Here is a 95,053-nt window from a genome sequence, read left to right as displayed (position 1 = left end):
GTAGCTAAAATTATCTCAGGCTTCGTTACGAAATTTGAAAATGGTCTCGCCATTCTCTGCATTTCGTGCCTTGCCTGCTCAATTTTAGCCAACAACGCAATTCAGTTATGAAATGTCAACAGACCCTAAATAGGAATTAGAACATGACGACTTCATCTCATATTGAAAATAAAGTTTTAGCTGAAAATGAAATCTTTGCTTTAATTGATATCAATAATTGCTATGTGAGTTGTGAGCGTGTTTTTAAGCCACATTTAAATGGTAAAGCCGTTGTCGTACTCAGTAATAATGATGGTTGTGTTGTATCGAGAAGTAATGAGGCTAAAGCCTTAAATATCAACATGGCTGTACCTTGGTATGAAATTGAAAAAGAAGCACTCAATGCGGGTATCGAAGTATTTTCAAGTAATTATGCTTTGTATGGCGATATGTCGCAGCGTTTTTTTAGCATATTGAGACGCTTTTTTAATGACGATGATTTAGAGCCTTATTCTATAGATGAATGTTTTATTCGCCTGACTTCTTATCAAAAAACGTGTGACCTAGAACAATATTGTCGAGAATTAATCGAAACCATTCAAAAATGGATTGGTTTACCCTGCTCAATCGGTATCGGATTTTCGAAAACTCAAGCCAAACTTGCCAATCATTTTGCTAAAAAAATTCAAACTTTTGCAGGTGTATGCAATCTCACAACGCTTGATCCCTGTGCATTTGAAAGTCTACTGATTGAAACACCAGTCAGTGAAGTTTGGGGAATTGGTCGTAAAATCAGCAAACAGTTAAAAGCCTATGCCATCGAAAGTTGCTATGACTTAACTTTTGCCAATGAGCACCACCTTTCACGGCAGTTTTCAGTGCTGATTGGACGTACTATCCGTGAGCTAAAAGGTCAATCCTGCATTGCTTTAGATGACCCTGATATTCCATCAAAACGCATCCTTTCTTCACGAAGTTTTGCTTCTGCACTCAGTGATAAAGACATCTTAAAACAGGCAATGATTTTCCACCTCAAACGTGCCCACACTCGCTTACGCGCCCAACAACAATTGTGTGCCTGCGTACATGTTTCACTCTATGAAAAAATAAAAACTGCGCCTTATAAAAAGAGTATTTCTTATGCGATTGGACTCGAATACGCAAGCGATGATCTGCTAAATTTAACTCAAGTTGCTATGCAGCAAATTGATGTTTTATTTAAAGAAAATATCCAATATGTGAAAATTTCTGTCATGTTTTCAGCTTTGCACCCTAAACAGCAACATATTGATGATTTGTGGCAGCCAATACAGAAAATTGAGCAACGCCATAAGCTTATGCAAACCCTGAGTCATGCAGAGAAAAAATTTGGTCTTGATTGCATACAAATTGGCTATCATTCCAGCCAAAATACTTGGCAAATGAAACAACAACATCGCTCTCCTCGCTATACAACTCGGTGGAGTGAGATGCTATGTATAGATGATTCTCATATGACTGTTACACAAAACAAATGACATCATTTGGTCAATTCGGTTTAGAATATTGGGATACCAAACAACAATAAAAAATGTCATATTTTAACATTGCCATTTACAAGCAAAATTAACAATATATAGCTCAGATTCGGTATACATGTTCTCAGCAAAATTAAACAAAATATAAAATAGTTGTAGAATAATGTGCCATAATGAGCAAACTTTGCAGCTATCTTGCAAAGATTTTTGCAACTTTTGAATTGGAGCAAACTCAATGAGTTCGACCATTTTGGTCATCCACGGACCAAACTTAAACTTGCTAGGAAAGCGTGAACCCGAGGTCTATGGTCACCTCACACTTGAAGATGTTAATCAAAATCTCCTTGCTCGAGCTCAACAGGCTTATATTCCTTTAGACACTTTCCAAAGTAATTGGGAAGGCGCAATCGTAGATCGAATCCATCAAGCTCAAGAAGATGGTGTGCAGTTTATTATTATCAATCCAGCTGCATTTACCCACACTTCTGTCGCAGTACGTGATGCTTTGCTTGGTGTAGCAATTCCATTTATCGAAGTACATTTATCCAATGTACATGCACGTGAAAGTTTTAGACATCATTCTTATTTATCGGATAAAGCCGTTGGCGTAATTTGTGGTCTAGGGTCAAAAGGATACCTATACGCACTCGATTATGCGATCGAACATATTCAAACTTCAACTCAATCATAATATTAGGACTAAAAACCCATGGATATTCGTAAAATCAAAAAGCTCATTGATTTGATGATCGAATCTGACTTGCAAGCAATTGAAGTCAAAGAAGGCGATCAATCGATAGCTTTAACACGTCGTAATCCTGTGGTTGCTGCAGGTGTAGTCGCTGCAGCTCCTGTTGCTGAAGCACCTGTTGTTAAATCTGCGCCACGTGGTGCTGTTGAAACATCACCAATGGTTGGTGTGTTCTACGCTGCGCCAAGCCCAGGCGAAGGTCCTTTTATCAATGTCGGTCAAACTGTTTCTGCTGGTGAAACACTTGGTATTATCGAAGCAATGAAAATCATGAACCCAATTGAAGCGACTCAAAGTGGTGTGATTGAAGAAATCCTAGTTAAAAATGGCGATGTAATCCAATTCGGTCAACCACTATTCCGCTATCGCGCGTAATATTTTGGGGGTTGATATGTTGCAAAAAGTTTTAATTGCAAACCGAGGTGAGATCGCACTGCGTATCACTCGTGCTTGCAAAACTTTGGGAATCAAAACTGTTGGTGTCTATTCTGATGCTGACAAAGATTTGATGCATCTTCGCTTTGTCGATGAAGCTGTATGTATTGGTCCGGGCGCAAGTAGCGAAAGTTATTTGAATATTCCTGCCATTATTACAGCGGCTGAGATCACTGGTGCTGATGCCATTCATCCAGGTTATGGTTTTTTATCTGAAAATGCTGAATTTGCAGAAATCGTAGAAAGCTCTGGTTTTATCTTTATTGGTCCACGTCCAGAACATATTCGCCTAATGGGGAATAAAGTTTCTGCGATTATGGCAATGCGTAAAGCTGGCGTTCCAACCGTACCCGGCTCTGCTCATGCTGTCACACCAAATAATGCCTTAGCTGAAGCGAAAGAAATTGGCTTCCCATTGATCGTTAAAGCCGCTTCTGGTGGTGGTGGTCGTGGTATGCGTATCGTTGAACGGGTCGACACACTTCTTGAATCAGTACAAGCTGCGCAACGTGATGCAGAAATGTGGTTCGGTGATGATACGGTATATATGGAGCGTTTCCTACAAAAGCCTCGCCATGTCGAAGTACAAGTATTGGCTGACGGAAATGGTCACGCAGTACATTTATTTGACCGTGACTGCTCTTTACAACGTCGCCATCAAAAAGTACTCGAAGAAGCACCTGCACCTAATTTACCAGAACAAGCACGTGCTGATATTTTAGAAGCGTGTGTGAATGCATGTAAACTCATGCAATACCGTGGTGCAGGTACATTTGAGTTCTTATTTGAAGATGGTGAATACTTCTTTATTGAAATGAATACACGTGTTCAAGTTGAGCATCCTGTTACTGAACAAGTGACTGGTATTGATATCATTGAACAACAACTTCGTATTGCTGCTGGTTTAGGTTTAGATCTGCAACAAGAAGATATTGTTGCACATGGACATGCGATTGAATGCCGTATTAATGCAGAAGATCCTTCAACATTCTTACCTTCACCGGGTAAAATTGAGAGTTTCTATGCGCCAGGCGGTGCAGGTATTCGTTTAGATTCACATATCTATCAAGGTTATAATATTCCACCTTATTATGACTCGATGATTGCGAAATTGATTTCTCACGGTAAAGATCGTGATACAGCGATTGCACGTATCAAACAAGCACTCGATGAAATGATTTTGACTGGGATTAAAACCAATATTCCACTGCATAAAGATTTGATTTTACAAGACAAAAACTTCTGCAAACATGCTATGGATATTCATTATCTTGAAAAACATTTGTTAAAACAAATTCAAGGTCATGAAAATGATGCTTAAGTAAAGCAGATACAAAAAAGCCTCTACATCTTGTAGAGGCTTTTTTATTTATACAGGATCAATGACGAACATATAAAATGTCAGTAAAATCAAAAAACTCACTGCTAAAAACAAATATACATTGATGGTATGGAATGATGCTAAAAACTTACGAAAATCCATTTCGTTCCCCTATGTGATTAAAATTCAATCATATTTATTTTTTATCAGATTAATATCACTGAAACAAGTGATATAGCAGTAAATGAGCAAGTTTAGATTGTTAATTTTTTTAAATTAAATTATGAAATACATAAAAAAGCCGATAATGAAAATATATAAATTTCAAATATCGGCTGTTTCAGAAGATTGATTTAAAATACTTAAACTTAAAATTAAACCAGATCAGGCAAAAAATACGTTAGGGTTGAACACGATGTAAGACGGCAAAGCATTTATCTACGCCATCTGTAGCACAGAAATTAATTGTATTTTGATCTTTCCAGCGCACAAAATACTGCGATACTTCACCAGATTGATCTTCTTGACGACCTGAACAATCCATCTCGTTATTTTCATATTTGATTTGCATCAATAATGCAGGAGACTTTTCTTTGGTTTCAGTCGAAGGTTGGTAATCATACAAGCCTGTAGACCACTCTTTTGCGCTATTTACAATTACTTCATTATTCCCACGAAAATTATAATATTCGGTACATTTTTTATTGGTCGGAATCTCCATTCCCCACAATCCCATTATCGCAGGTCGATTATCAATACGTATCGTAGTTGTTTGATTTTGAGCTAGCGCAGCCTGTTGTTGATCCTGAGCTGGGGTTTTTTCAGCGTGCGTAAATTGAGCACAAAGTAAGATTAAAAAAGTTGAAAGTGTGATTTTTTTCATACATATTTAACATCGTAAGTCCATTGCTATAACTTAGCATATTTCTCAGAAAAAACATGCTCAATTACCATATATGAACAATCATTTTATATAAATAAATTCTTGATTTTCTCAGCTTAGCGTCAGTTTTGATAAGAAATATTGTGATTGATTTAGAAAGTGTCAACACGCTATCAATTTGTCAAAATTATGCTTATTTTTACAAAGAAAAATCAAAATAATAGAAGAAATTTAAACAATAAATAAAAAGCCAGCATTTGCAGGCCAGCTTTTTATCAATCATTTCAAAATCACCGCATTATTTGAGTGGCGATACTGCTGTTGGCAAAGCAATCATCGACTGCATTTCATGTGTAAGCCATTGAGGTCCACCTTTAGGCGGCCAAATGCCATCTGCAACTGTTTTAGCACGAATTTCTGAGCGTTCATTTAATGAAGCATAAGGCCAAATGCTCACAATTCGAGGTTTACCATCGAGTGCATACATTGCAATGCTCAATTTTGAATATTGAGTACGTGTAGGCACTGCATTTTTCCAAGCTTCGAGTACATGCGGAACGCCACCATGTTTAAGCTCGTATGTACGAATTTCATAAACAGGACCAAATTCACCCAATTCTACTTCTGGAAGGAAGTCAAAACCGGCAAAATGTTCAACTGAATAATTAATAATATTTTCACTTGAATCAAACACATTTTCTTGTGCTGCTAAACGAGCATCATCAGCCACTTGATCAGCTTCATTGGCGAAGCTACGCAAGACAACGACTTGGTTCAATTGTCCAATATCTGAAAACCAAACGCCAAGCAATTTTGCCTTAGAATCACTTGCATCATGAAATGCTTTAATGCCATTTGCGACTACTGCTGCGGTGCCCATTTTAATGGTGATATTGATGAGTTCATAACGTTTCATGCTGTTTCTTGCTCCGTGTTTAGAGATTGCTGTTGTTGGTGAATAGGATCGGTATCAATCGTTTGTTTAGGTGAATTATCTTGTAGTTTTCCAGCTACAAATTGTGCGATTCGCCATGCAAATACCATCGCTGGTCCTAAGGTTGTTCCCGGTCCTGGATAGGTCCCTTTAAAAATTGAACTAAGGTCATTACCACAGGCAAATAACCCTTCAATAACTTGATTTTTTTCATTTAAAATTCGACCAAATGCATCACCTGCAAGTCCGCCACTGCTTGCGCAATCCATCGGAACTACAGGAAGTGCGTAATAAGGTCCCTGCTCTAATTTTCCTAGACATGGATTCGGTTTAACGTCTGGATCACCATTAAAACGGTTCATTACACCTGAACCCTTGCCAAAATCAGTATCTTCGCCTTGCTCAACCAAGCGATTGAAATGCTGTACTGTTTTGACGAGCTGCTGTGGGTCTATTGCTATTTTTTCTGCAAGTTGCTCTAAGCTATTGCCTGAAAACAAGTACTTTTCACTTAAGTAATAATCTAATTTTTTAGCGCCGGGTAAAACAAAACCGAGTCCATATTTTTCAATTGCGGTTTGATCACAAATCAAATATGACACGATTTTTTCTTTGCCTTGATTTGAGGCAATCTGTGCCATACAAAAGTCATGATAGGAGTCAGATTCATTTACAAAACGTTTAGCATCCGCATTGACTGCAATCACACCGGGCTTAGCACGATCCAAAATAATATGTGGCCAAATCGCTTTGTAACCATTTTTGTGTGTATGAATAGAACATGGGAAATAAAGTACACTGCTGTCCACAGACGGATCTATTTTTGCACCAATTTTTTCTGCAAAAGTTAGACCATCACCCGTGTTACTGGTCGGAGAAAGTGATTCATTATTCAAACCTTTAGGGAATAATTTTTCACGTAATTTTTGATTCCAACCAACACCACCTGTTGCCAGTACCACCCCTTTTCTGGCTTTAATCGTCAGCGTTTTTTGATCTTTTATGATCTTTGCACCGATCACTTTGCCATTTTCATAGAGGAGTTCTTGTAAAGGTGCATCAAGCCAGACAGGAACCTGTTGTTGTTTTAAGTTATAAAACAGGCTACCAACCAATGCATTTCCCATAACTAAGCGTGTACCACGCGGGTAACGCAAACGCGATAGAAAATAAGGCAGCACAACTTTCATCGTGGTCATAAAATTGTTGCCTGATGAAAATGGGTTCAATAAAGCATTCAATTCATTACGATTGACCATCATGCCACCTAAACCCATAAATTCTGGTCTTGGCGGACGGACATATTTAAAATCACTGCCGAGCAGCTTTCCATCAAATTCAGCAGGTGCTAAAGCACGCCCACCAAATGCTTCTCCGGGTTGATTTTTCACATAATCTGGATGCGCTAAACAAGCATTTAATTTAACCGAAGTATGCGCTTCCAGATCCCGAATCATTTTCGGGCTTGAGTCTAAAAATGCCTCGCGGAGCTGTTCACCACCACGATCAGCCACTACTGATTTTAGAAATATTCGCGCATTTTCAATATCATCAGGCACACCTGCTTTGACACTTAAATGTGAACCCGGTGCCCATACTGTTCCGCCAGAAGTCGCAGTTGTTCCACCCACTTGGCTGGCTTTTTCACAGAGCAAGACATCTAAACCATTGAGTTTGGCAAATAATGCAGCCGACATCCCTGCAGCGCCTGCGCCAATCACCAATAAATCGACTTGTTTTTCCATGTCATTTTCCTAAATTACTGATGCTGTTGTAGATGCAGACTTTGATTTTTGTACTAAATCTTGTGCTGCGAGATAGCCAAATGTCATTGCAGGTCCGAGCGTAATTCCGCCACTTGGATACTGACCGCCCATGATGCTATTCATGTCATTGCCGACAGCGTATAAGCCTTTGATTGGCAAATGTGTAGCTTGATCGAGAACGCGTGCATCATTGTCTGTAATCAGTCCAGCAAAAGTACCTAAACTTCCCGGTACAACTTTGACGGCATAAAATGGTCCGTGCTCAATCGCTGCGATACATGGATTAGGACGATGATCAGCATCCCCCTGCGCTTTTTGGTATGGCGTCGTGCCACGGTTAAATTCTGGATCTAGCCCTTGTTTTGCATGAATGTTGTAGCTAGATACGCTTTTTTCGAAAGCTTCAGCATCGATGCCACATTGTTTAGCAAGATCTTTTAAATGCTCTGCTCGTTTTAAATAACCATTTTCAAGCCAAGGTTTCATCGAAATTGGAAATGGTTTTACAGCCCCCAATCCATAGCGACGAATAAATTTGTGGTCACAGATCAACCAACAATGTGCCAATTCACCTTTACGAGTATTTTTCAATAAATCTTTGATAAATAATGGATATGACTCACCTTCATTGGTAAATCGTTGACCATTTTTAAGTACTGCGATGAGTCCCGGTTTGCCACGTTCAACCAAATGTGGAAAACGTCCTAGCGTGCCGTCTAGTCTTGGCATCAGTGAAACTGGTGCCCAAGCACCTGACCATGGCAAAGTTTGATCAACTTCTGCACCGATTTTTTCAGCGAGCTTGATGCCATCACCTGTATTGGTTTCAGGTGCTGCCGAATAATGTGGTGTACCTTCAGCGACATGTTTGAAAAGTTGTTTTTTGCGAGTTTCATCATGAGGAAATCCGCCAGTAGCGAGTACAACCCCATGCTTTGCCATGATTTTTACTTGACCATTTGGCGTTTGAAAAACTGCACCTTTAACCTCACCTTGCTCATAAATTAAATCTGTAGCTGCATGATTTGGTAAAAGTTTCACTTGCTGATCCAGTGCAGACTTTAACAATCTAGCCACTAAAGCATTGCCATTGACGATTTGAGTTGAGCGTTTATGGAAAATTAAATCCATAAAATGACGCAACACCCGTTTAGTCGCATAAGCAAATGACGATACAGCACGGAAAGTATTGATGAAATGCTTCATGTCTGGACCCGAAGCAATCCCCATTCCCCAAACCGTTGTTTCAGGAATCGCAGGCTTGAGCAAATGTAAATTTTGCCCAAGTTCACGACCATCAAATGGTGCTGCGACAACTGAACGCCACCCTACACGAGAACCTTCTATATCAAAAAAATCAGGAACCATTGCACCGGGATTGAACTTTACTGCAGTTGAATTTTCAAAAAAATCAACCATTTCAGGTGCTTTAGTTAAATATTGATGAATACGATCTTCATCATATTTTTCTAAAAGTACATTTTTTAGATAAGTTTTGACTTGGTCTATTGGTTCAGATTGCCCTGCTTTTTTAGCATGCGGTGTATTGGGAATCCAAAGCCAACCTCCAGAGACCGCCGTTGTACCACCAAAAACAGAAGCTTTTTCTGTGACAACGACATCTAGCCCTTGAACTGCCGCAGTCACTGCGGTAGAAAGCCCACCTGCACCAGATCCAATCACCAAAACATCACACGATAATGTTTGGTAAATCGGCTGTTCTACAGATGAAAAATCGTGTTGAGTGGAAGCATTCATCACATCACCCCACAACCATTTCATTTTGTGCAAGTGCAACCAATTTTTGCATTGCAACTAAATTAATTTTCGCTCTTTCTAGCGCTGGTAAAGCAGCCAATTCTAAATTAGGGACTTCAGCAGCGAGGGTAATATCTGCAGGTAATGCTTGAATAAGCCCGACCAAATCAATATCACCTTGACCCGGCACTAAACGATTTGAACGAGCAATTTTGATCAATCCTTCATCGCTTGGATCATACTCAGCCCAACCATCACAGAGCTGAACATAGTTCATACGTGACTTATCGATTTGCTTTACTTCTGCCAAAGTCGAATTTGAACGATCAAAATGCAATGCATCAATCAGCACAGCGGCATTATCTTGAGCTGAGGCAGTCACAATTTGATTTGCTTCAGCCAAGTTTTTAACAGCTGTCCATGGCATAAACTCTAGATCACAACTGAGCGCATAATTTTTACTCAATTCACAAAATGCACTAAAGTTATCAATTAAGCGTTGTTGTTCAATATCATTTCCAGCAATCAAAATATGTTTGGCACCAAGTGCTGCAGCAGTTTCTAGAAAACCCAAATATTGTTTTGCATCAAAATCTGCTGTAATTCGAACGATCTCAACATCTGCAACTTGCACGCCAGTATCTGTCAGTGCAGCTTTGGTTTCGGCAATGAGTTTTTGATCAGTTAAAATCGGGTATTCATTTTCATTTGGTGCGGCAGGCAAAAGGCGTAAACCAACTTTTGCATAACCACAATCTGCTGCGATTTTCACTGCTTCAACAGGTGAAACATCAGCAACCGTTAAAAATGAAAGTGAATACTGCCGAGGGCTTAAATCATGCGGCGTCATCATTTACCCCTCCAGATTTGTGATTATTTTCAAGTAAATAATCAATCATCAAATCACGTACTTTTTCAAACATATCTGTACCCTTAACAGTAGTACAGCCAAGTTCTAATGCCTGACAGACAAAAGGCGTATTTTCAGGACTGGTCACTACATCCGCAACTGACATCTCAGCCGTCAATTTATCCAATTGAAACGCTGCTGATGGATCACCATTCATTCCCATCGGTGTGGCATTAACCACAACATCAAAGCCTGACGGATCGTTGTCATGTGCAACGACTTTACCTTGACCCAGCGCATTTAAATGTTTAACCAACTGTTGTTGGCGTGCTGCATCTAGATCAAAAATAGCCAGCTCAGCCACACCAGAAATCAAAAGCTCATAAGCAATGGCTTTACCTGCACCACCAGCACCTGCCAAGATTGCACGTTTATTTTCTAGTTCGATATTTTTAGATTTAATCGCTTGAACCATTCCAGTGCCATCCAACATGTCACCTTCCCATCCTGATTCACAGCGACGGATGGTATTAACGGCACCAATAAATTTGGCACGATCTGTTACTTTGTCACAGCATGCAAGCGCAGTGATTTTGTGTGGAACAGTGACAATCAAACCATCGGTATTGATCATATTTTTCGTATTTTCAACAAAATCTGGAAAATGCTCAGGCGCTACATCCGCAGGTGAAACCAACGCATTTAAGCCTTTTTCAATCAGCTCTTGTGTGACTCCAGCAGGCGATTTAACTTGTTTAATCGGGTGTCCTACCACAAAGTAGAGACGAGTCGAGCCGTTCAATTGAATATCCATTATTCAATATCCTTTTAAAATAAGTGAGTTATAAAATATTAGACAGACGCATTATCCAGTTCACGTTGCTTTAAACGTTTCGGCGAATAAATAATTTTCATTAAAAGAAGTGCAATAATAATTCCTAACGTTGGCAAACTTAAAACCAAGAAGATTTTATTTGCAGCCCAACCTAAGCTTAGGAAATATGCACCTGCAAATGCACTTGCAACTGCACCTAATCGTCCAATTCCGTGCATCCAACTATTTCCTGTTGCACGCGCAAATACTGGATAAAATGCACTTGAAATACCATTGATCCCAGCGTTTGCTCCATTCATCCACATCCCGATAAAGAAACACATGGTGCTGTAAAGTACGAAGTTATGTCCGACATTTCCAACAAAAACCATAAATAAAATCGCGATGATATAAGCAATCACGAGACCGATATGCGGATTGATTTTGTCCATCAAATAGCCACAAGCCACACAACCGATTGGACCACCAAGTTGATAAATCGCTGTAATCAAAGCTGATTCACTGATGCTAAAACCAAATTCATTGGACATCATCGGCAACCAACTACCGAGTAAATACACAACAAATAGACCCGAAGCATAACTCCACCACAAAAAGAAACTACCCAGTAAATAAAATGGACTCACCACAGTTTTTACAGGATTATCCACGGTATTTGTTTTCGGTTGAGGCAAAACAAAAACAGTGTTACGGGTATCAAAATCAGGCGCCATTTTATGAATAATGGCATCAATTTCAGGTTTAGGATGTTGTTTTAACACCTTATAACCAATCGATTCTGGTAGTTTTAGAAAAACAATTACAGCTAAAATTAAAGGTAAAATTCCACCAATAATCATCATTGCATGCCAATTAAAATGCGGGATCACCCATGCTGCAATAAAACCACCAAGCGCTGCACCGATGGTAAAACCACTTAAAATAATCGTCACCATACGACCATTAATACGCATCGGAGAATAATCTGTCACAACTGTGACCGCTTGAGGCATCACCCCACCCATAAATAGCCCTGCGATCAGACGAAAAATCATCAATTCAGTCACATTGCTAGATACAGCGGCGAGTAACGTAAAAAGACCGAAACCAATCAAATTGGTGACGAGTAACTTTTTACGACCAAATTTATCGGCCAAAGGTCCTGAAATCACCGCACCCAAAGCCAAACCAACCAACGCAGCACTCATTACAGGTGCTAAATCTGTGGTAGAAATCCCCCATTGATGTTTAATCACAGGCGCAACAAAACCCATGATGGCAATATCCATACCATCAACAACCACGATCATTAAACAAAGAAAAATAATCATTTTCTGCAGAGGAGAAACACGATTTGAATCAATAAACTCTCTAAGATCAACCTGTTGAGTCATACACTTGCTCCATTAGCGTTTACTAAAAGCGATGCCATATCCATGCACGCTGGTTTTGTACCAATTCAGGTTAAAATCTCAATATCTGAATTTTTACTCAAAACAAAGAAAACTTTCAGTGGACTTAGACTGCTAAATAATCATTTTGCTTAAACTTTTTAAGCTAAAAATAGCGAATCTTCAGTCAAATTGATTTATCCAGAAAATATTTAGGATAGAATCTGGAATGAACTATAATGGTTTTTTTAAATTTTTGGAACACTGTTCCAGAAAATATTTTGGAATTTTTTATGCTCAGTAATAATGACCGCTCTCTGGCCGTACTAGAAGCGCTACTAAAAGATGTAAATGGATGTGCATTAAGCCAGTTATCTGTGGATTTAGATATTCCCAAATCAGCCATGCACCGTTTGCTTAGCTCATTGAAAGATATGGGATATATCTATCAAGATGAATTAACTCAACACTATAAACTGACTTTAAAAATTGCATCTATGGGGTTGGCATATCTTTCCTCACGTTCAATCACAGAAACATTTCAACCTTTGCTCAATCAATTGGCTGAACAATCACATGAATTAGTTCGCTTAGGAATGATTGAAAATGAAAACATCATTTGGATTGCAAAAGCACAAGGGGCAAAATCAGGCTTAAAATATGATCCTGACTCAGGCGGTATCGCTTATTTGCCTGCATCATCTTGTGGTCTAACCTATTTATCTGCACTCAATGAGACTGATTTTTCACGTATTGTTGAACGTGAAGGCTTCGAAAAAGCACAAAGTTTTGGACCGAACTCACCTAAAAACCTAGCTGAATTGAAAGCAATGGTTCAAGATGCTAAAACTCGTGGATATGGTTTAATTTCAGATACTTATGAATTAGGCATGACTGCTATGGCAAAAATTATTGTCAATCCACATACAGGAAAACCATTTGGTACAGTCAGTATCGCTGGACCCTCTGTGCGCTTAAATGAACAACGTGTTGAACAATTAGCGCCTGCACTCGTTGCAACTGCTGAAAAAATTGGTGAAATTATCCATTTAGCGCATCGTTGAATTGTATATAAAGTACGGTATCTAGCTATTTCGCTAGAGCCGTCTTTTTAACTCTATCCAATTTTTTAATCCTAGCTTCAAACGCAAATATAAAATAAACATAAAAAATCACGTTATATCAAAGCATCACAGGGTTTATAAGCATAAGAATAATCATGTGAATCTACAGCAAAATAAAAAGCATCATTTTTATCCAAATCCTGCCCAATATCCAAATAATGCAATTATTTAAAGGTTGCCTCAAATTCAACGATTTTTAAATTTTTCATTAAACATTTGTTATTTATATATTTTTATTCAATGTATTTTTTAACGATCACAATTAAAATAAAATATTGAATAAAAACAATATCTTAATCTTCCTTGATTGTTTTTAAGAATGCGCTCAATCCCTATTGATTTAATCAGAATTTAAATCTAGGCTAAAAATGTCCCAAGGAATGTAAATGTAGATATATCCAACCAATTTGCCAGATCACAATACATTGGGAATACATAACAATAACCCATTCATTTGTTTAAGGAATAGACAATGAGAGCGGATAAAGCGTTAGAAAATTTAAGCCACTATTTGATGGCTCACGACCTGTTCAATGAACAATCATTGGTCTTTCGTAATCAAGATCTCAATGAAACTCAGTCATGTGTAGCCGATATTTTCAAGCCGCATGACCTCAAAGCATGTAATGCAAAAATTCAATCCACTTCATCCATGTATCACATGAATTGTGGCAATCTTTCTATCAGCCGACTTGAATATGGCATGGATGTAGTCATTGAGCCTGACTGTTTAGAAAAATTTTATCTGATTCAAATACCGATCGTAGGACATGCCCAAATTGAGTTTCAAAATGAAAAATTTGTGTCTTATTCACAACTGGGTTCAATCATTTCGCCTGATTTACCCATTCGTATGACATGGGCTGCATGTTCACCACAAATTACTTTGAAAATTCCAAAACAAAACTTTTTACAGCATTGCCGCCAACATCTACCAGAGTCACAGCAAAATGCTTTAATTTTCGATCCAAAATTAGATTTAAATTCGACCAATAGCTTGTATTTTTTTCAGCTCTATCAAAATTTACTTGATTCTACGATTTATGAAAATCACCCACTCAATCATCCGCTTGTCTCAAAAGAGTTTGAGTCAAATTTATATAATGCTTTGATTTATGGGCAACAACACAATTTATCTAGCCAATTTTTAAGAGCAGATAAAAATATTATTTCACCTTATTTTGTAAAAAACACACAAGAATTTATTGAAGCTCATATACATGAAGCCCTCTCTATAGAGCTATTGGCAGAGCATGCTGGAGTCAGTGTTCGTACTTTATTTTTAGGTTTTAAAAAGTTTTTGGGTACGACACCGATGGCCTATTTAAAAGAACAAAGATTCCAAAATGCACATCTTGACCTGATTCGTAGCGAACATTTATCCATCACAGAAATTGCTTTTAAATGGGGATTTACCCATTTGGGACGTTTTTCTCAAGAATACAAACAGCGTTTTGGGCATTTACCATCGAGTATCAAACGTAAAATTTAGTTGGAATTTTTGATTCAACGAAGACATATCCACTAGAGTTCTTGCATAAGTCATTTATTGCTCAAATTTACACTCTAATCATTTTGCTTCAAATCGTAATAAAATCTGCAATTAAGGCAGGATGCCACCCGTCGAACAAGGGAGTTCCGAATTTTTTAAAGCAGTGCTTTAAAAATTGCTCAGGATGTATGCCCATTTGTTCGGCAATGGTTTCTTGCGAAATATATTTCTCATTTGTCCGAAAACAAAGTAAGAAAGATTGTCTACGCAAAGTAAATTAAATCACTCACGGCAAATGCGACCGTATAATACTTTTCACCCAAATACCAAAGAATTTAAAACTTAGTAAGCGTTCTAATTTATGCCAGTTATATATCATATCACTGGCATATTGCACTTATTTAAAACGATGCACTTAATGAAAATGATGCACATATCTAAACTGTATACGAGAACCTTGAGGACGATTTTCAGCATCCTGTTCAAAATAGGCATTTGTAAAAATATGATCTTCTTTTGAAAAACTATACATCATCCCAGGACCTATCGCCCAAACTTGTTCGCGGCGCCCATTGACATCATGTCCATCGACTTGAGTATCCGTAATTTGCTTGAGCCAATAGCCATTTATGCCTAGACGTAACTGTGGTGTAAATGCATATTCAGTCGCAAAATTGGCATGTATGGCTTGACCTGCCTTAATGTTTGACACCTCCCCAAAACTATACGTCGGCTTATCATTTTTAAAATTATATAGATAATGAATCCGTGTTGATGCTGTCCATTTTGGATTAAACCAATAGGTTGCAGCCCAATATGGATCAAGTGAAAAAGCATTATTACTTGGGTTGATATCTTTCTTTCGATCATAATCACCCGTTGGAATATTGACTTGAAATTCAATACGATGGATAAATTTCGGTCCATTTTCACCCATAATAGGATCAAACTGGATAAAAGGTCCGACGAGCAAATCACCCAATCCATTTTGTGCTTTTATCGCTTGATTGTTCAAGCCATCATCTACATCAATATCTGCCAACCAAGGTAAGATAAAGTTCATACCCAATGCAGCTTTACCTACTTTTACCTCAGATAAATAGCTTAATTGCGCAAGCATAACTTGATAATCAACTTCTGATTTTGGTAATGGGATTTTATCGCCATTTTGATCCATCATCTTGTTTGCACTATAGTTTTGCAAATAGATTGAACCATACCAACCCGGTCCTGCTGGCAGTCCACCATCAAGGAAACTGGTTAAGCCCAAATTTACAGTTGGCAAATCGTTTCCATTTGCATGGAAAGCAGCTATCGAAAAGATAGCTACTGTCATTATTTTTTTCATTCTAAATTCCTTTTTATAAAGTTTTTATATGACATCCATGATCATCTGTTTGTGGCTAAACCATTAACCACTTGTCAATTGATAGGAAGGATGTCCTGATGCAACATGATATTTTCCAGCATGAAATAACAGTGGCGCACCTTCTTGAAATTGGTAATGCTCTATTTGTCCAATAAAAATCAGATGATCCCCACCCTCATATTGGTTGACATTTCTACAGACCAAGGTCGCCAAAACATGATCAATAATTGGTAAACCTCGCTCACACACTTTATGTGAAACTTGCGCAAATTTGTCGTCTGATGCTTTAGCAAAATTACCTGAAATGTCATGTTGATTTTGATTGAGCACATGGATCGCAAAATATTCGGCATCCATAAAATCAGGCATACTTGGTGCGGTTTTAGACAAACTCCACAAAATCAAAGGTGGATCTAAAGATACCGATGAAAATGAGTTTGCCGTCATACCAATATTTCGTCCGTCCTTACCTTTAGTGGTAATCACGGTGACACCTGTTGCAAACTGACCGAGTAAGTTACGGATTTCTCTTGGATTTGAGGACTCAATTGCTGAGAGTCCTAGAGATTCATTAGGATGATTCATCGCGTTCTCCTCAGGCAACTTGGTTGAATATTTGTTTGCTTACGATAAACTCTTGGCAAGCCTTCTCATCAAACCACCATGGTTTAAATCCACGCGGATCATCAAAGTTGTTGACGATTTTTGAAGCAATTTGCTGATTTCCTGCGGCAGCTCCAATCGCTTCTAACATTTGTGGTTCAGGTGGGCGAAGCATGCTATTGGTCCATTCCACAACCGCACCTGCATAAGACCAATATTTTTCAAAAGTATCGTTCATCCATTGCTCATCAAAGGCTTGATTTCCACGGCTGAGTATCGCTTCAAAATAGACTTTGCTACATTTCGCTGCATTGTTTGAGCCTTGTCCTGTAATAGGATCGTTCACCACAAGCGCATCCGCCATACCAAAAACTTTTTTACCATTGGCAAGTGTCAGTACTGGTTTACGTACTGTTGGGGTAAATCGTCCAGCTAAACAACCACCGTCATCTGTCAATTCCACATTTCGGCAACGATCAGCTTCCCAAGGAACAAATGTTTCTAAGATTTCCAAGCTTTTAGCCAAATGTTGCTCAGGTGTTTTAACATCCTGCCAACAATCCATTGGTCCATTTGGAATACCTTCAAACACCATGATTTCACATGGACCATTGACGGTTAGCGCAGGGAAACAAAAGTATTCGCCCACACCTGGGATGATATTGAATGCCACACGTGAATAAGGTGACATCGCTGTCATGCCTTTGACATAAGTCAGTGCCAAAGCACGTTGTGGGCTCGTAAATGGACTACGCGATTCATCACGTGAAAATTGATTGACTATTTCGCCTTTTCCAGCCGCCAGTAACACCATTTCATATTGTTCTGAAAGTTGCTCTAACTCAGCCAATCCAACATCTTGAATCACCAATTTTCCGCCACGGCGTTCAAACTCTTGCATCCAAACTGGCATTTTGACGCGTTGATCGACCGATTGTGCATAGCGATGTAAACGAGCACTCCAACTGAGTACTTTACTTTTTTGTTCTGGATTTGCGATCGTGACACTAATGCCTTCAACTGCAGGACATTGTTCTTCCCAATAATCCAAAGCGAGATCACGTTCTGTTTGCAATGCATTATGGAACATACATTGGCTAGACATCACTTTGCCATTTTGAACTTGTTCGGCTGTGCGATTGGTATACATAGAGACTTGGTAGCCTTTTTCTAAAAGACCTAAACCAAGTTGTAAGCCTGCTTGACCTGCACCGACGATTGCTATTTTACGCATGAGCGTTCTCCCTAAATTTATTATTTAGTCCGTTATTTTGAAAATTTATTTACATTCAACTTAAAATTTATATTTAAAAATCATGTGATATTTAAATAAGTTAACCTGCTAAACGTGGAATGGCGGGTTTATTTTGCTCAGGTCCCATCACCGCATATCCACCATCTACGGCATAATCTGCACCAGTCACAAAACTTGCTGCATCTGAGCATAAAAATGTCACGACATTGGCTACTTCTTCTGGATTGCCCAATCGACCCAATAAATGATAATCCGCAGCGACTTGATCTGCTTTTTGGCGATTGCCGCCACTCACTTCATTGATCACTCTAGACCATGTCCAACCCGGTGAAACTGAGTTCACTCGGATGCCATCAGGAGCAAAATCCATTGCCATACTTTGTGTGAGTGCTTTCATTGCAGACTTCGATACTGGATATAACCAACGTCCTGTTTGTGCGCATTCGGCAGAAATCGAGGTAAAGTTGACGATACAGCCTTTGTTTTTAACCAAATCTGGATAAACAACACGTGTCAGTTCCACCGCTGAAACCAAATTTATATCCAAAGCGCTTAACCAATCTTGACGTTTAGAAGCAAATCCATCATCTAAATAACTACAAGCCAAGTTAACCAAGATATGGATCGAGCCAAAAAGTTGCTGTGCCTGTGTTATTGCATGTTTAATTTGCTGATCTTGGGTGAGATCCGTGGTGATAAACTTAACTTGATCAGGATATTCCTCTTCGATCGATTGACCTGCTTCATCTACATCCAAAACCACAACTTTTGCACCCGCTGAAACCAAGGCATTGACTACAGCACGTCCAATCAAAGTCGCACCGCCACTGACCACAGCAACTTTAGAAATCAAATCAATATGCATCATCTTCTCCTTAAGCGACTGATTTATCTTGGCTTGATGACCAAGATGGCATCAAGGTATTGGACGGACGTGATTCATCTAACAATTTTTCTGCTGTTTCAACACCTGCTACAGGTAAACCTTGCGGATTTAATAGACCGATCTGTACCAACACACTCGCTTGATCCCAATAAATATGCTCATGATAGAGTTTTGGACCTCGAAACTTCACTACACCTAACATTGGGATTTGAACTTTCTTACCTGTTGGGGCAACACCCGGAATCAACCAATCTATTTCAGTATCATGGGTAAAACTCATAATGAACTCATCCACGACTTGGGTTGCTCCCACAGTCCTCGAAATGGGAATGAGGCTCATGTCTTGCGGATTGCCATGCACAAAGTGATATTGATAAAAACGTGAAAGTTGCTTATAACCAACACCACCTGTCATGGTCGGGATATGATTGACATAGGGCTCTTTTACCATCGTTGCCATCGTGTCAGGAACATTGCGAGTTTCAAATTCATATTTGATATGTTCTTCCCAAAGTTCAGCTAGATCATAATCAGGACCGATTTTTTTACGTAATGCAGCAATGGTACGTTCGTGGGCAATCAAAGCAGATTGTTTATGGAAATGTGCGCCTTGTGGACGTGCAAAAGCATGATCTACATTTGGATAAATATAAACTTCAGAAGCTTTGATATTTCTTAGTTTCGCCGTAATGTCATTACGTGCTTGTTCTGGACAAAACTGGTCTAATTCTGCGATATGTAAAACCAATTTTGCTTTGATATTTTTCGCTTCATCCAGTTTCTTTTCGATCCCTACGCCATAGTAAGCAACAGCACAATCTAGATTTGGGATACGACATGCCGCAAGATAAGCTAACTTCCCACCTAGACAATAACCGACTACAGCCTGACCAGCTTCTTGATCAATGACATCTAAAGTTTGTAAAAAATCTAAGCTAGACTGGATATCTTGCACCCCAAGATCTTCATCAAATTTTTGGTATAATTGGAACGCTTTTTCAAAGTCTTCTGCGCTGTATCCGAGCTCAGTATTTGGTGCAATACGCCAGTATAAATCAGGTACTAAAACGCTATATCCTTCTTCTGCAAGCAAATCTGCTTTTTCACGCATGGCTTGATTGACACCGAAAATTTCTTGGCACAACACGATGCCCGGACCTTTTCCATCAATTGAAGTTGCTAAATAAGCCCCAAATGAATGACCTTCTTGGTTTTGAACTTGTATATATTTTCCTGACATTCGTTTAACTCCATCCATGTAATGTATTTATCATGGAGTTAAAATCATTCTATCTCTGTCCAAATGTTGCAGTGACTATCCAGTTACTGCGAATATCATTTTTATTTCTAATTTTAATACGCTATAAAAAAATAAATGAAATGACTCACGGCAAATCTGACCGTAGATACTTTTCATCCAAATATCTGATTAATTACAATAAAAATATCACTATAAACAATATGCTATAAAATTTTCACAAGATTAAACGACTGTCCCCACTTTAATCACAAATAAAATTAAAATGGGGAACAAGCAATTTAGCGATTAAACTAGCTTAAAAAATAAAACGCGTAGTCAAGCCCAATACCCATGCATCATCAATTTGTTTTACCCCACCCGGCTGATGCATAAACTGGATATTTGGGCGAATCATCACACTTGGCGACCAATTGAAAGTGTAGTTTAGTTCGACATTCAACTCATCATGTTGAACAGGTATATATTGCTTCAGATGATAATCAGAAGCATCCAAGCCATTTAAATCATTCGTATAGCTTTGGCGATCTCGAACACGCTTATTGACATCAAAATGAGCCAAACCTAAACCAATCGAATCATTTGGACGTGCATCAAAAGCCCCTTTATACCAAATTGCCAATTGTTGACTACTGATCACTGTAGAGGTTGCTTTGTCATTGAATGTGAAGTTCGCAGATCCAAATAAACCACGTTTTGTATTATTGTCATGCGCTGTGAGTTGTTGCTGAGCATTGAGCCAAATACTGTGTTTACCATCATGGACTTTTTTGTCTTGTCCTGTGACCCAGATTCCACCATCAACATTTGATTTAACGTCATTGGATTGTTTGGTTGAATAAAATGCACCGACTTTATATTCACCAGCAAGTCCATTTAGCTTTGGCGTCCATGAAAGCTCAACGGGAATCATTGCACCTTTGGTTTTATCCATGTCCATATTAAATCCACGTTTTTCAAGCAGATTTTCATTATTTAGTTCATAGATCCCAACTGCAAATGCCCATTCTGGTGCAAATTTATATTTGGCATTGAGTCCCCATGATGCAACAGGCCAGTTATACCAAACATCACCGACTGTTTTGCCGAGCTGTGAACCACAAAGCATTAGGTTTTGAAATTCGCAATGTGAGGCATTAAAATCCTCACTCAAGCCCATTTTACCGATTTTCACTTGTAAGCTTTTATCAAATAATTCTTTTTTTAACCAAAATTGAGATAAACGCCAAGACTGTCCACGACCATAAATTTCTTGTACGCTACTAAATGCGCCTGTACGAGGGTCAGCAATTCTTTCGTTGGTTAATGGTTGCCCATCACGTTTAGTGATCGTAATCGCTGCTGTCGTATCTTTCCAACCTGCAATTTTGTTGAGATCTAACTGCGTACCCAAAGTAAGCTGGCTAGCATTGGTATTGATACTGTTATCGTTATAGCCACCATCAACATTTTGAGCAGTTTCATTGATAAATGCGAGGTTAAATTTATAACCTTTATCTTCTAATTTCGTACGCTCTCCTGCCCAATCTCCCAATAAATATTGACGATCTTGCGACCAAAAATCATTCGCCAATGCACTTTGAGCCAGAACAATTGACGTTGCCAATAATGTCAGTTGATTTAAAATTTGCTTTTTCATGTGCTTATCCTTAGCAACAAAATAATATTCAAAGTAGGAAATGCTGATCTTGATCGGTCGCCCATTTTAGGAAAAGCCCAAACAAAATCAACATTTACTTAAAAAAAACCAAAAATTTAGAAATTTACAGCTTTACTAAGTTCTGATGTCGAACCATTGATATCCGTGACAGTCGCTGTCATAGATGCTGCTTTTTCTTTGATCTTCCACGTTGTATTGGCTTTGCCTTGTGCATCCGTCACAACTACGGCTTGACCTAAATACTGTTCAGCTTCGTTGGCATTTTTTTGCTGATTTGCAAATATTTCAATTTGGTAGCGACTATTTGGCTGTGCCTGAACAGTGATATTCAATTGACCTTTTTCGACTTTAAGTACAGGAGGCTGAATATTTTGATTTGGTTTTGCATTACAGTTTTGCTGATCTGGTTTTTCGCATGTATGTTGCATGCTTTTGGCATCCATCACCACGCCATGACCGCGCGAACCGACAAAGTTTGCATGCTCTAATGCAGGAACATCCATGATAATTGCGCCCAGACGTTGATTTGCAACGCAAGAACCGCCCGCTTCACAGCGTTTGATGTCTTTGCCATTATTCCAAATCAAGTTTTTAGTCAGACTAATGTGCGCATTGGCATCTTTTTCTGAACGAATAGCGATACCAATGCGATTGTCATGCACACGGTTGCTATCTAAAATATTGCCATCGCCTGTTAGATTAAATCCGATAGAGTTATGACTTAACTCATTGTAAGCAATATAATTTCGCTTACCCCAGTTGATTTGCAAGCCATCAGAATAATTTTTAAATGTATTGCCAATCACTGCATTGTCGTTGCCCCAAAGGATTTCAATCCCTTGAGAAGGTTCTGGGTTTGCAGAGGTTGAAATAAATTGGTTATTTGCAACCAAGTTAAAAGCTGCACCGCGTGTTAACTCAAGACCATCACCATTATCTTGGAGATAATTGTTCAGAATCTTGTTGTTATTGGTTGTCGTTGCTGTAGAGCCACCTTGACCATCATCACCCGTCAACATGATCCCTGCACCGCCGTAATTGTGCATAATTCGGTTATTTTGAATCACACTATTACTGGTACGATTGACCAATATTCCGATACAAAATTTGCGAATTTCCAAACCTTGAATTTGCACATTTTGAGTATCACGTAGTACCAATCCCGGCAAAGTCGTAGTGCGAACATTTGTACCGAATTGACCTGCAACTGCGCCCGGACAAGCCTCTACACCAGTCCCTTTGATATAGTTTGAACCATCAATTGCGGTAAATTCAGCTGACTTTTCCCAAGATTCTGCTGTAATTTTTACAGGAGATTTGATCTCTGGTAGTGCTTTGTCTGCTTTGATGACATAAGGTGCTGAACCTACTGCTTTGATGACAATTTGGTTTTGCTCAGAAGGCTTTGCGTTAATCTGTTGAATGGCCCAGCGTAAGCTGCCTTTTTCTTCATCATCTTGATAATGATCAACCACATAGCTTTCCGCATGCGCAAAGCTCCCCAAACCCAGTGCCAAAACACTGAATGCTAAAAATGACTTTTTCATTGAAATTCCTATAGATCTAATCGCGGCGCGTTTATTCAGGTTGCACAGTATTTAAAAGTTGTTTGAGTAAAGTCACATCAATTTGACCCGGAGCAGATGCTTCTCCGATCATGCCAAAACTTAGGCTGCCACCCATATTGGCTGTGGCGACTCTAGAAATCGCACCCAATTTACCCATCGACATTGTCAATAATGGCTTTGATGTTTGTTGACTCACAGCTAAGGTAGCATTCATCAGTGTCATAACATCTTGTTTGCTTTGCGGCATCACCGCAATTTTTAAAATGTCAGCGCCCATTTCCGCTTGTTTTAACAAACGTTGCTCAATCTCTTGCTGGCTCGGTGTTTTTTGAAAATCATGATTGGACATAATCACCAAAACGTTCTTTTGATGTGCCAACTTGGTAAGTTCATTGACTTGTTTTGAGTCACGAAACATTTCTACATCAAGCAATTGCATAAAAGGTTGCTTGAGATACTGTTGATAAATCGCTGCGTATTCTTGATCAGAAACTTTAAGATTTCCGCCTTCATTTGCAGTACGAATCGTTGCAATCAGCGGTTTATTTTTTAAAATTTGATTGAGTTCATTACCCAACTTGATCACTTGCTTGCTATCCGCAGCAAAGTCCAAGAGGTCTATACGAAATTCTGCGATATCCGCATTTTGATCCTGAGCGATCACTCTGGCTTGTTCAAGCGCCTGAGCATAGGTTTTTGCGGTAATTGGAACAATGGTTTTGACAGGTAATGCCCCGATTTCTAAATCTTTTACCTGATAGTGACTATGCGATGGTTTTTGCACGGATGTCTCAGCCTGTACTAAACTAAGGGGCAAACTCATAGCAATAAGCAAGCCGATTTTAGACGCTAAAGTCTGCATTTGAATCATCATTCTTCCCTGTAATTCGGTAGCCTTTTGACTACCGAATATCCTGACTAAGTGTCAATATTTAAAAATTAAATATCAAAGAAAACAGTTTCGTTTTCACCTTGAATGCGGATATCAAAGCGATAAATAGTTTCACCATTTTCCTCACTGCGTTTTGCGATCAGAGTTTGGCGACGCGGTTCCCATTCAATGCTATTTAATACAGGATCTTTTGCATTGGCATCAGTTTCATCTTCAAAATAAACACGCGTGTTAAGACCGATATTGATACCACGAGCAAAAATAATCAGATTGATATGTGGAGCTTGAACTGAACCTTTACGTCCCGGAACTTGACCTGGTTTGATGGTATCAAAATGCCAAACACCTGATTTAAAGTCTGCACCAGCACGTCCCCAACCATGGAAATTGCTATCTGCATCTTTTTCTTGAAAATCAGCTTCGCTTGGATAGACACCATTGGCATCGGCTTGCCAGATTTCTACCAATACATCACGTAATGGAACGCCAACGCCATCAATCACTTGACCTTCAAGACGGATACGCTCGCCTTTTGGATTATTTTTCACGAGATCATTATTGAAGTTATGATCAAAAACTTCGATTCCAGCTTGTTTTGGTAATAAGCCGATATGTACGTATGGTCCACCTGTTTGAGATGGTGTTTCATGTAATTCTTGGAAATTCCAACCGTTCATAGCATGTCCTCCATCCATTAAAGTATTTCATTTTCAAAGAAAGTTTTACGACGACCACGTAAAGTGATGTCAAAGCGATAACAACGGCTATCCGCTTCAATGAAGTTGCTCTTATCTTCAAGCGCAATCAAAGCACGACGTTGTTCTTCTGATGGAATTGTCTTGATAATCGGGCAACTATCAATCAGCGGATCACCTTCAAAATAGAACTGTGAAATCAAACGCTGTGCCCAACCATCAGCAAGCAATGAAAAATGGATATGAGCAGGACGCCATTCATTGATTCGGTTACGCCACGGATATGGACCCGGCTTAATGGTACGGAAAATGAAGAAACCATTTTCATCTGTCATCATGCGACCACAACCACCAAAGTTTGGATCAAGTGAGCCAATAAATTGGTCATTTGGATGACGATAGCGACCTGAAGCATTGGCTTGCCAAACTTCAAGTAATGCATTTTTAACTGGACGACCGAACTGATCACGTACATAGCCATGTACGATCACACGCTCACCAATTGGCAAGCCGTCTTTGGCACAGTTCAAGATCAAGTCGTTATCTTTAGGACCAAACTGATCTGCTGAAAAATGGGGTGCAGTGACTTCAGAAATTGTTTCCCCAATTGAAATCAATGCATTTTTCGGTGAACGCAATACACTGGTTTTATAGCCTGGCGTATGTGCTGGCGGATGATCATCCGTATTGCGCTGAGCATAAGCTCCCCAAATGATTTGAGACATTTATCTCTCCTTAAAAATTAATCTTTAAAATAAGCCTTTAAAATCGGTCTTTAAAAATCAGTCCCTAACCGTTTTTATTTACATCAATACCGAGTTCTTTAAATACTTCTTCGGCCATATGCATCGCTGCATTTGCTGCAGGTAAACCTGCATAAAGTGAAGAATGAATAAACAACTCTTTGAGTTCATCAACAGTGACACCGTTGTTGAAACAAGCGCGTATATGCATACGCAATTCATCGTTACGCCCTAGAGCAAGTAAAATCGCAATCGTGACTAAGCTACGTGTATGACGTGGCATGCCCGGACGCGACCACACCTCTCCCCAAGCAAAACGACTAATAAAGTTTTGAAAATCTGAGTTAAAATCGTTGAGATTTTCCAAAGATCGCCCGACATGTTTTTCACCTAAAACTTCGGTACGAACTTGAATACCTTGTTGATAACGTTCTTCATCATTCATAAAAAATACCTCTTAGGTTGCGTCTGTGTGGGCAACAAATGATTTGATTAAAATTGCGATAGCAGCTGCCGATGCAGGGATCAATAACATGGATAAAATCGAGGTAAATGACCAATGATTACCCAATAAAACTGCGCCGATCCATGCACCAAATACCGCACCAAAACGACCAATTCCAGACATCCAAGCCACACCCGTTGCACGGCATTGTGTTGGATAAAAACGAGCACTTAATACAGGCATTGCAGTTTGCGCACCATTTGCCGCCATCCCTGCACATAAAATGAAAATGGCAAGTAAAGTAGGATTGTGAAGGCTATGACCTACTGTGAAAGCGAAAATACCCGCCAAGAAATAGAAGCATGCAATAACACGGTTCGGGTTAAATTTATCCATTGCCCAACCGATAAATAAAGCACTGAGCACGCCACCAAATTGGAACAAACCACCGATAAATGCAGCACGTTCCATGCTTGCACCTGTTTCACGCATCAAGGTTGGTAACCAACTGGTCAACAAATAAATAATGATTAGACCCATAAAATAGGTAAACCAAAGTAAAACCGTACCTTTGGCATAAGATTTTGAAAACAACATGCCAAATACAGATTTTTTATTGGCTGTTTCACTTTTTTCTTCTGGAACATGAAATTCAGTCACATTTTGTACTTGCGTAGGTGCAATACGTAACAAGATGTTTTTCACTTTTTCAGCAGCATTGCCTTTCACGATCAAGTAGCGATAAGATTCTGGTAAAAAGAAAATCACCAACAACATCAAAAATAATGGCAACCAACCACCAAGTAAAAACAAACTATGCCAACCATAATTGGGAATTAACCAACTACTGATAAATCCACCGATCGCCATTCCCAAGTTGTAACCACAAAACATGCAAGTCACGAGCAAAGAGCGAATACGCGCAGGACAGTATTCTGAAAATAGTGTCGTCGCATTTGGCATTGCCGCGCCAAGACCAATACCTGTCAAAAAGCGAAATGCAACCAATTGATCTAATGTAGAAGAATAAGCACACGCCAGCGTAAAGCCGCCAAAAATCAACATGGCAAATGCTAAAACGATTTTGCGTCCAAAACGATCAGCGAGTGGTCCAGAACATAAAGCACCAATGATCATGCCACCGAGTGCAGCACTCATCACTGGACCTAGGTCTGATTTAGCGACACCCCAATCTTGAGCTAAGGCTGGCGCGATAAATCCCATTGCAGCTGTGTCGATCCCATCAACAAATACAATGAGAAAACAAATGATTGCGATCATCCATTGATACATTGAAACTGGAGCATTATTGATCAATGCTTGGGCATCTATCCCTTTTTTGAGGACAGTACTCTCCTGAGTTGCCATGAAAAACTCCTTTCGGCTAAATCCGTTTAGACTGTGTACTACTGAATTTTTTGAATAAATTGTGCAAAAATTTGATTAAAATCATCAACGCATTCGATATTGGATAAATGCGATGCATCAATAATTTTCAAATCCGTATTTTCAACTTGAGCCCGTATAAACTCACCATCTTGAACTGTGGTAATCGGATCTTTCGCACCACAAATCAGTAAAATATCGTTAGAAATTTTTGACAAATCAGCTCGAACATCAGCATAAGCCAATGCACGACAAGCATTTGCATAACCACGTGCAGGTGTTTCCGCCAAGCTTAAAATGGTTTGCTGAGCCAAAGCATCATGTTGATAATCAAAAGCATCACTAAACCAACGGCTATGCGTAGTTTCCACGAGATCATCCAGACCATCTTTTTCAACTTGATCTGCACGCGTCAACCACGCCTCTGCCTGACCAATTTTTGCAGCAGAATTTGCCACAGTGATACTATGAAAACGATCACTTGCATTGATCGCAAGCCACAAACCTGTAATACCACCCATTGAAATGCCACAAAAATGAGCTTGAGCAATATTTAAAGCATCCAAAATATCAATGACATCTTCACCAAGATTGGCAAGCGTAGAATCATCAATCACTTCACTTTTGCCATGACCACGAGTGTCATAGCGCACAACTTTGAAATGATCTTTGAAATAAGCCGCTTGCTTATCCCACATTGCTTTATCTGTACCAAGTGAATTGGAAAATATAATGGCTGGGGCATTTTCCTTACCCTCAACCAACACAGACAATGTCTTGCCTTGTCGATTGGTTACAGTATTGATCACTTTGCCACTCCTTTTGCTTCATTCAATACAGCATCAATCTGATCTTGGATATTGCCGAGATAGGATTCTGCCTTAAAAATTTGCTTTAAATCTTCCGAACTAAAATGCGCTTGCACTTCAGGCATTTTAGCTACGACTTCCTGTAAATGTTGCTGCGTTTCCACTGCTTTTTTACATGCACTTTCAACTAAATGATGTGCATTTAGACGCCCCATTTTCGGTGCTAATGCCATCATTACAGCTTCTGCCATGATCAAGCCATGCGTCACTTCAAGATTGTGATGCATATTGTCAGCATTGACTTCTAAGCCTTGTAATACTTCATTTGTGCGAGCCAAAGCGCCTGCACAAAGCTGAAAAATTTCAGGTAATGCCAACCATTCAGCATGCCAAGCACCTAAACTACGTTCATGCTCTTGCACCATACTTTGATACATACTGGACATCAGTGCAGGTACGCGATTTGCCGCAGCCAAAATCGAAGCTGCTGCAACTGGATTGCGCTTATGAGGCATGGTTGATGAACCACCACGGCCTTTGCCTGTGGGTTCAAAAACTTCTGCGATTTCAGTCTGCATCATCAATGACCAGTCACGCGCCATTTTTCCAGTATTACCCGTTACGATCGCCAAGAAACCTGCGATTTCAATAATACGATCACGCTCACCATGCCAAGTGCATGTCGGAGTAGACAGATTCAGCTCACTTGCATAAGCCTCAACAACTGCAGTGCCTTGATCTAAAATTGAAGCTAATGAACCTACAGCACCGCCCAATTGAGCAGTCAAAACCCGTGATTTCATTTGCGCTAAGCGTTCTAAATCACGCTGAAAACTACTAGCCCAACGAGCGGCCTTATGACCAAGCGTAATCGGAAGTGCTTGCTGTAACCATGTACGACCAATCATCACTTGACTGCGATACTGCTCAGCAAGCTTTAAAGCCAAACTGTGTGCATGTTGTAATTGCAATTGAATGACTTCTAAAGCTTCACGTGCCTGTAAAATGGTGGCCGTATCAATCATATCTTGACTCGTCGCGCCCCAATGCACATATCTTGAAGCGTCCTCATCAAGTGCTTTGACAGCAGCAGTAAATTGCTTAACAAATGGGATTGCAACATTTCCAGCAAGACCCGCAGCTATAGAAAGGCTCTCGATATCGAGTGCGTTGATCCCTTGTTGAGTCGCAACTTGTTCAATCTTATCGGCAGCAAGCTGAGGAATAACACCGACTTTCGCCTCTGCTTTAGCCAGTGCCACTTCTGCTTGAATCATATATTTTAAATGTGATTCATCACTAAAAATTTCACTTACTTCTGCTTGATAAAACAAATTTGCAAATAACTGACTCATGTCAAAATCATCCTTCAATTCACTCAGCGATTACACGTTCAATAATCAAGGCAATCCCTTGACCTACACCGATACACATTGAACAAAGCGCATATTTCCCTTGAATCTCTTCAAGTTGATTTAATGCTGTCGTCACCAAACGTGCACCTGATGCACCAAGTGGATGACCAATTGCGATCGCTCCACCATTTGGATTGACACGTGCTTCGCCATCTTGCAGTCCAAGATCACGTGTAACGGCTAATGCCTGCGCCGCAAATGCTTCATTGAGTTCAATGACATCCATTTGCTCCAGTATTAAACCTGTTTGTTTGAGCAATTTTTTAATCGCAGGTGCAGGACCAAAGCCCATGATACGTGGCTCAACACCAACTGTAGTCGCACCGATGATTTTGGCACGGGCTTTTAAACCATAGGCTTGAACTGCATCATCAGAAGCAATCAATACGGCACAAGCACCATCATTGATCCCTGAAGCATTTCCAGCAGTCACTGTACCATCTGCTTTAACAACAGGTTTAAGCTTGGTTAAGCCCTCTAAAGTTGTTGAGGCACGTGGATGCTCATCTTGTGCAACAACCACAGGATCACCTTTACGCTGTGGGATCGTAACTGGAATAATTTCCTTATCGAAAAAGCCACGTGCTTGAGCAGCTGCAGTACGTTGCTGGCTTGTCAATGCAAATGCATCTTGATCAGCACGATTGACATTGAACTGTTCTGCGACATTTTCAGCAGTTTGCGGCATGCTTTCCACGCCATACATTTCTTTCATTTTTGGGTTGATGAAACGCCAACCCATCGTAGTATCTTCAATTTTTTGTGTACGGCCAAAAGCGCCTTCAGACTTGCCCATCACATAAGGTGCACGTGACATCGACTCGACCCCACCTGCAATGATGAGATCTGCTTCACCAACTTTAATGGCACGAGCCGCCATCGCAACAGCATCAAGCGATGAACCGCATAAACGATTGACTGTGGTTGCTGGTGCTTGAAATGGCACGCCCGCTAAAAGTGCAGACATACGCGCAACGTTACGGTTATCTTCGCCTGCTTGGTTGGCACAGCCATAAATCACATCGTCGACTTGTTCCCAGTTAACAGATGGATTGCGTTCAATCAAGGCTTTGATGGGTAATGCACCCAAATCATCTGCACGTACAGGAGCTAGACCACCTGCATAGCGGCCAAATGGAGTGCGAATAGCATCGATGATATATGCGTTTTTCATTTCATATGTTCCATTTTATATATTTAGAAGCTCCTCCCTTTTTTAAAGGGAGGCTGGGAGGGATTTTAAGATCTCCCTAAATCCGCCTCGACTTCCCCCTTTTTCAAAGGGGAACTTGTTTATTTATGACGCCGATACATTTTGCATAAAGCCTCCCTTTTCTAAAGGGTGCTTGGGGGGTTAATCCCCCTAAATCCACCTTTACTTCCCCCTTTATCAAAGGGGGATCGAGGGGGATTTATTGAGCCGTTGTCGCGTCAGTCAATTTTGCACCTGTTAAGCTTTGCAATTCTTCAAAGCTTAAACCATCCACTTTTTCAATCACTTTTAAGCCGTCAGCAGTCACATCAATCACACATAAATCTGTATAAATACGGTCTACGCAATTTTTACCTGTAACGGGGTAGCTCAATTCCGCTACGATTTTAGGTTCACCTTTCTTAGTGACATGGTCTGTGGTGATAAATACTTTTTTAGCACCAACAGCCAAATCCATCGCACCACCAACTGCAGGAATCGCATCAGGCGCGCCTGTATGCCAGTTTGCAAGATCACCATTTTCAGCAACTTGGAATGCACCAAGCACAGCAATATCAAGGTGTCCACCACGCATCATGGCAAATGAATCACCATGATGGAAAAATGCACCACCGGTAAGCATGGTGACAAATTCTTTACCTGCATTGATCAATTCTGGATCTTCTTGACCTTTTTCTGGTGGTGGACCAAAAGCCAATAAACCATTTTCAGAGTGTAAAAATACGTCTTTGTCTGAAGGTAAATAGCTGGCAATTTTAGTCGGCAATCCGATACCTAAATTGACATAAGCACCATCTGGAATATCTTGGGCAACACGTTCTGCAATTTGATCGCGAGTCAGTTTGTTATAGCTCATTATGAATCTCCCAATCCAATTATTGTGCAGGTTTTACAGCAACAACATGCTGAACGAAAATACCAGGAGTGATGATGTGTTCTGGGTCTAATGCACCAAGTTCAACCACTTCAGCCACTTGTGCAATGGTACAATCGGCAGCCATCGCCATAATTGGTCCAAAGTTTCGTGCTGCTTTACGATAAACAAGGTTGCCCCAACGGTCGCCTTGTTCTGCTTTGATCAAAGCAAAATCTGCGCGAATTGGATTTTCCAAAACGTAATCTTTACCTTCAAAGTTCAGCGTTGGTTTGCCTTCCGCCAATAAAGTTCCAAATCCTGTTGGGGTATAAATCGGACCTAAACCCATACCCGCAGCTTGGATACGGCAAGCAAGGTTTCCTTGTGGCACCAATTCCAATTCGATTTCGCCAGCGCGATAGGCTTCATCAAAAATATAAGAATCAGACTGACGTGGGAATGAACAGATAATTTTACGGACAGCACCAGCTTTAATCAGTTTAGCCAATCCATAATCGCCATTGCCTGCGTTGTTGTTGATAATGACCAAATCTTTTTTGCCCAGTTCAATCAACCCATCAATCAGTTCAGCAGGCTGTCCTGCTGTTCCAAACCCGCCAATCATGATGGTTGAACCATCCTTAATTTTTGAAAGCGCGTCGTGAAGTGAAAGAGCACTTTTATTGATCATCGGTCAACTCCGTTTGTCATACACAAAAAGGTGGAATAAAAGCTCAGGAGAGATCTGATAAAGATGAAGATTTTTAACTCACCCATTCCCGAGTGTTTTGATTTGAATTCCTAATAACCATTGTTGTTATTTTTATTGTGGAGTTCTACTATAAAAATGCAATTTTGTTCGATCTATAAAAATTATGTGCGATCATCGAACAAATATTCTATTTTTAGATTATATTAAGCAAAACTTGGATGCATCTTAACTGATAATAATCACCTAAATAAGGAAGTAAAAAATAGACTATGGAAATAAAAGATTTACAGGAAAAGAAAACTTTTCAAAATCCAGACAATCAAAAATCAATTCGCCATGAAGACTTTGTTGCAGGTATCAGTAAAGGTATGGCGATCTTAGAATGCTTTGGTTCAGAGCGCCACCGATTGAATATCAGTATTGCTGCTGAAAAAACAGGACTGACACGTGCAGCTGCCCGACGCCATTTGCTGACATTAGAGTATCTAGGTTATTTGGATTTTGATGGACATTACTATTATTTAACACCTAAAGTTTTAAAATTTTCAGGTGCTTATCTCAGTGGTGCTCAACTTCCAAAAATATGCCAACCTTTATTAAATCTTCTCACCACACAGACTTCACTGATTTTTTCCGTGATGGTTTTAGATGGTTTAGAAGCGATTACCATAGCGCGTAGTGCAGCTCATCAGCAAACCGATCGAGTCAATCCTTATGGATTGCATCTTGGAAATCGTCTACCCGCTCATGCGACTTCTGCAGGAAAAATACTGCTAGCGCATTTAGAAAGTAATGAACAAAAACAATGGCTGGAAAAGTATCCACTAAAAAGACTGACCAAATATAGTTGTACAGATAACGAGAAATTTCTTGAAATATTAGAACAAATCAAAGAGCAAGACTGGTGCTATTCAAGTGAAGAACACGAACTAGGTGTCCATGCGCTCGCAGTACCAATCTATGGACCTAAAAGTAATGTCGTCGCTGCCTTAAATATTGTTTCGCCGACAATGCGAACCACGAAGCAATATTTGATTCAACAAATACTGCCATTATTGCAGGAAACAGCACGTGAATTAAGGAATGTTATTTAAATATTGTCATCTTAATTTTAAAGAAGTTTTAATGGTACATTGTGATCTATAAAGCTCCTTATGGAGCTCTATAGTGACTTTTATAAATTTTCAATATCTTAGAAAACTTACCAAAAAAACTTACCAAGTTAAATCTTGTACTGAATGACCTTGCATATCTCTCTGCTCGATCGATTGTGATCTACCACCAAAAAGCGAGGTCTTATCTTGGTAAATCACTGAACCGACCTTTAATCCATTTTCATTGATGATTGAATAAGTTTTAATATCGGTTTTATTTAAAAAACCTTTGATACTAAATCCGACCTGTACAAGTTTATCCCCACGATTCAGCAATAATTTATCTTGCATGACCCTCTCCGGTACAAAAAGACTCATCCCCATCATCGCATTTATTTTTTATTTTTCAAGTACTAAGCTTAAGTTTAGCAAATATCGCATAACTATATTGAAGCAAAAGATAAAGAAATATAAAACAAGTAAAATATTTTTAATATTATTTAATTATAATTCAATCGCTTAAATTAAAATAATACCTCTAATCGCACTCTAGGTCATAAAAAACAGGAAATAAGACGAGCCTATTCCCTGTTTTACATAAAATCTAATATAAATACTGCAAAATGAGTTGAGCATAGGTATTGGTCTTGTTATCCGAGACCTGAGAACCTTTGTTTTCTATATCTTTTTTAGGTTTATAAAAACCAATCAATGGAATCACATTGATTTGCTTCGTTGGAGACCAGATCGCGAAAGCATCGATTTCATGTCCATCAAGATTTTCGTAGGTCTTCTTAATGGTTTCAAATCGATAAGCCAACAAACCTAAATGTAGATTTTCTTTAACTGATGCCTGTAATGAAATTTGGTGAATACGTGCATTTGAATTGAAAGGTCCTGCATAGTTTCCTGCAACCTCTCCTTGAAACCAAGTCCCAAACCCTGCATCGGTATTTCCATAAAATAATGGGTCATAACTCTCTGAAAATGATGAATATCGATAGCTTAGATTTGGCGTATATTTCACTTGATCAAATGTGTAATTTATCCCCAAATACCACGCATTTTCATTATCAGATTTTTTATCCTGATGAACAAATTCACCCGATATACCAAGTTGTTCATTCAGTTTTGTTTTACCACGAACTGCAACATCTTTTAAATCTTTGCGATCCGTTTCATTGAATGGATCATCTAGGTCAGTGATCTGTAAATATGTCAATCCAAGATCATATTTTGGCTTTGTATACTGCCAATCCGTTAACCAAAGTTTGGCTTTATTTTGTGCTTTATTATCTGATTCAAGATACATCCAGCGTGTTGCTAACTCATCAATCGGTTTAAAATCAAGGACGGTTGTAAAATCAAAACTTCTACGTGCCGCAAGATAGTAACCACCACCTCGATCAAGTTCATCTGCTATGCCTTTACCCATATTTAAAGCATCGCCAGCCACGATAAACCCATCACCGACCACAACATTTTGACGCCCAATATTCAGATCTATTGTTGCATTTTCTTGATCGCTCTTGGCATTTCTAAAACCGATTTTCCATTCATCGACTGAGGTTCTGTGCTCATCACCTGTGGTCAAATTGCCTGCATCACCATCACCTAAGGTCGCAGAGCTAATCCCGACCAAGCTCGCATAAAGTGATGAGTTTGCCAAATCATAGTTGGCTTTTGCACCATATTTTGCATAGATTTCATGCCAATATTTGTGAGACTCAGACTCTGGATTTTGATAACTTTTATCGCTGTAAAACATGCCATAGGTCAGTTCTGCAGTTGGTTTTATCGTTAAACCATCATGTGAATAAACATATTCAGCATGTGCTTGCATTACCCCTGTTGCTAAGGCAGTTATTGCCATTTTTTGCAGTATTTTTTTCATGATTTATATTCTTAAAATAAAGTGAAAGAAAAGGACCGACTTCCTGTCGATCCTTTGTTGAACTTAATGTCCGCTTTGTGGTTTTGATGCTTGTTCGTCTGATTTTAAAGTTGGCGTACTGTCAAAGAAGTTCCACGGTTTAAGCATGGTATAAACCCATTCCGTAGGCATGATCGGCCATTCTTCTGCACGAGCAACGTGGGTTGTTCCTGTGGTCATCCAAACCACTACGTCTTTATTGTTAATGTTGTCGTTATTTGCAACAAACTGACCTAGTCCTGTGTCTTTATCCGAACGGTTTGAATATTTTCCTTCTGGGAATCGCTCATCTGGATTGTATTTTGTGACCCAAATTTGTTTATCCATAAAGCTCAAACGTTTAAATAACCATTCGTCTTTAGCAAAATTTGCACCTTTAGCAATTGGATGAGTACCGCCTGCAAATGGAATAATTTGATAAGACACGGGATTGCCTAACTTATTTTCTTTGTTGACATTACTCAACAAACGAATCGTTGATGGATCAAACTTTTGTGCAGCTTCTTGTTCAGAATCAACAATACGTTGTTTCACTTCCATTGCACTTGAACGAGGACCACCACGCACATTTGGTACAACAACAGGGTCCATTTCCATAAAGCTATTATTTTCACCATCAACATCCATATCTAAACGGAAATTGTAGATATGTTGATGGGTCGTTCCCACGATATTGTGGTCAATCAAAGTACCATAGCGAGTATCTTCTTTTGCACTTGCATCATGCATGGTACGTGCTTTTACGCCTTTAACGGCTTCAATCCCCGTTGCACCTGCGTTAATGCCGATGATGCCGTTATTGTTAAATACCCAGTCAAACATATAGTCATAGTTACCTACCGTACTGATCCAGCGTACGACAAGTTCACGACGTTCAGCACTGATATTTGGCTGCCCCATTTCTTGGTGTTTATATTCTGGTCCTGCATAGCGTTCAAAAATCGCAATCGCATTTGGAATCACGCGTGGTTGCCCTGTGTAATCTGCAATCACAGCATCTAAAAGCACAGCGTTGTCTGGTGCATCAATACCTTTTTCAATTGAAGACGTCAAAGTACCCATGCCATATTCACCAGAATCCAAATATGATTTGAAATACCAGCCAATATCAGGATCACCATAAGGCACAACCATCCCACCAAGGTTACCCTCGTACATGACCTTACGTTTCACGCCTTTATCTTTATAGGTAACAGTACCCAGTTGGAGTCCTACACGCGAATCAATCCCAACGTGGAAACACCAAGGTCCCCAATGTACAGTCTGACCTGTAATCGTAAAGTTTTTACCCTCTGGCTCTACGATATTGAGTGGTTTAAATGCATTTTTATCATTTTTTGATGCAATCGGATTTGGTTGCATTGGAACAGGAATGATTGAACCTTCTTCAATTTTGATAATTTTTTTGGCATCCAAATCAACAACAGCTACCAAGTTTTCAATCGGATGTGCCCAATAGTTGCCATCACCTGTATCCAAATATGAAACAACTTTTAAAACATTTAATTCGCGGTCTAAACCGTCTTTTCCACCAAAATATCCAACAGTCAAAGGCGTGGTCACGACTTTAGAAATATCTTTAATACCACGTTTTGCCAATGCAGCTTTGTATTCCTTACTCTTAGTCGCAATCTCTTGTACGGCAACCATATCATCATATAGAACCATACCATGCGTATGATCAAGCACATCCCATTTAATGACTTTTTGTGTTTTAAGGTCCACTTCACCTTCAATCACTTGTTTACCTTTTAAAATGGTAAATAAAGCAATACGATCATCGGTATAAGGCTTGTTATTAAGGAAGAAATCCCAAACTTTTTCTTTATTTGGCTCTTTTAATTTAATTTCAGAGAAACGCATATTTTTAAATGCATTTGGTGACTGGCTAATGATGCTAAATGCTTGCTTAATTTCTTCAGCATTTAAGCCATTCATTGGATGAGCGATATTTTCGACTTTAAAAGTTTGATCTAGACCAGACTGAAAAATTTCACTAGCAAATTCTTTGCTCACGATCGGTTTACCGTCTTTAATCGTTAATGGCACACTCACTTTGAGTGGTTTTCCATTGACTAAAACCGTATCAGAGTTTGGCTTGGCACGAACCACCACAGAGCCCTTACTGATCGTATAAGTATTGGTAAAATCATCTTTTTTAACCTCTGCACCAAAATCACTCATATTTTGATATAAAGGCAACATCGTTGCTGCTTGTCCGTGCGCAAATACATGTTGATTTAACGATAATAATGCGGTCGCAACTGTAACCTGCACCCCTAGCCATTTTTTTACTGAAGTTGTAATTGCATTATATTGCATTGTATTGAGATCCATTTCATAACTCGAATAAGTTAAAGTTAAATCAATCAACACAATAAAAAATCATCCCTGAGGATGATTTTAATTTAATATAAACTATAAAAACATATATTTAAAAAACAAAAGTACTCGCTTTGCTTAAAGCGTCTAAAATAGATATAAGAAAATTTAAATAAAATAACAGATCAGATTATTTTAGAAATTTACACAATAATTCCTGACGATTTCTGACATTGATTTTTTGATAAATATGCTGAACATGTGTTTTAACTGTCGCTAGGCTACAATTTAACTTTAATGCAATTTGATTGCCTTCCAAATCAGAAAATAATTCTTCGAGTACGATGATTTCTTTTTTAGTTAAATTGAAATCCTGCATTACCTGATCTCGATCAATCACATCAGTATGATGATAAAAATGATTGGTGGACAATGTCGAAAATGCTTCAAAAATTTTCTGTTCTTGTGCATTAAACTTTTCTTTGTTTGATTCTCGAAAAATACTGATACCAAAAATTGGGCGACCATTCCGTTTTCTAAAGAAAAACTCAGCAGTATCTTCAACTTGCCAACGTTTCATAAAATCAGCGTACATTTCGTTGGGTTGGTATTGATCAAGCATCGCTACATTTTTAGGGTCATGATAAAAATGTCGAAAACTCACAGGATCATGTTCGATTTGAACATTTAAATATTCATCAATAGAGCTTCGAGGTATACCACACACTTCAAAATTATAAGCATGGTGAATATTATCTATACTATAGGTTAGATATCCATCAATATTACAAACATGTTTTATTTGTTCAATAAATTGTTGACTAAACTGATTTAAAAAATCACGATTTATCATAAATTTTCACCTTCCTTTTTGAAAATTTACAGCAATTTTCAGACCACATATATCGGCATCCTGCTCAATATATTTTCATTTAATATTTTTCAATTACATCTAATGTTAGTACTTAACATATTTAATATATCATAGAAAAATAATCCAACCTTAAAAAACCGTTATTATTCATTATCTTTTATTTAAATAAAAAATCACTCATTTTATAGTAAGTGCTTTAAAGCTAAAATCTCTCAATATTGAGAGATTTTAGTAATTAAAACGACACGATTTTATTGGCTAATATGCACTGCTTGTTTATGTGTAAACAATAACAAACCACTCAAACCAAATGAATAACCTAGACCTGACATTTTCCAGCCACCAAACTCAGCAGCTGGTGATAAATCAGAATGGCTATTGATCCAAACTGTTCCTGTTTCAAGACGGCTAGCAATCTGTTCCGCTTTAGCAATATCTTTGCTCCAAACCGAACCGCCTAAACCAAATGTCGTATTATTGGCACGTGCAATCACATCTTCAACATCGCTAAATTTAATCATCGGCAGAGCTGGGCCAAACTGCTCCTCATCAACCAATGCCACACCTTCTTGCACATTTGTAACCAACGTAGGCGTGATAAAATAACCATTTTCAGCAACATCTTTTTGCGCTGTGATAATTTTTCCGCCTTGCTGAACCGCATCCTCGATCAAAGCTTTGACTTTGTTGTACTGCATACGGTTTTGCACTGGACCGAAAGTCGTTTCAGGTTTCATACCATCCCCGACCACTTGTGCATTGGCAATCTCAGTCAATTTAGCTGCTAAAGCATCATAGACATTTTCATGCACATACAGGCGTTTAAGTGCAGCACAAGTTTGCCCCATATTGAGGAAAGCTGAACCAAAAATCTTTTCGGCAACTTGATCGACATCAACATCATCCAACACGATGCCAACATCATTGCCACCTAATTCAAGAACCACGCTTTTTAGCGTATTGACCGAATGACTTAAAATACTCTGACCTGTGCGTGTTGAACCTGTGAATGTCACTTTATCAATCGAAGGATGTTCGCTAAGCGCTTGTCCTACGTCACCTTTACCCAAAACGATACTACACACACCTTTTGGTAAATGGCGATTGATAATTTCAACTAACTTAATCGTACTCAATGGCGTGTATTCAGACGGCTTATTGACGATAGTGTTTTTAGTTTTCAAAGCTGGAAATAAATGCCAGATTGCAATCATAAATGGCCAATTCCAAGGGGTAATCGAAGCAATCACACCCAATGGACGATTATAAACTTTAATGATTTTGCCACTTGGATCTGGCACAGTTTCAACTGGAATCTCTAAACTTGAAATATATTCAATCCAACTTGCGCCTGCTTCAACTTCAAATTGAGCCAAACCCAAAGGTTTTCCTTGCTCTAAAGTGATTAGCTCAGCAATTTCAGCTGCTTCAGCACGTATATCCTGCGCAATTTTGGCAAAACTCGCATTGATATTTTCATCAGAAGTATGTTGCCAAGTTTTAAATGCTGTTTTTGCAGCTTCGATCGCTTGATTGACCTGTTCTACAGAAGAACTTTTGATCTCGACAAGGCTTTGCTCAGTCGCAGGATTGAGTACTGAAAATGCTTCACCAAGCCCTTGAACACTTTCGCCATTTAACAGCATATTGCTATTCATTCTTGTTACTTCCTTATATATTTTCATGTGAATTTTATAGATGAACAATCACGATAAACTCATCCTTTAGGATGATTTTCCATGGTCATTCATCTGAAAGCAACACACTTTTTGAAATTATTTATGTTCTATGTATCAATAAATCTACACCTTTTTCAGCAACAGCGATGGTCGGTGCGTTGGTATTGCCACTTGGAACTGATGGGAATACAGAACAATCAATGACACTGAGATGCTGTACACCATGTACTTTTAGTTCTAAATCCACCACTGAATTTGCTTGATCCGTACCCATTTTGCATGTGCCTACAGGATGGTAAGTTGTTTTACATGTGCCACGGATAAAATCTTCAAGCGCTTGATCATCACTATGTGCTGCTTCAGGCGGCGAAAAAACCTCGCCAATGTGCTGTTGAAATGATGGCATTTTCAATAAATTTAAACCAAATTTTGTCGCTCTTAACATCCCTTGTATATCAGCTGGATCACTCAATAAATTGCCTACAATCTTGACAGGATCTTTAGGATTTATACTATTTAAAAATATTTCACCACGTGATTTTGGACGTAAAAAACAATTCTTTAACGTAATCCCATGCGTTCGACCTTTACCAAGTCCCTCTGGATCATCCCAAGTATCTAAGCCCGGCAGAAAATGTGCTTGCACATCAGGACGCCCTTCTTGGTTAGTATCAATAAATGCACCACCTTCTAAAACATTAGAACTCACCACACCTGTACGCGTGAGCAACCACTGTGCACCATTTTTGAGTTTGTTGAAACCTTGATCTTGTCCATAAAGTGATACAGGATTTTTAGTTTCTGCATTTATCGAAACATGAAGATGGTCGTGATAATTTTTCCCTACAGGCAAATCCACGACATTTTCTATGCCCAAATTATCCAAATGCGCTTTAGGACCAATACCTGATAACATCAAAATTTTAGGTGTACCAATTGATCCAGCACTCAAAATGACCTGTTTATTTGCTTTAATAAACTGCTTTTGACCTGCAACTTCACATTCGATACCAATAGCTTGTTGATTTTCAATAATAACTTTATGCACCAACACATTTAATTTAACAGTCAGCTGTGCATTTGCCTGAACTTGTTTTAAATAGGTTTTAGCCGCACTCGCTCGTTCGCCATTGTGCGTTGTGGTTTGGAAAAATCCAACGCCTTGCTGTTTTAAACCATTAAAATCATTTACATAAGGTAAACCTAATTCTTGACCTGCCTTGATAAAGACTTGGGTCAATGGATGACGATAACGATTTTCGCTGACCGTAAGAGGTCCAGAAGTCCCATGATAAGGTTCGGAAAGACTTTCATTTTTCTCAGATTTTTTAAAATATGGCAGTAAAGACTCATAATCCCAACCAGTACACCCTTCTAGCTCAGCCCATTGATCATAGTCTTCTTTGTGACCACGGATATAAATCATGCCATTGACCGAACTACTGCCACCCAAAACTTTACCTTGAGCACAGGTCATGCGTCGATTATGCGTATTTGGATCAGGCTCAGTTGTATAATCCCATGTTTTTGTGGGAATAACTTCAGATAAACCAGCTGGCATTTTGATAAAAATACTGTCATCAGAACCACCTGCTTCAAGCAATAAGACAGTACCCTTTTTTTCTTGAATTAAACGTGTTGCTACAACACAACCTGCTGAACCAGCCCCACAAATAATATAATCGAAATCAAGTTGCGACATACTTACTCCTTGTATGCAATATCAATTATGCGAATAAGACCATTAAATATTATAAATAAAAATCCAAATCACATTTAATTTAAATATAAGCTCAAATAAAACTAATCTAATTTTTTAAATTTGTAAATATATTAATTATTTTCAATACCAATTCATACAAAATATAAATGACTAATTTAATACTTTTGAACATTGACAAATTTTATAAATACTTAAAAATAGCAGTCCTGTAAAAGTATAATTTGTATAATGATTTGCGGTGAAGGATTGCCGATAATTTTAGATCAGGATGAGAAATGAATGGACAAATTACAATGTATGGAAACCTTTGTTCGAGTTGCAGAATGTGGCAGCTTTATCAATGCCGCTGAGCAACTTGGTATCACTCGCTCACTTGTTTCTACACGTATCAAACAATTCGAAGATTTTGTTAAAGCGCCGTTATTTCACCGTAGTACACGCTCAGTTCGGCTCTCAGAAATAGGTGAAAAATACTATAAAGAGTGCTCACGGCTGATCCATCAATTTGAACATTTAGCAGATGAAATGGTACAGTCAAGCGATGATCTACAAGGTCATTTACGTATCTATATCACACCAGCTTTCGCGATCAATCATCTTGGACAATGCCTTGCCCAATTTACCCAACAATACCCATGCATAAAACTAGAAGTCATTGTAAATGAAACAATTGTAGACCCTATTTCTGCAGGATTTGATGTGGTATTTCAAGTATTCCCCGTTAAGTTTGAAAGTATGGTTGAACGCAAATTATTTAATGTAAACCGCCTACTTTGCGCATCACCTGACTATATCGCAAAACATGGAAAACCTCAGCATCCTGACGATATTTATAATTTTGAAATCAGTTGTTACTCGAACTTTCCATCAAAAAAGAAAGTTCATTTCCTGCTCAATGAAGAATTCCATAGTTATAGCATAGATACAAAAATCACCTCGTCTTCCACTCATGTACTCAAAGAATATGCTTTAAATGGTGGAAGTTATGCCTTTTTACCAACGATGGTGGCGTATGAAAGCATCATTAAAGGTGAATTAGTGCCTGTTCTTTTAGATTATCCACTTTCTAACTATAATTTTAGAGCAGTATTTCCATCAAACTCAAAAAACCTATCTAAAATTAGAGTGTTAGTCGACTTCTTTGCACAAAAATTTAAAAAAATACCTGAATGGGACCTTGATTTGATTCAGCATGGTTATCTCAATAAAACAGTACTCGAGTTTCATTGAACTCTGTTAATGTAACAACGATAAATACGTGCTTTTCAGACTTAATATGCTATTTTCATCTAGCAATACTGATCTATAGCGCTGATTAAAATTTAAATATGTTTAAATCCTCTTAATTATTGAATATATTTCATACAAAAGAGTATATACTTTAAATATAAAAATATACTTTTTTATTATGAATAATATTGGTAATAATTATAAAACTTATTGTTCAATTATTTCAAACAAATGGTTATAAATACTTTAAGCACAGATTTCACAACAAAATACTTTATTAAAGCAATAATATTTATTAATATATTAATTATCATGTAAAATTTTCATAAGTATGCCAAAGATTTTTAACAGCTTGCACTATCCGAATTTTCGTCGTTATTTTATCGGGCATACTCTCTCAACTCTAGGAACATGGATTCAGCAAGTCGCCTTGGCTTGGTTAGTCTATGAGATGACGAACTCGGCAACCTTATTAGGACTGATTGCTTTTTTTGCCATGGCACCACAGTTGGTCATCAGTCCCTTCGTGGGAGCATTAATCGACAAGATTAATAAAAGATCTGCTCTCATCATCGTTCAATTTTTATTTTTTTTCCAGTCTGCATTATTGGCATTTTTAACTTATTTTGACTTGCTAAATAGTATTAGTATCATCACTTTATCGCTCATTTTAGGCATCTTTACAGCGATCGACACTCCATTACGCCAATCATTTATCAGTGATTTGGTAGATGAAAAGCAAAATATCGGCAATGCGCTTGCTTTAAATGCCATGATTTTTAATCTTTGTCGCTTTATTGGACCTCCAATTGCTGGTTTTTTACTGGCATTTAGCAGTGCATTTATCTGCTTTTTATTCAATGCTTTATCATATTTGTTCTTAATTATTGCCTTGTTTTTGATGAAAAATATCAAGGTTTCTAAAGCTGCGGGCAATATACAAAATGTATTAAAAGAAGGTTATATCTTTGTTTTTAAAAATAAAGAATATGCAAAAATGATGTTAAATGTCGCCATCATTAACCTTACCGCATCAAGTTATGTCGCGATTTTACCCATTTTTGCTCGTGATCAATTGCATGGTGATGAAAAAACACTAGGATATTTATGGGGAATGGCGGGTATAGGATCATTATTATCATCATTAATACTGGCAAATACGCAAAACTTTGATCGCATACGACAAAGAATTTTCTTCAATATGATGATTTGTGCTGCTACTTTATTTATTTTGGGGCTTTTACATCTAGATTTTGCTTATTATTTAGCAATGTTATGTTTGGGATTTGGGATTTCAACATCAAATGTATCGACCAATATCTTGATTCAGAGAAATACACCTAGCACTTTCCGTGGCCGTGTCGTATCTATTTATACATCTTTAAGGTTCGGTTGCGATGCTTTAGGCGGTTTATTTGCAGGTATTTTAGCAACGTATATTGGTGCAAAATATACGATGCTAAGTTTTGCCTGTATCTTAAGCTGTTATCTTTTCTTGATCGCTATGCTTAACTTTTCAAGTAAAAAATCAATCAACCCAACTTCACTTTAGAAAGATCTTTCAACAAATCTAAAAGATCTTGTAACTTTTCAGCACCATACTGCTCTTGGATTTTTTTATATGAAATTTCCATTTTTACAGCTTGGATTTCAAAAAGCTTCTTACCTTCTTCAGTTAAAGTAATCAGATTGATACGTTGATCTTGTTCATCCTTACGTTTTTGAATGAGATTTTGATCAATCATACGATTTAAAATCCCTGTCAAACTCGGCTTTAAAATACATGCCAAATCTGCCAATTGATTGCTTTCTAATTCTTCATGTTGATATAAAATTCGAATAACACGCCACTGCTGTTCAGTTAAACCTATCTCATTTAAGGCTGGTCTAAAGTGTGACATGGTCGCTTCTCGTGCTTGCAATAATGCCAATGTAAGCGACGGACGTATTGTTTTCATTTTAAAACCTATAAATTTCATAAATATGTTAACTGAATTACGATTAGTTTACTGATTTTTTTTTATCAACGCTATTTAATTCAGATAATAATTTAATATATATCAATAAAATACCTATTTAGCAATTTAAATATTTATTTTTTATAAATTTCATTATATAAATCATTAATATAACAATATTTTTACAATAAAAAAGCTGACCAAATAGTCAGCTTTTTATTGCATTTATGAAATATTATTTAAAGGTGTAGTTATAGGTTAAAGCGATACGATTCTCAGTAAAATCAGGTCCAAAATCTGTCGTCGCTTTTGCATATAAATACTGGAAACTTAGACCTTTTACATAAGTTTCAGGGATTTTATAAGAAAGCAAAACATCCAACTCATCCTCTTTACCATTTTCAATTTTACCCATTTTAGCCTTATCAGCCGTGTAATAACGCAATAGCAAACTCAAACCATCCAGCCCAATCCCTTTCATATCGTAGTCATAGCGGAATTGTAGTGAACGCTCATGCGGTTTGGTAAATGTCGCTACCGTCCAGTTTGCCAAGTACAATTGCGGCACCCAACTGTTCATAACAGGATAGCCCGTTTCACCAAATTGTTGACGATAACCAAATCCAAATTTGTGGTTACCGTAGCTTAAAATATTGAGGTTTGATACCACATCATTGTCAATTTCACCTGCAGCACTGGCACCTGTATCACGTGTATTAAAATAGTAAACATCTGATCGTAAAGATAAATTTTCAGACAATTTTGGCTGATATGTCACACCTACAAAATGCTGATTATAAATATCTTCCAATCCACCATAATAATACGAGCCTGAAATGTCCTTGGTAAATTTGTGCTCTATACCTGCAATATTCAATGCATCGCTATGTGCCAATTTACTACCATTGGTCAAACTAAAATCAACATAATGATCATCATCACGCGCATTCACTTTAGTTAAACGCCCCAAAGTCAATTTAGTATCTTTAATTGAATTTGACTCTAACATTGCACCTAGAAATGTCGTTGGTAATTGGCGCGATTCATCGATATGAACAACTGGAAGTTTTGGTAAAAGTTCACCAATTTTCAGCTCAGTATCATGTACTTTTAACTTTAATGTTCCCCCAAGTTTAAACTGGTCACGATCCTGTGTTTTTGATTCAGTATCAAAAGGCATAATGCCATTTGCAGTATGATTATCACTATTCAATCTAACGGCATAACGTAATGAAGCATCAAGTCCTACCTGTAAAACTGTGTCATCGGTGTAGCCTGATTTTAAAATCAAACTTGCACCTTGAGACCAATTTTTTTGATCTTTCACGGTAGAACTATCATAACTACGATCTACATAAAAATTTCGCAGTTGTAAATTTGCTTGTGCGTCACTTAAAAAATCTGCATGTGCTGCTGTCAAAAAGCATAGTTGAGCGCACGCTATCGCAGCAAATGTATATTTCTTTTGCATCGGTCAATCCTTTTCATGCAATCATAGAAAATTAATCTAGACTTATTATTCTTGCATTAAGTACAAACATTCCTTTCTTAAGAAACGCAAATATTAATTTATTAACTAAAACCACGTTTCTTTTATTTAATATATTAACTATTTTATAAAATGTCTATAGTTTGAGCTAAATTTGTTTAAAAACTCTCAAAACATTAAATTTAAGGGTTTTATTTTATATAAAAATAAATGATAGTTATCATTAAAATTATTCATACATTAAATCATCACATATAATATTCAAATAATATTATGTGAATATTCAATATATAAATAAAAAAGGGCTCATCGTAAAATATAAGCCCTTCTTCTTCGCTACTGATTTATTGTTCTTGTTCGGCTCTTTCTTTCAAATAAATACGGGTTGCAATAGCCGCACTGTCGCTGGCTATAGACATTTCAAAATGATCATCTTCTAAATCATCCAACATTGTCTCTAAAGCCCCCAATCCAATGACATCTTCTTCAAATGCGGCAAAGAGTCCTCGATGCATTTTTTCACCCAATACCTTATCTTCTTGCGCAAAATTACGTCCATGTACAATAAAATAATGCATTGTTCCATTGGTTTCTGGTGTCAAAATATGCGCCGTTCTAATCTGATAAATATGTGCATCTTCACCTAAAGCTGTGTCATAAAATTTTGCACTCACTTGATGTAATGCAGGACTTAAAAATTCAGAAGTGGTGATTCGTGCTGCTGTATCCACATAGCCAATATCCGTAGAATCTGCCCAAACTGGAGCAAGCACAGTCGGTACAACTTCTCGAATTAACTTATAATGTCCATGATTTAATTCAGTTTTATAAGGTGCTGTTGCAAAGTCAGGTGTACCAATCGTATCTGAGTGTAAAAAACTTAAATGGGTTAAATCCATTAAATTTTCATGCATACTGACATAATTTCCGGGATGCAAAAAATAACCTTGGGAACTCGTCCATTGTTCATGATCTAGCCATTCTAAATCAAATAGTTTACTTGCATCTGCACGTGATTGATCACCTAACCAAATCCAGATCAAACCGCCTTTTTCGAGTGTTGCATATTTTTTAATTCCCATCCCATGTGGACAACGCTTTTGTGAAGGTATCTCTATCATGTCACCATTTTTATCATAGCGAATTCCATGATAACCGCAGATAATTTCATCGCCATCAAGTGTGCTTTTTGATAAAGGAAATGATCGATGTGCACAACGGTCCTGCAAAGCAACGACTTCACCATCTGTACTACGATATAACACCACTTTTTTATTTAATAATTTACGTGAAAATAACTCATGTTTGATTTCATGGCTAAAGGCAGCCACATACCATTCATTGAAGATGAACGGGCTATGTTTATTTGCCATTTTTTGGTTGGCTTTGTTGCATGCTTCACGTATATTGAGTGTAGGGATTGTCATTTTTACATTCCATTATAAATTAAATTCCTTTTAAATTCATATGATTAATATTTTAATATTAGAAATGAATTTAGCTTTATGAAATGTAGTTTAAGTAAAATATTTTTTTGCATCTGTCCTCCAAAAAGAGGACATCGTCATTGCATAAACATTGAAAATAATTGACTTTTAAAATGAATATTCAGCTTTAAAAATGCACGATTTCGATAAGTTTTAATGGTACTTTCTTTTAGATTTAGCTCGACTGCTATTCCATAATAGCTCATCCCTTTCAAAATTCTCTCACAGACCGCGACCTCTTGAGCTGTAAGGCTTGCACACTTTGCGATTAATTGTGCTGAAATATCTGAACGTTTGTGATTCGCTTTCATTAATACATGACTTTGAACTAACTTTGCCATCATAGGTAATATTTTTGTAAATTGATCTATTTCTTGATCCGAAAAAAATCCTAGCTCGTGATTACGGTATAAATTAAATAAAAATGGGTTATTTTTCTCATCAAAATACACTCCTCTTAAGCGCTGATTTAATTGAAATTGATCATAAATCTCTTGGCGATATGGCTTATATTCAATATCAGTCGCATTTAACAAAGATACATTTAGCTGGTGCTGATCATCACTCTTTTCAATTAAATATTGACAATTTTCATCATAGCCATGAAATTTATCGATATAAATTTCACCACAAATTTGTGCAATGTGATCATTTTGAGCATGCGCACCACTCAATAACAGTTGTGGTCGATCAGATTGAATATTAAAAACTGAAAAGTATTTTAAGATGGTCATCTGATCTAAAAAATTCATCATACTTCGATCAAAATCATGGTTTCCAACTTGTTCAACTAAATCCATTAGTTTTAAAAATTCTGCATTATTTTGCATTTACTTGTCCATTTTAAAGAACAACTTTAATTAATATATTAATTTTATATCAGATTCAATCCTTTCTTTATTTAAGTGAGAATTTTCAATATAGCTATAACTAAAAATGCTACTAAGTCAGATCTTTAGTAGCATTTTTATAAATGTGCTATGAGCTATGAATAGCAATTAAGCCAATTCAGCTTCAGCTCTTTTCTTCAAATAAATACGAGTTGCAACTGCTGGTGCATCACTCGCCACAGATATTTCAAAGTGATTTTCATCTTTATCATCAATTACCGCTTCCAAAGCCCCTAGTCCAATGACATCTTCTTGGAAAGCTGCGAAAAGTTGTTCATGCATAAAAGCTTCGATTTTGTCATCATCAAGCGCGAAATCTCGTCCATGCACAATGAAATAATGCATCGTGTCATGCGACTCTGGCGTTAAAATATGCGCCGTATGAATTTTATAATTTTCACACTTTTGTTCATCTAAAGCGGAATCATAAAAACTCACACTTACCTGATGAAGTCCCGGTGATAAAAACTCTGAGGTCGCAATTCTCGCTGCCGTATCGACTCCCGCAAGCCCTGTTGTTTCGCCCCAGACAGGTGAAAGAGTCGTCGGTACAACTTCACGAATCAACTTATAATGCCCTTCTTTTAGCTCCATTTTATAGGGTGCGCTGGCATAGTCAGGTGTACCGATGGTGTTGGCATGTAAAAAGGTTAAATGTGTCAGATCCATCAAATTTTCATGCATACTGACATAGTTTCCAGGATGGAAAAAGTAGCCCGATGTGCATGCCCAATTTTCATTTTCTAACCAATATAAATCTGGAATTTTACTTTCATCAGCAAGTGATTGATCACCCATCCAAATCCAAACTAAAGGACCTTTTTCAACCAATTTATAGCGTTGAATACCGATGCCACTTGGACATTGTTTCTGTGAAGGAACCTCTACCAAATCACCTGCATAATTGTATTTAAAGCCATGATAACCACAAATAATCTCATCACCTTCCAAATGACTTTGTGACAATGGAAATGAGCGATGCGCGCATCGATCTTCTAATGCAATCGGTTGACCATCTAAAGTTCGGTACATCACGATGCGTTTGTTTAGGATTTTTCGTGCAAGTAAATGTCTGCCAATATCTTCTTTAAATGCAGCCACATACCATTCATTCATAATTAATGGTGTGTGTTTATTTGCCATTTTATCACTTGCTTTACCACAAGCTTCACGTAAATTTAACGTTGGAATAGTCATAATTTCATCCTTGATTCATACGAATATTGGTTTGAACAATCAAATAAAAAATGTCATGAAAGATTAAGTTATATTTCGAGCTCTAAAACTGGACTTTTCGACCTTGAAACACAGATCAACATAGATTGATTCGCTGCTCTTTCTTCATCTGATAAAATCATGTCGAGATGATCAGGCGTACCCGCGCAGACCTTGGTTTCGCAGGTACGACAAATACCAGCTCGACATGAAAAAGGCAGTTCATAGCCCGCATTTTCCAAAGCTTCTAAGATAGTTTGATCTGCTAAAACTTCTATTTCTTGATCCATATTTTTTAGTTTTACTGTAAATGGCTGTTGATCCCCAATCACATCGCTATCAACGGCAACTTGCGCTGCACTAAACCATTCAAAATGCACCCGATCACTCATTGCTGCTGATTTTTCCTTTAAATTCTGCATTAATGAATTGGGTCCGCAACAGTAGATATGTGCTGTTGATGAGGTGTTTTCCAAAATTGCATCGAGATCTAGATGCTGTAATTGATGCTCATCATTGAAATGAAAATGCGTGTTTTCATTATATGTTTCACTTAAGTATTCATAAAATCCAGCACGTTGTTTATTACGTACCGTGTAGAAAAGTTTCCATTTTTTTTGATGAATATTGCACCAATCAATCATAGATAATATCGGGGTAATACCAATACCGCCTGCAATAAAGATATATTCTTGATGCTCACCTAAAATAAAGTTATTGCGTGGAAGACTCACTTCTAATTGATCACCCACAGCGAAGTTTTCATGGATAAATGAAGAACCACCTTTGCTTTCACCAGATAAATGAATTGCAATCACGTAACGATCTGTTTCTGTAGGTGAATTGAGCAATGAATAATGGCGAATCAAGCCCTTTTTTAGATAAACTTCAAGATGTGAGCCCGCTGTAAAAGGTGCTAATGCTTGCTGATTGTGATTTCGTAGTTCCAAAACCACGATGTCTTTTGCCTCAGCACAACGTTTGTGTATACGCAAAGATGTTCTTGTACTTTCCATAGTATTTATACTCCTATTCATCTAAATTGCATGAATTTAGGCAAGTATAAATCCTATGACTTTAGGCTGTGTCCATCAAAAAGATGACAAGATAGCTAAATCATTAATGAAAATAATTGGCTTTTATAATTGATCCCCAATTTATCAAATGCCCGATTTCTATAGGTTTTTGCTGTAGACTCTTTAATACCCATATCATTGGCAATACTAAAATAACTCATTCCCTCCAAGATACGATGACAGACTTCCAACTCCTGTGAGGTCAATAAAGGCTGTCTAAGTAACAATTCATTTTTATAGTCTTTTTTAAGTGATTTTGCTTTTAATGCCAAATGTCCTTGCAATAACTTTGCGATTGCTGGAATCATTTGATCAAAATTTTCCAATTCTTGATCTGAATAAAATCCTTGATCCTTATGGCGATATAAATTGAATAATATCGGATGATTCTCTTCATCATGATATAAGCCACATAGACGTTGAATCAGCCCATTATTTTCATATATTTCAGTTCGATAGGGTTTAAAAAATATATCATCTGCGCACAAAAAACCCGTTTGAGTTGAACTAGAATTGGCTTTTTTGGTGCTGAGTTCTTGGTAAAGATTGTCGTGATGATGATAATTTCTGACGTATGACTGCCCACAGTTCCAAGGAATCGTATAACTGTCATCATGTGTACCGCACAGCAATAATGCAGGATGATTATCTTTAACTCTCAATATTGAAAAATATTTTGAGTTTACCCAGCGACTAAGATAAATCAGTAGCTTGGAATCAAAATCAGCTTGCCCCATTAGCGCAACCAATTCGACAAAATTTGTTATTTCAGCGTCGATTTTCATCACAAAATCCATTTTAGAGATGAGCTTCCTATTTATTAATATATTCATTAAATTTTTGCAAGAAAAAAGGATCTTATTTGCATAAGATCCATTCCTTTAGTCTTGCAAGATCTAAAATAGTGCTCAAATACCGATCAAATCTTTAAGCATTTTTTTGAATAATTCACGTTCATTATCCGTGTATTTTTCAAATACTTCTTCCTGATGACTTTCAGCAATTTGATATAGCATTTTGGCAGCTCGATTACCTTGATCTGTAAGTTCATAGGCATTTCCAGTATCAATGAGCAGACCTTTCTGCGCCAATATCTCTGTTGCTTGCTCTATTTCACGAATCGGCATAGCCACTTCACGTAATAATTCCTCTTTACATGTCGCAGTTTTGCTTTCCAATACCAGTAATAATCTTGCCTCACTGGTACGAAAACCACTCGCCAATTGCTTAGGCTGATAATCATTTTGATAAGCTCGAACAGCTTGAGTCAAAAGATAATACATATTGTGATATAGACGACCAGGGAAAATATCTTCGCCAGGTTCAGCTTTGGTATTTAGACTCGGATGAGGTAAAACTGCTGAATAAGCACCTTGGTGATACAACAACGGAGATCTACCATGATCATGAAAATTCACTACTTTTCCGATAATAATCCAGTGATCACCACCCTCAACTATATCGTACTTTTCACATTCAAAAACAGCAGAACAATTTTTAAGTATCGGCGCATCGCCTTGTGCTAGATCAAATTCAACACCTGCAAATTTATCTTCACCACGTTTTGCAAATTTATTTGAAAGTTCAATTTGTGCAGCAGATAAAATGTTCACTGCAAAATGACTAGCACTTTCAAAAATCGCATAACTACTTGAATTTTTATCAATACTCCACAAAATCAGAGCAGGATCTAGAGATACCGAGTTAAAACTATTTGCCGTAACACCAACGCGTTCACCTGCAGCATTTTGTGCCGTCATAATCGTCACGCCTGTTGCAAAATTGCCAAGTGCACGGCGGAAAGCTTTTGCATCAATCGCAGGTAAAACTGGATTTGGGTTTAGTTGATTCATAGCATTCATGTGAACATTCCTTGTTATTTTCAATTAAACCATCGTTGGATCTGGTTCTAAGCCCATCAATTCACGACCTAAAATCTGTGCACAAACATCATAATCCGTATAAGCATGTGAACCCGTCATATGAGAATCACGGAACAAACGTTGTAATTCGCTACTATCTAAGAAGCTCGTTGCACCTGCCGCTGCCATAAGACGATCGACCGCTTCGATACACATTTTTACAGCATAAGCTTGGTTTGTGCGCCAAAAAGCAAGTGTGTCACGGCTTGGATATTGTTTATTTTCACTATGAATTTTATGGTCTTGCCACGTTTTTTCTAAAAATGAACGCGCTGCTGCAACTTGATGTGTAGATTCAGCAATACGCATTAACGCTGGCGTTGCCACACCAACATTTACGCCTGTGTATGCACGAATACGGTTGCGTTGTTTTTCCTTAAATGCTTCAACCATACGTTCTGCCACACCCAAACTTACTGCCGCAAAACCACTGGCAAAATATGGACGATATGGTGAATAGAAAATTTTAGATTCTGGATACAGTCCAAATCCTGCTGATTTACCTTCCATCATATCTTTTGCTTTAGAAATACGGTATTCGGGAATAAATACGTCAACCAATTTTAACTGTTTTGAACCACTACTTTTGATCGCTTGAGCAAACCAATTGTCTACGATTTCATAGTCTGAACGTGGCACGATCCCGAAACAATAAATCTTGTTGCCTTCAGTATCAAAACGGTTAAAGCCTACGATGGCATATTCTGCATGGTCACAACCACTGCTCCAGCCATATTCGCCATTTAATACAATCCCACCTTCAACTTCTTGTACTTTACCAAATGGTGCAATTGAACTACTTGCAGTTGCATCAGGATTGTTTAACCAAATTTCATCTTGAATTTGCTTTGAAAACATTGCAATTTGATGGCTATGTGTACAAAGTAAACTAAATGCCCATGCAGTACCTGCACATGCCCCCGCAAGTGTCACGATACAATCAGCAAACTCTGGTAATGACATTTCCAAACCGCCATAAACTTTCGGTTGAAATGCTTTGTGAAAGCCAATTTGTTTAAGTAGTGCAATGTTCTCATCTGGAACTTGACGCAATTGTTCTGCTTGTTCTGCATTTGCTGCAATAGTTGGTAATAATGCTTTGATTTTTTCAAGCATCGGCACTTCAACATTTAGGGGAGATTTTGCTTGTGTATAGCTCATGCTATTGATTGAAAAATCATTTTCATACTGATCATGATTTGAAGTATATGTATTTGAAATTGTATTTTCCATTTCCAATCATCCTTAAAATAATATCGTGTCTCTATTTAGACTTCAGGTCTAAAACATTAAATATCCTGCTTAAAACCATTATTGAATGAATTTTCAAAAACTTTAATGCACTATTCCAAGTTAAAATGGTACTTTTCATGGATTATGTCTTATTTTGTATAATCTTGTTTTTTCTTATTTTCAGTAAATATGTTTTTATCATTCATAAATCAAAAATATATAATCATTTATTATTTTGTAAAATGAATATAGAAAGTCCCTTCTCCTTTGGGAGAAGGTTAGGATGAGGGGGGCAAATTGTGAAACATTATTTTAATCTAAAATTTATTTATGCAATTTGTCATTTATCTTGTTTCCAAATATAAAAAAATGCATCCGAAGATGCATTTTTTTCATTGCAATTTATTTATAAAATCTCAGATTCTGTCGATTATTTTTTCCAGATAATCGGAGATACACTTTGCTCTGCTTCATGATCTGGACCCAATGGAATACCAGTTCGATCACGCAAACATAGCGTCGAAATTAAACCAATTGTCGTCATAGCCGCTAGATACAAGGTCACAGACATTGTGGTTCCCGTAACACTAATCAACCATGTTCCGATCATAGGTGCAAATGCGCCACCGATAATCGCACCCAATGCATAGGAAATAGAGATGCCTGAAAAACGGATCGATGCTGGAAATAACTCAGAATAATATGCAGACTGTACGCCATATGTCAGACCAATACCTGATGCCAAGAAACATAAACCCAGTGCAATCATTGGGATAGCACCTGTATTAACCAGCGGGAATAAGGCAAACACACCACATAATTGCAAAATCCAACCAGCAATATACGTTTTTTTACGACCGATTTTGTCGGATAAAATACCCGAAATATAGGTTGTAATTAACCAGCAAATAGATGCCAAGGTCACACAAATTAAAATTGGGGTTTTTTCGATATGCAATGGTCCATTTGGATTGGTTGCATAGTTTTGGATAAAGCCACCTGTCGTCATATAGCCACAAGCGCTATTGCCTGCAAACAATAATGCTGCCAACAATACCAAAGATGCATGGTTTTTAAATAAATCAGAAATAGGCGTTGTTGAAGCTGCCTTACGTTCTTTAATTTCTTCAAATACAGGGCTTTCTTCTACAGTACGGCGAATCCAATGCCCTACAAACAATAGAACAATACTGAATAAAAATGGAACACGCCAACCCCATTCTAAAAATGCTTCACCCGGTGAAATGACACCTGTCATCAATGCCAGCATGATTGAAGAAAGAATTAAACCAAGAGGTACACCAATTTGTGGAAATGAACCAAAACGACCGCGTTTTTCTACAGGCGCATGTTCTACTGCCATCAATACAGCACCGCCCCATTCACCGCCTGCTGCCAAGCCTTGTAAAATACGCAAGACCAGCAACATAATCGGAGCCATCACCCCGATACTTGCATACGTCGGCAATAAACCGATACACGTTGTTGCAAGCCCCATTAAAACAAGCGTGCTGACTAAAACAATTCTACGGCCATAACGGTCGCCGAGGTATCCTGCTAGAAATGCGCCCAGTGGTCTAAATAAAAAACTAATTCCAACCGTTGCAAAGGCTAAAATTGTTCCTAAGGTATTGCCAGCTGGTGCAAAAAATAAATCTTTAAAAATCAATCCAGCTGCCGCGGCATAGATAAAAAAATCATACCATTCAACAGTCGTACCAACAATCGTCGCAAATGCGACTTTCCGCTCTTCAGCACTCAATTTGTCAGTTGGAGCAACGCTTACAGTTGTTGTCATTTCCTTCTCCAAATCATGGAAATCTATTTCCAATCCTTCGTGATGTGTACTATTTACAAGACGCTAAAATAAAATCAAGATATTTTTAATTAATATATTAACTAAATACCTAAATGAATACATATTTTTTAGATAATCTGAGAATATGCATAAAACTTGTTTAACTTAGTTCAATGTTTATGAACTGATTTACTTATATTATTTAACATATTAACTATAATTGCACAAGAATTATCCGTTAAAATGTAAGAAAATATAGTGGTTTTTTCTGTAGAACTAAAAAATAGAATCCGTAGATTCTATTTTTTAAATTTTGTATTAAGCCTTAAATACCCATACACATATATTTAAGCTCTTGATAATCTTCAATACCGTATTTTGATCCTTCTCGACCACAACCTGATTCTTTGATTCCACCAAATGGTGCAACTTCAGTTGAAATGAGACCTTCATTGATGCCAACCATACCGTATTCGAGTGCCTCACCTACTCGCCAAGCACGACTCAAATTTTGAGTATAGATATATGAAGCCAAGCCAAATTCAGTATCATTGGCCATTTCAATCGCTTCAGCTTCAGTTGAAAACTTAAAGACAGGTGCAAGTGGACCAAAAGTTTCATCTTTGGCAACCAACATATCAGGTGTTACACCTGACAATACAGTTGGTTCAAAGAAGGTATAACCCAATGCATGTCGATGACCACCAGTCACCACTTTTGCACCTTTGGCAACTGCATCTTCGATATGTTCTTGGATTTTCTCAACGGCTTTCTCGTTGATTAATGGTCCTTGTTCGGCACCTTGTTCAAACGCTGCTGCAACTTTTAATTTTTCAACTGCGGCAGCCAATTTTTCAACAAAAGCATCATGCACACTTTCATGGACTAAAACACGGTTGGTACATACACAAGTTTGACCACTATTACGGAATTTTGAAGCAATTGCACCGTCTACAGCTCGATCAAGATCCGCATCTTCAAATACGATAAATGGTGCATTACCACCTAGCTCCATGCTGACTTTTTTCATAGTCGATGAGCATTGTTGCATCAACAATTTACCAATTTGAGTAGAACCCGTAAATGAAACTTTGCGTACCAACGGATGTTCAGTCAGTACCGCACCAATTTCACGCGCGCTACCAGTTACAACATTGACTACGCCTTTAGGAATACCAGCTTGCTCAGCAAGTGCAACCAGTGCCAATGCTGAAAGTGGAGTTTCTGAAGCAGGCTTGATGATCACAGTACAACCTGCTGCAAGTGCAGGTCCAACTTTTCTGGTAATCATCGCATTTGGAAAATTCCACGGTGTAATCGCAGCAACAACACCAACTGGTTGGCGAATTACCACGAGACGACGACCTTGTTTGTCGTGAGGAATCACATCACCATATGTACGCTTTGCTTCTTCTGCAAACCATTCGATAAAACTTGCACCGTAAAGGATCTCACCACGGCTTTCAGTAATGGATTTACCTTGTTCACTACTTAAAATAACAGCCAAATCTTCTTGGTTTTCAACGATCAATTGATACCATTTTTTAAGTAACAATGAACGCTCTTTTGCTGTCGTCAATTTCCACGTTTGAAATGCAGTTTCTGCTGCTTCTACTGCTTGTTCAACTTGAGCAGTCGTCACTGATGGTACAGTTTCAATCACTTCATTTGTTGCAGGGTTGCTGACATTGAAGTTTTTACCATCAGTCGCATTGACCCATTGCCCATCTATAAAAACTTGATTTTTTAATAATGCAGGATTGCTGAGTTGCATAATATTTTCCTAAAGACTAACGTTTCTAGTATTGACGAGATCTTAATAAACACTTGGCGTTTTTGCTGCTACGTCATCAATTTGTTTATATTTACCAAGCAATTGTTTCATAGATTTCATCAGTAAGCTGGTATCGACACCTACTGCAACAAATTCTGTACCCAATTCTAAATAAGTACGAGCTAATTTTTCATCAGCTGATAAAATTCCGGCTGCTTTGCCTGCTTTTCGTATCTTATTTATACTATCGACAATAATTTTTTGCACATCTGGATGACCCGGATTACCTCGGTAGCCAAGTGCTGCAGATAAGTCCGCAGGTCCAATAAAGACACCATCAATACCTTCAACAGCCAATATTGCATCAAGATTTTCTAAACCTTTTTTCGATTCAATTTGTACCAATACACAAATGTCATCGCTTGCAGTATCTAGATAATCGCTAATATTTTGCCAGCGTGAAGCGCGAGCCAAAGCAGAACCGACACCACGGATTCCTTCTGGTGGATATTGAGTTGCACGAACCATCAATTCTGCTTGTTCTGCACTTTCAACCATAGGAATCAGTAAGGTTTGCGCACCCACATCCAATAACTGCTTAATCAAATTGACATCACCAATCACAGGTCGTACAACTGCTTGGCTAGGATAAGCAGCAATGGCTTGTAATTGACCTAAAATGCTACGCACATCATTCGGTGCATGTTCACCATCAATCAGCAACCAGTCATACCCTGCATTCGCTGCAATTTCAGCGCAGTATGCATTTGCTAAACCAACCCACATACCAATTTGCTGATCAGTTTTGAGTTTTTTCTTGAAGTAATTTGTTGTATCTAACATGTTCATCCACCTCAATTAAACAAAACGGAACGCAATTGAACCCAATTGATCATAATCAATATGGAAAGTATCACCGGCTTTGGCAGCTACAGGACGGGTAAATGAACCACCTAAGATAATTTGACCCGGTTGTAGAGTCACACCATAAGGATGCAATTTATTTGCGAGCCAAGCCACACCTTTGGCAGGATGATTCAGTACTGCCGCTGAAACGCCTGATTCCTCAATTACACCATTGCGATATAAAATCGCTGCTACACGGCGTAAATCCATTTCTGTTGGTTTAATTGGGCGACCACCGAGGACAATCCCCGCATTGGCAGCATTATCAGAAATCGTATCAAAAACTTTACGGGTAATTTGCGTTTCAGGATCGACGTTATGCAAACGTGCATCAATGATTTCGATGGCAGGAATGACATATTCTGTCGCATCAAGTACATCAAATATCGTGCAATTTGGACCAGAAAGTGGTTTCCCCAAAATAAATGCCAATTCAACTTCTACACGTGGCACAATAAAACGTGACATGGGAATATCTGAGCCTTCTTGGAACACCATATCATCAAGCAATGCACCATAATCAGGTTCGGTAATATTTGAAGAGACTTGCATGGCACGTGAAGTCAGACCAATTTTATGTCCAACCAATTTACGACCTTCACTGATTTTATGTGCAACCCAAGCCTTTTGGATTTCATAAGCATCTTCAATTGTGATTTCTGGATATTGCAAAGAAAATTGACGTATTTGCTGACCTGATTTTTCAGCTTGATCAAGTTGTAAAGCCAACTCCTGAATTTTTGCTTTATCTAACATATTTAAATCCTTTTATTGGTTGGCTTTTAAAAACTGGTGAATATTGTTGGATTTGAAATTGAGTACTGGATCAAGCTCTACCATTTCAAATGAAATCGCCAAAAGGCGTTGATCTTTTAAAGGCTGGAAAAATTTCTCTATGATTGCAAATAACTCAGTCGCAACTTTTTGCCTTGTTTCCAAATCTCGCCCCGATCCAACTTTCAGCGTCATATGTACAAAAGCATAATCGTGTTTAGCATCTGCCATACGGAATTTGTCCATACGAATGGCACGGCTACGGATACCACCGAGAGGAAAGACACCTGTGCCACCTAAGAAATTATTCACTTGTTCGAATAAGTCCTGAAAATCGACAGAATCTTCTAAATTTGCACTGTATTCAGCGATAAAATGTGGCATAGGAAATCTCCATATTTTGTGTTGATCTATTGCAAATATTTAAATCAGTCCATTTTATGAATTTAAATATTTATACAATATCAATGATCTATAATGTCTAGTCAGCGTGTAGCAAATGCCACTCCAAACTTCTCATTTCCATCGAGAGGAGACTTTCGAATCTCAAAAATGGATTCGTCCTCCTCCTTTTTTAAGAGAAGCTCAGAGGGATTCACTTTTTAAAATCAAAAATGATCAGGCAACGGGAAAATCGCATTGATCTGCCCTGTTCCAGAACTTGGGAAAGCTGGCGTAATAATCTCAACGCCTTTGTTGTATTGATCCCAACCTAATACGCCCAGCAGCATCGCAGTGTCATGCATGCCGCCTTCACCGAAACAATATTCTGCATATTCTGGGAGCATTTCTACAAACTCTGCCCATTCACCACGTTCCCACATTCCAACCACGTGTTTATCTACTTGGCGATCCCATTCACGTGTATAGGCATCCATTCCACGTTTATATTCACGATCCCAAATAAAGCGATGTGAAAGTGAACCACTTGCAAAGACAGCAACAGTACCGTCATATTTTTCAATCGCTTTCACTAGACCTTCACCAAATTTACGGCTGTCTTCTAATTCATGAGATGTTAAAAATGCAGAAACTGAAACAACTTTAAAATGTTTATCTTTATTCATATAACGCATTGGAACCAATGTGCCATATTCAAGTTCTAAACTTTTAATATTGTGAGATTGAACACGGATACCTGTTTTGGCGATTTCTTCTTGCATGATTTCACCCAATTCTGGGTTACCGTCATAGTCAAATTCCATATCTTGAATAAAATGTGGCAATTCATTACTGGTATAAACACCTTCAAAATGCGCACCACTATTGATATGAAATGCACTGTTTACCAGCCAATGACTATCAAATACAACAATCGTATCTACCCCTAATTCACGACAACGACGACCAATTTCGATATGTCCATCAATAGCCGCCTGACGAATACCATTGGTTGGACCTGGGAGTTCTGATAAATACATCGAAGGCACGTGTGTAATCTTTGCCGCTAAAGCTAATTTACCCATAATTTATCTTCCTGAAACTTTTTTATTTTGCACATCATGTCGTTTGATATCTGGATAATTCACTTGAAAATGCTTAAAAACTTCCCTGTGAATTATCCTTTCATTTCAACCTTCCTGGTCTAGAGCTTAGATGCCCCATTTTGGAATATGATGTGACCCCATTGAAATACTTACGTTTTTCAACTCTGTGAATACTTCAAAGCTGTATTCACCACCTTCACGTCCAGTACCAGACGCTTTAACACCACCAAACGGTTGACGTAAGTCACGCACGTTTTGGCTATTGATAAAGACCATCCCAGCTTCAATACCCGCTGCTAAACGATGTGCTTTACCGATATCATTTGTCCAGATATAAGATGCCAAACCATATTCAACATCGTTTGCCAAACGAAGTGCATCTGCTTCATCTTTAAATTTGATCAAACAAACCACTGGACCAAAAATTTCTTCTTGCGCAATACGCATACGGTTATCAACATCTGCAAATACCGTAGGTTGGATAAACTGACCATTTTTCAAATGTTCTGGCAAGTTTGCAGGACGCTCTAAACCACCTGCAACAAGGTTTGCACCTTCTTCGATACCAATTTTGATATAGCCGGTTACTTTGTCGTAATGCGCTTTAGTGATCATTGAACCGACTTGAGTATTTGGATCTTGCGGATCACCAACAATGATGTTCTTCGCACGACGAGCAAATTCTTTGACGAATTCATCATATACAGATTCTTGAATAAAGATACGGCTACCCGCAGTACAACGCTCGCCATTTAGAGAGAAAATGGTGAATAAAGCAGCATCCAATGCACGTTCTAGATCTGCATCTTCAAAAATAAGCACTGGAGATTTACCACCAAGCTCCATTGAGTATTTTTTGATCCCTGCGCTTGCCATGATACGGCGACCAGTTAAAGTACCGCCTGTAAATGAAATCGCACGTACATCAGGATGTTTAACAAGCGCATCACCTGCCGTTGCACCAAAACCTTGAACAACGTTGAATACACCTTCAGGAATCCCAGCTTCAAGCGCTAAACGACCAAGCTCATTTGCAGTCAAAGGCGAAAGCTCAGACATTTTAAGTACAGCAGTATTTCCCAAAGCTAAACATGGTGCAGTTTTCCAAGTTGCCGTCATAAATGGCACATTCCACGGAGAAACCAAACCACACACGCCCACAGGTTGATGCAATGTATAGTTCAACATTTGATCGTCGACTGGGTAGCTGTGCCCATTCATACGAGTACATACTTCAGCAAAGAAGTTGAAGTTATGCGATGCACGTGGAATCAAAACATTTTTAGTTTGGTGAATCGGCAAACCTGTATCTAAAGTTTCCAATTCAGCAATTTTTGCCACGTTTTGGTCGATCAAATCGCCCAATTTACGCATCAATTTTGCACGTTCTTTAGCAGGCGTTCTTGCCCATTGTGGTGCTGCTTTTTTCGCTGCTGCAACCGCTAAATCAATTTCTGCTTGACCACCACTTGCAACTTCACAAATCGCCTGATTGGTTGCAGGGTTATAATCTGTAAATGTTTCAGCGCTTTCGACTTCTTTACCATCAATCCAATGTTTAATCATTTTCAAATCCTTTTATCATCAATTATTTTTAAAAAATTCTGTTTCAGAAACGATAAAGTTTCTAAGTTTGCCGATACCTTCAATTTCAACCACAACTTCATCACCAGGAACCACATCAGACAAACCTTCTGGTGTACCTGTTGCAATCATGTCGCCTGGATTTAGCGTCATAAATGATGAAATATATTCAATTAAAAATGGCACATTAAAAATCATGTCAGCGGTTGTCCCTTCTTGACGAAGTTCACCATTGACCCAAGTTTTTAATACCAAATTGTTCGGTTCAGGAATTGATGCTGTATCGATCAGATAAGGACCAACAGGCGTTGTTGAATGGCGGTTTTTAACACGTAGATTTGGACGATAATAATTTTCCAAATAATCACGAATTGCATAATCATTACACAAGGTATAACCAGCAACATATTCAAGTGCATTTTCACGTTTTACATTTTTTGCAGTCTTGCCAATCACCGCAACCAATTCACATTCATAATGCATATATTCAACATTGTCAGGACGCCAAGTGTTTTGGTTGTGACCTGTAAATGTATTTGGTGCTTTGATGAAAATCAGTGGTTCTTTCGGTGGTTCAAAAGCAAGTTCGCGTGCATGATCGGCATAATTCAAGCCTAAAGCAAACATGGTTCCATTTGCTGGCGGTAACCATTGCACTTCATTTTCAGCAAGCACTTCACCATTTGGAAGTTTTACTTGTAAATCTTCGAGCACTTCAACTTGATAAGTTTCACCATTGTGACGAATTTGAGCAGTTTTCATGTTTTAAACTCCTTCTTCCGTAATGGTGTTTTCAATTGCACCAAGTTGATCAACCTCGACACGCACTACATCACCATGTTGTAGATTTACACGACCTAAAGGGGTTCCAGTGATAATAATGTCACCTTCAGAAAGCGGCATATAATCTGAAATTTCTTCAATAATTTGCTCAGGGCTGCGAATCCAGTCTGAAGTATTGCCTGTTTGTTTTAGTTCACCATTCACATAAACACGCAGTTCTAAATGATCCACATCAGTCACTTGATCTTTTGCTACAGCATTGCCAAGCACACAAAATCCATCTTGGCATTTTGCTTTAATAGCGGGACGATAGTAACTTTCTTCTGGTAAGCTAAGTTCATTGATCACAACATAACCCGCAATATGTGCATTAGCATCACTTTTCTTGACGCGACTGGTACTTTTCCCGATCACGATGCCAACTGCAGGTCCAGCCTGTAAAATCTCACCTGCACGTTTAATCACAGCCTGACCTGATTGATTACGTGTATTTGGTGTTTTAATAAATAAAACTGGCTTAACAGGTTCTTTTACATAAGGCTTTTCATTGAACTGCTGTTTTAGAGTTTCATATAAACTCTTATAATTCAAAGCAATACCAAAGATATTTCCTTGTGTATCAATACTATTTGATGTACTCATTTGATACTCTCATCCACTAAATCTAGATATTCCCTACTAGACTTTTTAAAAATTAGTTAATATATTAACTTTATAGTTAACATCATAACTAAAAGCAAGCACTTTTTTGAGTTATGATACAAAAAAATATACTTTTCATGGATCCGAAGGTATGAAAACAGCAGTCATTCCAAACTTACATATGGGTGAAGTCTACGATCAGCGCTATGCTGGTGAAGAAATCCATTACGAAGCGCAGGCAAAACTCGCCAATTTTTTTGGTATGAACATGCCTCCGCATCGTCATGACCGTTTTTTCCAGATTCATTTTTTTACTAAAGGTACAGTCAGAGTATTTTTGGATGATGTTAAATATGTCTGCCAAGCGCCTGCATTCTTTTTAACCCCCCCTTCAGTTGCGCATGCATTTATTACTGATCCCGGTTGTGAAGGTCATGTCCTCACCATTCAGCAAAACATCGTGTGGCCACTTTTACAAATAGATCTTAAAGTTCAGCATATCGATCCCATTTGTTTGCATGCTTCACAATTAGATCACAGATACAGTAAAGATCTTGACCAACTTGAAACATATTTGAGTGAATTAAAAGTTGAATTTGAAACCAATAAAATGGCGAAAAATTTTGCTTTAAAAAGCTTAATCAATCTTATCTTTATTCAAATTATGCGATTAGCAGAAGCTGTTCCGCCTCGTATGAAAAATACTGGGAATGATCTCGCAATATTTCGTAAGTTTAATGAACTGATCGAGACTCATTATGATCAACATTGGTCACTAACCCAATATGCCGAGCATTTGGCTGTAACAGAAACTCGGCTAAACGAGATCTGTCGCAGACTGGCAGATATTTCATCTAAAAAATTGATTTATGATCGCCAAATGCAAGAAGCTAAACGCTTACTGATCTTTACAGATACGGCGATTAACAATATCTGTTATCAACTCGGTTTTAAAGATCCTGCCTATTTTAGTCGATTTTTTCAGCGATATTCGGGACTTAGACCATCAGAATATCGCCAAATACATATACAATATGATCAGACATGATGTCTGAGTTGATTGAAAGATCACATTTAAAATGGAGCTTTAATCGTCGATGAAAGATATGATTCAAAACGAATCTTTGCTACTCAAAAGTGAGGGGCAAAATGCCTTCGAGGCAATTTCAACAAACCCCAATGCACATCTTATCGAATGTATTTTTCATGAGGGCCGTCCACTTTTTGCCATATGGGAAACTGAAAATGCCAAAGTCATTGAACCTTTTTTAGAAGAAATTTGCCTGAGTTATCATATCTCTGGCAGTATCCGAGTGAGAAACAATGTTATTGGTCAAAATAACGTGAAATTTAACTCTATTTCGATCTATGGCAAACACGGCTACGAATGGAATATTTATAATAAACTCATTTATGCACAAATTTATTTTTGGGATGATTTGCTTCAACTGACAAATATTGAAAAGCCAATATCATATGAACTCAACCATTTACATGGTATTCGTGATAATTGGATCGATGGTCTATTTCGTATGATTTTGTCATATCAGGATATAGAACAAAAAAAACAGTTCATTTTAAAAATGTATCACGATTGTTTTCAACACATACACCAACAATATCTCACCCAAAGCAATGCAGTAAAACAAAACCAAATAGGTGGTATCACCTCATTTCAAGTAGGAAAACTTCAGCAATATATAGATGAAAATTACTCTAAAAACATCAATATTGATGATTTCTGCCAAGAAATGAATTGGTCACGTTCGCATTTATTCAGAGAGTTTAAAAAAACTTTTGGTACTACGCCCTACAATTTTTTAGTTCATAAACGTATCGATATGGCGAAGAAACTGCTCTTACAAGGATTAAATATTACTCAAGTCTGCCTAAAAACTGGTATAGAGAATCCATCAAAATTAAATTACTTTTTTAATAAATATGTCGGCATGTCACCCAAATTATTTATTGAAATATATCTAAAAAACTCATGTAAATTAATCCCGCAAGATTTGGATAATAAAATTGAGTAAAATATTGTTCACAATGACAATTACTAGCTCTGTCTGAGGACAAAACTAGTAATTCTCTAGATATGCTTAAATATCAAGAACCAAGAATTTATCTTTTGCACTTGAACAACATGGGAACATGGTTTTATTTTCGAGTTTTTCATCATCAGTCAATATTGAGTCACGATGATCAACAGCACCTTCTAACACAGGGGTTTCACATGCTCCGCAAATACCTTCTTTGCATGAATGCATAACATCGCATCCATTTTTTAGCAATGCATCGAGTAAGGTTTCCCCTTGCACGACTTCAATGAGTTTATTACTTTTACGCAGTTCAACCGTATAACTATTTTCAGTTGATGCCTCATGTTCTGGAACAAAAGATTCGTAATAGGTCAATGGAAAATCAGCTTGAAAGCTTTTAAATGCCTCGATCATATTGCTAGGCCCACAGCAATAAAACTCCGTATTCCGACTATGCACCTGAAAAACATGGTCCACTCTTTTTTGAATATTTCCAGCCTGATTGCTTAAAATAATTTCAACATGTTGATCAAATTTATCTTTTAGATACTGAGCAAAAGCACATTTATCTTCAGAGCGGGCAAAATAATACAGTTTCCAATTTTGCTCACTTATATGCTCAATCATTGATAAAATCGGGGTAATGCCTATTCCACCAGCAATAAAAACAATATCGTTATGCTCACCGTGAAATGTAAAATTATTTCTAGGTTCAGATAACTCTACGATTTGCCCAGCTTTCAATTTATTTTGAAAACCCATTGAGCCACCACGACTTTTTTCATCTTTATTAATCGCGATTTTATACGTATGACTATCTTCATATTTATTATATAAAGAGTAGCTACGCACTGGTACGCTCTCAACAAATAAATCAACATTTGATCCTGGTGTAAATGCAGGCAGAAATTTTTGATTCAGCCCTTCAAACTCATAACCTAAGATATCTTCAGCTAAGTAAGTGATTGTTTTTACTCTTGCTTTCAACCGTTCCATTTGACCTTCTCCTACCACATCAATCAAAAAAAAAATTATTTTGATTGATCTTAAGCTGCATGTTCATCCTTAAAATCGGCTTTTCGTGCTGCTTCTTTTGCATAAGTATGTTGTTTAATATCCGTATCTTTTGGAATCATATCTGCTAGCGCACGCAACGATTTGTAATCGCATTCATCTGCAAATACGCATTCTTTATCGTCTTGAGCAAGTTTAATCCGTTCCATCAAAATACGGCGCATACGAACAATAGCTAAATCACCACTGCCTAAAAACTCACGTGTACGATCCACAACTGGAATACTTTCTGCAACAGCATAATCCTCAAAAATAACACCTGGGATACCAGACCAACTTTCTCCAGCTTTCATCGCAGCACGATCTTGTCCATACATATACGTCCCCTGACGAGAGGCAGCAAAATTGTCATCATCTGGATCTGTACCATCAATCGCAAAATCTGGAAGATTATTATTAATCGGTTGTCTTGCATCCCAATAAATGTACCATTGCAAGCTACGCGTATTATTGACAGGCAAAACAATGATGGCAAAACCAGCTTCATCATCTGTAGTCCCAATAAATGCTGTGCCTGGTGCAACATATTCAGTCACACGTAAATTATTCAGTTCAGCATTTGGATTGTCACGTAATGAATAAGAACGCAGTCCATAAGGGCGAGGTTCAAAAGTGTATTGCGGTGTATTGTTTCCAGCAGTTAACTGCAAACCATATTGCGGGATTTTACTATTATCAGTTGTATCACTATGCAACAAATTAATATGTGCAGAATCAAGTAAAGTTTCTACATTTTGTAGCCAATTTGCTTCATTATAAGAAGCACGTGGGCGAACATGATCAGCATCCATTAGATTGAAAGCATAATCACTAAATTTAGGCGGTTCACCTTCTCCAAGATAAACCCAAACCATCCCGCCAGCTTCTTTTACAGGAAATCCTTGACCTTTAACTTTGTTACAAAATGATTGATCTTTTTCAGTAGGCATATTGATACAGTTACCTTCTGCATCAAAGCGCCAACCATGGAAGATACACGTTAAACTATTATTTTCATTACGACCCATTGCAAGCGAAACGCCGCGGTGTGGGCAAGCTTCGTATAAAAAACCTACTTTGCCATTTTCACCACGGAATGCGACATACTTTTCACATAGCATTTCGACTTTCTTTGGCGCAGCACCTACATCCAATGCTGCACTACGTAAAACAGGTAACCAAAACTTTTTCCAATATTTATTTAAAGGTGTACCTGGACTAACATCTGTGATCAATTGATTTTGCTCGTACGTAAGCATGATTTACATCTCCTTTGCTCAATATGAAATCAATATAAATCACTTTTTATCAATAAAATCACAAGTCCTATGATGAATGATACTTTTTAGAAAATGAGACTTTTTAAGTAGTAAATTTTGCACAGCAAAACTTTATTCTATTTTTAATATCATTATGCTAAATTAGCAAAACTCTAAATAGATAGATAATACCAAATATGGATATGCAACACGCAACAGGACTTGAATTTTTAACCGCGCTAAAAAATGGAGAAATCGCCGCATCGGCAATGGCACAAACCATTCCAATGAAATTAGTGGAAGTAGAACGTGGTTATATCGTCTATGAGGTTAGCCCCGATCAGCGTCATTTAAATATTCAAGGTGGCGTACATGGCGGTTTTTGTGCGACAGCTCTAGACACTGCGACGGGTGGTGTTGCACATACGTTGATTGATGCAAATGAAGGTTATGGTACGATTGACCTCAATGTAAAAATGACTCGCCCCATGCAATCAGGTTTTACTTATCGCGCCGTAGCCAAGCTCATTAACGCTGGTCGAAATATCGTGATTAGTGAAGGAAAAATTGTCGATGAAAATAATAAAGTTTATGCATTTGCATCCGCAACTCTCATGATATTACGTAAAAAATCTTCATGATCTTATGCCAAATAGTTAATCAAAACTCGAATGAGTACACATGATATGTACTATAAATGCTTATCTAAATCGCTACGAAAACAGCAAGAGAATATCGTGTTTTTCACAGTCTTATTCTCAAAATAGGTCACATGAAAAGTCAAATATATACCCCAACCATTATACTCATGGCTATCGCGATTGGGATTTGTGCTGGTGGGAACTATTTTAGTCAGCCTTTGATTCACTCGATGAGTGTCGAGCTAAAATTAACCGAAACAACGACTGCTTGGGTTCCAACCATTGCTCAGGCCGCCTACGCTTGTGGTTTGTTATTTCTAATGCCATTAGGGGATATTTTAGAAAAAAGACGTTTGTTATTTATCATGATGTTGCTGGCATCATTTGGTCTACTGATCAGTGGATTTTCAACCAATATTTATATATTACTTTTAGGCACACTCATTACAGGACTATTTTCTAGTTCAGCTCAACTTATGATCCCGCTTGCAGCCAGTTTAGCACCTGCAAATAGTAGCGGACGTATCGTAGGTTTTCTGATTAGTGGCTTGATGCTTGGAATTTTGTTGGCACGCTCGTTCGCTGGATTGCTATCTACACTGTTTTCTTGGCATGTTATTTATGTGATTTGTGGTTCAATTTTACTGATTACGACATTTATTTTATATCGAAATATTAGTCCATTTCCTCCTGAAAAATCGGATAAATACTTGCATACTATGCAAACTTTATATCAAATTTTTCGTGAAAATAGCAAATTGCGTTTGCGTGCTTATATTGGAGGTTTAACTTTTGCAGGGATCAGCATCATCTTTACCACAATGTCACTCCTTCTAGCTCCTGCCCCTTATCATTTTAGTGACTTTACTATTGGGCTATTTGGATTGGTCGGTATTATCGGAGTATTTCTAGCTAATTTTACCGGAAAATTCATTGATAAAGGTTATGCGCATCGTATTTCAATCTTATGTGGAATTGGGCTCATTGTATCTTGGCTGTTTTTCTATTCTTTAGCATATAGTTTGATTTTTTACGTGATTGCGACTGTTATTATCTACTCATCACTTTCAGCTATTCATGTGACCAATCAAAGTATTGTCTACCAATTAAGTGGTACAGCAAAATCACGATTTAATGCCATCTACATGACGGGCTATTTCTTGGGTGCTGCTCTAGGAACCACTACAGGTATCTATGCATGGCGACATTTTGGTTGGAATGGAGCTTGTATACTTGGCTTATGCTATGCCCTGTGTTGTTTTATGCTGTGTGTAGTAGATGCATTTAATGAAAATAAGAAAAAATTAATCACATAATTTATATTTTATTTCTTACTTCTATCTCTAAAAATTAATGAACCGCCTAATCACTTAATTAGGCGGAATCTCAAAGCAATTAATTACTTTTCAATTTTGCAAATTGATTATAAATGCCTGATTTTTCACCATGATTTAAAATATATCGCGTGATATTTCCACGATCTGTAACTAAAGTCATTGAAACGGTATCTGTACCACCTAAATCTTTAAGTAAAGAAATCGGTACTTCTATACTATTCGTTGAACGGTGCATTTTTGCAATATAGTCAAATTTAGTTGCGCCAGTTACAGGAAAATTCACTTGCTTTTGACCATTATCAAAGACGACTTGTTGGATATTAAACTCCTGATATGTATCGTCCAGATCGATTGTAATTCTTGCATTAGCACTGTTTGTTGTACTTCTTGCAACTTTAACTGCAGGACAAATTTCATTAGTTTTGCAAAGTACGAGGTCCTTAATCGCAGCATTTTGAGTTGGTTGCGTAGATGCGCAGCCAATAATTGAGCTGGATAATAATGCAATGGCGAAAAATTTATTCATAACGAATCTCATGTTGATGAAGAACTATTTTATACCAAGAAAAGAAAATGGTTTGCTTTCTACAAAAGATGCATTGGCTTTACCTGCATATACTTTTGCTTGATCAACGCCTAAATCTAGTTTTTTAGTATTACCATCATTAAAGTTAATCTCTTTTAAGTCAACCCAAAATATATTTGGAGAGACAGCCGACTCAAAAAAGTATAACTGACGTTTATGATCCACAACAGTACGCCAACGTGTTGATGATATATTTGGTTCTTCTTCAGTGTTTAGACCAAAAGGTACAGATACATTACGTATCACACTGAAAACACTGGCTAAAGATTGCTGCGGAGTTGCATTCTTAGGAATTGCATTGATATAAAATGAGGCACGAGCAAAACGATCAGAAGCTCGATTTGTACCTGGTAGCATCGTTGTACCACCAATTTGCTGCCAGTAAGTATTTAATGCAAGCTGTTGATCAAAGGTTGGTGAGTTGGTCATCACTTGATATTTTTTATTATGATGAATAACTTGTTTACCATTTATATACTCTACAATTGCACTATCACCACTCGCATCAGAGATTGATAAATGTAAAGTTGCTAAGCGCTTTTCACCTGGAACCTGATCTGTAACGACGATAAAAGGCTCTTTTTCTAAGGCCGAAATCGCTTCATTAACAGTGGCAAAATTGTCCAAGACATATTGTGCCCAAAGTGAAATACTCAATTTTGGTTTTTTGCTCTTATTTACAGTTGGATACTCAGATTCAACAAGCCACAATAAGTTTGCGGAAAGACCTTTTTCATTGACCCCATCCGTAGTTGAAATATCATAGCCAGTCGCAACTACGCTACCATATTTCGATTTCCATTGAATTGAATCAGGACCTGCTAAACCAGAACGTTGTACTTTATTGGGTAAAATCCAAAGATTAGTCCCGACATCCGATTTCCAATCCATCGAACGTGCCGTCATCACGTCCTGATCACCAAGATATACAACCCGGGTACAACTCATTGCAATATCACTCGCAATCAATAAACCCGCTGCTAAACATGCTCTCAATAAGTTCTTTTTCATATTAATATCCTGCTTAGAAAAGTGGTAGATTTAAACCAATAACTGGACCATATTCTTTAACTTTCCAATGAAAATTATCACTTCTGTAGTCTTGCTCTAGATAACGATATCCCATACGTAAATTGAAATCTCGATCAAAAAAACCAAGACGATAACCCAAATATGTTTGCGCAGATATCGTGCCTTCCTGGCCAAATGTGATTTCTGACGCTAGATTAAAAGGTGATTCAAAATTGTATTTAAAACGACTTCCCCAAAAGATTTCATTCCATGATTTGTTTAGATCAATATTTTTACCCAAAGCACTGAGATTGGCAGCTGCTTTGGTATGATGTAGTCCAACAGTCGGTTCTAATATAAATTTTGAATAGCCATTTTTTGTTAATTTATCAGAAGTATAGGCTTGATAATAAACACCAAAACTAGTCTGATCCAAGTCGGTACTTAAAGCGACTGGAACTTGCAATACACTTTGTTTCTGAGAAGTTTGAACTGATTGATAATCGACGTATGCACCCCATTTGCCTTTACTTAGGTCTAAATGCCCCATATAAGACTTATCTAAATGTTCTAAAGTGTCGCTAAAAGACTGATCTACGTCATAAGTTATAGGTCCTGCACCTATATCACCTGAGATATCAGCAGCAAAAACATATAGATTTAGATTGGCTTTTACTGGCCCATCAAGCGAATTTTGTAAAGGGTTTGCAACAGCATTACTCATCCACAAACTATTGATAAAAAGTGCTAATATTGTTTTAAATTTCATAATAATATTCACGTAATTTAAACTACAAATATTCTTATCATGATAGTTTAAAAAAACCTAACATTATTCTACTTTAGTCATTAATTTATATACATTATTTAAAAAATATGAACAATAATAATTCATATGAAATATAACTTAACAATCTAGTTCAGCAAGAGAAATACTACTTCAATATATATTAGTTTTCATTTATAAATTATTCACACTCAACACTAAGTCATATTATTGTTTCGATTACATATAAATGTAGACACCCATAAAACAAAAAAGCCCCATTATGGAGCTTTGATATGCAGTAAAATCAAATATTTTGGTCAAATTAACCCATAAGCTGACCGCAGCTTTTTTGGTTGGTATTTAAACCTAAAAATTCTTTACGTTCATTAATCTCATCAATGGAATACGGCAGCATCTCACTGAGATAATCTAAACTTAAAAAATTATATTCGATCAATAAGCAATCCTGATCCGTCGACCAACTTGTAAGAGGATAATTTTGCTTATGACGTTTATGTCTACTTGGCATATCTCAACCATCCTATAAAAAACTAAAAGCTTTTCATCATCTAGTCAGTGTATAAAAAATCAAGCAAGTATATGAAATTTAAGATAATTTTCATCTATACCAATTTCACAAGCTTATGAAAATTTATAACTTGTCTCATAATAAATATTATATGTGAAATATATCACACTAAAGAACATCAAAACTTAAAATTTATGACACATTATTAATTATTTCTAAAATAATGTGCATATTCATCAGCTCTTTAGGTGTTACATTTTAGTACCCTTAGATTTAGAGCTCAATATCATAAAGTTACTTCTGCAAGCTTTAAATTTTTACAAAATTTGTATTTGCTTATCCTGAAGCGACACATAAAATTTAATCATAAAATATTAATTTTTAATTAAAATAATTAAATTTATTTTATTGAAAGTGATACTAAATTTTCATCAGCTACACTGTATCATACTGACAAAAAACTTATTCTATTGTTTCAATTGAAAATTTAGAAGTATTTTAGGCCTATAAAAGAATAAAAATCACGTAATAGATACTAACTTCCCTATACTGAACTAGATGATTCTTATCAAAGTACATATCCGCTATAGCCCAAATCGAAATTCAATAGACATGGAAGTATCATCGCCGCCAAGTAAATCGATTCCTAAACCATGATTCTGACTCTAAAAATGTGTAGTTGTAGTAGATATATATTTTCTTAAAGTCGTGTTAAATGCAATTTTTTCTTAGGCAATGTCTTCCATTCATGATAGTAAATTTTATCTTGAACTAATCATGTTTTTCTTTAGAAGTCCAATATTCCAAACCTTCTAAATGATGTTTTCTTACCCATTCTGTTTTATTTTTCAGGGACATCATACTGCTATTTTTGGATATTATTTTTCTATAGCATTTACCACTTTTCTATATTGTATAGTGCCTTACATGTATTATTTTTGCTAGCCCCACGGATCAATCCACGCCACAGGATTAAGCGCATATTGAAAATGATTTTCCCCACCAAGTAAACCTATCGGGTCATGGCTGATAAACCTGCCAATATCAGGCTCATAATAACGGAAACGCTATAGTGAAAGTATTAACCTTTTAAATAATCAAACAAATATTCAGCTAATACTTCTGCATGTTCAGCCTTTACTAAAAAATTTAAATAGTAATATTGATCTACATAATTATAAAACACTGATCCATTTAACCGCAAAAATTCAATATATACTAAATAAATTCTCCTTAAACTCTCTGATATTTTTTCAAGATCAACATTTAAATTAGTTATATCATAATAAATTATTGAATACTCATTAGAAAATAATTTAATATCAATATAAGGCAATCTATTTTTTTCACAGTTTAGCCAATGTTCTTTAGTATCCTCTTTTTCATTAATAAATTTTTTCAACATATTATTACCTTTTGAGCTTAAAGTCAGTAATAAATTTAATAACTTTTTAATCAAAAAAATGAGCACTTTTGGTTTATGGAAAAATATAATTTCATCCTTTATATAGCCTACATCTACCTACCATTTTTATTTTTTGGTGCCACTTCATTTATAGCTAACCACAACTTAGATTTAATATCATCTAAATTAAAAATCATATTATTGTTATTTTTTCCATTAAGTATAAATATATACTCACCGTTTCCTTTAGTAATATCTCCTGAATAATGTAGACTATTTCTATCAAATTCAAGTTCTAAAACAAGCTCATCTATATCATTATCTAGAAGATATTCATAAAAAAAAGAAATACTTAACAATAATCTAGATCTTTTTGTCGCTATTTCTAAACTAAGTTGAACACTTGAAACTATTTCAAAAGAATTAAACTCATCAACATAATTCATAAATTCATTGTAAATTTTTTGCTCATCTTTTTTCATCACCTTCAGCCCTATCTTTTTATATAATAGATGATTTTACATTACGCGTTAAATCACATGGATTATTATCTGCATCTTCCCTTGTCTTAGCCCATTCATTAAGCTTTTCCAAAGTAGGATCATCTTTAGGTCTAATTGAAGCATGATCTAGATCATCTTGTATAACATCTAATCCATTTTTATTTAATTTTTCAACATCTAACATCTGATATTTTCCATCGATTGGTTGTTCAATTGTTGTTGACAATCCAGGCTTTCTAGCTGGATTTGTATCTTTTCCAAGACGCGGCGTCATATTTTTATTCGTACGACTACCTTGCCGAAAAACTACTCCTGAAGATAAGGGCTTAGGAGTAAAGGCTAACCCCCACGGATCACCCCACTCCACTGGATTCGGCGCATACTGAAAATGATTTTCACCACCAAGTAAACCTATCGGGTCATGGCTTATAAACCTTCCAATATTTGGGTCATAATAACGGAAACGGTTATAGTGTAAACCTGTTTCAACATCATAAATTTGACCTTGAAAACCATGCGGTTGCAGTAGATAAGATTTTTCTATTTCATTGAGCTGTATCGTCTGAAGTTCAACTTCCTGCCATTCAATGTAATAAACCCGCTCATGAATTAATCATTTACGTCTTTAGGACTCCAATATTCTAGATCTTCTAAATAACGTTCTATATCATCCATATCGTCATCTCCTAGGCTTGTATCAAATTTTTCAGACAATATTCTTCTAACATACGCTAATCTTTGTGTAACATTTTTATCATCTATAAAGTCTGTAGTTTCTTTTGCATAAGCTTCATATGAATTAGGAAGCGTTAATGCGTAATATGAACCAATCTTATGTAAGGAAATCAATATATAATTAATTTCTTTCATCACATCTAATAATTCTGCACCTTTAAAAATAATCATTTCATTTTCTTTTAACATCATCTTCTCCTTGTAACTTTTAAATTGCAATCATCATCGAGCTCAAAATCGCCCTTAATCGTTAATTCATCTGTATGATACCTTGGGTTTTCCACCCATTCTGTTTTACTTTCAGACACATCAAATTCCACATAGTCTTTGCTTTTGCCTGGTTTAAGTTGATATTTTCCTTCTGCCTCCACAGGAGATAATGGTTTTTTACTTGCTGATTCAACATATATCCGATTATTGTCTCTCGCTATAATTTTTCTTGATTCTTCTATACCATTCGACCCTTTTCTATTCGTATAATGCCTTACACGTATCTTTTTTTCTAGACCAAACGGATCCACCCACTCCACAGGATTCGGCGCATACTGAAAATGATTTTCCCCACCAAGTAAACCTATCGGGTCATGGCTGATAAACCTGCCAATATCAGGGTCATAATAACGAAAACGGTTATAGTGTAAACCTGTTTCAACATCATAAATCTGACCTTGAAAACGATGCGGTTGCAGTAGATAAGATTTTTCTATTTCATTGAGCTGTATCGCCTGAAGTTCAACTTCCTGCCATTCAACCGTAACCGTATTCCCCCAAGCTTGATACACTGCTTCCCATGCGATATTCCCCTCATGTGAAGTTAATTCTCTTGGTGTACCCAAGTGATCATTTTGATACCAATACACTTGATGTTGACTATGTTTAGGAGGTTCATCATTTGAAGCTTTTAAATTCGGTTCTAATTCCCCAAAATTTAAATCACCTATATTTTCAAGTGCGATTTTTTGCATTTCGACAAACTGTGGTGTTTCCAAAGTTTGATCATTCGCAGCAATTTCTAATTTTTCATCTAACCAAACCAACCTTGACAAAGGCACGAAACTATCTGCTTCATAGACGGTGGTAAATATATGCCGACCGTTATAGTCCTGCAGTATTCTGTTACCATCCCAAACATTCCAAACAACTTGAGTCTCTATGAGCTTACATTGTTTGCGCTGCTCCGTTTTCGTTCTGACTGGGCTCTTACTTTCCCACGAAGGCGTAGCTACATTTGATAGATCAAGGTTATAACTCAGACCTGTATGATCCAGTTGTGCTACTGGCTGTCTCGATTTTTGTTTGACTTGTATGGCGACTAATTGTTCTTGATAGATCTGACTTTGTTTGGCGATACGGCGTCCAAAGGGATCATAATAATATTGTGTTTTGATGATTTCTTTATTGCCACGCCCATCAGGTTTATTCGATACACTTTCTACGAGTTGATTCTGCTCATCCCATTTCAGATCTATTTGCCGTGTCGTAAATTGGTTCAATATATGTTTTGAGCTTAAATATCCAAAGGCTTTACTGTCTTTGATCTGTATACGTTTTTGGGTCACACGCCCTAAGTCATCATATGCATAAACCACGGTTTGATGATCTTGTTCGATATGTTGAACACGGTTATCTTCTATTTTTGTTTCATTCTCAGAGACTGCAATAGGTAAGATATTACTCGCAGGATCAAAGGCAAATTTTTCTCTGATCTGGATATAATTATCATTTCTTCCGAGTGAGCTTAGTTCACTTGAAGTCAGCCTTGATAACACGTCGTACTGATAGCTTTGCTTTCGTTGCCATAATTGTTTTTGGCTATTAAAACGGTGATCTAATATTTCGGTTAGTTGCCCAGCTTTATCATAATGATAAGCCCTTGAAATACGTTTATTTTCAGGATCTTCTGCATCATTAACGTTTTGATCTAATAAACGCCCCATTTTATCCAGTACAAATGCACTTTGTAGTCGTCCTTGGCTACGTCCTATTTCTTGATGTAAATCATCTCGTTCTAGACAACTAATTTCATATGAACCTTCACTATCTTCTAGCGCATAGTTCCATGCATGCCCTGAACCATAATACATAGTTTTGAGTTTTCGACCATCAGGAAGTGTGGTCTCTATACGATTACCTAATTCGTCATACAAATGTGTCAACGTGTGTGAACGTTTGCTATGTTCTTGAGTACTTGCATTCAACCAATGCACAATCAGTTGTTCTGTCTTGAGTTGACCAATTTCATCATAACTAAGTTTGACATGGCTATGTTCATTTCTCGCTTCGATCAATTGTCCTGCAAGATCATAGGCGTATCGCGTTCTTTTTTTCTCAGTTAAATTTTGATGGTCTACAATATATTGTTCTAACAATTCACCGAGCAAATTACGCTTAAAAATCGTGCTATAGCGAAGTATTTTATTTTCAGTATATTGCCTATGTCGTATCAAATGTCCTGCTGGACTGTATTCATACTCAGTTCGGATATCGTCAAATGTCGTTTCTGCAATGACTCGGTCATTGATATCGTATTCTAAAGTCCACGTTTTACCATTTTCATTGGTCAGCCCTGTAAAACGACGTAGGTTGTCATAATGATAGGTCACGATGCCATTGGCCGCATCTCTACGTCGTATAGGCAAGTTGTCATAGCTATATTGATAGTTGGTGACGCGCCCCAAAGCATCGCGGTACTCGATTAAACGTTCAAGTACATCGTATTTAAACTGTTCCGTACTTTGGTCGGGATAGATCACTTCACATGGCTGTGTCTGCCTTGCATAGTATTTATACTGTGTTACATCCTGCATCGCATTGGTCAGGCTGGACAACCGTCCATAATCATCGTATTGATAATGCGTTAATTTGTCGCTGCAGTCCTGATATTTTTCGAGATTGCCATATTTGTCCCAAAGCATCCGTTTATGCCCGCCTTTGGCATCGATAATCGTATGAGCAAATCCTTGGGATGTATATTTGATTTGAGTTTGATAACCAAGTGCATTTGTGATCAGCAGTGGTTGTCCAGCAAAATCAAAAGCTGTCGTTTCAGTATGACCGAGTGGATCAGTTACTTCGATCAGTTGCCCTTTTGACCAAGTGAGTGATATTTCTCTCCAAACTGGGAGTTTAGTGGTTGAATCAAAATGTAATAAGCTCCGAATTTTTGTCAGTTCATATCCACTGTAATGGTATTCGGTGATACCACCATCAGCATCTGTTTTTTTAATTAAGCGTCGATAATGATCATATTCATAAGACTCTTCAAAACCTGATGCATCTACAAACTTAGTGAGCTTTTTCTTATTATTAAAATAAAATTTTTCAGTTTTTTCTATATCTTCCGCTGGATTATAAACAACTTCGGTAAAATCATCATGATAATGAAAGATAAATTTTTGCCCTGTATTAGAGCTACTGTTGATTACCTTTCCATTTGGACTGTATTCATTATATTCATAGAAACTACTCACGCCACCCACTTCATGGTGCGCCGTCATAATATGATTTTTCCATTCAAACTTACGACTTAGACGAAGTTTATATTCTGAAAGCGTTTTAGCCTGGACAGGACTGTCATCCACATAGACATGACACAGATCAGCGTCATTCGTATAATCATATCTAACCAATACTTTAGCATTTAAAAAATCATCAACATCTTCAAGTTCTATATGCGCTTGACGTTCGGCACGAAATAATCGTTCAGATATCGAAAATGCTATATCTGTTTTTTCATCTGTTGCTGTTATTTTTTCCAAACCGAGTAAATGTTTAACTTCGTGTAATCTAATCTGGTTTTTAATTTCTATAAATTTAAGTTCTAAAATCCGATTTAAACTGTCACAAATATGGCTCGGATAGTTTTGATATATTTCATTTTTATGCAGATACTCAAGTCCAATTTGATTGCCATATAAATCATGCATTCCTGTACATAAAACGAGATATTCAGCTTTAGATACTGTATTTTTGACTTGATGTTCAAACTTATAAAAGACCGAGGCATTTTCTATCGTACCAATAGCGATTTGAAAGTTATAAATTTGATCCGCATTATTTTCATTTACTTTGGTCCGAATCAGTGTGAAATCTTCATAAACTGAATAAAATTGATCTTCTATCTCCAAATATGGAAATGAGACCACTCTTCCTAACGGTAAAATAACTTCTATTTTTTGCTGTGCAGGTAATACTCTGATTTGTATACTAAAACTGCTATTCCATCCCTGACCATACCAAGTATTTGGAAAACTTTTTGTGCCAACTAAACTATTGCTTGCATAACTACGTTGCCAAATCACAGACAGAGCCGAATGAAGTTCAAAATCAATGTCTTGATCACCTGTTAATATTTTACTGCCTTGTGTTGGGCTAATAGGATGTCCAACCCTTGGAAATGGACAATCTATATTGCTATCCCCATCTTTACCTTTTACATTTCCACCATCTGCTTTTTTAGGTATCGGGACTTTTTCAGCTTTTTTGGCAACTTTTGCAGCATCTGCTGCTTTATCTGTTGCTTTTAGTATTTTTCTACCCGCTTTTGCTGCTGTAGCCCCCCAACCTGCAAAAGGGATCATTGCTGCAAATGATAGTCCAGCGCCAACATAATCCCCTCGTGCTAATGAAATAACACCATTGACACCATCTGCTATTTCCCCTAGACCTGGAATTAAACCTACAATGTCTAAACCTAATTGTAGTTTATCTAACCATGAAGAGGATTCCTCTTCAGGTTCAGCTGTAACGGTTACCTCAGGCAAAATCGGTGGTTCTTTTACAACGATTCCTTCAGTATTTCCTTTACCTTCTGGACCGTTCATTGAAAAAATATCATCAACCCTGACTATATGTTTCCCATTGATGCTATAGCTTGAACTTTTATCTATTGGATAACATTTATCTCCAACGGTCCCACTCTTAATTCCTTTGGCAATACCAGCCTGATCACCAGTAGTTTTAGAAATATAACTTTTATTATGTAGTAATACTGCATGCCCATTTGCATTCGTATCCGAAGCGACTAGCTTAGCGTCCATCAATTGAGCTGTAACAGGATAAGGGACTGGAGGGGTTGAACTACCTATTGGTGTTTTGCATACATCCGGCATCGTACAAACAACAATCCACCCCGATTCTTTTCTTAATTGTAAATTTTCAGCCATTTTTCAAATCCAAATTTTTATAATTTTTCAATCATTTATTTCAAATAAAGCACCTTCAGCCTCATCACTAAAACGTGCTTCGACTCGTGCTAATGGCGCTGTATCTGATCGAATCCACGACTTGTGAGTTAAGCTGATAATCATGTTATCCGTATCGATCAAAACAGTTTCCGTAAGCATCGGAAAAGGCAACATTTCCCCAGTTTTAAAATGTAAAGTGATATAAGGTCGATGCCCTAAAAAATCTAAACAGACATAACCTTTGTTAGAAAATTCTGGTTTAGTCAAATTCCATAGCTCTAATCGAGCGTTCGGATAAAAAAAATCAATTTGCTGATCTACTGGAGCCGCATTCCAGTAAGCATAATCTGTATCTTGCGGAGGATATGGATGTTGCTCAGCTAACCATTTTTCATCATATGTTCCTGCCAATGCCAAACGCGGCGCCCATGCACGTCCTACAAAACCAAAACCAGCAGGTTGATAAGCATATTTCGTACTGATTTTTGCCATTTGCTGTGCATTTAAATCATTTTTCTTTGGATGTGTTGTAAAGGATGGTTTAGGCTGGCGTTGTAAATGATATTCAATTTTTGGCGCTGAAATAATTCTAAAATTTTCTATTTTTTCATTTCTAGGGCGCTGACGATTTATCTTTTCACAAGTTTTAAAATAATCTTTTTCAATCCAACCTGTTCCCAATGGATTGCTAAAACATTGCTGATGATAAACGGGCTCTGTATTGTCATCTGAATTTGCATATATAAGGTGAGTTCCACCAAATGCATATTCCCATCGTAGTGGTAACTCTGTGAACTCAGTAAATTTGGTTCGTTTCCAACCTGGCAAAAGCGTATTTTCCTTGAATACACTCTCACCTAAAATGCTGAGTGTTTTTTCTAATTGAACCTTATAGCTAACTTTTTGACTCTCTTTAACTTTTTGCTCATATATCGCAAGTTCTTTATACCAATCCTGCTTTTGCTGTTGCGTTAGTGGCATCAATGGATTTAAAGCTTGTGGTTCGTTTGGCTTTTCAGGTAATTCTTTTTGCTCAGGTGTACTTAAGCGTAATCTAACTGCGATGGCTTGCATGGGCCTTTGATCAGGCGTATAAGCACTTCCATTGATGATGACATCACATCGAGGTTTATAAGGTGCGAGATCACTTTCATAACGTACGCTACTGAGTCCAACTTCCCCCCAATATTCATCTGCAAAGCAAAGAGGCACAGAACCATCTTTAATAAGTTCAAGCCCCCAAGCATCTTCACCAAGTCGTAACATTTTATAGCTGACTTTCATGACTACAATTTTATGTTCTTCTCGATCGGGATCAGCTGATGAATACATCAAAGTAGGAAATGGTGTTTGATTTTCAAGATTCATTTTTAAACACCTAGTTGATATTGACGTCTTTACCATTAATTTGAATAGGACCGCTTGCTTCGATTAACATATTGTTTCCCGAAAGCTGAACTGTCCCATCCGCAAAGAGCATCAATCCTGCATTGCCAACTTTGACCTGAAAACTATCTCCCGCTTCTATACAAAATTTTCGTCCTACATTGACACTTTTATTCATCCCAACTTGTTCATACTGCGCCAAGCCAACTGCCGTATTCATTGCACCAACAACAGTAAGTGCATGTGCTGCACCAACATTCACCACATATGCAGCACCAATATTTAACATACTTGCGATGGCAACGTTTTCAAGTTTATTGGAACCCACACTTATGGTTTGACGATTGCCAATCGTAATTGTTTGTTTTTTTCCTATAGAAATCGTTTCATTAGCTATGACTGTTTCTGTACGATTTTTATTAATATTGATCGTTTCATTACCTGTCACCGTTTCTGTCCGATTAGCTCCGATCGTAATTGTTTCATTCTTTCCAACAGTTTCTGTTCGATCAGTTCCAATTTTGATCGTTTCAGTCGCACCCACCGTTTCATTTCTATTTTGACCGATGCTCACTGTTTCATCTTTACCAACATCCTTGGTCCGATTTACGCCGACACTATGCGATTCATCATTTTCTACTTCAATACGCTGATTTTTTTCAGCATGAATCCAGACTTCTTCTTCGCCTTTTTTATCCTCAAAGCGAATCGCATTAGCATTTTCAGCATTTGCTCCAGTTGAAGAACGGCTCAACATGCCTGACTGTGTTGCATTTTCAGGTAAATCCCAAGGCGGCATATGATCGCCGTTATAGACACTTCCTGTAATGATTGGGCGATCAGGATTACCATCTAAAAACTGAATAATGACTTCTTGTCCAATACGAGGAATAGAAACCACACCAAAATTTGTACCAGCCCATGATGTTGCTACACGTATCCATGCAGATGAATTTTCATCCTTCTTACCCTCTCGATCCCAATGGAATTGTACTTTTACACGTGCAAATTTATCTGTGTAAATCTCTTCGCCAGCCGGACCTACAACAAGAGCCGTCTGTAAACCATAAATATAAGTAGCTTGTGAATTGAATCCTGTGGGAGCAGACCATTTTAATGAACGTTTTATGCAGCTTAATTCAGCTTGATATTGAGCAGTTGTATTTTCAGTTTCAAATAAATAGTTATTACCTGCCGATTGAGTGATTGCAACAATCAAATATTCAAGTTCAGCTTCATCTAGATCATTATTAAATTCAGCCAATTTAAACCAATGCCCAACATCGGCATAAGCATCATTACAAGACATTGTTTTTATTTCAATTTCTGATTCATTCGATACATTTTCTAAGACCAGATCCTTCTGACCTTCAGTAAAGCAATCATATGCAAATGCACCTGAATATTCATAATTTTCAAGCTTCATAATCGATGTTGCTGGCTCTGCTACATCTAATTCAGAATTTAGATAATTAGGATCTTTAAAATCAAAACTTGTTGATGAATATTTATTAAAATTTATTTTTGAATTATTGGAAAAACATAAAATCCCAACCCCAGTATTATTGGCATTATTTGCCCGATAAACGATTTCTTTACTGAGTATATTTTCACAATACAGAGTCTGATCAACGATACGCAATGTATGACCATCTTTGCGATGTTCGTACCAATAAATCCAGCCCGCTTGCTCCCATTGTCTATGCAAATAATTATAGTCCGATTCATTAAATTGGATCGAAAAGGTAATCGGGTTATATTCTTTCAATAATGAAAATTGTACTTCACGTTTTGGAAATTGATCAAAATATTGCTGAGTTATTTCTCTTAATGTCTTATTTTGCAATGTTTTACAATCTTTACGATATTGAAAAAAAGCCAACCACGGTTTTAGGATCATTTCATAACGACTATAACCACTCTCATTACTGATATATTCAAAACTGAAAATATAACCATTAAAAAACCGTGACGAGCCATCATGACGCAAACACTCGACGGTCGCCATTTTACCAATCATATCTTTGAGTATAATTTCAGGATTATCCGACAATAACTCGACCTTAAACTCAAAGTCTCGATTTAGCTCTTCTTTTGCCGAAATAAAATTTGCAACCAATTGATCTGCATAAGCCACATCATCATTTGGAAAGCTTAGCGTTAACATGCGATTATTTTGTTGAAGCGTCGCAAGTAGCTGAGATATTTTTTTACTATAAGCCATAATATTTAAGTTATTAAAATATAATTAATTTTATAAAGTGAGAAATTTAATGATTTTTATAATTAAATTTAAAAATTATTCTCTCACCAGTAAATTTTGTGTTGAGATAAATGTTGCACCACAACTTGCTTTATCACCCGCAACAATCATCGCTTTATTATTAATAATCAAAGATTGACTGCCCGCAATCGCTGTTACAATCGTTCGACATTTTGGACAAAAATGCTGCATACCTGCGACGTGTACAGCTTTTCCATCAATAATAAAGGTTTGATCCACTTGCGTTACAACACCGCCGTGGTCTGTTTTATCCCCAATCAAAATTGCAGCTTTCATTTTTTTCTCAATAAAAAAGGAATGATTTTTATAAATCATTCCTTTATAAGCAATATTTGAGAAAAAATCTTTAATAATTCATGACTTATTCATTGTCATTTAAAACAAACTAATCAGCATCAATGACATCAGCAAAATTTGCACTTAACACTTTTGATAAATCTTGCGGATTAATCCCAATATCGAGTCCTCTTTTGCCACCGCTAACATAAATTTTAGCTTTAGAAGCAGCAGATGCATCAATAACGGTTTTCAAACGTTTTTTTTGACCAACAGGACTAATACCACCAACCAAATAACCTGTTAAACGCTCAGCATCTTTCGGATCTGCCATTTTTAACTTTTTACAACCTAAAGCACTTGAAACCTTTTTTAAACTGAGTTGATGATTCACAGGTAGCACTGCAACAAAATGACTTTTGTCATCTGTCACAAGTAAAGTTTTAAAAACGTCTTCAACTGCTAGATTCAATTTTTCGGCAGCTTCTAAACCAAAGCTTTTTGCATTTACATCGTGTTCATATTCATGAATAGAGAATTCGATTTTATTTGATTTCAATATTTTGCATGCTGGTGTCATAGTTCGTTATCTTTAAATCTGGAACATAAGCAGTATACGACTTTTTATCAAATAATTTTAGATTTGCTTAGGCTATTTTATACAAATTACAATCTTTAACTTTAACAATTCCTAACATTTATCTGCGTATTAACCTATAAATTTCAAGATTTAATTCCTATAATTCATCCCTCTTGAGTAATATGACAAATATATTACTTTTCATTTAAATCCTGTTTTTTGGATATGAAAATGTCTTTAGAAGCATTCAATATTAATTTGTTCGATCACCTTAACGCACCGATAGATGCCAGTTCATTAATGGTTTATTTTGCGAAATTTATTGCCAATGATACTTTATATATCATGCTTATTTTTTTGGTCTTGTCATGGTTTTTGGGCAATCGACATAATAAGGAATTGGCACTTAAAGCCGTTATAACTACAGCAATTGCTTTAGCGATTGGCTTTACTATTTCAATGGTATATCCGCATCCTCGACCATTTATGATTGATGAAGGGAGAACACTGATTTGGCATGCTGCAGATTCATCGTTTCCAAGTGATCATATGCTCATATTCAGCTCTATCGCATTTGCTTATCTATTTGCAAAAGAAAAGCAAATCGGTTTATTTTTCTTTTTTCTAGCAGTTGAAGTCGGCTGGTCAAGAGTTTACTTAGGGGTACACTTCCCTTTTGATATTTTAGGTGGCTTGATTGTTGCGATGTTTACTGGATTTTTTGTTCAGAAATTATGGGATAAATATGGTGTAATTTTCATTAATTTTGCTTTGTCTATATATTATAAGTTATTTGCAAATTTTATTGAAAAAGGTTGGATTAGATAAGCTAAATATTAAATAAATTTATTGGATTAAGAGGACTTTATAGTTCTCTTTTTTTTGCTTAGGCTATTTTGAATGCTTGAGTTAAAAACAAAGTTATGATTAAAATTAAAGCTAAATTATTTTTTAAACAATAACAATGCCATCTATTTACCAATTAAAACCAGCATTTCAGAACGTCTTGCGCCCAATCGTTCGTAGGCTTTATCAAATGGGGATAACAGCAAATCAAGTGACTTTGCTGGCAATGTTAATCTCGGTTGCATTGAGCATATTCCTATATTTTTATTTTAAAAATCATAAAGTTAATATCTTACTATTAGTTTTCCCACTATGGATGTTAGTTCGCATGGCTTTTAATGCCATCGATGGCATGTTGGCACGTGAGTTTAAACAACAAACTAAGATAGGAGCATTTTATAACGAATTATGTGACATCATTTCAGACACTTTTCTCTATATCTGCTTCATCACCTTCACTTTTATCCAGCCCGCTCTTTTACTTTTCGTAATATTCCTTGCTATTTTGAGTGAATATACTGGTGTAATGGCACCGCTTATCGGTCAAGATCGACGATATGATGGGCCAATGGGCAAAAGTGATCGTGCGTTTTGCTTTAGTTCCCTTGCAATCATTATCGTGATTTTTCCATTATTTTCTGATCGTACTGAATTCCTTTTTTATATCACAAATGCAGTTTTATTGGTTATTGGCCTGCTTTTATGCATCACTATTTACAATCGTATTAAAAATAGCATTGATTAATTATTATATTGAAAGAGATGAAATCAAATGAATAATACACAAAATAGATTTACAACCTTCGATCAAACTGAAATTTTTTATCAGCATTGGCAAGCTACACACGAGTCTGATACCCCCAAAAAAGCAATCCTTTTATTCCATCGTGGTCATGAACATTCTGGCAGAATGGCACACTTGGTTAATGAGCTCAAATTGCCTGATTTTGATTTTTTTGCTTGGGATGCTCGTGGGCATGGACACTCTCCAGGTGATCGTGGTGATGCGCCTAGTTTTTCTGCTTGTGTGAAAGATATCCAATATTTTGTAAATCATATTCAAGAAAACTATGATATTAATCCTGAGAATATAGCAGTAATTGGGCAAAGTGTAGGTGCTGTTTTAGCGGCGACTTGGGTACATGATTATGCACCTAAGATTCGGGCATTGTGTCTCGCTTCACCTGCTTTTAGCATCAAACTATATATCCCTTTAGCCATTCCAAGCTTGAAAATACTCAGTAAAGTTCGTGGCAATTTCTTTATCAATAGTTATGTAAAATCGAAAATGCTTACGCATGATTTAGAGCGTGCTAAAGCTTATGATGAAGATCCGCTTATCGCACGTGCGATATCAGTCAGAATGCTATTGGGACTTGATGAAGCTTCAAATCGAATCGTAAATGATGCAGAAAATATCCATGTTCCAACTCAAATTCTCTCATCAGGGTCTGATTTTGTGGTATTTCAAAAACCGCAAAAAGAGTTTTATGCAAAACTGCCGCATCCTTTGAAAGAATTTCATAACTTAGAAGGTTTCTATCACGATACTTTAGGTGAAATAAATCGTGAAATAGCAATTAATAAAATACGACGTTTTATTCAGCAATGTTTCGACTTACCTTATCAAGCACCAGATTTAATTCATGCCGATAAAATTGGTCAAAGTTGCGCAATTGCTGAAGAATATAGTTCACCTTTACCTAAAAACTCTTTTAAAGATTTATTTTGGCAATTCACGAAAAAGAATTTAAAAATTGGCAGTCACTTTTCTCGTGGACTCAAAATCGGTGAAGAAACTGGGTATGATTCAGGTAGTACTCTTGATTTTGTCTATCGAAATGAGTCAGAAAGTCCTAATTTTTTAGGCAAAATGATCGACAAACAATATTTAAATGCTATCGGTTGGCGTGGCATACGTGTACGAAAAGAAAATATTGAATTATTACTTAAAAAGTACGCTGATATTTTAGTCCAAAATCGTAAGCCAGTCCGTATCCTAGATATTGCCTCTGGTCATGGGCGCTATATTTTAGATGCTGTTGCAGATTTTTCCAAAAAACCAGATTCGATATTATTGCGTGATTATAGTGAAATAAATGTAGAAGCCGGAAAACGCCTAATACTAGATCGAAACCTAGAATCACTTGCAGAATTTGTGCAAGGCGATGCTTTCGACACAGCCTCTTTAGCAGCAATTAAACCAAAAGCAACGCTCGCTGTCGTGTCTGGATTGTATGAATTATTCAGTGAAAATGATCTTTTGCAGCAGTCTCTAGAAGGCTTAAACAAAGCGATGCTAAAAGATGGTTATTTGATCTATACAGGGCAAGTTTGGCATCCGCAACAAGAATTTATAGCCCGTGCACTGACATCGCACCGCCAAGGCAATGCATGGGTTATGCGTTTACGTTCACAAGCTGAAATGGATATGTTAGTTGAGCAGGCAGGCTTTAAAAAGATAGATCAATGCATAGATGATTTCGGTATTTTTACCATTTCTGTTGCTCAAAAATTATAATCATTGGAACATAATATGGATCACCTGACTAAACAACCAGGTACATGGAAATGGGGAATATTAGCCTTAATATTCCTCGCTCCATTTTTCTTTTTAACTTACGGTTTTGCCAACCAATATGCTGCTCATCTGAGCGATGTCAAAAGCATAGTCTTCCATTGGGAAAAAAATATACCACTTCTTCCTTGGACAATCGTTCCCTATTGGTCCATTGATTTATTTTATGGTTTATCACTTTTGCTCTGTGTTAATCGTTTTGAACTAAAACAACATATGCTTAGACTATTTTTAGCACAAGTTATCTCGATTACTTGTTTTGTTTTATTTCCTTTAAAATTTAGTTTTGATCGCCCTCAACTTGATGGCTTCTTTGGTCTATGGTTCGATGTGCTTATGGGTTTTGATAAACCATTTAATCAAGCACCTTCTTTACACATTGTTTTATTAATTATTCTCTGGAATTTTTATAGAAATCATGTGAATCATAAATGGAAATATCTTGTAGATTTTTGGTCGATTTTAATCGCCATTTCAGTTCTAACGACCTGGCAACATCACTTTATTGACATTCCAACAGGCATCATCGTTGGTGCATTTTGTTTATGGTTATTTCCTATTTCAGTCAAATCGCCATTATCAAAAGAGAACACGCAAAAATTAACCGCAAAACATTTTAAAGTTGCTTTCTTTTATTCGTTTGCTGCACTTATTCTGATCTCTATCGCTGTATATTTAAAATCATATTTTTTGTGGTTACTTTACCCAGCGATAAGCTTATTTTTTGTTGCTTTGGCTTATATCACGGTCAGGCCTCATTTTTTTCAAAAGCAAATCAATGGGAAAATGACTACAGCTGCACAAATTATATTTTTACCTTATTTTATCTTGGCTTGGATCAATAGCCGAATCTGGACATATAAACATCCTGAAGATAGCGAGATTATTCAAGTAAATAATATAACAATTTTCATTGGGCGTATTCCCACATCACAAGTTACGACTCATTATCACGCTATATTCGACTGTATCGCTGAATTGCCAATTAGCTCCTTAGCTTTTTATCAACAATATTTAAGTTTGGACCTCATCCCTCTACAGCCAAATCAGCTTGAAAAATCAGTTGAACTTTTAGATGATTTATTTCAAGAAATAGCACACTTAAAAATGGGAAAATTATTAGTCAATTGTGCACTTGGCTATTCGCGTAGTTCTGCAGTGCTATGTGCATGGTTAATCAAAAATGGTTATGCAGAAAATGCTCAACTTGCAGTAGAAATCATTCAAAATAAACGTCCTTGGGTTAAATTATCAGAAGTACAAATTCAAAATTTAGCAACATATCGTTTGAAAATCATAGGATTATCACCATGAAAATGAACTTCTATGTACTTTCAAAATTATTATCCAATACCACTACATTTTTATATGCTGGATATATTGCCTTTGCGCTATCTACTCTCAGTATATTGTTAAAAGGATGGCATCAACTTGATTTATATCTACTTTTATTGGTGAATTTTACTTTAATTTTTGTTCATCATTACCTTTCATTCCGAGTTAAATTTGATGCTGATCTGTTAATTATTTTAGCTGACCAATTAGATGAAAAGGATAATGAAAATGTAGAGCAACTTTTACAAATCACTGAAAAGTTTGACAAGAGCTTAGGCTATTTTAAACTCATAGCAAAAGATAAAATTGGTAGAAACTGGGAAATACGCTTTAAAGGTTGTCTATTTTTATTAAAAATACAAATTATTTTGCTTATATTACAATATCTTGTTTTAATAGTTCTATTATTTAAATTACTAACACAATAAATGAAGGTTTACTGATGAATAAGCCTATACCAACACATGAGCATGATGTTCAGGTAAATGAAAAAAAACTTATAAATCATTCAATTGCACGATTTATAGCCTTTTTAACTCGACGCAGTGCTCGACTGCTCACTGGTGCGCGTAGTCTTTGGTATGGTTGTGAACCCATACAAACGCAGCGTATTTATTATGCAAATCATAATAGTCACATCGATTTTATATTGCTTTGGTCTTCCCTTCCAAAAGAAATTCGACGAAAAACCAAGCCTGTAGCTGCTTCGGATTATTGGCTTAAAGATGGATTTAGGCGTTTTCTAATTCAAGATACCTTCCAAGGCGTGACGATTTTACGAAATCGAGAAAATAATAGTGATCCCTTACAACCCATTAAAGATGCTTTAGAACAAGGTTATTCAATTATTTTCTTTCCTGAAGGTACACGGAATTTAAGTGATGACATTGAATTATTGGATTTTAAAAGCGGTCTTTTTCATTTAAAAACACAGTTCCCAAATGTAGAAATTGTCCCTGTTTGGATTTCAAATCTGAAACGTGTAATGCCTAAGGGCGCATTCATCCCCTTACCGCTACTTTCTACTGTTATTTTTGGTTGTCCATTGGAACAACATGAAGAATTAGATAAAGCCAGTTTTTTGGATTATGCAAAACAACAACTGATTAAACTTAAAGAGGTTGAATATCAATGAACTTAAATAATATTCAACAAACCTATGTTTTATTTGCAATATTTGCTGTTATTTTAATATTTGCCTCAACGATTGGTTTTATTTTAAAGAAAAAATCAGGTGATCGACCATCATCTGTCATAGATAATTTGAATGCCCGAATCAATGCATGGTGGATCATGCTTATTGTTTTAGGGACTTCTATTATTTTAGGGAAGGTCTATTTCATTGTTTTATTTGGAATAATTTCTTTTTTTGCTCTACGGGAATTTATTAGCTTATTACCCACGCGACGAGGTGACTATTTCCCTTTATTAATTGCCTTTTACTTTGTTATTCCCTATCAATATTACTTAGTTTACACAGATTGGTATGGACTTTATTCTATATTTATCCCGTTATATGTATTCCTTTTAATCCCTATTGCGAGTTTAAAACAAGAAGATACCACACATTTTTTGGAGCGTAGTTCAAAAATCCAATGGGGACTTATGGTCTGTGTATTCTGTATCTCACATGTACCTGCACTATTAAACCTAAAATTACCAACTTTTCAAGGTCAGCCCATTTGGCTCGCTTTATGGCTAATCATGGTTGTACAAGCATCTGATGTTTTACAATACGTGTGTGGAAAATTGCTTGGAAAACATAAAGTTGCACCAGTTTTATCGCCATCAAAAACGATAGAAGGTTTGGTTGGAGGTATTATTTTAGCCACTGCTTTAGGTGTAGCAATGAAATGGCTCACCCCATTTACATATCTGCAAGCTATTGTTATCGGATTGACCGTCTGTATTTTTGGCTTTTTTGGTGGTTTAGTAATGTCTGCTATCAAAAGGGATCGAGGTGTCAAGGATTGGGGGCAACTCATTCATGGGCATGGCGGTATGTTAGATCGCATCGATTCAATTTGCTTTTCAGCACCAATTTTCTTTCATATATTACGTTATTGGTGGAGTTAATTTTAACGGCCAGATTGTGCATAGAAATATCCACAATCTTGGCATTTCAAGCCATGCCTAACTTTTCCAACGGGTATTCCAACGACAATTAAAAAGGTAAATGCTGTTTTTTTCCCTTCGGTATAAGGAATAATATTTGTACTTCCACATGATGGACATACTTCTTTTTCCAGCGAAAATTTTTCATCCACTTCCTCAGAATAATCTTGTTCTAAAATCAATTTTGCATCTTCAACACAATCTTCAGGCACGAGAATTTTTACACCACCAAGTGCATTTGAATAAAACCAATCCATATTAATTGTGTGCTCATTTTCTATTTGTGCATCAATTCCTTGTGAAATTAATAATGATTTTGCTATTTGTGCTTCGTATACCAAAGAATAACTTTCTACTACAACCCATTTCATTGTTATTTTCCAGATTCTAAATGAAGATCTATACTATATATCGCTAAAAGATCTCAAATTGCTTTGATTTAAATAAATATTAACAATATCTTATTCAATCTATAACCTTAGTCACTTGACTGAATTTTTTATAAAAATTACTATCAATTTCAATATATTGTCCATATTGGTTTCTGACTTGTTTACTTATTTAGCTCCCAAGAATTTTATTTCATCAAAAAATAATCACTATTTACTTCCTTCGACCTTAGTCATTACTCTCATTATTGCCATCAGTGGATGCTCTTCGCTTGGCGGAGGATCTGTCCAAAAGCGAGCTGCAAAACTTTCATCAGGTATTCAAAAAGCATATTCGGTCGATCCTACAACCGCTAACCGAATTTCCCCGATGATTATACAAAGTGCTGATAAATATTCTGTTGATCCATTGCTTATTTCAGCCATTATTCGACAAGAATCAAGTTATAGAAATTACGCAGTTTCGCCAGCTGGTGCAATAGGACTGACGCAGGTTATGCCAAATTACTGGCAACAGACCTGCCCAGGTGATCTATTTGATGAAAATATTAATATAAATTGTGGTACATATATTATTGCATCTTACAATCGCTCTGCAGGTAGCTGGAAAAAAGCGCTAGCCTATTACAATGTTGGACCGACAAATTATAATAATAGTTGGAAAATGCGCCATCAAGGTAAAAAATACGCGAAGCAAGTAAAAAGCCACGAGAAAGATCTAAAACATGCTCTTTAATGATTCTTAAAAACGACAATATTTCTGTAGATATTATTGAGCGAAGAGGTGCATCTATAATCTGATGCACCCACTATGAACAAAATTTGATATTTAAATTACCACCCTAAAATAAATTTTGTTTAAGTTATTAAAATCTACCAATAGTTAAACTCAAGATCTGAAATATCATCTATATTTATAATCCCATCTAGCTTTTCCACCATTGCTAAACAAGCTTCCAAACCATCATATTTACTATAAGAGCCTTTTAACTTTTCAATAGGAAGGTCTATGCAAATTTTCCCATTGGATTCAACCATAAATTGCAATGTGTTTTCATCTTTATCAATTATGCCAATAAAGTTCTCTGGATGCCGTAAAATGGCTTCCATTTTTCTAATAATCACATCTAAAGTAGCTTCGATGGGCTTATCAGTTGGAGACTCTTGTTCTGTAATATAGTCCATATAAAACATACGATATTTATTCATTATTTATTACCCCTTTAAGTTTTTAAAATATTCATTATAAAATTTATAAAAAATAGTACTCTTGATAATTTTTAATAATAACAAGAGCTTTTCCAAATTTAAATTATTTCACTGATTTAATCAAAAAATTAGTAACGCTTCAGGCTAATACAAGCATGTTTTAAAATAAAGATAATATGAATCACATTATTTACAAAAAAATATAATCATTATTTTCCGGCAAAAAAAATCCCCCAATCATATGATTGAGGGATTTTAGAATAATGAGCTGGCGATGACTTACTCTCACATGGGTAACCCCACACTACCATCAGCGCGAAGAGGTTTCACTTCTGAGTTCGGGAAGGGA

General features: G+C 37.0%; 87 protein-coding genes, 1 rRNA gene and 1 pseudogene. 21 read left to right on the top strand and 68 right to left on the bottom strand.

Annotated features, from left to right (window positions below; translation table 11 throughout):
- The first annotated feature begins 143 nt into the window (after positions 1 to 143).
- The 4 genes from F960_RS11720 (at position 144) to accC (ending at position 4,003) form a co-directional block, all read left to right on the top strand.
- The gene (locus F960_RS11720; protein ID WP_004865344.1) at positions 144 to 1,496 is read left to right on the top strand and encodes a Y-family DNA polymerase; all 1,353 of its coding nucleotides are present in this window, start codon (positions 144 to 146) and stop codon (positions 1,494 to 1,496) included.
- A 235-nt stretch (positions 1,497 to 1,731) separates the two neighbouring features.
- Positions 1,732 to 2,187 (top strand): type II 3-dehydroquinate dehydratase, encoded by a 456-nt coding sequence (gene aroQ / locus F960_RS11710; RefSeq protein WP_004865341.1) that lies wholly within the window; start codon positions 1,732 to 1,734, stop codon positions 2,185 to 2,187.
- An 18-nt stretch (positions 2,188 to 2,205) separates the two neighbouring features.
- Positions 2,206 to 2,622, top strand: coding sequence for an acetyl-CoA carboxylase biotin carboxyl carrier protein (gene accB, locus F960_RS11705; protein ID WP_004865337.1), 417 nt, complete (start codon positions 2,206 to 2,208; stop codon positions 2,620 to 2,622).
- A 16-nt stretch (positions 2,623 to 2,638) separates the two neighbouring features.
- Positions 2,639 to 4,003: an acetyl-CoA carboxylase biotin carboxylase subunit gene (gene accC / locus F960_RS11700; protein WP_004865335.1), complete on the top strand. Its 1,365-nt coding sequence runs from the start codon at positions 2,639 to 2,641 to the stop codon at positions 4,001 to 4,003.
- 400 nt (positions 4,004 to 4,403) lie between these two features.
- Here the strand turns inward: accC and F960_RS11695 are convergent, their stop codons facing one another.
- The 7 genes from F960_RS11695 to F960_RS11665 form a co-directional block, all read right to left on the bottom strand.
- A complete protein-coding gene (locus F960_RS11695) occupies positions 4,404 to 4,886 on the bottom strand; it encodes a hypothetical protein (protein ID WP_004865329.1) in 483 nt (160 codons plus the stop codon).
- A gap of 298 nt (positions 4,887 to 5,184) precedes the next feature.
- On the bottom strand, positions 5,185 to 5,802 hold the full coding sequence (locus tag F960_RS11690; RefSeq protein WP_004865327.1) for an NIPSNAP family protein: 618 nt from the start codon (positions 5,800 to 5,802) through the stop codon (positions 5,185 to 5,187).
- A complete protein-coding gene (locus F960_RS11685; RefSeq protein WP_004865325.1) occupies positions 5,799 to 7,565 on the bottom strand; it encodes an FAD-dependent oxidoreductase in 1,767 nt (588 codons plus the stop codon). The genes F960_RS11690 and F960_RS11685 overlap by 4 nt, the downstream gene beginning before the upstream one ends.
- 9 nt (positions 7,566 to 7,574) lie before the next feature.
- Positions 7,575 to 9,344: an FAD-dependent oxidoreductase gene (locus F960_RS11680; RefSeq protein WP_035374395.1), complete on the bottom strand. Its 1,770-nt coding sequence runs from the start codon at positions 9,342 to 9,344 to the stop codon at positions 7,575 to 7,577.
- Positions 9,345 to 9,348: 4 nt separating this feature from the next.
- On the bottom strand, positions 9,349 to 10,197 hold the full coding sequence (locus tag F960_RS11675; RefSeq protein ID WP_004865321.1) for a sugar phosphate isomerase/epimerase family protein: 849 nt from the start codon (positions 10,195 to 10,197) through the stop codon (positions 9,349 to 9,351).
- On the bottom strand, positions 10,181 to 11,008 hold the full coding sequence (locus F960_RS11670; RefSeq protein WP_004865318.1) for a shikimate dehydrogenase family protein: 828 nt from the start codon (positions 11,006 to 11,008) through the stop codon (positions 10,181 to 10,183). The genes F960_RS11675 and F960_RS11670 overlap by 17 nt, the downstream gene beginning before the upstream one ends.
- A 38-nt stretch (positions 11,009 to 11,046) precedes the next feature.
- Positions 11,047 to 12,402: an MFS transporter gene (locus tag F960_RS11665; protein WP_004865316.1), complete on the bottom strand. Its 1,356-nt coding sequence runs from the start codon at positions 12,400 to 12,402 to the stop codon at positions 11,047 to 11,049.
- A gap of 290 nt (positions 12,403 to 12,692) precedes the next feature.
- Here F960_RS11665 and F960_RS11660 point away from each other — a divergent pair, with 290 nt between their 5' ends.
- Positions 12,693 to 13,463, top strand: a complete 771-nt coding sequence (locus F960_RS11660) for an IclR family transcriptional regulator (RefSeq protein ID WP_020846475.1) — start codon at positions 12,693 to 12,695, stop codon at positions 13,461 to 13,463.
- 532 nt (positions 13,464 to 13,995) lie between these two features.
- Positions 13,996 to 15,015, top strand: a complete 1,020-nt coding sequence (locus tag F960_RS11655) for an AraC family transcriptional regulator (protein WP_004865310.1) — start codon at positions 13,996 to 13,998, stop codon at positions 15,013 to 15,015.
- A 415-nt stretch (positions 15,016 to 15,430) separates the two neighbouring features.
- On the opposite strand, the gene F960_RS11650 is transcribed toward F960_RS11655, so the two are convergent.
- The 17 genes from F960_RS11650 to F960_RS11570 all read right to left on the bottom strand — a co-directional run bounded on the left by F960_RS11650 (position 15,431) and on the right by F960_RS11570 (position 32,759).
- Entirely contained in the window at positions 15,431 to 16,363 is a 933-nt protein-coding gene (locus F960_RS11650; protein ID WP_004865308.1) for a SphA family protein, read from the bottom strand.
- A 63-nt stretch (positions 16,364 to 16,426) separates the two neighbouring features.
- Complete coding sequence (locus F960_RS11645; protein WP_004865305.1) at positions 16,427 to 16,969, bottom strand: flavin reductase family protein; 543 nt, start codon at positions 16,967 to 16,969, stop codon at positions 16,427 to 16,429.
- Positions 16,970 to 16,979: 10 nt separating this feature from the next.
- The gene (locus F960_RS11640) at positions 16,980 to 18,221 is read right to left on the bottom strand and encodes a styrene monooxygenase/indole monooxygenase family protein (RefSeq protein ID WP_004865302.1); all 1,242 of its coding nucleotides are present in this window, start codon (positions 18,219 to 18,221) and stop codon (positions 16,980 to 16,982) included.
- A 100-nt stretch (positions 18,222 to 18,321) separates the two neighbouring features.
- Complete coding sequence (locus F960_RS11635; protein ID WP_004865301.1) at positions 18,322 to 19,107, bottom strand: SDR family oxidoreductase; 786 nt, start codon at positions 19,105 to 19,107, stop codon at positions 18,322 to 18,324.
- A gap of 10 nt (positions 19,108 to 19,117) precedes the next feature.
- Positions 19,118 to 20,368 carry a dienelactone hydrolase family protein gene (locus tag F960_RS11630; protein WP_004865298.1) on the bottom strand — a complete coding sequence of 417 codons (1,251 nt, stop codon included), beginning with the start codon at positions 20,366 to 20,368 and terminating at the stop codon, positions 19,118 to 19,120.
- 316 nt (positions 20,369 to 20,684) lie between these two features.
- Complete coding sequence (locus F960_RS11625; protein ID WP_004865296.1) at positions 20,685 to 22,025, bottom strand: carbohydrate porin; 1,341 nt, start codon at positions 22,023 to 22,025, stop codon at positions 20,685 to 20,687.
- A 116-nt stretch (positions 22,026 to 22,141) separates the two neighbouring features.
- A complete protein-coding gene (locus F960_RS11620; RefSeq protein WP_004865294.1) occupies positions 22,142 to 23,593 on the bottom strand; it encodes a right-handed parallel beta-helix repeat-containing protein in 1,452 nt (483 codons plus the stop codon).
- Positions 23,594 to 23,624: 31 nt separating this feature from the next.
- On the bottom strand, positions 23,625 to 24,485 hold the full coding sequence (gene aroD, locus F960_RS11615) for a type I 3-dehydroquinate dehydratase (protein ID WP_004865291.1): 861 nt from the start codon (positions 24,483 to 24,485) through the stop codon (positions 23,625 to 23,627).
- Between the two features lie 68 nt (positions 24,486 to 24,553).
- Positions 24,554 to 25,183, bottom strand: a complete 630-nt coding sequence (gene pcaG / locus F960_RS11610; protein ID WP_004865290.1) for a protocatechuate 3,4-dioxygenase subunit alpha — start codon at positions 25,181 to 25,183, stop codon at positions 24,554 to 24,556.
- Between the two features lie 17 nt (positions 25,184 to 25,200).
- Positions 25,201 to 25,926: a protocatechuate 3,4-dioxygenase subunit beta gene (pcaH, locus tag F960_RS11605; protein WP_004865287.1), complete on the bottom strand. Its 726-nt coding sequence runs from the start codon at positions 25,924 to 25,926 to the stop codon at positions 25,201 to 25,203.
- Positions 25,927 to 25,990: 64 nt separating this feature from the next.
- Entirely contained in the window at positions 25,991 to 26,389 is a 399-nt protein-coding gene (gene pcaC / locus F960_RS11600; protein ID WP_004865283.1) for a 4-carboxymuconolactone decarboxylase, read from the bottom strand.
- Between the two features lie 12 nt (positions 26,390 to 26,401).
- On the bottom strand, positions 26,402 to 27,757 hold the full coding sequence (gene pcaK, locus F960_RS11595) for a 4-hydroxybenzoate transporter PcaK (protein WP_004865278.1): 1,356 nt from the start codon (positions 27,755 to 27,757) through the stop codon (positions 26,402 to 26,404).
- 38 nt (positions 27,758 to 27,795) lie between these two features.
- A complete protein-coding gene (locus F960_RS11590) occupies positions 27,796 to 28,584 on the bottom strand; it encodes an alpha/beta fold hydrolase (protein ID WP_004865275.1) in 789 nt (262 codons plus the stop codon).
- Complete coding sequence (pcaB, locus tag F960_RS11585) at positions 28,581 to 29,939, bottom strand: 3-carboxy-cis,cis-muconate cycloisomerase (protein ID WP_004865272.1); 1,359 nt, start codon at positions 29,937 to 29,939, stop codon at positions 28,581 to 28,583. Before pcaB ends, F960_RS11590 begins: the two co-directional genes overlap by 4 nt.
- 19 nt (positions 29,940 to 29,958) lie before the next feature.
- The gene (pcaF, locus tag F960_RS11580) at positions 29,959 to 31,173 is read right to left on the bottom strand and encodes a 3-oxoadipyl-CoA thiolase (protein WP_004865269.1); all 1,215 of its coding nucleotides are present in this window, start codon (positions 31,171 to 31,173) and stop codon (positions 29,959 to 29,961) included.
- Positions 31,174 to 31,411: 238 nt separating this feature from the next.
- A complete protein-coding gene (locus F960_RS11575; protein WP_004865267.1) occupies positions 31,412 to 32,068 on the bottom strand; it encodes a 3-oxoacid CoA-transferase subunit B in 657 nt (218 codons plus the stop codon).
- Between the two features lie 19 nt (positions 32,069 to 32,087).
- A complete protein-coding gene (locus tag F960_RS11570; protein ID WP_004865263.1) occupies positions 32,088 to 32,759 on the bottom strand; it encodes a 3-oxoacid CoA-transferase subunit A in 672 nt (223 codons plus the stop codon).
- Between the two features lie 290 nt (positions 32,760 to 33,049).
- Here F960_RS11570 and pcaU point away from each other — a divergent pair, with 290 nt between their 5' ends.
- Positions 33,050 to 33,874, top strand: coding sequence for an IclR family transcriptional regulator PcaU (gene pcaU, locus F960_RS11565; protein WP_004865260.1), 825 nt, complete (start codon positions 33,050 to 33,052; stop codon positions 33,872 to 33,874).
- Between the two features lie 120 nt (positions 33,875 to 33,994).
- Here pcaU and F960_RS11560 read toward each other — a convergent pair whose 3' ends face one another.
- The 6 genes from F960_RS11560 to F960_RS11535 all read right to left on the bottom strand — a co-directional run bounded on the left by F960_RS11560 (position 33,995) and on the right by F960_RS11535 (position 42,384).
- Positions 33,995 to 34,225: a hypothetical protein gene (locus F960_RS11560; protein ID WP_004865257.1), complete on the bottom strand. Its 231-nt coding sequence runs from the start codon at positions 34,223 to 34,225 to the stop codon at positions 33,995 to 33,997.
- 253 nt (positions 34,226 to 34,478) lie between these two features.
- On the bottom strand, positions 34,479 to 35,768 hold the full coding sequence (locus F960_RS11555) for a hypothetical protein (RefSeq protein ID WP_020846931.1): 1,290 nt from the start codon (positions 35,766 to 35,768) through the stop codon (positions 34,479 to 34,481).
- 63 nt (positions 35,769 to 35,831) lie between these two features.
- Positions 35,832 to 38,129, bottom strand: a complete 2,298-nt coding sequence (gene tynA, locus F960_RS11550; protein WP_035373815.1) for a primary-amine oxidase — start codon at positions 38,127 to 38,129, stop codon at positions 35,832 to 35,834.
- 190 nt (positions 38,130 to 38,319) lie between these two features.
- Complete coding sequence (locus F960_RS11545) at positions 38,320 to 38,982, bottom strand: helix-turn-helix transcriptional regulator (protein WP_004865250.1); 663 nt, start codon at positions 38,980 to 38,982, stop codon at positions 38,320 to 38,322.
- A gap of 272 nt (positions 38,983 to 39,254) precedes the next feature.
- A complete protein-coding gene (locus F960_RS11540) occupies positions 39,255 to 40,661 on the bottom strand; it encodes an aldehyde dehydrogenase family protein (RefSeq protein ID WP_004865247.1) in 1,407 nt (468 codons plus the stop codon).
- Positions 40,662 to 40,782: 121 nt separating this feature from the next.
- The gene (locus F960_RS11535; protein ID WP_004865243.1) at positions 40,783 to 42,384 is read right to left on the bottom strand and encodes a GMC family oxidoreductase; all 1,602 of its coding nucleotides are present in this window, start codon (positions 42,382 to 42,384) and stop codon (positions 40,783 to 40,785) included.
- A 300-nt stretch (positions 42,385 to 42,684) separates the two neighbouring features.
- On the opposite strand from F960_RS11535, the gene F960_RS11530 reads away from it, so the two are divergent.
- Positions 42,685 to 43,635: a LysR family transcriptional regulator gene (locus F960_RS11530; RefSeq protein ID WP_004865241.1), complete on the top strand. Its 951-nt coding sequence runs from the start codon at positions 42,685 to 42,687 to the stop codon at positions 43,633 to 43,635.
- Positions 43,636 to 43,966: 331 nt separating this feature from the next.
- Entirely contained in the window at positions 43,967 to 45,187 is a 1,221-nt protein-coding gene (locus tag F960_RS11525; RefSeq protein ID WP_004865238.1) for an MFS transporter, read from the top strand.
- Here F960_RS11525 and hpaR read toward each other — a convergent pair.
- The 18 genes from hpaR to F960_RS11435 form a co-directional block, all read right to left on the bottom strand.
- On the bottom strand, positions 45,168 to 45,593 hold the full coding sequence (gene hpaR / locus F960_RS11520; RefSeq protein ID WP_004865236.1) for a homoprotocatechuate degradation operon regulator HpaR: 426 nt from the start codon (positions 45,591 to 45,593) through the stop codon (positions 45,168 to 45,170). The two genes, F960_RS11525 and hpaR, sit on opposite strands and share 20 nt — an antisense overlap.
- A gap of 235 nt (positions 45,594 to 45,828) precedes the next feature.
- Positions 45,829 to 47,064: an OprD family outer membrane porin gene (locus tag F960_RS11515; protein ID WP_004865233.1), complete on the bottom strand. Its 1,236-nt coding sequence runs from the start codon at positions 47,062 to 47,064 to the stop codon at positions 45,829 to 45,831.
- A gap of 362 nt (positions 47,065 to 47,426) precedes the next feature.
- A complete protein-coding gene (locus F960_RS11510; RefSeq protein WP_004865231.1) occupies positions 47,427 to 48,509 on the bottom strand; it encodes a Rieske 2Fe-2S domain-containing protein in 1,083 nt (360 codons plus the stop codon).
- A gap of 137 nt (positions 48,510 to 48,646) precedes the next feature.
- Positions 48,647 to 49,399, bottom strand: coding sequence for a helix-turn-helix transcriptional regulator (locus F960_RS11505; RefSeq protein WP_004865227.1), 753 nt, complete (start codon positions 49,397 to 49,399; stop codon positions 48,647 to 48,649).
- 168 nt (positions 49,400 to 49,567) lie between these two features.
- Complete coding sequence (locus F960_RS11500; protein WP_004865225.1) at positions 49,568 to 50,656, bottom strand: Rieske 2Fe-2S domain-containing protein; 1,089 nt, start codon at positions 50,654 to 50,656, stop codon at positions 49,568 to 49,570.
- Between the two features lie 68 nt (positions 50,657 to 50,724).
- Positions 50,725 to 51,690, bottom strand: a complete 966-nt coding sequence (locus F960_RS11495) for a PDR/VanB family oxidoreductase (RefSeq protein WP_004865222.1) — start codon at positions 51,688 to 51,690, stop codon at positions 50,725 to 50,727.
- Between the two features lie 95 nt (positions 51,691 to 51,785).
- Positions 51,786 to 52,535 (bottom strand): helix-turn-helix transcriptional regulator, encoded by a 750-nt coding sequence (locus F960_RS11490; protein WP_004865219.1) that lies wholly within the window; start codon positions 52,533 to 52,535, stop codon positions 51,786 to 51,788.
- 123 nt (positions 52,536 to 52,658) lie between these two features.
- Positions 52,659 to 53,603: a p-hydroxyphenylacetate 3-hydroxylase reductase component gene (locus tag F960_RS11485; protein WP_035373812.1), complete on the bottom strand. Its 945-nt coding sequence runs from the start codon at positions 53,601 to 53,603 to the stop codon at positions 52,659 to 52,661.
- A gap of 33 nt (positions 53,604 to 53,636) precedes the next feature.
- Complete coding sequence (locus F960_RS11480; protein WP_004865213.1) at positions 53,637 to 54,905, bottom strand: p-hydroxyphenylacetate 3-hydroxylase oxygenase component; 1,269 nt, start codon at positions 54,903 to 54,905, stop codon at positions 53,637 to 53,639.
- 430 nt (positions 54,906 to 55,335) lie between these two features.
- Complete coding sequence (locus F960_RS11475) at positions 55,336 to 56,703, bottom strand: MFS transporter (RefSeq protein ID WP_004865210.1); 1,368 nt, start codon at positions 56,701 to 56,703, stop codon at positions 55,336 to 55,338.
- Positions 56,704 to 57,028: 325 nt separating this feature from the next.
- Positions 57,029 to 58,477 (bottom strand): NAD-dependent succinate-semialdehyde dehydrogenase, encoded by a 1,449-nt coding sequence (locus F960_RS11470; protein ID WP_004865207.1) that lies wholly within the window; start codon positions 58,475 to 58,477, stop codon positions 57,029 to 57,031.
- Positions 58,478 to 58,519: 42 nt separating this feature from the next.
- Positions 58,520 to 59,320, bottom strand: a complete 801-nt coding sequence (gene hpaI / locus F960_RS11465) for a 4-hydroxy-2-oxoheptanedioate aldolase (protein WP_004865205.1) — start codon at positions 59,318 to 59,320, stop codon at positions 58,520 to 58,522.
- A gap of 15 nt (positions 59,321 to 59,335) precedes the next feature.
- Positions 59,336 to 60,139 (bottom strand): 2-oxo-hept-4-ene-1,7-dioate hydratase, encoded by an 804-nt coding sequence (hpaH, locus tag F960_RS11460; RefSeq protein WP_004865202.1) that lies wholly within the window; start codon positions 60,137 to 60,139, stop codon positions 59,336 to 59,338.
- Between the two features lie 12 nt (positions 60,140 to 60,151).
- Positions 60,152 to 60,541 (bottom strand): 5-carboxymethyl-2-hydroxymuconate Delta-isomerase, encoded by a 390-nt coding sequence (locus F960_RS11455; protein WP_004865199.1) that lies wholly within the window; start codon positions 60,539 to 60,541, stop codon positions 60,152 to 60,154.
- A 224-nt stretch (positions 60,542 to 60,765) separates the two neighbouring features.
- Positions 60,766 to 61,623 carry a 3,4-dihydroxyphenylacetate 2,3-dioxygenase gene (gene hpaD / locus F960_RS11450; RefSeq protein ID WP_004865197.1) on the bottom strand — a complete coding sequence of 286 codons (858 nt, stop codon included), beginning with the start codon at positions 61,621 to 61,623 and terminating at the stop codon, positions 60,766 to 60,768.
- Positions 61,624 to 61,749: 126 nt separating this feature from the next.
- Positions 61,750 to 63,210, bottom strand: a complete 1,461-nt coding sequence (hpaE, locus tag F960_RS11445) for a 5-carboxymethyl-2-hydroxymuconate semialdehyde dehydrogenase (RefSeq protein ID WP_004865194.1) — start codon at positions 63,208 to 63,210, stop codon at positions 61,750 to 61,752.
- A gap of 18 nt (positions 63,211 to 63,228) precedes the next feature.
- Positions 63,229 to 63,990 carry a fumarylacetoacetate hydrolase family protein gene (locus F960_RS11440; RefSeq protein WP_004865193.1) on the bottom strand — a complete coding sequence of 254 codons (762 nt, stop codon included), beginning with the start codon at positions 63,988 to 63,990 and terminating at the stop codon, positions 63,229 to 63,231.
- A gap of 3 nt (positions 63,991 to 63,993) precedes the next feature.
- On the bottom strand, positions 63,994 to 64,653 hold the full coding sequence (locus F960_RS11435; protein ID WP_004865190.1) for a fumarylacetoacetate hydrolase family protein: 660 nt from the start codon (positions 64,651 to 64,653) through the stop codon (positions 63,994 to 63,996).
- Positions 64,654 to 64,804: 151 nt separating this feature from the next.
- Here F960_RS11435 and hpaA point away from each other — a divergent pair, with 151 nt between their 5' ends.
- Positions 64,805 to 65,701 carry a 4-hydroxyphenylacetate catabolism regulatory protein HpaA gene (hpaA, locus tag F960_RS11430; protein WP_004865187.1) on the top strand — a complete coding sequence of 299 codons (897 nt, stop codon included), beginning with the start codon at positions 64,805 to 64,807 and terminating at the stop codon, positions 65,699 to 65,701.
- A 49-nt stretch (positions 65,702 to 65,750) separates the two neighbouring features.
- On the top strand, positions 65,751 to 66,686 hold the full coding sequence (locus F960_RS11425; protein WP_004865183.1) for a helix-turn-helix transcriptional regulator: 936 nt from the start codon (positions 65,751 to 65,753) through the stop codon (positions 66,684 to 66,686).
- A 66-nt stretch (positions 66,687 to 66,752) separates the two neighbouring features.
- Here F960_RS11425 and F960_RS11420 read toward each other — a convergent pair whose 3' ends face one another.
- Together F960_RS11420 and F960_RS11415 are read right to left on the bottom strand one after the other, a co-directional pair.
- Positions 66,753 to 67,688, bottom strand: coding sequence for a PDR/VanB family oxidoreductase (locus F960_RS11420; protein WP_004865180.1), 936 nt, complete (start codon positions 67,686 to 67,688; stop codon positions 66,753 to 66,755).
- Between the two features lie 50 nt (positions 67,689 to 67,738).
- Positions 67,739 to 69,004, bottom strand: a complete 1,266-nt coding sequence (locus F960_RS11415; RefSeq protein ID WP_004865178.1) for a Rieske 2Fe-2S domain-containing protein — start codon at positions 69,002 to 69,004, stop codon at positions 67,739 to 67,741.
- Positions 69,005 to 69,201: 197 nt separating this feature from the next.
- On the opposite strand from F960_RS11415, the gene F960_RS11410 reads away from it, so the two are divergent.
- Together F960_RS11410 and F960_RS11405 are read left to right on the top strand one after the other, a co-directional pair.
- Complete coding sequence (locus F960_RS11410) at positions 69,202 to 69,645, top strand: PaaI family thioesterase (RefSeq protein ID WP_004865174.1); 444 nt, start codon at positions 69,202 to 69,204, stop codon at positions 69,643 to 69,645.
- 131 nt (positions 69,646 to 69,776) lie between these two features.
- Complete coding sequence (locus tag F960_RS11405; RefSeq protein WP_004865172.1) at positions 69,777 to 70,961, top strand: MFS transporter; 1,185 nt, start codon at positions 69,777 to 69,779, stop codon at positions 70,959 to 70,961.
- A gap of 79 nt (positions 70,962 to 71,040) precedes the next feature.
- Here the strand turns inward: F960_RS11405 and F960_RS11400 are convergent, their stop codons facing one another.
- The 15 genes and pseudogenes from F960_RS11400 to ybaK form a co-directional block, all read right to left on the bottom strand.
- Positions 71,041 to 71,508, bottom strand: a complete 468-nt coding sequence (locus tag F960_RS11400; RefSeq protein ID WP_004865170.1) for a hypothetical protein — start codon at positions 71,506 to 71,508, stop codon at positions 71,041 to 71,043.
- Between the two features lie 24 nt (positions 71,509 to 71,532).
- On the bottom strand, positions 71,533 to 72,579 hold the full coding sequence (locus F960_RS11395) for a linear amide C-N hydrolase (RefSeq protein WP_004865166.1): 1,047 nt from the start codon (positions 72,577 to 72,579) through the stop codon (positions 71,533 to 71,535).
- A 13-nt stretch (positions 72,580 to 72,592) separates the two neighbouring features.
- Positions 72,593 to 73,348: a hypothetical protein gene (locus F960_RS11390; protein WP_004865163.1), complete on the bottom strand. Its 756-nt coding sequence runs from the start codon at positions 73,346 to 73,348 to the stop codon at positions 72,593 to 72,595.
- A 322-nt stretch (positions 73,349 to 73,670) separates the two neighbouring features.
- The gene (locus tag F960_RS11385) at positions 73,671 to 73,877 is read right to left on the bottom strand and encodes a hypothetical protein (RefSeq protein WP_004865160.1); all 207 of its coding nucleotides are present in this window, start codon (positions 73,875 to 73,877) and stop codon (positions 73,671 to 73,673) included.
- 941 nt (positions 73,878 to 74,818) lie between these two features.
- On the bottom strand, positions 74,819 to 74,893 hold the full coding sequence (locus F960_RS21855; protein ID WP_235716337.1) for a hypothetical protein: 75 nt from the start codon (positions 74,891 to 74,893) through the stop codon (positions 74,819 to 74,821).
- A 65-nt stretch (positions 74,894 to 74,958) separates the two neighbouring features.
- Positions 74,959 to 75,282 carry a hypothetical protein gene (locus F960_RS11380; protein WP_004865157.1) on the bottom strand — a complete coding sequence of 108 codons (324 nt, stop codon included), beginning with the start codon at positions 75,280 to 75,282 and terminating at the stop codon, positions 74,959 to 74,961.
- A gap of 113 nt (positions 75,283 to 75,395) precedes the next feature.
- Positions 75,396 to 75,764, bottom strand: a complete 369-nt coding sequence (locus F960_RS11375; protein ID WP_004865154.1) for a hypothetical protein — start codon at positions 75,762 to 75,764, stop codon at positions 75,396 to 75,398.
- A 19-nt stretch (positions 75,765 to 75,783) separates the two neighbouring features.
- Positions 75,784 to 76,059: a hypothetical protein gene (locus tag F960_RS22985; protein WP_228134727.1), complete on the bottom strand. Its 276-nt coding sequence runs from the start codon at positions 76,057 to 76,059 to the stop codon at positions 75,784 to 75,786.
- Between the two features lie 65 nt (positions 76,060 to 76,124).
- A pseudogene (locus F960_RS22980) lies at positions 76,125 to 76,299 on the bottom strand (RHS repeat-associated core domain-containing protein); the annotation flags it as partial.
- A 95-nt stretch (positions 76,300 to 76,394) separates the two neighbouring features.
- A complete protein-coding gene (locus F960_RS11365; RefSeq protein ID WP_004865149.1) occupies positions 76,395 to 76,709 on the bottom strand; it encodes a hypothetical protein in 315 nt (104 codons plus the stop codon).
- A complete protein-coding gene (locus F960_RS11360; RefSeq protein WP_004865147.1) occupies positions 76,709 to 81,685 on the bottom strand; it encodes a PAAR-like domain-containing protein in 4,977 nt (1,658 codons plus the stop codon). Before F960_RS11360 ends, F960_RS11365 begins: the two co-directional genes overlap by 1 nt.
- Positions 81,686 to 81,712: 27 nt before the next feature.
- The gene (locus F960_RS11355; protein ID WP_004865144.1) at positions 81,713 to 83,074 is read right to left on the bottom strand and encodes a DUF2169 family type VI secretion system accessory protein; all 1,362 of its coding nucleotides are present in this window, start codon (positions 83,072 to 83,074) and stop codon (positions 81,713 to 81,715) included.
- Between the two features lie 10 nt (positions 83,075 to 83,084).
- Entirely contained in the window at positions 83,085 to 85,316 is a 2,232-nt protein-coding gene (locus F960_RS11350; protein ID WP_004865139.1) for a type VI secretion system Vgr family protein, read from the bottom strand.
- 75 nt (positions 85,317 to 85,391) lie between these two features.
- Positions 85,392 to 85,652, bottom strand: coding sequence for a PAAR domain-containing protein (locus F960_RS11345; protein WP_004865138.1), 261 nt, complete (start codon positions 85,650 to 85,652; stop codon positions 85,392 to 85,394).
- A gap of 109 nt (positions 85,653 to 85,761) precedes the next feature.
- Complete coding sequence (gene ybaK / locus F960_RS11340; protein ID WP_004865136.1) at positions 85,762 to 86,232, bottom strand: Cys-tRNA(Pro) deacylase; 471 nt, start codon at positions 86,230 to 86,232, stop codon at positions 85,762 to 85,764.
- Between the two features lie 231 nt (positions 86,233 to 86,463).
- On the opposite strand from ybaK, the gene F960_RS11335 reads away from it, so the two are divergent.
- From F960_RS11335 to F960_RS11305, 7 genes are all read left to right on the top strand, one after another.
- The gene (locus tag F960_RS11335) at positions 86,464 to 87,060 is read left to right on the top strand and encodes a phosphatase PAP2 family protein (RefSeq protein WP_004865133.1); all 597 of its coding nucleotides are present in this window, start codon (positions 86,464 to 86,466) and stop codon (positions 87,058 to 87,060) included.
- Positions 87,061 to 87,196: 136 nt separating this feature from the next.
- Positions 87,197 to 87,823, top strand: a complete 627-nt coding sequence (locus F960_RS11330; RefSeq protein WP_020846926.1) for a CDP-alcohol phosphatidyltransferase family protein — start codon at positions 87,197 to 87,199, stop codon at positions 87,821 to 87,823.
- Positions 87,824 to 87,850: 27 nt separating this feature from the next.
- Positions 87,851 to 89,599, top strand: coding sequence for a bifunctional alpha/beta hydrolase/class I SAM-dependent methyltransferase (locus tag F960_RS11325; RefSeq protein WP_004865126.1), 1,749 nt, complete (start codon positions 87,851 to 87,853; stop codon positions 89,597 to 89,599).
- A gap of 15 nt (positions 89,600 to 89,614) precedes the next feature.
- The gene (locus F960_RS11320) at positions 89,615 to 90,970 is read left to right on the top strand and encodes a phosphatase PAP2/dual specificity phosphatase family protein (protein WP_004865123.1); all 1,356 of its coding nucleotides are present in this window, start codon (positions 89,615 to 89,617) and stop codon (positions 90,968 to 90,970) included.
- The gene (locus F960_RS11315) at positions 90,967 to 91,419 is read left to right on the top strand and encodes a hypothetical protein (RefSeq protein WP_004865121.1); all 453 of its coding nucleotides are present in this window, start codon (positions 90,967 to 90,969) and stop codon (positions 91,417 to 91,419) included. The genes F960_RS11320 and F960_RS11315 overlap by 4 nt, the downstream gene beginning before the upstream one ends.
- 14 nt (positions 91,420 to 91,433) lie before the next feature.
- Entirely contained in the window at positions 91,434 to 92,126 is a 693-nt protein-coding gene (locus tag F960_RS11310) for a lysophospholipid acyltransferase family protein (protein WP_004865118.1), read from the top strand.
- Entirely contained in the window at positions 92,123 to 93,067 is a 945-nt protein-coding gene (locus tag F960_RS11305) for a phosphatidate cytidylyltransferase (protein ID WP_004865117.1), read from the top strand. Before F960_RS11310 ends, F960_RS11305 begins: the two co-directional genes overlap by 4 nt.
- A gap of 2 nt (positions 93,068 to 93,069) precedes the next feature.
- Here F960_RS11305 and F960_RS11300 read toward each other — a convergent pair whose 3' ends face one another.
- Positions 93,070 to 93,477, bottom strand: a complete 408-nt coding sequence (locus tag F960_RS11300) for a putative signal transducing protein (protein WP_004865114.1) — start codon at positions 93,475 to 93,477, stop codon at positions 93,070 to 93,072.
- Positions 93,478 to 93,730: 253 nt separating this feature from the next.
- On the opposite strand from F960_RS11300, the gene F960_RS11295 reads away from it, so the two are divergent.
- On the top strand, positions 93,731 to 94,231 hold the full coding sequence (locus F960_RS11295) for a lytic transglycosylase domain-containing protein (RefSeq protein ID WP_212749751.1): 501 nt from the start codon (positions 93,731 to 93,733) through the stop codon (positions 94,229 to 94,231).
- Between the two features lie 137 nt (positions 94,232 to 94,368).
- Here the strand turns inward: F960_RS11295 and F960_RS11290 are convergent, their stop codons facing one another.
- Both F960_RS11290 and rrf read right to left on the bottom strand, forming a co-directional pair.
- The gene (locus tag F960_RS11290; protein WP_004865110.1) at positions 94,369 to 94,704 is read right to left on the bottom strand and encodes a hypothetical protein; all 336 of its coding nucleotides are present in this window, start codon (positions 94,702 to 94,704) and stop codon (positions 94,369 to 94,371) included.
- A gap of 266 nt (positions 94,705 to 94,970) precedes the next feature.
- A 5S ribosomal RNA gene (gene rrf, locus F960_RS23300) occupies positions 94,971 to 95,053 on the bottom strand; the annotation flags it as partial.

The sequence above is a fragment of the Acinetobacter gerneri DSM 14967 = CIP 107464 = MTCC 9824 genome (assembly GCF_000368565.1).
GTDB classification, from domain to species: domain Bacteria; phylum Pseudomonadota; class Gammaproteobacteria; order Pseudomonadales; family Moraxellaceae; genus Acinetobacter; species Acinetobacter gerneri.
Note: the sequence above shows the minus strand (reverse complement) of the source record. Positions and strands in the feature narration are given on the sequence as shown.

What these genes read in the sequence shown, in the direction of transcription:
- F960_RS11540 (WP_004865247.1), bottom strand. Translation starts at nt 40,661, where the DNA reads ATGAATAGCAATATGCTGTTAAATGGCGAAAGTGTTCAAGGGCTTGGT.
- F960_RS11400 (WP_004865170.1), bottom strand. Translation starts at nt 71,508, where the DNA reads ATGAATAAATTTTTCGCCATTGCATTATTATCCAGCTCAATTATTGGC.
- hpaI (WP_004865205.1), bottom strand. Translation starts at nt 59,320, where the DNA reads ATGTTAGATACAACAAATTACTTCAAGAAAAAACTCAAAACTGATCAG.
- F960_RS11480 (WP_004865213.1), bottom strand. Translation starts at nt 54,905, where the DNA reads ATGGAAAATACAATTTCAAATACATATACTTCAAATCATGATCAGTAT.
- aroD (WP_004865291.1), bottom strand. Translation starts at nt 24,485, where the DNA reads ATGATTCAAATGCAGACTTTAGCGTCTAAAATCGGCTTGCTTATTGCT.
- F960_RS11630 (WP_004865298.1), bottom strand. Translation starts at nt 20,368, where the DNA reads ATGTCAGGAAAATATATACAAGTTCAAAACCAAGAAGGTCATTCATTT.
- F960_RS11625 (WP_004865296.1), bottom strand. Translation starts at nt 22,025, where the DNA reads ATGAAAAAGCAAATTTTAAATCAACTGACATTATTGGCAACGTCAATT.
- F960_RS11670 (WP_004865318.1), bottom strand. Translation starts at nt 11,008, where the DNA reads ATGGATATTCAATTGAACGGCTCGACTCGTCTCTACTTTGTGGTAGGA.
- F960_RS22985 (WP_228134727.1), bottom strand. Translation starts at nt 76,059, where the DNA reads ATGACGCCGCGTCTTGGAAAAGATACAAATCCAGCTAGAAAGCCTGGA.
- F960_RS11680 (WP_035374395.1), bottom strand. Translation starts at nt 9,344, where the DNA reads ATGAATGCTTCCACTCAACACGATTTTTCATCTGTAGAACAGCCGATT.
- tynA (WP_035373815.1), bottom strand. Translation starts at nt 38,129, where the DNA reads ATGCAATATAATGCAATTACAACTTCAGTAAAAAAATGGCTAGGGGTG.
- F960_RS11425 (WP_004865183.1), top strand. Translation starts at nt 65,751, where the DNA reads ATGAAAGATATGATTCAAAACGAATCTTTGCTACTCAAAAGTGAGGGG.
- F960_RS11505 (WP_004865227.1), bottom strand. Translation starts at nt 49,399, where the DNA reads ATGCAAAATAATGCAGAATTTTTAAAACTAATGGATTTAGTTGAACAA.
- F960_RS11300 (WP_004865114.1), bottom strand. Translation starts at nt 93,477, where the DNA reads ATGAAATGGGTTGTAGTAGAAAGTTATTCTTTGGTATACGAAGCACAA.
- pcaH (WP_004865287.1), bottom strand. Translation starts at nt 25,926, where the DNA reads ATGTCTCAAATCATTTGGGGAGCTTATGCTCAGCGCAATACGGATGAT.
- F960_RS11355 (WP_004865144.1), bottom strand. Translation starts at nt 83,074, where the DNA reads ATGAATCTTGAAAATCAAACACCATTTCCTACTTTGATGTATTCATCA.
- F960_RS11390 (WP_004865163.1), bottom strand. Translation starts at nt 73,348, where the DNA reads ATGAAATTTAAAACAATATTAGCACTTTTTATCAATAGTTTGTGGATG.
- F960_RS11325 (WP_004865126.1), top strand. Translation starts at nt 87,851, where the DNA reads ATGAATAATACACAAAATAGATTTACAACCTTCGATCAAACTGAAATT.
- F960_RS11665 (WP_004865316.1), bottom strand. Translation starts at nt 12,402, where the DNA reads ATGACTCAACAGGTTGATCTTAGAGAGTTTATTGATTCAAATCGTGTT.
- F960_RS11485 (WP_035373812.1), bottom strand. Translation starts at nt 53,603, where the DNA reads ATGAATCAACTAAACCCAAATCCAGTTTTACCTGCGATTGATGCAAAA.
- F960_RS11515 (WP_004865233.1), bottom strand. Translation starts at nt 47,064, where the DNA reads ATGCAAAAGAAATATACATTTGCTGCGATAGCGTGCGCTCAACTATGC.
- F960_RS11525 (WP_004865238.1), top strand. Translation starts at nt 43,967, where the DNA reads ATGCCAAAGATTTTTAACAGCTTGCACTATCCGAATTTTCGTCGTTAT.
- pcaG (WP_004865290.1), bottom strand. Translation starts at nt 25,183, where the DNA reads ATGAACGGTTGGAATTTCCAAGAATTACATGAAACACCATCTCAAACA.
- ybaK (WP_004865136.1), bottom strand. Translation starts at nt 86,232, where the DNA reads ATGACACCAGCATGCAAAATATTGAAATCAAATAAAATCGAATTCTCT.
- hpaA (WP_004865187.1), top strand. Translation starts at nt 64,805, where the DNA reads ATGAAAACAGCAGTCATTCCAAACTTACATATGGGTGAAGTCTACGAT.
- F960_RS11535 (WP_004865243.1), bottom strand. Translation starts at nt 42,384, where the DNA reads ATGTCGCAACTTGATTTCGATTATATTATTTGTGGGGCTGGTTCAGCA.
- F960_RS11510 (WP_004865231.1), bottom strand. Translation starts at nt 48,509, where the DNA reads ATGACAATCCCTACACTCAATATACGTGAAGCATGCAACAAAGCCAAC.
- F960_RS11660 (WP_020846475.1), top strand. Translation starts at nt 12,693, where the DNA reads ATGCTCAGTAATAATGACCGCTCTCTGGCCGTACTAGAAGCGCTACTA.
- F960_RS11545 (WP_004865250.1), bottom strand. Translation starts at nt 38,982, where the DNA reads ATGATAAATCGTGATTTTTTAAATCAGTTTAGTCAACAATTTATTGAA.
- F960_RS11330 (WP_020846926.1), top strand. Translation starts at nt 87,197, where the DNA reads ATGCCATCTATTTACCAATTAAAACCAGCATTTCAGAACGTCTTGCGC.
- F960_RS11415 (WP_004865178.1), bottom strand. Translation starts at nt 69,004, where the DNA reads ATGCTTACGTACGAGCAAAATCAATTGATCACAGATGTTAGTCCAGGT.
- pcaU (WP_004865260.1), top strand. Translation starts at nt 33,050, where the DNA reads ATGGAAATAAAAGATTTACAGGAAAAGAAAACTTTTCAAAATCCAGAC.
- F960_RS11490 (WP_004865219.1), bottom strand. Translation starts at nt 52,535, where the DNA reads ATGAAAATCGACGCTGAAATAACAAATTTTGTCGAATTGGTTGCGCTA.
- F960_RS11500 (WP_004865225.1), bottom strand. Translation starts at nt 50,656, where the DNA reads ATGACTATTCCAACGTTAAATTTACGTGAAGCTTGTGGTAAAGCAAGT.
- F960_RS11690 (WP_004865327.1), bottom strand. Translation starts at nt 5,802, where the DNA reads ATGAAACGTTATGAACTCATCAATATCACCATTAAAATGGGCACCGCA.
- F960_RS11290 (WP_004865110.1), bottom strand. Translation starts at nt 94,704, where the DNA reads ATGAATAAATATCGTATGTTTTATATGGACTATATTACAGAACAAGAG.
- pcaC (WP_004865283.1), bottom strand. Translation starts at nt 26,389, where the DNA reads ATGAATGATGAAGAACGTTATCAACAAGGTATTCAAGTTCGTACCGAA.
- F960_RS11570 (WP_004865263.1), bottom strand. Translation starts at nt 32,759, where the DNA reads ATGATCAATAAAAGTGCTCTTTCACTTCACGACGCGCTTTCAAAAATT.
- aroQ (WP_004865341.1), top strand. Translation starts at nt 1,732, where the DNA reads ATGAGTTCGACCATTTTGGTCATCCACGGACCAAACTTAAACTTGCTA.
- F960_RS11530 (WP_004865241.1), top strand. Translation starts at nt 42,685, where the DNA reads ATGGACAAATTACAATGTATGGAAACCTTTGTTCGAGTTGCAGAATGT.
- F960_RS11380 (WP_004865157.1), bottom strand. Translation starts at nt 75,282, where the DNA reads ATGTTGAAAAAATTTATTAATGAAAAAGAGGATACTAAAGAACATTGG.
- F960_RS11440 (WP_004865193.1), bottom strand. Translation starts at nt 63,990, where the DNA reads ATGAAAACTGCTCAAATTCGTCACAATGGTGAAACTTATCAAGTTGAA.
- F960_RS11560 (WP_004865257.1), bottom strand. Translation starts at nt 34,225, where the DNA reads ATGCAAGATAAATTATTGCTGAATCGTGGGGATAAACTTGTACAGGTC.
- F960_RS11495 (WP_004865222.1), bottom strand. Translation starts at nt 51,690, where the DNA reads ATGGAAAGTACAAGAACATCTTTGCGTATACACAAACGTTGTGCTGAG.
- hpaR (WP_004865236.1), bottom strand. Translation starts at nt 45,593, where the DNA reads ATGAAAACAATACGTCCGTCGCTTACATTGGCATTATTGCAAGCACGA.
- hpaH (WP_004865202.1), bottom strand. Translation starts at nt 60,139, where the DNA reads ATGTTAGATAAAGCAAAAATTCAGGAGTTGGCTTTACAACTTGATCAA.
- F960_RS11305 (WP_004865117.1), top strand. Translation starts at nt 92,123, where the DNA reads ATGAACTTAAATAATATTCAACAAACCTATGTTTTATTTGCAATATTT.
- F960_RS11395 (WP_004865166.1), bottom strand. Translation starts at nt 72,579, where the DNA reads ATGAAAAAGAACTTATTGAGAGCATGTTTAGCAGCGGGTTTATTGATT.
- F960_RS11575 (WP_004865267.1), bottom strand. Translation starts at nt 32,068, where the DNA reads ATGAGCTATAACAAACTGACTCGCGATCAAATTGCAGAACGTGTTGCC.
- F960_RS11345 (WP_004865138.1), bottom strand. Translation starts at nt 85,652, where the DNA reads ATGAAAGCTGCAATTTTGATTGGGGATAAAACAGACCACGGCGGTGTT.
- F960_RS11350 (WP_004865139.1), bottom strand. Translation starts at nt 85,316, where the DNA reads ATGGCTTATAGTAAAAAAATATCTCAGCTACTTGCGACGCTTCAACAA.
- accC (WP_004865335.1), top strand. Translation starts at nt 2,639, where the DNA reads ATGTTGCAAAAAGTTTTAATTGCAAACCGAGGTGAGATCGCACTGCGT.
- F960_RS11360 (WP_004865147.1), bottom strand. Translation starts at nt 81,685, where the DNA reads ATGGCTGAAAATTTACAATTAAGAAAAGAATCGGGGTGGATTGTTGTT.
- F960_RS11410 (WP_004865174.1), top strand. Translation starts at nt 69,202, where the DNA reads ATGGATATGCAACACGCAACAGGACTTGAATTTTTAACCGCGCTAAAA.
- F960_RS11420 (WP_004865180.1), bottom strand. Translation starts at nt 67,688, where the DNA reads ATGGAACGGTTGAAAGCAAGAGTAAAAACAATCACTTACTTAGCTGAA.
- accB (WP_004865337.1), top strand. Translation starts at nt 2,206, where the DNA reads ATGGATATTCGTAAAATCAAAAAGCTCATTGATTTGATGATCGAATCT.
- pcaF (WP_004865269.1), bottom strand. Translation starts at nt 31,173, where the DNA reads ATGAAAAACGCATATATCATCGATGCTATTCGCACTCCATTTGGCCGC.
- F960_RS11620 (WP_004865294.1), bottom strand. Translation starts at nt 23,593, where the DNA reads ATGAAAAAGTCATTTTTAGCATTCAGTGTTTTGGCACTGGGTTTGGGG.
- F960_RS11385 (WP_004865160.1), bottom strand. Translation starts at nt 73,877, where the DNA reads ATGCCAAGTAGACATAAACGTCATAAGCAAAATTATCCTCTTACAAGT.
- hpaE (WP_004865194.1), bottom strand. Translation starts at nt 63,210, where the DNA reads ATGATTAAACATTGGATTGATGGTAAAGAAGTCGAAAGCGCTGAAACA.
- F960_RS11320 (WP_004865123.1), top strand. Translation starts at nt 89,615, where the DNA reads ATGGATCACCTGACTAAACAACCAGGTACATGGAAATGGGGAATATTA.
- F960_RS11335 (WP_004865133.1), top strand. Translation starts at nt 86,464, where the DNA reads ATGTCTTTAGAAGCATTCAATATTAATTTGTTCGATCACCTTAACGCA.
- F960_RS11655 (WP_004865310.1), top strand. Translation starts at nt 13,996, where the DNA reads ATGAGAGCGGATAAAGCGTTAGAAAATTTAAGCCACTATTTGATGGCT.
- F960_RS11720 (WP_004865344.1), top strand. Translation starts at nt 144, where the DNA reads ATGACGACTTCATCTCATATTGAAAATAAAGTTTTAGCTGAAAATGAA.
- F960_RS11685 (WP_004865325.1), bottom strand. Translation starts at nt 7,565, where the DNA reads ATGGAAAAACAAGTCGATTTATTGGTGATTGGCGCAGGCGCTGCAGGG.
- F960_RS11310 (WP_004865118.1), top strand. Translation starts at nt 91,434, where the DNA reads ATGAATAAGCCTATACCAACACATGAGCATGATGTTCAGGTAAATGAA.
- F960_RS11435 (WP_004865190.1), bottom strand. Translation starts at nt 64,653, where the DNA reads ATGAGTACATCAAATAGTATTGATACACAAGGAAATATCTTTGGTATT.
- F960_RS11375 (WP_004865154.1), bottom strand. Translation starts at nt 75,764, where the DNA reads ATGAAAAAAGATGAGCAAAAAATTTACAATGAATTTATGAATTATGTT.
- F960_RS11645 (WP_004865305.1), bottom strand. Translation starts at nt 16,969, where the DNA reads ATGAATCATCCTAATGAATCTCTAGGACTCTCAGCAATTGAGTCCTCA.
- F960_RS11675 (WP_004865321.1), bottom strand. Translation starts at nt 10,197, where the DNA reads ATGATGACGCCGCATGATTTAAGCCCTCGGCAGTATTCACTTTCATTT.
- F960_RS11475 (WP_004865210.1), bottom strand. Translation starts at nt 56,703, where the DNA reads ATGACAACAACTGTAAGCGTTGCTCCAACTGACAAATTGAGTGCTGAA.
- F960_RS11650 (WP_004865308.1), bottom strand. Translation starts at nt 16,363, where the DNA reads ATGAAAAAAATAATGACAGTAGCTATCTTTTCGATAGCTGCTTTCCAT.
- F960_RS11470 (WP_004865207.1), bottom strand. Translation starts at nt 58,477, where the DNA reads ATGCAACTCAGCAATCCTGCATTATTAAAAAATCAAGTTTTTATAGAT.
- F960_RS11695 (WP_004865329.1), bottom strand. Translation starts at nt 4,886, where the DNA reads ATGAAAAAAATCACACTTTCAACTTTTTTAATCTTACTTTGTGCTCAA.
- pcaK (WP_004865278.1), bottom strand. Translation starts at nt 27,757, where the DNA reads ATGGCAACTCAGGAGAGTACTGTCCTCAAAAAAGGGATAGATGCCCAA.
- pcaB (WP_004865272.1), bottom strand. Translation starts at nt 29,939, where the DNA reads ATGAGTCAGTTATTTGCAAATTTGTTTTATCAAGCAGAAGTAAGTGAA.
- F960_RS11365 (WP_004865149.1), bottom strand. Translation starts at nt 76,709, where the DNA reads ATGTTAAAAGAAAATGAAATGATTATTTTTAAAGGTGCAGAATTATTA.
- F960_RS11555 (WP_020846931.1), bottom strand. Translation starts at nt 35,768, where the DNA reads ATGAAAAAAATACTGCAAAAAATGGCAATAACTGCCTTAGCAACAGGG.
- F960_RS11635 (WP_004865301.1), bottom strand. Translation starts at nt 19,107, where the DNA reads ATGCATATTGATTTGATTTCTAAAGTTGCTGTGGTCAGTGGCGGTGCG.
- F960_RS11640 (WP_004865302.1), bottom strand. Translation starts at nt 18,221, where the DNA reads ATGCGTAAAATAGCAATCGTCGGTGCAGGTCAAGCAGGCTTACAACTT.
- hpaD (WP_004865197.1), bottom strand. Translation starts at nt 61,623, where the DNA reads ATGGGTAAATTAGCTTTAGCGGCAAAGATTACACACGTGCCTTCGATG.
- F960_RS11315 (WP_004865121.1), top strand. Translation starts at nt 90,967, where the DNA reads ATGAAAATGAACTTCTATGTACTTTCAAAATTATTATCCAATACCACT.
- F960_RS11455 (WP_004865199.1), bottom strand. Translation starts at nt 60,541, where the DNA reads ATGCCACATTTTATCGCTGAATACAGTGCAAATTTAGAAGATTCTGTC.
- F960_RS11405 (WP_004865172.1), top strand. Translation starts at nt 69,777, where the DNA reads ATGAAAAGTCAAATATATACCCCAACCATTATACTCATGGCTATCGCG.